The sequence below is a fragment of the Microlunatus sp. M237 genome, from assembly GCF_056896895.1.
The window spans coordinates 1-113,406 of the sequence record NZ_JBXHBL010000004.1 but is presented as its reverse complement, the minus strand read 5'-3'; the positions used below and the strand labels follow the sequence as shown (position 1 = coordinate 113,406).

At 68.7% G+C, this 113,406-nt stretch carries 104 protein-coding genes and 1 riboswitch (1 of these 105 only partly in view); of the genes, 47 read left to right on the top strand and 57 right to left on the bottom strand.

Translation table 11 applies throughout. From position 1 onward, the window contains the following. On the top strand, positions 1-452 hold the 3' portion of the coding sequence (locus AC1XX3_RS16325) for a MerR family transcriptional regulator (protein ID WP_483322230.1). The gene continues 310 nt to the left of window position 1, outside the view; the window shows 452 of its 762 coding nt (coding positions 311-762); its start codon lies off the left edge, out of view; the stop codon is at positions 450-452. A 207-nt stretch (positions 453-659) separates the two neighbouring features. Here AC1XX3_RS16325 and AC1XX3_RS16320 read toward each other — a convergent pair whose 3' ends face one another. Further along, entirely contained in the window at positions 660-2,339 is a 1,680-nt protein-coding gene (locus AC1XX3_RS16320; RefSeq protein WP_483322229.1) for a ribonuclease J, read from the bottom strand. Positions 2,340-2,942: 603 nt separating this feature from the next. Between AC1XX3_RS16320 and AC1XX3_RS16315 the strand changes: the two genes are divergently transcribed. Then, positions 2,943-3,302, top strand: coding sequence for an MmcQ/YjbR family DNA-binding protein (locus AC1XX3_RS16315; protein WP_483322228.1), 360 nt, complete (start codon positions 2,943-2,945; stop codon positions 3,300-3,302). A gap of 32 nt (positions 3,303-3,334) precedes the next feature. On the opposite strand, the gene AC1XX3_RS16310 is transcribed toward AC1XX3_RS16315, so the two are convergent. Further along, positions 3,335-4,342: an ABC transporter substrate-binding protein gene (locus tag AC1XX3_RS16310; RefSeq protein WP_483322227.1), complete on the bottom strand. Its 1,008-nt coding sequence runs from the start codon at positions 4,340-4,342 to the stop codon at positions 3,335-3,337. A 168-nt stretch (positions 4,343-4,510) separates the two neighbouring features. Here AC1XX3_RS16310 and AC1XX3_RS16305 point away from each other — a divergent pair, with 168 nt between their 5' ends. The 3 genes from AC1XX3_RS16305 (at position 4,511) to AC1XX3_RS16295 (ending at position 7,193) form a co-directional block, all read left to right on the top strand. After that, positions 4,511-5,347 (top strand): EamA family transporter, encoded by an 837-nt coding sequence (locus AC1XX3_RS16305; RefSeq protein WP_483322226.1) that lies wholly within the window; start codon positions 4,511-4,513, stop codon positions 5,345-5,347. A gap of 123 nt (positions 5,348-5,470) precedes the next feature. Further along, positions 5,471-6,412, top strand: coding sequence for a manganese catalase family protein (locus AC1XX3_RS16300; RefSeq protein WP_483322225.1), 942 nt, complete (start codon positions 5,471-5,473; stop codon positions 6,410-6,412). Positions 6,413-6,476: 64 nt separating this feature from the next. Further along, positions 6,477-7,193, top strand: a complete 717-nt coding sequence (locus tag AC1XX3_RS16295) for a M23 family metallopeptidase (protein ID WP_483322224.1) — start codon at positions 6,477-6,479, stop codon at positions 7,191-7,193. Between the two features lies 1 nt (position 7,194). On the opposite strand, the gene AC1XX3_RS16290 is transcribed toward AC1XX3_RS16295, so the two are convergent. Continuing rightward, on the bottom strand, positions 7,195-8,109 hold the full coding sequence (locus AC1XX3_RS16290; protein ID WP_483322223.1) for an ANTAR domain-containing protein: 915 nt from the start codon (positions 8,107-8,109) through the stop codon (positions 7,195-7,197). A gap of 258 nt (positions 8,110-8,367) precedes the next feature. Between AC1XX3_RS16290 and AC1XX3_RS16285 the strand changes: the two genes are divergently transcribed. After that, positions 8,368-9,843, top strand: a complete 1,476-nt coding sequence (locus AC1XX3_RS16285) for an NAD-dependent succinate-semialdehyde dehydrogenase (protein ID WP_483322222.1) — start codon at positions 8,368-8,370, stop codon at positions 9,841-9,843. Between the two features lie 56 nt (positions 9,844-9,899). Beyond that, positions 9,900-10,754 (top strand): 2-keto-4-pentenoate hydratase, encoded by an 855-nt coding sequence (locus AC1XX3_RS16280; protein WP_483322221.1) that lies wholly within the window; start codon positions 9,900-9,902, stop codon positions 10,752-10,754. A gap of 22 nt (positions 10,755-10,776) precedes the next feature. Here AC1XX3_RS16280 and AC1XX3_RS16275 read toward each other — a convergent pair whose 3' ends face one another. Beyond that, positions 10,777-11,184 carry a hypothetical protein gene (locus tag AC1XX3_RS16275; protein ID WP_483322220.1) on the bottom strand — a complete coding sequence of 136 codons (408 nt, stop codon included), beginning with the start codon at positions 11,182-11,184 and terminating at the stop codon, positions 10,777-10,779. Between the two features lie 106 nt (positions 11,185-11,290). Here AC1XX3_RS16275 and AC1XX3_RS16270 point away from each other — a divergent pair, with 106 nt between their 5' ends. Then, positions 11,291-12,634 (top strand): MATE family efflux transporter, encoded by a 1,344-nt coding sequence (locus tag AC1XX3_RS16270; RefSeq protein ID WP_483322219.1) that lies wholly within the window; start codon positions 11,291-11,293, stop codon positions 12,632-12,634. 101 nt (positions 12,635-12,735) lie between these two features. On the opposite strand, the gene AC1XX3_RS16265 is transcribed toward AC1XX3_RS16270, so the two are convergent. From AC1XX3_RS16265 to AC1XX3_RS16240, 6 genes are all read right to left on the bottom strand, one after another. Beyond that, the gene (locus AC1XX3_RS16265; protein ID WP_483322218.1) at positions 12,736-13,272 is read right to left on the bottom strand and encodes a hypothetical protein; all 537 of its coding nucleotides are present in this window, start codon (positions 13,270-13,272) and stop codon (positions 12,736-12,738) included. 23 nt (positions 13,273-13,295) lie between these two features. Then, positions 13,296-14,054 carry an iron ABC transporter ATP-binding protein gene (locus AC1XX3_RS16260; RefSeq protein ID WP_483322217.1) on the bottom strand — a complete coding sequence of 253 codons (759 nt, stop codon included), beginning with the start codon at positions 14,052-14,054 and terminating at the stop codon, positions 13,296-13,298. Continuing rightward, positions 14,051-14,989 carry an iron chelate uptake ABC transporter family permease subunit gene (locus AC1XX3_RS16255; RefSeq protein WP_483322216.1) on the bottom strand — a complete coding sequence of 313 codons (939 nt, stop codon included), beginning with the start codon at positions 14,987-14,989 and terminating at the stop codon, positions 14,051-14,053. Before AC1XX3_RS16255 ends, AC1XX3_RS16260 begins: the two co-directional genes overlap by 4 nt. Before the next feature lie 58 nt (positions 14,990-15,047). Further along, positions 15,048-16,058, bottom strand: a complete 1,011-nt coding sequence (locus AC1XX3_RS16250) for an ABC transporter permease (RefSeq protein ID WP_483322215.1) — start codon at positions 16,056-16,058, stop codon at positions 15,048-15,050. Further along, a complete protein-coding gene (locus AC1XX3_RS16245; RefSeq protein ID WP_483322214.1) occupies positions 16,055-17,002 on the bottom strand; it encodes a siderophore ABC transporter substrate-binding protein in 948 nt (315 codons plus the stop codon). The genes AC1XX3_RS16250 and AC1XX3_RS16245 overlap by 4 nt, the downstream gene beginning before the upstream one ends. Positions 17,003-17,191: 189 nt before the next feature. Next, a complete protein-coding gene (locus AC1XX3_RS16240; RefSeq protein WP_483322213.1) occupies positions 17,192-17,614 on the bottom strand; it encodes an organic hydroperoxide resistance protein in 423 nt (140 codons plus the stop codon). Positions 17,615-17,820: 206 nt separating this feature from the next. Here AC1XX3_RS16240 and AC1XX3_RS16235 point away from each other — a divergent pair, with 206 nt between their 5' ends. Continuing rightward, positions 17,821-18,087, top strand: a complete 267-nt coding sequence (locus AC1XX3_RS16235; RefSeq protein WP_483322212.1) for a type II toxin-antitoxin system Phd/YefM family antitoxin — start codon at positions 17,821-17,823, stop codon at positions 18,085-18,087. Further along, the gene (locus AC1XX3_RS16230) at positions 18,084-18,341 is read left to right on the top strand and encodes a type II toxin-antitoxin system RelE family toxin (protein WP_483322211.1); all 258 of its coding nucleotides are present in this window, start codon (positions 18,084-18,086) and stop codon (positions 18,339-18,341) included. Before AC1XX3_RS16235 ends, AC1XX3_RS16230 begins: the two co-directional genes overlap by 4 nt. Before the next feature lie 152 nt (positions 18,342-18,493). Here the strand turns inward: AC1XX3_RS16230 and AC1XX3_RS16225 are convergent, their stop codons facing one another. From AC1XX3_RS16225 to AC1XX3_RS16215, 3 genes are all read right to left on the bottom strand, one after another. Then, entirely contained in the window at positions 18,494-19,159 is a 666-nt protein-coding gene (locus AC1XX3_RS16225) for an SAM-dependent methyltransferase (RefSeq protein WP_483322210.1), read from the bottom strand. A 302-nt stretch (positions 19,160-19,461) separates the two neighbouring features. After that, positions 19,462-20,337 (bottom strand): MerR family transcriptional regulator, encoded by an 876-nt coding sequence (locus AC1XX3_RS16220; protein ID WP_483322209.1) that lies wholly within the window; start codon positions 20,335-20,337, stop codon positions 19,462-19,464. Positions 20,338-20,647: 310 nt separating this feature from the next. Continuing rightward, complete coding sequence (locus tag AC1XX3_RS16215) at positions 20,648-20,878, bottom strand: transposase (RefSeq protein ID WP_483322502.1); 231 nt, start codon at positions 20,876-20,878, stop codon at positions 20,648-20,650. Between the two features lie 183 nt (positions 20,879-21,061). Here AC1XX3_RS16215 and AC1XX3_RS16210 point away from each other — a divergent pair, with 183 nt between their 5' ends. Further along, positions 21,062-21,907: an HAD family hydrolase gene (locus AC1XX3_RS16210; RefSeq protein ID WP_483322208.1), complete on the top strand. Its 846-nt coding sequence runs from the start codon at positions 21,062-21,064 to the stop codon at positions 21,905-21,907. A 189-nt stretch (positions 21,908-22,096) separates the two neighbouring features. On the opposite strand, the gene rplI is transcribed toward AC1XX3_RS16210, so the two are convergent. The 8 genes from rplI to AC1XX3_RS16170 form a co-directional block, all read right to left on the bottom strand. Next, positions 22,097-22,546 (bottom strand): 50S ribosomal protein L9, encoded by a 450-nt coding sequence (gene rplI / locus AC1XX3_RS16205; protein ID WP_483322207.1) that lies wholly within the window; start codon positions 22,544-22,546, stop codon positions 22,097-22,099. A 17-nt stretch (positions 22,547-22,563) separates the two neighbouring features. Then, positions 22,564-22,800 carry a 30S ribosomal protein S18 gene (gene rpsR / locus AC1XX3_RS16200; protein WP_483322206.1) on the bottom strand — a complete coding sequence of 79 codons (237 nt, stop codon included), beginning with the start codon at positions 22,798-22,800 and terminating at the stop codon, positions 22,564-22,566. Between the two features lie 92 nt (positions 22,801-22,892). After that, on the bottom strand, positions 22,893-23,441 hold the full coding sequence (locus AC1XX3_RS16195; RefSeq protein ID WP_483322205.1) for a single-stranded DNA-binding protein: 549 nt from the start codon (positions 23,439-23,441) through the stop codon (positions 22,893-22,895). Positions 23,442-23,563: 122 nt separating this feature from the next. Beyond that, complete coding sequence (gene rpsF, locus AC1XX3_RS16190) at positions 23,564-23,854, bottom strand: 30S ribosomal protein S6 (protein WP_483322204.1); 291 nt, start codon at positions 23,852-23,854, stop codon at positions 23,564-23,566. 176 nt (positions 23,855-24,030) lie between these two features. Further along, positions 24,031-25,140, bottom strand: coding sequence for an ABC transporter ATP-binding protein (locus AC1XX3_RS16185; RefSeq protein WP_483322203.1), 1,110 nt, complete (start codon positions 25,138-25,140; stop codon positions 24,031-24,033). A 43-nt stretch (positions 25,141-25,183) separates the two neighbouring features. Next, on the bottom strand, positions 25,184-26,482 hold the full coding sequence (locus AC1XX3_RS16180) for an extracellular solute-binding protein (RefSeq protein WP_483322202.1): 1,299 nt from the start codon (positions 26,480-26,482) through the stop codon (positions 25,184-25,186). 57 nt (positions 26,483-26,539) lie between these two features. Next, on the bottom strand, positions 26,540-27,388 hold the full coding sequence (locus AC1XX3_RS16175; RefSeq protein WP_483322201.1) for a carbohydrate ABC transporter permease: 849 nt from the start codon (positions 27,386-27,388) through the stop codon (positions 26,540-26,542). Beyond that, complete coding sequence (locus AC1XX3_RS16170; protein WP_483322200.1) at positions 27,388-28,371, bottom strand: carbohydrate ABC transporter permease; 984 nt, start codon at positions 28,369-28,371, stop codon at positions 27,388-27,390. Before AC1XX3_RS16170 ends, AC1XX3_RS16175 begins: the two co-directional genes overlap by 1 nt. Before the next feature lie 204 nt (positions 28,372-28,575). Between AC1XX3_RS16170 and AC1XX3_RS16165 the strand changes: the two genes are divergently transcribed. The 5 genes from AC1XX3_RS16165 to AC1XX3_RS16145 all read left to right on the top strand — a co-directional run bounded on the left by AC1XX3_RS16165 (position 28,576) and on the right by AC1XX3_RS16145 (position 34,516). Continuing rightward, positions 28,576-29,622, top strand: coding sequence for a M48 family metallopeptidase (locus AC1XX3_RS16165; RefSeq protein ID WP_483322199.1), 1,047 nt, complete (start codon positions 28,576-28,578; stop codon positions 29,620-29,622). Positions 29,623-29,660: 38 nt separating this feature from the next. Then, the gene (locus tag AC1XX3_RS16160) at positions 29,661-30,473 is read left to right on the top strand and encodes a deoxyribonuclease IV (RefSeq protein WP_483322198.1); all 813 of its coding nucleotides are present in this window, start codon (positions 29,661-29,663) and stop codon (positions 30,471-30,473) included. 61 nt (positions 30,474-30,534) lie between these two features. Beyond that, positions 30,535-32,631, top strand: a complete 2,097-nt coding sequence (pta, locus tag AC1XX3_RS16155) for a phosphate acetyltransferase (protein WP_483322197.1) — start codon at positions 30,535-30,537, stop codon at positions 32,629-32,631. After that, positions 32,628-33,821, top strand: coding sequence for an acetate/propionate family kinase (locus tag AC1XX3_RS16150; protein ID WP_483322196.1), 1,194 nt, complete (start codon positions 32,628-32,630; stop codon positions 33,819-33,821). Before pta ends, AC1XX3_RS16150 begins: the two co-directional genes overlap by 4 nt. A 44-nt stretch (positions 33,822-33,865) precedes the next feature. After that, positions 33,866-34,516, top strand: a complete 651-nt coding sequence (locus tag AC1XX3_RS16145; RefSeq protein ID WP_483322195.1) for an alpha/beta hydrolase — start codon at positions 33,866-33,868, stop codon at positions 34,514-34,516. Positions 34,517-34,541: 25 nt separating this feature from the next. Here the strand turns inward: AC1XX3_RS16145 and AC1XX3_RS16140 are convergent, their stop codons facing one another. After that, positions 34,542-36,380, bottom strand: a complete 1,839-nt coding sequence (locus tag AC1XX3_RS16140; protein ID WP_483322194.1) for a DUF2207 domain-containing protein — start codon at positions 36,378-36,380, stop codon at positions 34,542-34,544. Between the two features lie 102 nt (positions 36,381-36,482). On the opposite strand from AC1XX3_RS16140, the gene AC1XX3_RS16135 reads away from it, so the two are divergent. After that, the gene (locus tag AC1XX3_RS16135; RefSeq protein WP_483322193.1) at positions 36,483-37,253 is read left to right on the top strand and encodes an SDR family NAD(P)-dependent oxidoreductase; all 771 of its coding nucleotides are present in this window, start codon (positions 36,483-36,485) and stop codon (positions 37,251-37,253) included. Here the strand turns inward: AC1XX3_RS16135 and AC1XX3_RS16130 are convergent. Then, positions 37,216-38,595 (bottom strand): NAD(P)-binding domain-containing protein, encoded by a 1,380-nt coding sequence (locus AC1XX3_RS16130; RefSeq protein ID WP_483322192.1) that lies wholly within the window; start codon positions 38,593-38,595, stop codon positions 37,216-37,218. The two genes, AC1XX3_RS16135 and AC1XX3_RS16130, sit on opposite strands and share 38 nt — an antisense overlap. 112 nt (positions 38,596-38,707) lie before the next feature. On the opposite strand from AC1XX3_RS16130, the gene AC1XX3_RS16125 reads away from it, so the two are divergent. Further along, complete coding sequence (locus tag AC1XX3_RS16125; protein WP_483322191.1) at positions 38,708-39,061, top strand: ArsR/SmtB family transcription factor; 354 nt, start codon at positions 38,708-38,710, stop codon at positions 39,059-39,061. 22 nt (positions 39,062-39,083) lie between these two features. Here AC1XX3_RS16125 and AC1XX3_RS16120 read toward each other — a convergent pair whose 3' ends face one another. Further along, complete coding sequence (locus AC1XX3_RS16120; protein ID WP_483322190.1) at positions 39,084-40,559, bottom strand: sulfatase-like hydrolase/transferase; 1,476 nt, start codon at positions 40,557-40,559, stop codon at positions 39,084-39,086. Between the two features lie 283 nt (positions 40,560-40,842). Between AC1XX3_RS16120 and AC1XX3_RS16115 the strand changes: the two genes are divergently transcribed. From AC1XX3_RS16115 to AC1XX3_RS16095, 5 genes are all read left to right on the top strand, one after another. Continuing rightward, on the top strand, positions 40,843-41,541 hold the full coding sequence (locus AC1XX3_RS16115) for a lysophospholipid acyltransferase family protein (RefSeq protein ID WP_483322189.1): 699 nt from the start codon (positions 40,843-40,845) through the stop codon (positions 41,539-41,541). A gap of 294 nt (positions 41,542-41,835) precedes the next feature. Then, positions 41,836-43,503, top strand: a complete 1,668-nt coding sequence (locus AC1XX3_RS16110) for an FAD-binding oxidoreductase (protein WP_483322188.1) — start codon at positions 41,836-41,838, stop codon at positions 43,501-43,503. Between the two features lie 152 nt (positions 43,504-43,655). Beyond that, positions 43,656-44,177, top strand: a complete 522-nt coding sequence (locus AC1XX3_RS16105) for a DUF3592 domain-containing protein (RefSeq protein ID WP_483322187.1) — start codon at positions 43,656-43,658, stop codon at positions 44,175-44,177. Positions 44,178-44,224: 47 nt separating this feature from the next. Beyond that, entirely contained in the window at positions 44,225-45,184 is a 960-nt protein-coding gene (locus tag AC1XX3_RS16100; protein ID WP_483322186.1) for an ABC transporter permease, read from the top strand. Next, complete coding sequence (locus AC1XX3_RS16095) at positions 45,159-46,016, top strand: ABC transporter ATP-binding protein (protein ID WP_483322185.1); 858 nt, start codon at positions 45,159-45,161, stop codon at positions 46,014-46,016. Before AC1XX3_RS16100 ends, AC1XX3_RS16095 begins: the two co-directional genes overlap by 26 nt. A 46-nt stretch (positions 46,017-46,062) precedes the next feature. On the opposite strand, the gene AC1XX3_RS16090 is transcribed toward AC1XX3_RS16095, so the two are convergent. Next, on the bottom strand, positions 46,063-46,452 hold the full coding sequence (locus tag AC1XX3_RS16090; RefSeq protein ID WP_483322184.1) for a hypothetical protein: 390 nt from the start codon (positions 46,450-46,452) through the stop codon (positions 46,063-46,065). A 125-nt stretch (positions 46,453-46,577) separates the two neighbouring features. On the opposite strand from AC1XX3_RS16090, the gene AC1XX3_RS16085 reads away from it, so the two are divergent. Both AC1XX3_RS16085 and AC1XX3_RS16080 read left to right on the top strand, forming a co-directional pair. After that, positions 46,578-47,615, top strand: a complete 1,038-nt coding sequence (locus AC1XX3_RS16085) for an LCP family protein (RefSeq protein ID WP_483322183.1) — start codon at positions 46,578-46,580, stop codon at positions 47,613-47,615. 86 nt (positions 47,616-47,701) lie between these two features. Beyond that, positions 47,702-49,039 (top strand): MFS transporter, encoded by a 1,338-nt coding sequence (locus AC1XX3_RS16080; protein ID WP_483322182.1) that lies wholly within the window; start codon positions 47,702-47,704, stop codon positions 49,037-49,039. 21 nt (positions 49,040-49,060) lie between these two features. Here the strand turns inward: AC1XX3_RS16080 and AC1XX3_RS16075 are convergent, their stop codons facing one another. Continuing rightward, positions 49,061-50,515: a CCA tRNA nucleotidyltransferase gene (locus AC1XX3_RS16075; RefSeq protein ID WP_483322181.1), complete on the bottom strand. Its 1,455-nt coding sequence runs from the start codon at positions 50,513-50,515 to the stop codon at positions 49,061-49,063. Positions 50,516-50,659: 144 nt separating this feature from the next. On the opposite strand from AC1XX3_RS16075, the gene AC1XX3_RS16070 reads away from it, so the two are divergent. The 8 genes from AC1XX3_RS16070 (at position 50,660) to AC1XX3_RS16035 (ending at position 61,138) form a co-directional block, all read left to right on the top strand. Beyond that, positions 50,660-52,789 (top strand): hypothetical protein, encoded by a 2,130-nt coding sequence (locus tag AC1XX3_RS16070; RefSeq protein WP_483322180.1) that lies wholly within the window; start codon positions 50,660-50,662, stop codon positions 52,787-52,789. 23 nt (positions 52,790-52,812) lie between these two features. Next, positions 52,813-56,460, top strand: coding sequence for a murein biosynthesis integral membrane protein MurJ (gene murJ / locus AC1XX3_RS16065; protein WP_483322179.1), 3,648 nt, complete (start codon positions 52,813-52,815; stop codon positions 56,458-56,460). 104 nt (positions 56,461-56,564) lie between these two features. Beyond that, complete coding sequence (gene sigM, locus AC1XX3_RS16060) at positions 56,565-57,194, top strand: RNA polymerase sigma factor SigM (protein WP_483322501.1); 630 nt, start codon at positions 56,565-56,567, stop codon at positions 57,192-57,194. Further along, positions 57,194-57,673, top strand: coding sequence for a hypothetical protein (locus AC1XX3_RS16055; protein ID WP_483322178.1), 480 nt, complete (start codon positions 57,194-57,196; stop codon positions 57,671-57,673). The genes sigM and AC1XX3_RS16055 overlap by 1 nt, the downstream gene beginning before the upstream one ends. A 226-nt stretch (positions 57,674-57,899) precedes the next feature. After that, complete coding sequence (locus AC1XX3_RS16050) at positions 57,900-58,613, top strand: hypothetical protein (protein ID WP_483322177.1); 714 nt, start codon at positions 57,900-57,902, stop codon at positions 58,611-58,613. A 175-nt stretch (positions 58,614-58,788) separates the two neighbouring features. Beyond that, positions 58,789-59,790 (top strand): thioredoxin-disulfide reductase, encoded by a 1,002-nt coding sequence (trxB, locus tag AC1XX3_RS16045; protein ID WP_483322176.1) that lies wholly within the window; start codon positions 58,789-58,791, stop codon positions 59,788-59,790. A gap of 130 nt (positions 59,791-59,920) precedes the next feature. Then, positions 59,921-60,244 (top strand): thioredoxin, encoded by a 324-nt coding sequence (trxA, locus tag AC1XX3_RS16040; RefSeq protein WP_483322175.1) that lies wholly within the window; start codon positions 59,921-59,923, stop codon positions 60,242-60,244. Positions 60,245-60,451: 207 nt separating this feature from the next. Then, on the top strand, positions 60,452-61,138 hold the full coding sequence (locus tag AC1XX3_RS16035; RefSeq protein ID WP_483322174.1) for a hypothetical protein: 687 nt from the start codon (positions 60,452-60,454) through the stop codon (positions 61,136-61,138). Positions 61,139-61,150: 12 nt separating this feature from the next. On the opposite strand, the gene AC1XX3_RS16030 is transcribed toward AC1XX3_RS16035, so the two are convergent. The 4 genes from AC1XX3_RS16030 to AC1XX3_RS16015 form a co-directional block, all read right to left on the bottom strand. After that, positions 61,151-62,596: a glycosyltransferase family 2 protein gene (locus tag AC1XX3_RS16030; RefSeq protein WP_483322173.1), complete on the bottom strand. Its 1,446-nt coding sequence runs from the start codon at positions 62,594-62,596 to the stop codon at positions 61,151-61,153. A gap of 226 nt (positions 62,597-62,822) precedes the next feature. Then, positions 62,823-63,869 carry a ribonucleotide-diphosphate reductase subunit beta gene (locus AC1XX3_RS16025; RefSeq protein WP_483322172.1) on the bottom strand — a complete coding sequence of 349 codons (1,047 nt, stop codon included), beginning with the start codon at positions 63,867-63,869 and terminating at the stop codon, positions 62,823-62,825. A 29-nt stretch (positions 63,870-63,898) separates the two neighbouring features. Then, complete coding sequence (locus AC1XX3_RS16020; RefSeq protein WP_483322171.1) at positions 63,899-66,616, bottom strand: ribonucleoside-diphosphate reductase subunit alpha; 2,718 nt, start codon at positions 66,614-66,616, stop codon at positions 63,899-63,901. Between the two features lie 143 nt (positions 66,617-66,759). Further along, a riboswitch (cobalamin riboswitch) is annotated at positions 66,760-66,976 on the bottom strand. Between the two features lie 108 nt (positions 66,977-67,084). Further along, complete coding sequence (locus AC1XX3_RS16015) at positions 67,085-67,753, bottom strand: response regulator transcription factor (RefSeq protein WP_483322170.1); 669 nt, start codon at positions 67,751-67,753, stop codon at positions 67,085-67,087. A gap of 128 nt (positions 67,754-67,881) precedes the next feature. On the opposite strand from AC1XX3_RS16015, the gene AC1XX3_RS16010 reads away from it, so the two are divergent. Next, positions 67,882-68,154, top strand: coding sequence for a GlsB/YeaQ/YmgE family stress response membrane protein (locus AC1XX3_RS16010; RefSeq protein ID WP_483322169.1), 273 nt, complete (start codon positions 67,882-67,884; stop codon positions 68,152-68,154). A gap of 91 nt (positions 68,155-68,245) precedes the next feature. Here the strand turns inward: AC1XX3_RS16010 and AC1XX3_RS16005 are convergent, their stop codons facing one another. The 10 genes from AC1XX3_RS16005 to AC1XX3_RS15960 all read right to left on the bottom strand — a co-directional run bounded on the left by AC1XX3_RS16005 (position 68,246) and on the right by AC1XX3_RS15960 (position 79,404). Then, positions 68,246-69,730 (bottom strand): ADP-ribosylglycohydrolase family protein, encoded by a 1,485-nt coding sequence (locus AC1XX3_RS16005; RefSeq protein WP_483322168.1) that lies wholly within the window; start codon positions 69,728-69,730, stop codon positions 68,246-68,248. 11 nt (positions 69,731-69,741) lie between these two features. Beyond that, entirely contained in the window at positions 69,742-70,557 is an 816-nt protein-coding gene (nadE, locus tag AC1XX3_RS16000; RefSeq protein WP_483322167.1) for an ammonia-dependent NAD(+) synthetase, read from the bottom strand. 4 nt (positions 70,558-70,561) lie between these two features. Beyond that, positions 70,562-71,365: an NUDIX hydrolase gene (locus AC1XX3_RS15995; protein WP_483322166.1), complete on the bottom strand. Its 804-nt coding sequence runs from the start codon at positions 71,363-71,365 to the stop codon at positions 70,562-70,564. Next, entirely contained in the window at positions 71,362-72,006 is a 645-nt protein-coding gene (locus AC1XX3_RS15990; RefSeq protein WP_483322165.1) for an isochorismatase family protein, read from the bottom strand. Before AC1XX3_RS15990 ends, AC1XX3_RS15995 begins: the two co-directional genes overlap by 4 nt. A gap of 159 nt (positions 72,007-72,165) precedes the next feature. Further along, positions 72,166-74,655, bottom strand: coding sequence for a transglycosylase domain-containing protein (locus tag AC1XX3_RS15985; protein ID WP_483322164.1), 2,490 nt, complete (start codon positions 74,653-74,655; stop codon positions 72,166-72,168). A gap of 102 nt (positions 74,656-74,757) precedes the next feature. Further along, positions 74,758-75,660, bottom strand: a complete 903-nt coding sequence (locus AC1XX3_RS15980; RefSeq protein WP_483322163.1) for a sucrase ferredoxin — start codon at positions 75,658-75,660, stop codon at positions 74,758-74,760. Then, on the bottom strand, positions 75,657-76,934 hold the full coding sequence (locus tag AC1XX3_RS15975; protein ID WP_483322162.1) for a cupin domain-containing protein: 1,278 nt from the start codon (positions 76,932-76,934) through the stop codon (positions 75,657-75,659). The genes AC1XX3_RS15980 and AC1XX3_RS15975 overlap by 4 nt, the downstream gene beginning before the upstream one ends. A 3-nt stretch (positions 76,935-76,937) precedes the next feature. Next, positions 76,938-77,186 carry a hypothetical protein gene (locus AC1XX3_RS15970; protein ID WP_483322161.1) on the bottom strand — a complete coding sequence of 83 codons (249 nt, stop codon included), beginning with the start codon at positions 77,184-77,186 and terminating at the stop codon, positions 76,938-76,940. Between the two features lie 260 nt (positions 77,187-77,446). Then, on the bottom strand, positions 77,447-78,367 hold the full coding sequence (locus AC1XX3_RS15965) for an acetamidase/formamidase family protein (protein ID WP_483322160.1): 921 nt from the start codon (positions 78,365-78,367) through the stop codon (positions 77,447-77,449). Further along, positions 78,364-79,404 carry a LacI family DNA-binding transcriptional regulator gene (locus tag AC1XX3_RS15960; protein WP_483322159.1) on the bottom strand — a complete coding sequence of 347 codons (1,041 nt, stop codon included), beginning with the start codon at positions 79,402-79,404 and terminating at the stop codon, positions 78,364-78,366. The genes AC1XX3_RS15965 and AC1XX3_RS15960 overlap by 4 nt, the downstream gene beginning before the upstream one ends. A gap of 405 nt (positions 79,405-79,809) precedes the next feature. Here AC1XX3_RS15960 and AC1XX3_RS15955 point away from each other — a divergent pair, with 405 nt between their 5' ends. From AC1XX3_RS15955 to AC1XX3_RS15945, 3 genes are read left to right on the top strand one after another with little or no spacing between them, the layout of a single operon-like run. After that, positions 79,810-81,174 (top strand): extracellular solute-binding protein, encoded by a 1,365-nt coding sequence (locus tag AC1XX3_RS15955; protein ID WP_483322158.1) that lies wholly within the window; start codon positions 79,810-79,812, stop codon positions 81,172-81,174. Further along, complete coding sequence (locus AC1XX3_RS15950; RefSeq protein WP_483322157.1) at positions 81,171-82,103, top strand: carbohydrate ABC transporter permease; 933 nt, start codon at positions 81,171-81,173, stop codon at positions 82,101-82,103. The genes AC1XX3_RS15955 and AC1XX3_RS15950 overlap by 4 nt, the downstream gene beginning before the upstream one ends. Before the next feature lies 1 nt (position 82,104). Further along, entirely contained in the window at positions 82,105-82,992 is an 888-nt protein-coding gene (locus AC1XX3_RS15945) for a carbohydrate ABC transporter permease (protein ID WP_483322156.1), read from the top strand. 23 nt (positions 82,993-83,015) lie between these two features. Here AC1XX3_RS15945 and AC1XX3_RS15940 read toward each other — a convergent pair whose 3' ends face one another. After that, entirely contained in the window at positions 83,016-83,894 is an 879-nt protein-coding gene (locus AC1XX3_RS15940) for an aminoglycoside phosphotransferase family protein (protein ID WP_483322155.1), read from the bottom strand. Between the two features lie 426 nt (positions 83,895-84,320). Continuing rightward, a complete protein-coding gene (locus AC1XX3_RS15935) occupies positions 84,321-86,696 on the bottom strand; it encodes an ATP-binding cassette domain-containing protein (protein WP_483322154.1) in 2,376 nt (791 codons plus the stop codon). A gap of 210 nt (positions 86,697-86,906) precedes the next feature. On the opposite strand from AC1XX3_RS15935, the gene AC1XX3_RS15930 reads away from it, so the two are divergent. Together AC1XX3_RS15930 and AC1XX3_RS15925 are read left to right on the top strand one after the other, a co-directional pair. Further along, on the top strand, positions 86,907-88,166 hold the full coding sequence (locus AC1XX3_RS15930; protein ID WP_483322153.1) for a sensor histidine kinase: 1,260 nt from the start codon (positions 86,907-86,909) through the stop codon (positions 88,164-88,166). Beyond that, positions 88,163-88,816: a response regulator gene (locus tag AC1XX3_RS15925; protein WP_483322152.1), complete on the top strand. Its 654-nt coding sequence runs from the start codon at positions 88,163-88,165 to the stop codon at positions 88,814-88,816. The genes AC1XX3_RS15930 and AC1XX3_RS15925 overlap by 4 nt, the downstream gene beginning before the upstream one ends. Before the next feature lie 16 nt (positions 88,817-88,832). Here AC1XX3_RS15925 and AC1XX3_RS15920 read toward each other — a convergent pair whose 3' ends face one another. From AC1XX3_RS15920 to AC1XX3_RS15900, 5 genes are all read right to left on the bottom strand, one after another. Beyond that, positions 88,833-90,428 carry an ABC transporter permease gene (locus AC1XX3_RS15920; protein WP_483322151.1) on the bottom strand — a complete coding sequence of 532 codons (1,596 nt, stop codon included), beginning with the start codon at positions 90,426-90,428 and terminating at the stop codon, positions 88,833-88,835. Next, a complete protein-coding gene (locus AC1XX3_RS15915) occupies positions 90,425-91,384 on the bottom strand; it encodes an ABC transporter ATP-binding protein (protein ID WP_483322150.1) in 960 nt (319 codons plus the stop codon). Before AC1XX3_RS15915 ends, AC1XX3_RS15920 begins: the two co-directional genes overlap by 4 nt. Positions 91,385-91,514: 130 nt before the next feature. Then, complete coding sequence (locus tag AC1XX3_RS15910) at positions 91,515-92,291, bottom strand: MerR family transcriptional regulator (RefSeq protein WP_483322149.1); 777 nt, start codon at positions 92,289-92,291, stop codon at positions 91,515-91,517. A gap of 15 nt (positions 92,292-92,306) precedes the next feature. After that, entirely contained in the window at positions 92,307-93,074 is a 768-nt protein-coding gene (locus AC1XX3_RS15905) for an ABC transporter permease (protein ID WP_483322148.1), read from the bottom strand. 248 nt (positions 93,075-93,322) lie between these two features. Beyond that, positions 93,323-94,342 carry a protein kinase family protein gene (locus AC1XX3_RS15900; protein ID WP_483322147.1) on the bottom strand — a complete coding sequence of 340 codons (1,020 nt, stop codon included), beginning with the start codon at positions 94,340-94,342 and terminating at the stop codon, positions 93,323-93,325. 171 nt (positions 94,343-94,513) lie between these two features. Here AC1XX3_RS15900 and AC1XX3_RS15895 point away from each other — a divergent pair, with 171 nt between their 5' ends. Beyond that, positions 94,514-96,073 carry a multicopper oxidase family protein gene (locus AC1XX3_RS15895; protein WP_483322146.1) on the top strand — a complete coding sequence of 520 codons (1,560 nt, stop codon included), beginning with the start codon at positions 94,514-94,516 and terminating at the stop codon, positions 96,071-96,073. A gap of 197 nt (positions 96,074-96,270) precedes the next feature. Here AC1XX3_RS15895 and AC1XX3_RS15890 read toward each other — a convergent pair whose 3' ends face one another. Then, a complete protein-coding gene (locus AC1XX3_RS15890) occupies positions 96,271-96,852 on the bottom strand; it encodes a TIGR03086 family metal-binding protein (protein ID WP_483322145.1) in 582 nt (193 codons plus the stop codon). A gap of 212 nt (positions 96,853-97,064) precedes the next feature. Between AC1XX3_RS15890 and AC1XX3_RS15885 the strand changes: the two genes are divergently transcribed. Genes AC1XX3_RS15885 through AC1XX3_RS15875 form a run of 3 tightly spaced genes read left to right on the top strand, consistent with a single transcriptional unit; the run spans position 97,065 to position 100,209 of the window. Beyond that, positions 97,065-97,889, top strand: coding sequence for a vWA domain-containing protein (locus AC1XX3_RS15885; RefSeq protein WP_483322144.1), 825 nt, complete (start codon positions 97,065-97,067; stop codon positions 97,887-97,889). Next, on the top strand, positions 97,886-99,139 hold the full coding sequence (locus tag AC1XX3_RS15880) for a PP2C family protein-serine/threonine phosphatase (RefSeq protein ID WP_483322143.1): 1,254 nt from the start codon (positions 97,886-97,888) through the stop codon (positions 99,137-99,139). The genes AC1XX3_RS15885 and AC1XX3_RS15880 overlap by 4 nt, the downstream gene beginning before the upstream one ends. Further along, positions 99,136-100,209, top strand: a complete 1,074-nt coding sequence (locus AC1XX3_RS15875; RefSeq protein ID WP_483322142.1) for a protein kinase domain-containing protein — start codon at positions 99,136-99,138, stop codon at positions 100,207-100,209. The genes AC1XX3_RS15880 and AC1XX3_RS15875 overlap by 4 nt, the downstream gene beginning before the upstream one ends. A 332-nt stretch (positions 100,210-100,541) precedes the next feature. Here the strand turns inward: AC1XX3_RS15875 and AC1XX3_RS15870 are convergent, their stop codons facing one another. Then, a complete protein-coding gene (locus tag AC1XX3_RS15870; protein WP_483322141.1) occupies positions 100,542-101,279 on the bottom strand; it encodes a GAP family protein in 738 nt (245 codons plus the stop codon). Between the two features lie 116 nt (positions 101,280-101,395). Between AC1XX3_RS15870 and AC1XX3_RS15865 the strand changes: the two genes are divergently transcribed. Together AC1XX3_RS15865 and AC1XX3_RS15860 are read left to right on the top strand one after the other, a co-directional pair. Then, on the top strand, positions 101,396-102,604 hold the full coding sequence (locus AC1XX3_RS15865) for a sensor histidine kinase (protein WP_483322140.1): 1,209 nt from the start codon (positions 101,396-101,398) through the stop codon (positions 102,602-102,604). Next, a complete protein-coding gene (locus AC1XX3_RS15860) occupies positions 102,601-103,248 on the top strand; it encodes a response regulator transcription factor (protein ID WP_483322139.1) in 648 nt (215 codons plus the stop codon). The genes AC1XX3_RS15865 and AC1XX3_RS15860 overlap by 4 nt, the downstream gene beginning before the upstream one ends. 12 nt (positions 103,249-103,260) lie before the next feature. On the opposite strand, the gene AC1XX3_RS15855 is transcribed toward AC1XX3_RS15860, so the two are convergent. The 8 genes from AC1XX3_RS15855 to AC1XX3_RS15820 all read right to left on the bottom strand — a co-directional run bounded on the left by AC1XX3_RS15855 (position 103,261) and on the right by AC1XX3_RS15820 (position 110,913). Continuing rightward, positions 103,261-103,659: a PPOX class F420-dependent oxidoreductase gene (locus AC1XX3_RS15855; protein WP_483322138.1), complete on the bottom strand. Its 399-nt coding sequence runs from the start codon at positions 103,657-103,659 to the stop codon at positions 103,261-103,263. A gap of 43 nt (positions 103,660-103,702) precedes the next feature. Further along, positions 103,703-104,308, bottom strand: coding sequence for a TetR/AcrR family transcriptional regulator (locus AC1XX3_RS15850; RefSeq protein WP_483322137.1), 606 nt, complete (start codon positions 104,306-104,308; stop codon positions 103,703-103,705). Then, a complete protein-coding gene (locus AC1XX3_RS15845) occupies positions 104,308-104,634 on the bottom strand; it encodes a DMT family transporter (protein WP_483322136.1) in 327 nt (108 codons plus the stop codon). The genes AC1XX3_RS15850 and AC1XX3_RS15845 overlap by 1 nt, the downstream gene beginning before the upstream one ends. Positions 104,635-104,720: 86 nt before the next feature. Next, positions 104,721-105,569 (bottom strand): HAD family hydrolase, encoded by an 849-nt coding sequence (locus AC1XX3_RS15840; RefSeq protein WP_483322135.1) that lies wholly within the window; start codon positions 105,567-105,569, stop codon positions 104,721-104,723. Next, positions 105,566-107,092, bottom strand: coding sequence for a mannitol dehydrogenase family protein (locus tag AC1XX3_RS15835; protein ID WP_483322134.1), 1,527 nt, complete (start codon positions 107,090-107,092; stop codon positions 105,566-105,568). The genes AC1XX3_RS15840 and AC1XX3_RS15835 overlap by 4 nt, the downstream gene beginning before the upstream one ends. 286 nt (positions 107,093-107,378) lie before the next feature. Further along, on the bottom strand, positions 107,379-108,155 hold the full coding sequence (locus AC1XX3_RS15830) for a GAF domain-containing protein (protein ID WP_483322133.1): 777 nt from the start codon (positions 108,153-108,155) through the stop codon (positions 107,379-107,381). A gap of 156 nt (positions 108,156-108,311) precedes the next feature. Next, positions 108,312-109,544 carry an ankyrin repeat domain-containing protein gene (locus AC1XX3_RS15825; RefSeq protein WP_483322131.1) on the bottom strand — a complete coding sequence of 411 codons (1,233 nt, stop codon included), beginning with the start codon at positions 109,542-109,544 and terminating at the stop codon, positions 108,312-108,314. 619 nt (positions 109,545-110,163) lie between these two features. Next, the gene (locus AC1XX3_RS15820) at positions 110,164-110,913 is read right to left on the bottom strand and encodes a GAF and ANTAR domain-containing protein (protein WP_483322130.1); all 750 of its coding nucleotides are present in this window, start codon (positions 110,911-110,913) and stop codon (positions 110,164-110,166) included. 290 nt (positions 110,914-111,203) lie between these two features. Here AC1XX3_RS15820 and AC1XX3_RS15815 point away from each other — a divergent pair, with 290 nt between their 5' ends. Both AC1XX3_RS15815 and AC1XX3_RS15810 read left to right on the top strand, forming a co-directional pair. Beyond that, complete coding sequence (locus AC1XX3_RS15815) at positions 111,204-112,319, top strand: fatty acid desaturase family protein (protein ID WP_483322129.1); 1,116 nt, start codon at positions 111,204-111,206, stop codon at positions 112,317-112,319. Positions 112,320-112,425: 106 nt separating this feature from the next. Further along, positions 112,426-113,397: an IS481 family transposase gene (locus tag AC1XX3_RS15810; RefSeq protein ID WP_483319022.1), complete on the top strand. Its 972-nt coding sequence runs from the start codon at positions 112,426-112,428 to the stop codon at positions 113,395-113,397. The last annotated feature ends 9 nt before the right edge of the window (positions 113,398-113,406 follow it).

Below are 113,406 nucleotides of genomic sequence, written 5' to 3'. Positions count from 1 at the left end.
CCGCCGGAGAACAGCTCGCGCTGCCGCAGAGCGTCGTGGGCTACCTGGACCGGCTTCGAGGGCTCGGCGTCGCAGAACCGTACATCGAGCTGGAACGAGATGCCTGGATCATGATCGCTGCCCAGGTGCCGCATCTGATCGACGCGATCATCGCCAAGAAGCACCAGGACCTGGACGACCCCGACATGGTGCGGCTCTACGGCCTGCTGAGCGGGGTGCTCACCTGGCCGGTCGACGACCCGCGCGTCGTCGAGCTGGCTGACGTGATGGAGCGGCTGATGAAACGCGCGGTGGACTCCGGTGAGGCGGGCACCGACGGCCTCGACGACCAGTTCGCCGACCTGCTGGAGGCGACCGCGGTCGAGTCCTCGCCCGTCGCCAGACGCCTCCTGACGATTCTGCAGCAGCGCGGGTGGACGGGCTGGACCCGCGTCGAGCGAGGAGGTCGATGAACTGCGGGTGCTTCAGCGACCCGCCGCAGAAGAAGGTCGCCGCCCGGCTCCGGTCGGCGACCAGGGCTTCCACCACGCCGCTGCAGCTCATCGCAGACCGACGTCTTGCCGGTCCCGGAGAGGCCCTCGACGAGATAATTCCTGGCACCCATGGGCGCGGCGGCTAGTCGAAGCCCGGCCCGAACGACCCCCGATGGCGCTAAGGACCTACTCCTCGACGACGACCGGCACGATCAGCGGGCTCCGCCGATAGGTGCGCTGCACCCAGCGCGACGCCGCCCGCTGGATCACGCTCTCCGCGTCCTGCTGGGTCAGCCGCTGCCGCTGTGCGGCTGTGGTGAGCTCCTTCTGCAGGACAGGGAGCATCGCGGAGATCCCCTTCGCGTCATGGATGAACCCGTGCACGATCAGGTCCGGGTCCTCGCTGAGACGACCGGTGCTGAGATCGACGATGGCCACGACGGTGACGGAGCCCTCCTGCGCCAGGGTGCGCCGCTCCTCCAGCGTCGCCTCGGTGGCGCCACCGACCGTCTGACCGTCCACATAGACGTGTGCCGCAGGAACGGAGCCGACGACCGTGGCGCGTCCCTTCACCAGGTCGACGACGGTGCCGTCCTCCCCCAGCATGATGCGGTCCTGGGGCACCCCGGTACGTGCTGCTAGGGCGCCGTTGGCGTGCAGGTGTCGCCACTCGCCATGGACCGGCATCACATTGGCGGGCCGGACGATGTTGTAGCAGTAGACCAGCTCGCCGGCGCTGGCGTGGCCCGAGACATGGACCTTCGCGTTTCCGGAGTGCACCACGTTGGCGCCCAGGCGGGACAAGCCGTTGATGAGCCGATAGATGGCTGACTCGTTGCCGGGGATCAGCGAACTGGCCAACAGCACGGTGTCACCATCGCCGACCTTGATCATGTGATCGTTGTTCGCCATCCGCGCGAGCGCCGCCATCGGCTCACCCTGCGAGCCGGTGCAGATGAGGGTCACGCGGTTGTCAGGCAGGCGGTTGAGCTGCTTCATCTCCACGATCAGGCCCTCGGGGACGTTCAGATACCCGAGGTCGCGCGCGATACCCATGTTGCGCACCATCGACCGACCCACGAAGGCCACCTTGCGGCCGGAGGCGTGGGCTGCGTCGAGCACCTGCTGGATGCGGTGCACATGGCTGGCGAAGCTGGACACGATGATCCGCTTCGGCGAGGTGCGGAAGACGGTCTCGATGGCTGGGGTGAGATCCTTCTCGGCCGTGGTGAACCCGGGCACCTCGGCGTTGGTGGAGTCGGTCAGGAACAGGTCGACGCCTTCTTCGCCGAGCCGCGCGAAGGCGCGCAGGTCGGTGATCCGGTTGTCGAGGGGGAACTGGTCCATCTTGAAGTCGCCGGTGTGCAGCAGCAGTCCGGCGTCGGTCCGGACGGCGATGGCCAGTCCATCGGGGATGGAGTGGTTGACCGCCACGAACTCGAGATCGAAGACGCCGAAGCTGCGTCGTTCATCCGCCGACACCTCGATCAACGGTGGGCTGAGGCGGTGCTCAGCCAGCTTGGCCTGGAGGAACGCCAGTGTCAGCCGGGAACCGACGACGGGGATGTCGGGGCGCTCCCGCAGCAGGTAGGGGACGCCGCCGATGTGATCCTCGTGCCCGTGCGTGAGCACGATGGCGGTGATCTTGTCGAGACGGTCACGGATCCAGGTGAAGTCAGGCAGGATGACGTCGATACCCGGTTGGTGCTCTTCAGGGAACAGCACGCCGCAGTCGATGACCAGCAGCTCGTCACGGTGCTCGAGGACGGTCATGTTGCGACCGATCTCACCCAGTCCGCCGAGAGGAACGACGCGAAGGCCCTTGGGCGGGAGGTGCGGAAGGCGTTTGGTGGTGGAACGTGACAAGGGTTTGCGCTTTCTGAGGTCAGGGAGTGCAGGTGCCACTGCGGCGCCTGGTGTCTCTCATCAGTGTCGATGAAATAGTGTCGATCAATTAGTGTCGATGAAACAGTGGTCGCCAGTCCAACCGCGTGCCAGGATCTGCCGGTCGTGACCCGCGCCTGGTCCAGCGTTGCCACGACCGTGACGTCTGTCCGGGGCATACCACGTGCATACACTTCGCCGGACTTCGTACGCACCGAGCGTACCGGATGGCGCGTTTCGCCCTCACGGTGTGCAGCGGAGCCGGCGCGGAGGTAGAGCCGGCCCGGGCACCCGACGATCGGCGACTACGGCTCGGCCGGGCAGGGAATCACATCGGTGTAACTCTCCACAGTGGGGATAAGTCCTGTGGATAACTGTGGGTAACCGGGAGCCTCCCGCCGGGAGACGACGTGTCGACAGACTGGGAAGTGGTCGACACGACCGGCACCGACGAGAGACTCCCGCCGACCATGGTGGTCGGCGGACCTGTGGATTCCGGCCAACCGCGGGCGCGTGTCGGTGTGACCCGAACAACACCGCGGTGAGGTCTGGCGCCGGTCACAGCTCGTGGGCCATACTCGCCCCATGGCCAGCGAGGACGATGTCCGCGAGATCGCATTGTCGTTGCCCGACGTGACCGCCGGGACCTGGTTCGGCACCGACGGCTACCACGTCAAGGGGAAGGGCTTCCTGCGGCTGCGGCAGGAGGCCGAGGGCGCACTGGTGGTGCTGCTGCCGGACCTCGGTGAGAAGCAGGCGCTGCTCGCCGCCGATCCGGAGAAGTTCTTCACCACCGCGCACTACGACGGCCATGCGTCGGTGCTGGTCAACCTGCCGGCCATCGACGTGACGGAGCTGCGCGAGCTGGTCACCCAAGCGTGGTTGGTCCGCGCCCCCGTCACGCTCCGCCGCGCGCACCCCGAGCTGGCGGCGACCGACGACTGACCGGCCGACCCAGCACGGGGTAGGGCGAGCCGTCAGGACGGGTACGGCTCCGGGGTCGTGGCGGGGTCACCGTCGGTCGCTGCGGCCAGCCGCGGCACGGCGATGTCGAGCATGAACGGGATGCTCAACGGTGAGTTGAAGCCGAGAGCGGCGGCGAAGTCCTGGTCGAACGCCCCGAGCTGGACGAAGCGCCCTTCCTTGACCGGCGGCAGCGACGCGAACAGCCGGTTCTTCAACAGCGAGCTTTCCAGCCCTTCGGCCACGAAGACGTCGGCGTCGAACACATCCAGCTTCTCAAAGCTGACCTCGGTGCTGGTCTTGGGCACCGTGAAGCCGAGCTCCACCAGCCATCGCGTCCGGTAGTCGTCTCCCCCGAGGCTGTAGCTGCCGCTCGCCGAGGACCCGAGCGCGAACGTCGCGGACTTGCCCTTGAACGACGGGTTGGCGTCGACGGCGCTGCGATACGCGGCTCGGGTCTTCTCGACGACCTGCTGCGCCTCGGCCTCCTTGCCGAGGGCCTTGCCGGTGACAAGGGTCTGGTCATCCCAGGTCGTCGCACCCGCGGCCACATCACCGGACTGGGCGACGGTCGGCGCGATGGCGGAGAGCTTGTCGTATGCCGCCTTGTCGATGTAGGAGTTGATGCCCAGGATGAGGTCGGGCGCCAGCTCGGCGATCTTCTCGTACTGCAGGTCCTGCGAGCCGACGGTCGGGATGGCCTTGCCGCGCACCGACTCCGGCGCCCAGGGACGATTCGGGGCGTCGTAGCCCAGGAACTCGCGGACCCCGACCGGCTCGACGCCGAGCGCGAGCGCATAGTCCTGCTCGTTGAAGCCGACGGTCACCACCCGCTGTGGGGCGGCGGGGATCGTGGTTGAGCCGAACTGGTGCTCGATCGTCACCGGGAACGCCCCCGCGGCAGTGGCGCCGGACGACTCGGCGGACGGCTCCGCATTCGAACAGGCTGCGCTGGCGAGGAGGAGGGCAACAGCGGCGAGGGCTGCTACGGGCCGGAGCCGGCCGAGGCGAATACGAGACATAAGGTCAGGCTATCCTTAGTCGCGCAGGTGCGTCACCTGCGTCTCAGTGAACCGTTCCGGGCGTTCGCCCCGCGATGTGGTCCCGGCTGGTCCGCAAGCACCGGGTCATGAGAGGCTGCGCCTCGTGACTCGACCCGCGCGTGTGATCGCGGCAGACGGCGACAGCCGATGAGCCTCGTCTTGCTGATGGTGCTCGGCACCGCCTTTCTGCACGCCGGCTGGAACGCGATGGCGAAGGCGATCAACGACCGGTGGATAGCGAGCCTGCTGATCGGCATGGTCAATGCAGTCGTCGGTCTGGTCGGCGTGATCATCTTCGGTGTCCCGGCAGCAGCCTCCTGGCCCTTCTTGATCATCTCGGCTGTGGTCCAGACCGTCTATCTGCTGCTCCTCACTCGCGCGTACGCGCACGGCGACATGGGCCGGCTCTATCCGATCGCGCGCGGCATCTCACCGGTCGTGGTGACCGCCGTCGCCGTACTGCTGCTGCACGAGCGGCTCAGCCCGCTGTCCTGGTTGGGACTCGCCGTGCTGGTCGGGTCGCTCGCCGTGCTGACGGTCGCCCGGGGCCTGCCGCGTGCCGGCACGGGCACCGGGTTCGCCGTCCTGACCGGCCTGTCCATCGCCACCTACACCGTGACCGACTGGACCGGCGTCCGGCTGTCCGAAGATGTGCCGGCATACATTGCGTGGCTGTTCTTGGTGCACGGGCCGGTCACGATGGCTGTGGCCTGGTGGCGTGCCGGTCCGGACCGGGCCGCGCGGACCCGCACCCACCTCGCCCGAGGGCTGCTGGGCGGGCTGATGTCGGTGCTGGCGTACGGGATCGTTGTCTGGGCCCAGAGCCTGGCGCCGCTGGCCGTGGTGGCGGCTCTGCGGGAGACCAGCGTGGTGTGGGCGGTCCTGATTGCCCGGGTGTTCCTGGCTGAGCGGCTCGTCAGGCGCGAGGTGATGGCCGTCGTGCTTGCGGCCTGCGGGGCCGCGCTGCTCCAGCTCGCCTCCTGACCCCGCCGCTGCTCGCTCGCACTCGGAAAAGATGATCATGCATCGCGTTCTCGCTGTTTGCGCTCGACGATTCGGGCTACAGGTCTTGTGTACGTCCGATTTTTGCCGCGTTAAGGAGCCTGAATGTACCTCTACACCGAGAAGCTGATCAACGAAATCGCCGTCGACGAGCCGGACCCGGCAGCGGCCAACGCCCTCCAGGAAGGGCTCGGCGGCCAGTTCGGCGAGATGCGCACCATGATGCAGTACCTGTTCCAGAGCATGAACTTCCGTGGTGACGCTGCCTCCAAGCCCTACCGTGACCTGCTGCAGGGCGTCGGCACCGAGGAGATCAGCCACGTTGAGCTGATCGGAACCACCATCGCCCGCCTCCTCGACGGGGCGCCGGAATACAAGGGCCGTAAGGGCGAACCGCTCGACAAGCCCGGCGAGAAGGGTGCTACGCCGCTCAAGATCGCCCTCGACACCGGAAACATCCACCACTACCTGGTGGCTGCCCAAGGCGCGCTCCCGGTTGACTCCGCAGGCAACCCGTGGCTCGGTTCGTACGTCTACAACAGCGGCAACCTGGTCCTCGACCTGCTCTACAACCTCATGCTCGAGTCCACCGGCCGGCTGCAGAAGTGCCGGATCTACGAGATGACCGACAACGCGACGGCTCGCTCGACCATCGCCTACCTCATCGTCCGCGACCAGGCCCACGAGAACGCCTTCGCCAAGGCGCTGGAGAGCCTGGGCGTCAACTGGGGCAAGGTGCTGCCGATCCCGAAGACCAACGCCGAGCGGTTCCCCGAGGTCAAGAAGCTCGTCGACCAGGGGCTGCAGAGCGTCCAGTTCACCTTCAGCGCTGATGACCAGAACCAGGCGGCGAAGCTCTACCGCGGCGCGTCCCCGTCCAATGACGGGACCGAGCTGTCGACGGCCGTCATGCCGGAAGGTGTCCCGATCACCATCGCCCCGGAGCGCCGTGAGGAGTTCTCTCCGGGCCTCGACCCGGAGCTGCTGGCACTGATTCAGGCCACTGCCGAGGTGGAGATCGCCGCCGCGGACAACCCCGGCAAGTGATCCACCAGCCCCATCGGGGCTGATTGCCGCGAACTCGGGACCCAAGGGGGATCGGAGGCCTGCCATGACGAGGCAGTCTCCCTCGCCAGAACCCCACGACGCAGCTGTCGTGCTGGCGTTGCCCTTCGCGGGCCGGTGGCTGGTCCAGAACAGCCCCGCCCGCCGGGTCCCGAGTCACGGTGTTGATCTGTTCGGTGAGCGGTACGCCATCGACTTCGTCGGGGTGGACGACCGCGGTCGCACCGCTGCAGGTCGCGACTGGCGTACCTTCCTGGCCGACGAGCCGCCCGAGCGGTTCGTCGGCTACGGCCGCCCGGTCCTCGCCCCGGCCGACGGCACCGTCGTCGCCATCCACGACGGCGAGACTGATCACGCGGGGCGGCGGTCCCAGCTGGCCCTGCTGCCGTATGCCCTCGGGCAGGCGCGACGGGTGCGGCAGGGGGTGGCTGCGATCGCGGGGAACCATCTGATCGTGGCCCTGCCCACCGGCGGCGCATTCGTCGCTTTGGTGCACCTGCGGAACGGGTCGTTCCGCGTCCGGGTCGGCGACGACGTAGCGACCGGTCAGCCGGTGGCGGAATGCGGCAACTCGGGCAACTCCACCCAGCCGCACCTGCACCTCCAGGTGATGGACAGCCAGGACCTGTCGGTCGCTCGCGGCCTACCGATGACCTTCCGACAGTTCCGGGAGTGGCCCCGCGGCACCGCACCGACTCAGCTGCGGCCGATCGGTCTGCCGGGCGAGGGTGCCATCGTGGAGTCAGTACTGCAAACGACCTGAGTCAGCCCGTGACCGCCGAGTCGTGCCCCCGCGCTCCAACGGGCGACGCGCTGCGCAGGTCAATACCCGCGGGCAACCGCGAGGCCAGATCGTCGGGCAGCGGGTGGTCCCGCAGCAGGTGCTCACCGAGCACGGCGGCAACCTCACGCACCTTGCGGTTGGTCGTCTGCGACAGCCTGACCAGCAGCTGCCAGGCGACCTCCTCAGAGATCCCCAGCCGCAGCATCAGCATGCCCTTGACCTGCGAGATCTCGTCGCGGCTGACGACGGCTGCGCTGAACTGCTCCACCTGCCCGGTCAGCACAGTCACCCGCTCCGCGAGCTCCTCGGCACGACGGGATGCGGCATCGGAGTCGGCGAGGGCTCCGGCGAGCATCGTGTGGTCTCGGTGGTGGGCCGCGGCCGCGGACATCAGGTCAGTGGCCAGCCGCAGCAGCTCGAGCTCGTCGTCGGCCAGGCTGGTCCGGGTTCGCGATCCGAACGACAAGGTCCCCAGCAGGTCGCCCCCATCCAGCAGCGGATAGCTGGCGTACGTACGCGCACCCAGTGACATGGCCAAGGCGAGCCGCTCATCCTCGCTCCGGTCGACATCGGAGAACGCCATCGGCCGACGCGACTCCGCGACCAGCCCACACACCGCCTCACCCAGCACCAACGTGTCCAGGGCTGGCAGGTGGTCGTCGGCGACCCCGGTGGTGGAGGCGAGCTCCAGCTCCTCGCCGTAGCCGGCGTAGCGGTAGTAGATGAAGAAGTCGAGACCCATCGGTTCGGCGACCGCCGAGAACAGGCGCCGGATCAGGACGGTGGGTGGCTCGCCCAGCGCAGAGCCGGCCGCCAGCTGCGCCAACAGGGCGAGGCTCGCCGCGTGGGTCCAACTGGCCCGCAGACCTTCCGGGATGTCGCTGATGGTCGTCACCTTTCGAAGAGAGCTTTCCAGGTGCGACCGAGGTCGCGGGTTCACAGCTGCGACGAGGTCGCGGCGTTCACAGGTGCGACGAGGTCGCGGGGTCGGTCTTGGCCGCACAACGTGGCTGCAGCGATTCTTCCCCATCCGACGAGCATCCGCGGGCCCCGCTCGTGACTTGGTCCAACTTGCTCGTGCGCCTGGCCGGCTGCGGAAGAACGCTGCGGAGTAGCCTCCACGGATGAGAGATCTCCGAGCTGGGAGGACCAGATGAGCGTCGATCCCGCAGAGTTGCTGCGGCGCGTTCCGCGTGAGCTGCACATCGCCGGGCGGTGGGTGCCCGCCGGGACCGGCCGGACTTTCGAGGTGGTCAATCCCGCCACCGGAGCGTCGCTGGCCAGCGTGGCCGATGCCGACGCCGGCGACGGGCTTCGCGCCCTCGACGCGGCCGTCGCCGCCGCGGAGGAATGGGCAGCGACACCGCCGCGGCAACGGGGTGAGATCCTGCGGCGAGCGTACGAGCTGGTGCAGCAGCACCGCGCTGAGCTCGGTCTGCTGATGACCCTCGAGATGGGCAAGCCGTTGGCCGAGTCCGACGGTGAGGTCACCTACGGCGGGGAGTTCCTGCGCTGGTTCAGCGAGGAAGCCGTCCGGATCACCGGCCGCTACGGCATCAACCCCGAGGGCAACGGACGGACCGTGGTCAGCCAGCGACCGGTCGGACCGTGCTATCTGATCACCCCGTGGAACTTCCCCCTCGCCATGGCCACCCGCAAGATCGCACCGGCCCTGGCCGCGGGCTGCACAGTGGTGGTGAAGCCCGCTGAGCTGACCCCGCTGACCACGCTGTTCTTCGTCCAGCTGCTGACCGAGGCCGGGCTTCCCGCCGGAGTCGTCAACGTCATCACCACCACGACGGCGAAAAAGACGTCGGCTGCGATCCTCTCCGATCCGCGGCTGCGCAAGCTCAGCTTCACCGGGTCCACGCCCGTTGGGATCAGCCTGCTGAAGCAGGCCGCCGACCAGGTGCTGCGGACCTCGATGGAGCTCGGCGGCAACGCCCCCTTCCTGGTCTTCGACGACGCCGACCTCGACGCAGCCGCCGACGGGCTGATGCTGGCCAAGTTCCGCAACACCGGCGAGGCGTGCACGGCCGCCAATCGGATCCTGGTGCACGAGTCGATCGCGAAGCGGTTCACCGCCACGCTGGCCGAACGGGTCCAGCAGCTGAGGGTCGGCGACGGCACCGACCCCGACACCCGAATCGGCCCGTTGATCGAGGAGAAGGCCCGGCGCAAGGTGCAGGAGCTGGTCGACGAGGCAGTCGAGCAGGGTGCCTCCGCGGTCGTCGGCGGCGCCCCGATCGAGGGCGAGGGCTTCTTCTACGCCCCGACCGTCCTGACCGATGTGCCGCCGCGGGCTCGGATCAGCCGGGAGGAGATCTTCGGCCCGGTGCTGCCGATCACCACCTTCGCCGACGAGGACGAAGCAGTCCGGCTCGCCAATGACACCGAGTACGGACTGGTCAGCTACGTCTACACCACCGACCTGGCCCGGGGGCAGCGGATGATCGAGCGCCTCGACACCGGGATGATGGGGCTGAACGTCGGCGTCATCTCCAACGCCTCAGCTCCGTTCGGCGGCGTGAAGCAGTCCGGACTCGGACGTGAAGGCGGCTTGGAAGGCATCGCCGAATACCTGTCGGCGAAGTACACGATGACGCCGGACCCGTTCCAGCGCCTCTGAGACAGCTGCCTGCGGTCCGCGGAAACCGCGGGCGTACCTCGCTCTAGGCTGAGCCCATGACCGACCCGCTCGAGGACGAGGCCCGCAGACGCCGGCACGCCGACGAGGCCCACAGACGCCGGCACGCCGACGAGGCCGCTGCCGCTGCCTTCGTGACCGCCCGCCTGCAGGCCCGCCCCCTGGCCGACTTCCCCGGGCCGGTCCCGGCGGACCTGGCCGCCGGCTATCGGATTCAGGATCTGGCCATCGCCGGCTGGCCCGACCAGGTGGCGGGCTGGAAGATCGGCTACATCGCACCGGAACGTCGTGATGCCAGCGGCGACGAGCGGCTGATGGGTCCGATCTGGCGCGGACAGCTGACCGCGTCGGGTGACGGGGCGCCCGCCTTGGTGTTTCCCGGTGGGTTCGGCGCCGTCGAGGCCGAGTACGTCATCCGGCTCGAAGCCGACGTCGACCCCGACCGAGGCGTCTGGTCGGCGTCAGAGGCGCTCCGGCACCCGGCCACCCTGCACCTGGGACTGGAGGTCGCCAGCAGCCCTCTGGCCAGCATCAACGCCCTGGGCCCGACCGTCACGGTGGCTGATTTCGGCAACAACAACGGGCTGGTGGTGGGTGCCGAGATCACCGACTGGCGTGAGCGGTCGCCGTCGTCGCTGACCACCGAGACCGCGGTCGACCAGGTGGTGGTCGGCACCGGCGGTGCCGAGCGGCTACCCGGTGGGATCGGCGCCGCGCTCGCGTTTCTCTTCACCCGAGCCGCCCAGCGTGGCATTGCCCTGCGCGCCGGCGACCATCTCGCGACGGGCGCCTCGACCGGCATCCACGAGGTGACCGCTGGGCAGACGGCAGTGGTTCGCTTCGCCGGCCACGGGGAGATCGCCGTGGCCGTGGAGCACGCCCAGCCCCGCTGACCACCGGATCCGCCACCCGGGATCAACCGCTGATCTGGTCCTCCGGCTGCTTCGCCACGTCGGCATCGTCGCTCTCGGTGTCCGCGCCCGGTGCATCAAGGCCGGCCACGTCAGCACCGACGGCACCTGGCCCGTCCGGGGCCTGTGGGGTGTCGGTGGCCTCGGTGTCGTCGGCGGGCTCGGGAGCGTCATTCGCCTCCGAGGTGGCACTCTGCTGCGATCCGCGTGCCGGGCGAGCGGCCTTGTCGACCTCGCTGTGCTCGTCCAGGACGTCGTCCAGCGCCTCGCGGACCGCCTGCCGGGTGGCCAGCCGGACCGACGCTGCGGACTGCAGCTCAGGGGTGTCCGCGTCGGCCAGCCGCTGACGTTCGGTCCGCTCTCCGTCCAGCGCACGGTCTCGGGCGTATCGGATGCGTTCCCAGATGTCCATGACTGCCCCTTACCCAGCCATCGGGTTCATAGCGCTTTCTCGACCCGGCGCGGTCACCGAGGACGCCGAGATGCGCGCCGAGGGCGGCGCCTGATATCCCTGGGCGGTGACCCGTACCACCCCGCCTCCCGCGACGCGACCGACCAACCGGGCTCTGGACAAGGAGATCTTCGCGCTCGCCCTACCGGCCTTCGCCACCTTGGTGTCGGAGCCGCTGCTGCTGCTGAGCGACTCGGCGATCATCGGCCATCTCGGCACCACCCAGCTCGCCGGGCTGGGGGTGGCCGCAAACGTCCTGGGCATCCTCACCGGCCTGTCGATCTTCCTGGCGTACGGCACCACCTCGTCGGTCGCGCGCCGGCTCGGCGCCGGCGACCGGGCCGGTGCCCTGGCCGGCGGGCTCGACGGGATGGTGCTGGCGCTCGTCCTGGGGCTGCTGCTCTGCGGCGCACTGCAGCTGGCGATGCCCGCCGTGATCGGGCTCTACGACGTCGGTCCGCAGGTGGCCGACCACGCCATCACCTATCTGCGGATCGCCGCCTGCGGACTGCCCTCGATCCTGCTGCTCCTGGCCAGCACCGGGGTGCTGCGCGGGCTGCAGGACACTCGGACCCCGCTCTACGTCGCGATCATCACCAACCTGGCCAACATCGTGCTCAACCTCGTCCTGGTGTACGGCGTCGGGCTCGGTATCGCCGGCTCGGCCTGGGGAACCCTGATCGCGCAGACCGCCGCCGCGGTGGTGCTCGCGGTGATCGTCGTCCGCGGCGCGCGCCGCGAGCACGCGCCCATCACCCTGCGGCCGGCGGGCGTCCTGCGGGCCGCCCGGGCGGGTGTGTGGCTGGTGGCCCGGACCGCCACGTTGCATGCCGCGATCACCATGACGACGCTGGTCGCCGCCACCGGTGGCGCGGTGGCCCTGGCCAGTCATCAGGTGATCAGCTCACTCTGGGCGCTGTTGGCGTTCGCGCTCGACGCCATCGCGATCGCCGGCCAGGCCATCATCGGCCGTCAGCTCGGTGCCGGACAGGTCGCGCTCGGCCGGGCCATCACCCGGCGGATGGTGGGCTGGGGTGTGGTCTGCGGGGTCGCGTTCGGCCTCCTGCTGCTCCTCACCCGCCCGCTCTATGTCGGTCTCTTCTCCCCCGACCCCGCGGTGCAGGACACGGTCACCCGGGTGCTGCTCGTGGTCGCGGTGATCACGCCGATCGCCGGTGTCGTCTTCGTCCTCGACGGAGTCCTGATCGGCGCGGGCGATGGCCGCTACCTCGCTCTTGCGGGGCTGCTGGCGCTGCTCGCGTACATCCCGCTGGTGCTCATCGTTCATGCGCTGGACGCGGGGTTGCTGTGGCTCTGGGTCGCCTACGGCGGCTTCATCACCGCCCGGGCGGTCACCTTGGTCCTGCGGGCCCGGGGCGACGCGTGGGTCCGCGTCGGCGCTCCCGCCTGAACCCGGCGAACCCCGCCCATCCCCATCCCCGCCCAGCCACGACCAGCCCGATCCCGAGCCGCCGCGTCGACAGCTGAGCGAACACAGACCTGCCCGACGTCCTACTGCAGCTCCGGCCGGGTGGGATACCAGGAGAGGTCGATCCGCTCCTTGCTCTGCCGAGCCCCCCAGAGCAGCAGGGCGGCGGCCACCAGCGTGGCCAGGAAGGCGAACCCGAGGCTGGCGTCCACCCCCGCACCGGCGATCATCAGCCGGGCCACGACGGGGAGGACCCCGCCGAGGGCCAGCAGAGCGCCGGCGACCACCAGCAGCCGCCACAACCAGCGGTTGACCTCCTCACCGGCCAAGACCCAGAAGGTGGCCGCCGCCAGAACAAGGCCCAGCTCCTGCGCCGCGAGGCCGGCGTAGGCGACGTTGCAGGCGAACGCCAGCAGACCGGAGGCCGCCGGGCCGAAGGAGGCGACCTGGACGTTGAGGAAATACGACCCCGCCGGGATCAGCCAGTCGCCGTACCCGACGTCGGAGCCGATCGTCAGGTTGGGCAGCACCAGGCTGAGCAGCAGCGAGACCCCGACCAGCACCGTCAGCCGGAGCCGACGGCTGCGCTCGGAGCGTGGGTCGGGTGCCGCATCAGTCATGGCCTCGACCCTAATCGCAGGTGCTAGCTGTAGTAGACCCCGATCCGACGGCCGTCGATGACGTGGACGTCTACGTCCAGCCCGAACACCTCGCGCAGCGGTCCGGGAGCAATGACCTGCTCCGGTGTTCCCTGCAGCACGACCCGCCCGTCCTTCATGGCCACGATGTGGTCGGAATAGGCGGACGCGAAGTTGATGTCGTGGATGACGAGGACGACGGTCTTGCCGAGCTCGTCGGCCGCGCGGCGCAGGATTTGCATCATCGCCACCGCATGGCTCATGTCCAGGTTGTTGAGCGGCTCGTCCAGCAGCACATAGTCGGTGTCCTGGCACAGCACCATGGCGACGAAGGCCCGCTGCCGTTGCCCGCCGGAGAGCTCGTCGAGGAACCGGTCAGCCAGCTCGTGCAGGTCCAGATAGTCGAGCGCCTGATGAATGCGTTGCTCGTCCACCACGGTCAACCGCCCGCGCGAGTGCGGATAGCGACCGAACGCCACCAGGTCACGCACGCTCAGCCGAGCGGTGAGGTGGTTCTCCTGCCGGAGGATCGACAGTCTCTTCGCCAGCTCGATGCTGGGCACCCGGCTGACGTCGAGACCGTCGACGACGATGCGGCCGGCGTCCATCGGGAGGAGCCGCGAGATCATCGAGATCAAGGTCGACTTCCCGGCGCCGTTGGCCCCGATGATCGAGGTGACGCCACCGCTCGGCAGCTGCAGGTCGACGTCGTCGACCACGCGCAGCGTGCCGTACGCCTTGGTGACGCCGAGCACGTCGATCATCGCCGCACCCCTCTGACCACGAGCAGGATGAACACGATTCCTCCGACGAACTCGATGATGACGCTGAGCACAGTGCCCAGGCCGAATACATGTTCCAAGATGGTCTGGCCACCGACCAGGGCGATCACGGCCAGCAGGACCGCCGCCGGCAGCAGCACGGCGTGGCGGTGGCTCTGCGTCAGCTGGTGCGCGAGGCTGGCCACCAGCAGGCCGAAGAAGGTGATGGGCCCGACCAGGGCGGTCGAGACGGACACCAGCAACGCCACGACCACCAGCAGCCGCATGACCAACCGACGGTGGTCGACGCCCAGTGCCGTGGCGAGGTCCCGGCCAAGACTGAGGACGTCGAGATCGCGCCGGGCGCTCCACAGCAGCACAGTGCAGCCGAGGACGATCACCGTCGAGATGATCAGCAGCTGCGGGTTCACCGCGTTGAAGCTGGCGAACAGCCGGTCCTGCAGCACCACGAACTCGTTCGGGTCGATGAGGCGCTGCAGGAACGCCGAGATGCTGCGGAAGAAGGTCCCGAGGACGATGCCGACCAGCAGCAGCAGATGCAGCGACTTCCGCGGCCCGCCGAACAGCCAGCGGAACAGCAGCGTCGAGGCGGCCACCATGACGACCACCTCCCCGCCGAACTGCAGCACCGGCGGCACCGCCCCCAACGCGAACGAGCCGAGGAAGAAGACCAGGCAGGTCTGGATCAAGGCGTAGAGCGAGTCGAAGCCCAGAATCGAGGGGGTGAGGATCCGGTTCTCGGTCACGGTCTGGAAGATCACCGTGGACACCGCGATCGCGAAGCTGACGAGCACGAGCGCGGCCAAGCGCCGGCCGCGGAACGGGAGGACGAAATCCCAGCTGCCCTGGGCGCCAACCACGAGGAAGGCGATCACCGCGGCAACCGCGAGCCCGCCGAGGACCGCGAGAACCCGCACGGGACGGCGGGAGACCCCTATCGCGGACCCAGGCTCGACCGCGGTCGGCATTGTCGTCTCAGCCGACACGAGCAGACCTCCGAAGCAGCAGGAACAAGAAGAGCGCTGCCCCCACGACACCCACCACGACACCGATGGGGATCTCGTAGGGGAACCGGACCAGCCGCCCAAGGATGTCGCAGACGAGGACGAAACCAGCACCGAGCACCGCCACCCACGGCAGCGACCGACGCAGATTGTCGCCGACCATCATGCTGACGATGTTGGGGACCACGAGACCCAGGAACGGCAGACCGCCGACGACGACCACCACGACCGCGGTGACCAGGGAGACCACGACCAGCCCGATCGCGAGGGTCCGGCGGAAGTTGAGGCCCAGGTTGGTCGTGAACTCCTCCCCCAGGCCGGCCACCGTGAACCGGTTGCCGGCCAGATAGATCACCACGGTGAGCGCACCGACCGCCCAGAGCAGCTCATAGCGGCCGGCGATGACTCCTGAGAAGTCGCCCGTCATCCAGGCCGACAACGTCTGGAGCAGGTCGGCGTTGAAGGCGATGTAGGTGGACACAGCGCCGATCACCCCCGACAGCATCAGACCGACCAGCGGCACCAGCACGACTGATCGCAGTGGCAACGCGCGAAGGATGCGGACGAACACCAAGGTGCTCAGCAGCGCCACGGCAGCCGCGGCGAGCATCTTGCCCCACAGGGGGAGGCCCGGGGCGAAGATGGTCACCAGCAGCAGGCCGAGACCAGCCCCTTCGGTGGTGCCGATGGTGGACGGCTCGACGAACCGGTTCCGCACCAGCATCTGCATCACCAGGCCGCAGATGGCCATCGCCGACCCAGCCAGCAGGATGGACAACGTCCGGGGCAGCCGGCTCAGCAGGAGCACCTGGACGGCCCGGCTGTCGGCGGACTCGGCTCGCAGCAGAGTTGCCGGCGTCACGTCGCTGACCCCGATGAAGAGACTTCCGACGGCGACCACGAGGAGCCCGGCGACCGCGCCGACCAGGACCAGCCGGCCCCGTCCGACGTGGTGCGCCAGGCCCACCTCCACCACCGTCATCGCGTGAGGGCGGTCTTCACCTCGTTGGTGATCGCCTGCAGGTTGGTGAGGCCACCGCTGACGATGTACCAGGCGACGGGATCGACGTAGACGATCTGGCCCTTCTGCGACGCCGTCGTCTTGCGCACCAGCTCGTTGTCGAGCACCCGCTCTGCGTTCGCCGTACCGTTACCGGTCGCCGCGTCACGGTCGACGACGAACATCCAGTCCGGGTTCGTCTCCAGCAGGAACTCAAACGAGACCGCCTCGCCGTGGGTGGCCTTCTCCACGTCTTTGATGACGGGCGTCACGCCCAGCTCGTCGTGCAGGAACCCGAACCGGGATCCGGGGCCGAACGCCGTCACCTCACCCGCGTTGGTCATCACGATCAAGGCGTTGCCGGCCGACTTCGCGAGCTTGGATACCTCCGCGATGCTCTGGTCCAGCTCGGCGACCATGGCCTTCACCTCGGCGTCCTTGTTGAACACGGTGCCCAGAATCTCGGCGTTCTTCACCACCGAGTCCTTGAAGTTCGCCGCATCGTTGGAGAGGTCGATGGTCGGCGCGATCTTGCTCAGCTCGGGATAGACCGCGGCCGAACGGCCGGCGACGATGATCAAGTCAGGCTTGGCGGCATTGACGGCCTCGTAGTCCGGCTCGAAGAGCGTGCCGATATTGGTGTACGCCTCGTCGCTGAACTTCTCCAGCCCGCCCGGCAGGTTGGCCTTGGGCAGCCCCGCAACCTTGACTCCCAACGCGTCCAGCGTGGTCAGCGCTGCCATGTCGAAGGTGAGGACGCGGGCGGGGTTCACCGCCACGGCGGTCTCGCCCTGGGCATGGGCCACGGTGATCGTGGGGGCGGCTGATTCGGCTGGTGCTGCGCCATCGACCGTTGTGCCGCATCCGGCGAACAGAACGGCACCGGCCGCCACGACGGCGACCATGGCACGAGAGAAGAGAGACAAAGAGGACCTCCTTAGTAGGTATGGGTAACCTAACTAAGGCGGACCTAATCTCCAAGCCGCCGCCACATAGTGGACCAGGCCTCCGACTCCGTGCACCACCTCGACCGCACCGCTCGACTCGGCGTCGCCTGGACCGCTCGCCCGCTCGCTCGGTGGCAGACATAGTCGCGGCGCGGCGTTGAGTCGATGTCAGGCGGTGACGGTCTCCAGGACAACGGGGATGTTGCCCCGAGTCGCGTTGGAGTACGGGCAGACCTGGTGCGCCGCCTCGACCAGCTGCTCAGCCGCGGCTTGGTCGATCCCGCCGAGCTCGACGTGGAGTGTCACCTCGAGGCCGAAGCCGCCGGCGTCGTTCGGGCCGATGCCGACCTCGGCGGTCACGGCGGAGTCGGAGAAGGTCGCCTTCTGGGCCCGTGCCACAGACTTGAGCGCGCTGTGGAAGCAAGCGGCGTAACCCGCCGCGAAGAGCTGCTCGGGGTTGGTGTGGCCTCCGGGACCACCCATCTCCCGCGGGATGGCCAGGTCGAAGTCGACCAGGCCGTCTGAGGACCGGGTGTGACCTTCGCGACCTTCGCCGGTGGCGGTGGCGACAGCGGTGTAGACGACAGACATGTGACTCCTTGGTAGAGAGACGCTCCTTCTAGGCTGGCACGACAGTGGCCGCACGATCCGATCGGGGCCAAAGACGCGGCGGCAGAGTGGAACGTCACCTACCGCGGACCGCCTGTCGAACGGCCCGGCATCGAGCGATAGGCGGAGCGCCGACTGAACACTGTGCCGAATTGTACGTTTCAGCGCATTCGACATATCGTAAGGACATGACTGAGGTGACTGTGTCGGAGGCTCGGGCTCGGTTGGCGGACGTTGTTGACGAAGCGCGGGTCGGCCATGACCCGGTATACCTCACCCGACGCGGCCGGCGGGTGGCCGCGGTGATCGACGCAGACGACTTGCAGCGTCTGATCGCGGCTGCCGAGGATCTAGCGGACATCAACGCGGCCCGGGCGGCGCGCGCAGAGATGGCTCAGACCGGTGAGACCCCGATCCCGTGGGAACAGGTCAAGGCGGACCTGGGTCTCGCGTGACCTATCGGATCGACCTCGCCCCTGCGGCGGCGCGCCAGCTACGGAAGCTTGATCCGCCCGCGCGTCGCCGTATCCAGGCGGTGGTCGAACTTCTTGCCGCCGATCCGAGACCGGCGGGGGCGAAGAAGCTCGTTGGTGGTGACGGGGAGTGGCGCGTTCGTACCGGCGATTACCGGGTGATCTACGAGGTTCGTGACGACGTTCTCGTCGTGCTAGTTATGGCGGTGGGTCATCGCAGCGAGATTTACCGCTGATTCCTTCGGGCCTGGATTGCGCCATGACCGTCTGAGCCGAATATAAGCTACAAGCCAACCGCCGCCGGGCTGACCTGCTCTCGACCTTCAGGTAACGGTTCCTTTGTGTCAACGGCCAAGGTCTACCGGAATCGGTCAGAGCCGGACGGCCGTTAGGCCTGTGCCTTGACCGCACTGACCAGGGCGAAGCCGATGTCGTCGGGTTCGACCGAGGCCAGCATCGTCAGGAGCGGATCGCCGTCGCCTGCACCGGTCGCCCGTGCCCACAGCATCCAGTCGTCCCTGCTGCCGGGCTGCATCCGGGCGGTGACGTCCTTGACCAGGCCGGTGAGCTCCCAGTGCTGTCGCCACCAGTCCGGCGCATGCCACGCTGCGGCCTCCCAACCGGCCAACGCCGTTACCTGCTTGGGTGGGGCCTGGAGATAAGGGTCGATCTTTAGCGCCGGGGTCGAGATGGCGATCCGGCCGCCGGGCTTGAGGACGCGGAGCAGGGTCGGCAGCAGGTGCACGTCGGTGCCGAAGTACTCGAAGGCGTCGACGCTGACGATGGCGTCGAATTCGGCGTCGTCGAACGGTAGGTGTCGTACGTCGCCAATCGACACGGAGATCTGGTGAGCGAAGCCGGCGGCGTTGACCACCGCCCGGAGGTCATCCTCGTCGACCCACCGGTCGAACGCAGAGACGAGGACGTCTGCCTCTCGAGCCAGAAAGATCGCTGTAGCCCCTCGACCGCAGCCGAGGTCGAGGACGCGGCCGCCCGGGCTGAGGCGCAGGTCGGGGAGCAGGTCTTCCAGCTGCCACAGCGGGTGCGGTCCCATGTCCAACGCGAGCAACCAGTCGGGGTCATACCGGCTTGAACGAGGGAAACGGTCTGGCCTGTTCAAGATGTGCACCCTGCCAGCGTCGCTGGATGATCAAGCGTGTGCAACTGAGAACTCACTGTCCCGTGGGCCAACGGGGTACCGGTGCACGAGTGACAGAGTGTTTGGTGAACGCCAGCGCGCCCGCATGGACCACCTTCGACCGTCAGATAACGGTTCCCCCCTCACTGTCAAACCCGCTGAGGCTAGCAGCACAATCTAGGTGAGTCGGCGAAGGCGAAGCGGCGTTCTGGACCACCTCATCCTTCGCGATGTACGGCGGTGGTGATGACGAGTTCTACTCCTACTGGAGTTCCGTTGGCGTCGAGTAGTCCGACTTGGCGCACTTGCCCGTCTAGTGCCTCGTTACCTTCGACGAGCTGCTCTTCGAGATGTACCGCTGCTGCCACTGGTACTCCTGCCATGGTTTGCTCAGCCTGGTCATCTGTCCCGCCCATCGGGTGCAGCACCTGAACCAGCGCCTCGGTCCGCTCAGGCAGCACGCCGGTCCGAACTTGCAACCCTTGCACAGCGAGGGTTCTCGCGGGCAATTCGTTCACCGGCCAGCACAGCACGATTTGCACCGACTTCTCGTCCTCGCTGGAGGTCAGCGTCGTCCACCACGGTCCGACTACTGTGACACCGGCCTCCGTCAGCGCTGCATACAGACTGGCGAAAGCCGCGTTCGCGGTCTCATCATCAAGGTCTAGCTGGTCTGACGTTTTGCGCCCCGAGTCGTAAGGGACGTCGAGAACGGCACCGACCCACGGTTGGGCTACTGCATGGCGCCGCTGCAGCTGCACTGGCTCTTCATAATCCTCGAGCAACTTCCGGCCGGACGTGAGCGCAGCGCGCTCGTCAGCCTGGCGCGCGAGTACCTGTGCTGTGTGAGCATCGAGGAGCTCGGTGGAGCGGTCCGGGTCAGAGGCAACCACTTGTCCGGCCAGCTCCAACGGCACACCCATTCGCCGCAGCACAGCGAGCTGTGCGCCACGACGTATCTGGTCTGGCCGGTAGCGGCGGTAGCCGCTGGCGACGTCAACCTCAGCGGGGGTGAGCAACCCCATCTCGTCGTAGAGGCGTAGCGCTTTGGCGCTGAGTCCAGTGCTCTGGGCGAACTGCCCAATACTCATCATGTTGATGGATCCTTCCACTGCCGGTACTTCCGGCTACAGGACGAGGGTCAGGCTTACCGCTAGGGAAAGGTCAAGCCGCTCCTGGTACACAGGATCCCGGTCACACTCATCTAGAAGGGCTGACCTCGGACCGCGAAGACGCCCCGCCCTCAGATAACCTCCTCTATCTGAGGGTCCTGCAGGGCTGTCTCGTGCAGGACGGGCAATCCGGTCTGGTCGTCGACGGCGGGTCTGTCCTGCGGCGGAAGCTGGTCGAGCGCGCTCACGTCATCCGCGAGCGCGCGGAACACCACGTCGTAGAGCCGCCGCTTCAGACAGCGCGTGGCCTCGAGCGCGGTCTTCCCGGCGTCGCGCTTGCGCAGGTAGTAGTCGCGGCCGGCTCCGGGCAGGCGGACCTGGACGAGCGCGGCGATGTGGAGGGCGTAGCTGAGCCGTCACCGCCGCGGTTCAGGCGGTGCCGGACGTGGTCGCCGGAACTGACGTCGACGGGTGCGATGCCGGTGTAGCTGGCGAAGTTGGCCTTGCTCGGGAAGCGTCGGATCGGGGACCGACGTCATTGCCGCATTTCCCAACGTCGCGGCTGCCGCCTGCCCGCGGCCGCCGGTGGGCGCCGGTGGGCGCCGGTGGGCGCCGGTGGGCGCCGGTGGGCGCCGGTGGGCGCCGACAGCGCAGGTTGATTCGGGCCATCGGCGGTGCACCGAAGTTGGATGGATAGATTGGGCCGGTGTCGAGCAGCGCCAGTGTCACCGCCCGGCCCCTCTACGTGTCCGACCTGGACGGAACGCTCCTCGGCCGCGACCAGACCCTCAGCCGTCGCACGATCAGCGTGGTCAATGATCTGGTCGGCGCTGGCGTGCTGTTCACCTACGCGACCGCCCGCTCGTTCACCTCGGCGGCGCGGGTAACTGCGGACCTGCGCCTTGAAGCGCCGGTGGTCACCTATGGGGGTGCGGTGATCGTCGATCCTCGATCCGGGCAACCGAGACCAGCCACGATGATGCCCGCCCGGGCCGTGTCCGCGATCCAACAGGCCAGCGTCAAGCACGGCGTACAGCCGATCGTGTTTGTCATCCACCAGGGCCGCGACCGGGTCACCTGGCTGCAACCGCACGTCACGCTTCAGATCGAGGGGTTCCTGGCCCGCCGTCGTCATGACCCGAGACTGATGCCGCTCGATAGCTGGGACACCATCGACAGCACCAGCGTGTTCTACACCTCGATCATCAGCGACGAACGTACTCTGCGCAGGCTCCACGAGCAGGTGACTGATGATCTTGAGGGCTGCCATGTCGTGCTCAGCGAGGACATCTACACCCCAGGCGAGTTCTGGCTGGAAGTCAGCTCAACGGCCGCGACCAAGGCGGCCGCGCTCAGCGCGCTCAGAGACGAGCTGACCGCCGACCGGCTCGTATGTTTCGGCGACAACCACAACGATCTGTCGATGTTCGCCGTCGCCGACCACGCCATCGCCGTCGGCAACGCCGCACTCGAAGTGCAACGCGCCGCCGATGAGATCATCGGCGACAACACCATCGACGCCGTCGCCGAATGGCTCGCAGTGCACGCCTAATCTCGCACCGCAAAGGGGCTCCGCCACTGGCGCCCCGAGCGGCCGGAATGGAGGGGACGGCGCGACTCGTCGTCTTGCCGGTGGTCCCCAGTCGAGGCGCATGTCTCCGGAACCGACGGATGCCCTGGAACGACAAAGCACCGGCTCGCAGAACGCGAACCGGTGCATCGTCTGGGTGGTGCGAAGAGGTCAGCCCTGGACGACGAGCGTCAGCGGCACGTGCGCGGTGACCGCGTCGTGCAGCTTCACGCCGACGGTGTGGGTACCGACGTTCTTGATCGGCTTGCCGATCTCGATGCTGCGCTTGTCGACGGACGGGCCGCCGGCCTTCTTGATCGCGGAGGCGACGTCAGCCGCAGTGACAGCACCGAACAGCTTGCCGGTGTCGCCAGCGCGGACGGGCAGCTCGACGGTGAGACCCTCGATCTGCTCGCGCACCTCCTGGGCGTGGTCCAGACCACGGATCTCGCGAGCGTCACGGCTGCGCTTGATGCCCTCGATCTGCTTCTCGCCGCCACGGGTCCAGCGGATGGCGAAGCCACGCGGGACGAGGTAGTTACGGCCGTAGCCGTCCTTGACCTCGACCACGTCGCCGGCCACGCCGAGCTTGTCGACCGCTGCAGTCAGAATGAGCTTCATATCTGTTACTCCTCGACTCAGCGGGCCGTCGAGGCATACGGCAACAGCGCAACCTCGCGGGCGTTCTTGATGGCGATGGCGACCTTGCGCTGCTCCTGCACGGACAGCCCGGTCACCCGGCGAGCGCGGATCTTTCCACGCTCAGAGATGAACTTCCGCAGGGTCGCGGTGTCCTTGTAGTCGATGTTCTGGCCGGCCTTGAGAGGGTTGGACTTCTTCTTGACCTTGCGCTGAACAGGTGGGGAACTGGCCATTGTGGTGCTCTCCTTCCGAGCCCGGCCCGGGTCCTGTTACCCGTGGCCGGAATGTGCCGAATGTTTGGTTGATGTCCTCGCTGATCCGAAGATCAGAAGGGAGGCTCTTCGCTCTGGGGCGCTGCCCAGGGGTCGGAGCCGGTCGAACGCGAGCCGCCCGACGAGCCGCCGGAATTGCCGCTCGCCCACGGGTCGTCTCCGAAGCTGCCGCCGCCTCCGCCACCGCCGCCGCCGCCGCCGGAGGGTCGGCCACCACCGCCGCCGCCCTGGCCGCCACCCGAGGAACGGGTGACCTTGGCCGTGGCGTACTTCAGTGCGGGGCCGATCTCGTCGACGTCGATCTCGAAGACCGTACGGCGCTCACCCTCACGCGTCTCATAGCTGCGGGACTTGAGCCGTCCCTGCACGATGACCCGCATGCCCTTCTGCAGCGACTCGGCGACGTTCTCCGCAGCCTGACGCCAGACGGCGCAGTTGAGGAACATCGCGTCGCCGTCTTTCCACTCGTTGGTCTGACGATCGAACGTCCGAGGGGTCGAGGCGACGGTGAAGTTCGCCACGGCTGCACCCGAAGGGGTGAAGCGGAGCTCCGGGTCGGCGGTGAGGTTGCCGACCAGGGTGATGAGGGTTTCGCCTGCCATGTGGGTCTCCGTGATTGACGTGAGTGTGTCGAGAGGCTGCCGCGTCGACCTGACGCGGACGGTCGCCCCTCAGCGTGCCAGGGGCTACCGACAGTTCGCAGCCGTCGGATCAGATCTGTGGATCAGCGGACGTCGGGTCGGATGACCTTGGTGCGCATGATCGACTCGTTGATCGAGAACTGGCGATCCAGTTCCTTCACGTCGGCCGGGTTGGCGGTGAGGTCGATGACCGCGTAGATCCCCTCGGTCTTCTTCTGGATCTCGTACGCGAAGCGACGACGACCCCAGATGTCCAGGTTGTCCACGGTGCCACCACCCTTGGTGATGACGGTCAGGAACTGCTCGAGCGTGGGCTGAACCGTACGCTCATCGGTGTCGGGGTCCATGATGACCATGACTTCGTACTTACGCATGCGCGAACTCCACCTCCTCTGGTCTCAACGGCCGTGGGACGTCCCCATGGCAGGAGGGCGAATGCTTGACGCGGACCGCTCTGCGGGCCCGAATCTGTGGCGCACCCCACGATCTCGGGCACGCCAACACCGAAACGATACCGGCTGCAGCGTCGTGCAGCGAATCGTCGCGATCCTCAGTGCTCCAGCGCGCGGCCCGTCTCGCTGTTGAAGTAGTAGGCCTCCTTGGCCCGCGGGTGGACGTGCAGCACATCGCCGATGCTCGGCTTCAGATGCTTGTCAACGCGGACCGCGACCCGCTCCGACCGCACAGTGACATCATCGGCCTCGCGGACCGGCCTGCCGTAGACGAACGACTCCGAGCCCAACGCCTCCAGCAGCTCGACCCGCAGCTGCAGCGCCCCGTCCGCATCAGGCTCGGACAGGTCCCACGACTCCGGCCGGAGGCCGAGCGTCACCCGGTCGCCGGCGCGGTCGGCCAGCTCGCGTGGCATCGGCAGCTCGACCGACCCGTCGCCGAGCCAGGCCGAGCCGTTACGCACCGGCACCCCATCGACCAGCGTGATTCCGGGCGACCCGATGAAGGCGGCGACGAACGTGTTCACCGGGTGCTCGTAGAGCTCCTCCGGCGGCGCCACCTGCTGCAGCTTGCCGTCGAGCAGCACCGCCACCCGGTCGCCCATGGTCATCGCCTCCACCTGGTCGTGGGTGACGTAGACCGTGGTGGTCCCCAGCCGACGCTGCAGGCTGGCGATCTGTGACCGGGTGCTGAGCCGCAGCTTCGCGTCGAGATTGGACAGCGGCTCGTCCATGCAGAACACCTTCGGACTGCGCACGATGGCGCGCCCCATGGCGACCCGCTGCCGCTGACCACCCGACATCTTGGCCGGCTTGCGCTTGAGCAGCGGTTCCAGCTCGAGCACCTCGGCCGCCTCCGCCACCCGACGCCGGATCTCGTCCTTCGGCATCTTGGCGTTGCGCAGGGCGAACGCCATGTTCTCCTCGGCCGTCATGTTCGGATACAGCGCATAGCTCTGAAAGACCATGGCCACGTCACGGTCCCGGGCCGGGGTGCCGACCATGTTCTTGCCGTCGATCAGGATCGCGCCGCTGTCGATCGGCTCCAGGCCCGCCAGCATCCGCAGCGACGTGCTCTTGCCGCAGCCCGACGGGCCGACGAGGACCAGGAACTCGCCGTCGGCGATGTCGAGGTCGAGGGAGTCGACCGCAGGGTCGCTCGTCTTGTCGAAGTGGCGCGACGCCCCCTCGTACTTGACGGTTGCCATAGTTGTCCTCGCTTCTAGAAGTGGTCCGCGAACCCCGCGTGGGTCAGAGCTTGGGCTTGATGTCGCGGTCGATGACTTCCTGCGTCTCGGTCGCCAGCTGACCGAACACCGTGGCGACGTCCTCGCCGCGGGTGATGCGGTCCAGCCCGGCGCCGATCCGCAGGCCGCCACCCGGCACGAAGACGCGGGCGTAGTCCTGGGACTTGGTGAACGGCAGCTGCTCGACCGCCGTGCGGGACCGCGGGTTCTTCTCCAGGTATGCCAGCTCGCGAGGATCCTTCAGCGCCGACTTCCGGGTCGGCATGTAGCCGGTGGCCTGGGAGAAGGTGATCGTGTTGTCGGTGTTGGTGATGAAGTTGATGAACTTCATGGCCAGTGCCTTGCGCTCGTCGGAGATGCCGTTCGGGATGGCGAGACCGGCGCCGCCGGTCGGGCAGCTCAGCACTCCCTCCGGAGCCGGCAGGAAGGCCGTGCCGTAGTCGAACTTGGCGGTCTTGGCCAGGCCGCCCAAGGTGCCGGTGGAGTCGATGAAGCCGGAGGTGATCCCAGCGGCGAAGTCGCTGCTCGGCTCCTTGGCGATCCGCAGGTACTTGTCCTTGAACAGCTGCTGCATGAACTTGCCGGCCTCCAGCGACTTCGGGTCGCTGAAGGTGGGCTCCCACTCACGCGAGTACGCCCCACCGAACGACCAGATCATGCCCTGGAAGTACCAGTCGAGGTAGTCGGTGCCGTCGCTGATCGCCATCGCGCCCTTGGATCCCTGGCTGGCCAGCTTCGGACCCCACTCGGCGAACTCCTGCCAGGTCTTGGGTCCGCGGTCCGGCAGACCGGCGGCTTCCCAGATCCCCTTGTTGTAGTAGAACAACGGGGTCGACCGGGCGTAGGGCAGCGCGTAGTGCTTGTCCTTGAAGGCGTAGTCGGCGAACAGCGAGTCGACGTAGTCCTCGGTCTCCACTCCGGCGTCGGCGTAGAGGTCGTCCATCGGCGCTAGCGCCTCGTTGAGGGCCAGGTTGAACCAGGTGACATCGGAGACGACCAGGACGTCAGGCAGCTCACCGCCGGAGAGGGCGGCGTTGAACTTCTGGGCCACCTCCTCGTAGTTGGCGCCGGCATCGATCAGGTTCACCTTGGTGCCCGAGTTGGCGGCGATGAAGTCATTGCCGAGCTTGGTCTCGAGCTCCTTGGACTGCCCGGGGTGGTTGCTCCAGAAGTTGATGGTGCCCGGCTCGCCCTCCTGGGCCTCACCGGATCCACCGCCGGTGCCGGCGCAGGCGCCGAGGGTCAGAGCTGACGCGGTGGCGCCGGAGAGGGTGAGGAACCTGCGTCGGTTCATATCGTTCATGAGAAATCCTCGAATCTGTGTGGGTGGTCCGAAGACCGTGGAGAGGAAAGAAAAGGTCTAGCCCTTGACAGCACCGGAGGTGAGGCCCTTGATCATCTGACGCTGCAGGAAGAGGAAGATCACCAGGATCGGCAGCATGGTCAGCACCGTGCCGGCCATCACCGGACCCCAGTTCGTCAGTCCCTCGTTGTTCTGGAGCAGGGTCAGGCCCACCGGGAGCGGAGCGGTTGCTGCGGTGTCAGCCATCAGGAACGGCCACAGGTATTGGTTCCACTCGGTCACGATCGTGATCAGGGTGAAGGCCACAACGGTCGGCCACGACATCGGCAGTACGACCCGGAACAGCATCTTCATCGGCCGCGCCCCGTCCATCCGGGCTGCCTCGATGATCTCGTAGGGCAAGGAGAGGAAGTGATTGCGCATCAGGAACGCCCCGAACGCCACCCCGGCCAACGGCACGATAATCCCCTGGAACGTGTTGCGCCACCCGAGCCCGGCGACCAGGGCGTAGTTGGAGATCACCGTGATCTGGTTGGGCACCATCAAGGCGGCCAGGATGAGGATGAACAGCAGGTTCCGCCCGGGGAAGCGGAGGAACGCCAGCGCGTAGGCCGAGAGAACGCCCAGGGTGACCTCGACGACGGTCAGGATCGCGGTGATCAGGATCGAGTTGCGCAGGTAGGCCAGGAACGGCACATCGGAGGTCACGACCGAGTAGTTCTGCGGGAAGAACGGGTTCGGCCACCACGTCGCCGGCTGGACGTAGATGTCCGTCCGCTCCTTCAGCGACGTGATCAGGATCCAGTACAGCGGGGCGCCGACGATGAGCACCACGCCGACGATGGCGGCATAGCCGGCGATCTTCGCGCCCAGGCCCTTCTCGAGCGCGGTGTCGGTCGTGGCCATCAGACGTCCTTCCTGTCCATCACACGGACCTGGAACAGCGTGATGGCGAGCAGCACCAAGAACATGATGGTGGCCACCGTGGCGCCATAGCCGGCTCGGGAGTTCACGAACGTCTCCTGGTAGACCTGGAAGACCATCGTGGTGGTGCCGTTGCCGACGGGACCGCCGCGGGTCATCACGTTGATGATGTCGAAGACCTGCACGGAGTTGAGCAGGACCGTGATCGAGAGGAAGAAGGTGGTGGGGCGCAGCTGCGGCAGCGTCACGCGCCAGAACTTCGTCAGGGCCGAGGCCCGGTCGATCTCCGCCGCCTCGTCCAGCTCCATCTGCCGGCCCTGCAGGGCGGCGAGATAGATCACGAAGGTATAGCCGATGTTCTTCCAGATGTAGGTGACGGTGACCATGACCATCGCCCACGTCGGGTCCTGGTAGAAGTCGGGCACCGCCTGGCCGATCTTCGCCAGCAGGTCCCGAATGAGGCCGAAGTTCGGGTCGAAGACGAACTGGAACGCAACACCGATCGCGGCGCCGGAGATGACGTACGGTGCGAAGACCAGAGACCGGACGAAGTTGCGACCGCGGAGCTTCTGGTCCAGCAGGAACGCGAGCAGCAGCCCGAGCACCAGTGACCCGACCACGGTCGCGAGCGTGAACACCACCGTGTTCCACACGATGATCCCGGTGTCTCGGGCGCCGAACCACTCCCGGTAGTTGTCGATCCCGATGAAGCGCGCACGGGGCGAGGAGATGTTCCAGTTGTAGAAGGAGAGCCGGATGTTGTCGATCAGCGGCCGGTACGTGAAGACCAGCAGCAGGATCACGTTGGGGGCCAGCAGGGCCAGGGCGAGGAACCACTCACCCCAGGGCCGCGGACCCTTGGCCGGAGCCGAGCCGCCAGCCCGGGAAACCGTCGTAGAAGCGCCCGACTGATTCGGTTCGTCAGAGGTCGACGAACCTTGGGCGCGCAGCGGTGGGGCGGACATGCCTGCAGTTTGCCATAGCGGCGATGAACAAATCGTTGCGCAAGGCAAACGCCTCCCCCCGCGTTCGATAACTTCTGTGCATCGAAGCCCCCTGGACCGGCAAAAGTCCTTGCCTCGACCCCGATCGGACCCATCTGCACTTCAGCTGTCGACCCCACCCGTCGCGCGCCTGCACTGAACGGACCCACGGCGTAGATTCTGGTCATGACCCAGACCCGTCGCGCCGTCCGCTCTGGACGTATCCGGTTCCCCGATCTGAGCCCGCGGGCGTATGAGCACCCGGCCGACCGGGGCGCACTGGTGGCCTTGCGGGCGATCCCGGGCTTCGACGGGGTGCTGAAGGCCATCTCCGGCGCGATCGGCGAACGCAGCGTCCGGCTGCTCTATCTCGCCACCTCGGTCCGGGTGTCACCGCGGCAGTACCCCGACCTCCACCAGATCGTCAGCGAATGCGCGACCACCTTGGATCTCCAGCCGATCCCGGAGCTGTACGTCCAGCAGGACCCGGTCCCGAACGCCATGACGATCGGGCTCGACAGGCCGATCATCGTCATCAGCACCGGCATGCTCAACCTGGTCGACGACGACGGCCTGCGGTTCGTGATCGGCCACGAGGTCGGGCATGTGCTCTCGGGCCACGCCGTCTATCGCACCATGCTGATGCAGCTGATCCAGATCTCCGCCTCGATCCAGTGGATGCCGATCGGCGCCTGGGGGCTGCGGGCGATCATCGTCGGGTTGAACGAGTGGTTCCGCAAGTCGGAGCTCTCCGGGGACCGAGCGGGGCTGCTGTGCGTGCAGGACCCCAAAGCGGCGCTGCGGGTCCATGCCTCGCTGGCCGGAGCGCAGGACCCCGACGAGATGGACGTCGCCGGCTTCTTGGACCAGGCGGCGGAGTATGAGTCGAAGGGCGACGTCCGCGACAGCCTGTTGAAGATCCTCCAGATCAGCAACCAGGACCACCCGCTAGCGGCCCAGCGCGCGGCCGAGCTGCAGAAATGGGCCGCGGACACCGAATACCTCGACATCCTCGCCGGCGACTATCCCCGTCGATCCCAGGACAAGGACGCTCCGTTGAGCGAGGACGTCAAGGCGGCGGCCGGCTCCTACAAGAACGCTTTCGCCACCTCCTCGGACCCGCTGTTCAAGGTGGTCGGCAAGATCGGCGGGGTGGTCGGCGGGGTCGGCGGCTTCGCCGCCAGCCGGATGCGCGACTGGTGGCAGTCGGGGCCCGAGCGCCCCGGCGAGTGAGTCCCACCGTTGTCCGACCCGGCGGCTAGGGTCGAGGAATGACCGCAGCAGACCCGAGCACCCTTCCGATCGGTGGTCACGGCGACCAGGTCGACCCGATCGCCGAGGCGACCGCCCGCCAGGCCACCCTGGCCCAGTTCTTCCTCGGCGACCCGCAGGGGTGGAAGGGACCTCGCGTGGCGTTCGACGGCGGCGCCGCGGCCCTGAAGTCGGCGGCGGAGCAGGCCGGCATCGCCTTGTATGTGCACGCGCCGTACGTCCTCAACGTGGCCACCTCCAACAACCGGATCCGGATCCCCAGCCGCAAGCTGCTGCAGCAGACGGTGACCGCCGCCGCCGAAATCGGCGCAGCCGGCGTCATCGTGCACGGCGGCCATGTGCTCAAGGAAGACGACCCCGCTCTCGGCTTCGAGAACTGGCACAAGTGCATCGACCGGCTGGAGCTGAGTGTGCCGCTGCTGATCGAGAACACCGCGGGCGGCGACAACGCCATGGCTCGACGGCTGGACCGGATCGCGAGGCTCTGGGAGGCGGTCTCGACCGCGGAGGGCAGCGACCAGGTCGGGTTCTGCCTCGACACCTGCCACGCGCACGCGGGCGGCGAGGACCTGGTCGGGCTGGTGGACCGGGTCAAGGCGATCACCGGCCGGATCGACCTGGTGCACGCCAACGACTCACGCGACGCCTTCGACTCCGGCGCCGACCGACACGCCAACTTCGGGGTCGGCCACGTCGGCGAGCAGGCACTGGTCGAGGTCGTCCGCACCGCAGGGGTGCCGGTGGTGGTGGAGACGCCCGGCGGGGCCGAGGGCCAGGGCAGCGACATCGCCTGGCTCCGCGAACGCCTCTGAACCGCAGCCGACCACGCCGCCGCCGGCCACCGTGGCGGAGCCGGTCGGCTAGTCTCCCAAGGTGACTCGAAGCGTGTACGTCGCCTCCGTCGAGGGCCAGACCGGCAAGTCTGCGGTGGCGCTCGGCCTGCTCGACGCACTGACCCGGGAGGTGGGCTCGGTCGGCGTCTTCCGGCCGCTGGTGAGCACGACCGGAGGCACCGACCTCATCGTGGATCTGCTGGTGAGCCAGCCAGGCATCGCCCAGTCCTACGAAGACGCCCTCGGCGTGACGTACGCGGCGGCCCGCGAGGACGCGGACGAGGCGATGCACGAGATCGTCCAGCGCTTCGGCCGGCTGACGGAGCGGTTCGAGGTGGTGCTCGTCCTCGGCTCCGACTACACCGATGTCACCACCGGCACCGAGCTCACCTTCAACGCCAAGATCGCGGCCAACCTGGGGTCACCGGTGGTGCTGGTCGTGCACGGCCGGGACCGTACCCCCGAGGAGGTGGCGGTGGCGGCCGAGGGCGGCCTGACCGAGTTCAGCGCACAGCACGCCCGCACCGTCGCGGTGGTCGCCAACCGGGTGGATGCCGACCAGCTGCAGCCCACCGCCGCGGCACTCGAGGCCGCCACGGCCGAGTTCGCTCTGGTCGTCGCCGCCCTGCCGGAGAGCCCGGTGCTGTCCGCGCCCACCGTCCGAGCACTGGCCGCAGCCGTCGACGCCGTGCAGGTGCAGGGAACCGACGGCTGGCTGGACCGGGAGTCCCTGGGACTGGTGGTGGCCGCCATGAGCCTGCCCAATGTGTTGGACCGACTCACCCCGGACGCCACCGTGATCGCCCCGAGCGACCGTCCCGACCTGATCCCCGGGCTGGTGCTGGCCCATCAGTCGGGCACCTTCCCTTCGTTGGCCGGCATCGTGCTGACCGGTGGCTATCCACTGCCCGACTCCATCCGCCGGTTGTCCGAGGGCCTGGAGCAGGACCTGCCCGTCGTCATCACCACCCTCGGTACGTTCAACACGGCCGAACGGCTGTCGCGGGTCCGGGGGCCGATGACCAAGCACTCCCCCGCCAAGGTGGAGACCGCTCGCCGGCTGTTCGCCGAGCAGGTCGACCAGGCGGCGCTGCTGCGGGCCATCGACGTGTCCACCTCCGAGGTGCGGACGCCGCTGATGTTCGAATATCAGCTGATGGAGCGGGCGCGCGGAGACCGCCGCCACATCGTGCTGCCGGAGAGCCAGGACGACCGGATCCTGCGGGCGGCCGCGAGTCTGCTCCGCCGCGGCGTGGCCGACCTGACCCTGCTCGGGGAGGAGACCAAGGTCCGGGCCCGCGGCTCAGCGCTGGGGCTGGACCTGGACGCCGCCGCCGTCGTGTCCCCGCAGGACCCGGAGCTGGTGGAACGCTTCGCCGTCGAGTACGCGCGGGCGCGGGCCCACAAGGGCATGACCCTGGAGAAGGCACGCACCGTGGTCACCGACATCTCCTACTTCGGGACCATGATGGTGCACCTCGGACTGGCCGACGGGATGGTCTCCGGCGCGGTCAACACCACAGCCCACACCATCCGACCGGCGCTGGAGTTCATCAAGACCCGGCCCGGCGTGAACACCGTGTCCAGCGTGTTCTTGATGTGCCTGGCCGACCGGGTGCTGGTCTATGGCGACTGCGCCGTCATCCCGGAGCCGACGGTGGAGCAGCTGGCCGACATCGCCATCTCGTCGGCCGACACCGCCCGCCAGTTCCAGATCGAGCCGCGGGTGGCGATGCTGTCCTACTCCACCGGGTCGTCGGGGTCCGGTGACGATGTGGAGCAGGTCAGGGCCGCTACCGCCCTGGTCGCCGAACGGGCGCCGGACCTGATGCTGGAGGGACCCATCCAGTACGACGCCGCCGTCGACCCCGGCGTGGCGCACACCAAGCTTCCGGGCTCCGCGGTCGCCGGCCGCGCCACGGTCTTCGTCTTCCCGGACCTGAACACCGGCAACAACACCTATAAGGCGGTCCAGCGGAGCGCGCACGCCGTGGCCATCGGCCCGGTGCTGCAGGGCCTGCGCAAGCCGGTCAACGATCTGTCGCGCGGGGCGACCGTGGACGACATCGTCAACACCGTGGCCATTACCGCGGTGCAGGCCCAGGCGACGGCGCCGACCGGGCGGGGGGCGCGATGAGCACCGCCGGCCCGGTGCTGGTGCTCAACTCGGGCTCCTCGTCGCTGAAATACCAGCTGGTGGTGCCCGACAGCGCGGAGCAGCTGGCCTCCGGGACGGTCGAACGGATCGGCGAGCAATCCTCGCGGGCCGTCCACCGGGTCGGCGACGAGCGGTTCGAGAGCAAGGACCGGGTGGCTGACCATGGTGCTGCGCTGGACGTGCTGCGCCGCCAGTTCGTCGACCACGGACCGGATCTGCAGGCCGCCGGGATCGTGGCGGTCGGACACCGGGTGGTGCACGGCGGTGCCCGGTTCCGCGAGCCGGTGGTGGTCGACGACGGCGTGATCGCGGCGATCGACCGGCTCAGCGCCCTGGCGCCGTTGCACAACCCGGCGGCGCTGGCCGGCATCCGTGCGGCGCAGCAGCGGTTCGCCGACGTCGCCCATGTCGCGGTGTTCGACACCGCGTTCTTCGCCACGCTGCCCGAGGCGGCGTACCGCTATGCGATCCCGAAGGACCTGGCCGACCAGCACCTCATCCGCCGCTACGGGTTCCACGGCACCTCGCACGCCTGGGTCAGCGCGGCGGCCGCGGCCGAGCTCGGACGGCCTCTGACGGAGCTGAACCAGATCGTGCTGCACCTCGGCAACGGCTGCTCGGCCTCGGCCATCCGCGGTGGCGCAGCGGTGGACACGTCCATGGGGCTGACCCCGCTCGAGGGACTGGTGATGGGTACCCGGTCCGGTGACGTCGACCCGGGGCTGCACGCCTACCTCCGCGCTCAGGCGGGTCTCGACGTGGCCGAAGTGGACACGCTGCTGAACAAGGGATCGGGCCTCAAAGGGCTGTCCGGAGTGAACGACTTCCGCGAGCTGCTCCACCACCGCGAAGCCGGGGACGCGGACGCGGCGCTGGCCTTCGATGTCTACGTCCACCGGATCAAGCACTATCTCGGGGCTTACCTCGCAGTCCTCGGCCGGGTCGATGTGCTGGTGTTCACCGCCGGCGTCGGGGAGAACAACTCCACGGTGCGGGCCGCGGTGGTCCAAGGGCTGCAGGGACTCGGATTCGAGCTGGACGCGGTGGCCAACGGCGAGCCGGCGTCCGGACCTCGAGTGATCTCGAGTGACACCTCCGCCGTCACCATCATGGTGGTGCCCACCAATGAGGAGCTGGCCATCGCCCGGCAGGCTGTCGCCCTGCTCTGAGGGCACCGGCCGGGCGTGGTGGATACCACGTACAGTCGATCGACATGACCAGTCGCAGTGAGGCCGTACGCATCGACGACTCGTCGGTGCTGTGGTCCGCGCCGCCGTCCCAACGCGCCGGTCGCCCGTTGCTGCTGATGCTGCACGGGCACCGTTCCGATGCGAGTGTGGGCTTCGAGCTGCGGCACCTGTTGCCGCGGGACCTGGTGATCGCCTCGGTCCGCGGACCGATGCCGGTCGGTGGGGGCTTCGGCTGGTTCCCGCTGAACGCCAACGTCACCCTGTCCCAGGTGAACGCCGCGGCGCAGGCGGTGCTGGACTGGCTCGACAGCCTGCTGGCCGACCTCGATCAGGTCCCGCCGTCGGTCGGCGTGCTGGGATTCTCCCAGGGCGCGGCGACGGCGCTGCAGATGATGCGGCTGTCGCCGGACCGGCTGGACTACGGGGTGAACCTGTCGGGCTTCGTGATCCCCGGGAGCGCGCCTGGGGACGACCAGCTCGGCCAGATCCGACCGCCGGTCTTCTGGGGACGCGGCGAGTCGGACCCACTGGTCCCCTCGGTCCTGGTCGACCTCACCCGGACCTGGCTTCAGGCGTGTACCGCTGTGACCGAGCGGACCTATCCCGGTCTGGGGCACAACGTCGCCCCCGCCGAGCTGTCCGACCTGTCAGCCTTCCTCTCCACCCAGCTCTGACCACGGCCCGCGGCGGCCGCCGGGCTCACCACCCGCCACCACCACCACCGCCGACTCCGCCCCCGGCCGAGCCGGCGAACCCCGAGCCACCGCCCGAGCCCGAGGTGGCTGCGGTCATGGTGCCGGTCGCGGACTCGGTGAACGCGCCCATCGAGTCGGCGAACGAGGCGCCGCCGGCGAAGAACGCCGTCTGGTGGGCGCCGACGTACCAGACCGGGTCGGGCACGTCGTACCCCGCCCGAGCCAGGTCGGCGAAGACCTGGGCCCACCGTTCGGCGACACCGAACGCGATGGCGTACGGCAGGTAGCGGGAGAAGATGTCCGCTCCCTCCTCGAACCGCAGCTGGTCACCCTCCGCGGTCTCGAGATAGGTCTTGAAGCCCAGCGCCTGAGCCAGCACCGCAGAGCCGTCGGCGGTCCGGGCCGGAATCCGGTGCGCCAGAGCCAGGACCACCCCGCCGACCAGCACGACAGCGACGCCGAGCAGTCCCCAGCCCACCGTCAACGCCAGCACCACCGTGAGCACCACGCCCAGCGCGACCACCCCGGCTCCCAGTCCATACCAGCGGCCACGGACGACGGCCGGGTTGGCGCGGAACCATCCGCGCTCGGTCACCGCTTCATAGAGCTTGGTCTGGGTCTGGCTCATCGTCTTGGTCAGCGACTCGCCCGCCTCGTCCAGCTGGAGCTCATCACCGTCGGCGAACAACTGATCGACGATCAGCTGCTCGTAGGCCAGCAGCGTGGGTTCGCCGGGGGCGGCGGTCCGCTCCAACCTGACCAGCCGCCAGGTGCGGTCGTCGTCGTCCTCACCGGGCACCTCCTCGATCCGGAGATAGCCGCGGACCGCGAGGTCGACGATGGTGGCCACGACGTCATGGGGATGGGCGACCTCGTCCAACAGGGTGCCCAGCTCACCCGGGCGCACGCCGGCCGGCGGGGTGAACTGCACAGCCACCGGCGCCCGGTGATCCCGGGTCCCGGTTGCCGCGGCCGCGCCGTCAGCGGTCGGGGCCAGTCCCGGGGTCAGACCGAGGTACTGCTGGTCGCGGCCACGTCGGCGGGCCAGCTCAACGACGCCGCCCACCCCGACCAGTGCGATCAGGCCGGCCAGCGACCCGGTCACCGGCGACAGCCGGAAGGTGTTCTGGAGCGTGCGGCGGGGCACCAACACCGGCTCCGCATCGACGAAGGTGCCGGCCGGCCAGCCGGCCACGATCGTGAGCCCAGTCTCCGGCTCGATGTCGGGCTGGGTGTACGTCGCCGTATCGCCACTGACCTCGGCCGAGGCGCACGGTGTCGTCGAGCCGACCTTGCCGACGAAGCAAGTCGCCTGCTGGACGGCCGCCGGCCCGGTCACCCGGACCGAGACGTCACGCAGCGGCACCTCCCACTGCTGACCGATGACGTTCCAGAAGATCTCGTCCTGCCCGGAGGCGGCGACGTCGGGATTGACCACTCCGCGGATCCGGTAGGAGATGGTGTACGTCTGCTTTCCCTTCACCTCGATGTCCTCGTCTCCGACCCGGATGACGAGCGCACCGCCGTCCTTCTCGGTCTCGACGGCGTCCGGTGCCCCGGTCGAGCTGCTGGCCTTCACATCGGTGATGGAGAAGCTGCGGTAGTGGTCCGGGTCGCCCTCGATCTCCTGCCGCAGCGGCAAGAAGACGTACGGACCATGGCCCTCGGTGTCGCCGAAGTCGAAGTCGAAGTCGGCGCTGACGTCGATCGCACCGTCGGTCGCGGCCGTGGCCGTGAGCGCGTAGCGGGTGATCGCCCAGTCGTCCTCGTCGGCCGAGGCGGTGACCGGAAGGGCCAGCAGGACGCCGACACCCAAGATGACGGCAGCGAGGAGTCGTCTCATGGGTCGCACCCTATGCCGGACCCGGGCCAGCGCGCCTGCCCGCACCCCGGTGCTGTCAGGTGGTGCGACTCCGGTCCACGACGCCCCACTAAGGTGGCCGCCATGTCTCTTGCCCTGGTCACCGGCGGTACGTCCGGCATCGGCGCCGCCTTCGCCCGTGCTCTTGCCGCCCGCGGTGACGACCTGATCCTCGTCGCCCGCGACGCCGACCGCCTGGAGTCGATGGCGACCGAGCTGACCCGTCAGCACGGCGTCTTGGTCGAGACGATCAGCGCCGACCTGGCGGTCCGCGATGACGTGCTACGGGTGGCGCAGCGGTTGACCTCGGCCGAGCGAGGGGTCGACCTGCTGGTCAACAACGCCGGCTTCGGGGTGCACACCGCTTTGACCGCCGCCGACACCACACCGCACGAGCACGCCTTCGACGTGATGTGCCGGGCGGTGCTGATCCTCAGCGCGGCAGCCGCCCCCGGGATGACCGAACGCGGCTCCGGGGCGATCATCAACCTGTCGAGCACGGCGGGATACATCGCCATGGGCAGCTATTCCGCGATCAAGGCGTGGGTGCGCTCGTTCAGCGAAGGGCTCGCTGTCGAATTGGCGGGCACCGGCGTGACCGTCACGGTGCTGTGCCCCGGCTGGGTGCGTACTGAGTTCCACGAGCGGGCCGGGATCGGCGTCGCCAAGATCCCCGGCCCGTTGTGGCTCGACGCCGACGACCTGGTCGCCCAGTGCCTGGCCGACGTGGCTCGCGGCAAGGTGATCTCCGTCCCGTCCAAGCGCTATTCGGTGATCACCTTCCTGGCCGCCCACGCCCCACGCCCGCTGATCCGGGCTATCTCGGGGAAGATCTCCTCAGCTCGTCGACACTGAGCAGCCGCAACGGCGTGACCGGGACCTGATCGGACCCGGCGTCCGCCGCGCCGCAGCAGCCTCCGCCCTCCTCAGCCGCCTCGGTCGGCGCTGCGTCGAAGCTCCCGCTGCCGCCACAGACGCCGGTCTCGGGGAGAGTCAGCTCGACCCGGGCGGCGGCCTCGTGGTCGCCGGCGATCTCCGCCGCCACGGACCGGACCTGCTCATAGCCGGTCAGCGACAGATAGGACGGGGCCCGGCCATAGCTCTTCATCCCGACCAGGAAGAAGCCCGGCTCTGGGTGGGCGAGCTCGCGCGCCCCGTGCGGGTAGACAGTGCCACAGGAGTGCACGTTGGGATCGATCAGCGGGGCCAGCACTCGGGGCGCCTGCAGCACGGGGTCGAGGTCGAGGCGCAGCTCGGACAACATCGACAGATCGGGCCGGAAGCCGGTCAAGGCCACCACCGCATCGACTTGGTCGACCGGCTCCGCGTCGACCGCCTCCAGCCGCACGGTGCCGCCGGGCTGCGGACGTATCGCAGTCGTGCGGAAACCGGTCCGGACCGTAACGTGATCTGCGGTGACGGCCGCCCGCGCGCGGCTTCCGAGGGCCCCGCGGGCCACCAGCTGGTCATCCTGCCCACCGCCGAAGGCACTACCCACCTGGGCCCGGCGCAGTAGCCAGGTGATGCGGGTGCCCGGCACCTCGGCGGCCAGTTCGGCCAGCCCGACCAGGGCGGCCAGGGCGGAGTGCCCGGCCCCGGCCACCACGGTGTGCCGGCCGGCGTGGCGGGCACGCGCCTCGGGGTCGGTGAGGTCGGGTACCCGATAGCAAAGCTGCCCGGCGAGCTCGGTCTCACCGGCGGCGGGGAGTCCGTCGGCACCCAGCGGGTTGGGGCTGCCCCAGGTCCCCGATGCGTCCAGCACGGCCCGGGCCTCGACTCGATCCGGACCCGCCGGAGTGAGGACGTGCACCACGAACGGCTCACTCGTCCGGCCCGAGTCAACGGTCCGGTCGCGACCGCGCCGCGCCACCCCGACGACCCGGGCGTGATAGCGCACGGTATTCCCCAGCGCGTCCGCCAGCGGCTGCAGATACTCCCGAACCCAGTCGCCGCCGGTCGGGTACGTCGTCGGGTCCGGCGCCCTCCACCCGGTCGCCGACAACAGCGCCACAGCCTGGCCGTCGACCAGCTCGCCCCAGGTCGAGAAGAGCCGGAGATGGGACCACTCGCTGACCGCGGTCCCGGCCGTCGGCCCGGCCTCTAAGATCAGCGTCGGCAACCCGCGCGCTCTCAACTGTGCGGCAGCGGCGAGCCCCGCCGGCCCCGCTCCGATTATCACGACCGGAAGGTCGTCCATCGCCTGTCCTCATCTCTGGGGCGGCGCACCGCCGCGGCCCCGATCTACTATTTCCACCGGGATCTAAGTAGCCGAGTTTGATCTCCGATTCGATGTCTGTCAAATTAGCCAGATGTCGAAATCGACGCTCTCCCCTGGTGCCTGTTCCGTGCCGCTGACTGCCAAGGCACTGACCGAAGAGGACGCCATCGACCTCGCCCGGGTGTTCAAGGCGCTCAGCGACCCGGTACGGCTGCAGCTACTCTCCCGCATCGCCAGCCATCCGGACGGCGAGGCATGCGTGTGCGACCTGACCGGAAGTTTGACTGTCTCGGCGCCGACCATCTCCCACCATCTGAAGGCACTGCGGGAGTCCGGCCTGGTCACCTCGGAGCGACGCGGCACTTGGGTCTACTACCGCGCCGACCCGGTCGTGCTCGCCCGGGTGGCCGGGTCGATCCGCCCACTCGAGGCCCCCAGGACCTGACGGCAAATCCGCCGGAGCGTCGTCAGCGGAGCGCCGCTCTCGCCAGCTCGTCCAGCGTCTTGTGATGCAGTGGCGGAGTCACGGCGCCGGCAAGGAGCGGGTCTCCGGTCTCGCGCATCCACTCCTGCAGTCGAAGGAGCAGCGCAGACTTCACGTCCTCGTACGCGGGATCCGTGGCCACGTCGTCGAGCTCCAGCGGGTCAGTCGCCAGGTCGTAGAGCTCGATCGGGGGATGGAAGCCGCCGTGCGCGTGGGCGGCGTCGGCGACGGGTGTGGTGCGGTGCTGCCAGGACTGGGTGGGATCCATGAACCCGGGTGCGGAGGAGAAGTTGGCGATGAGCTTGTGGCTCCGGGTCCGGATGCTCCGGCGAGGGTCGTAGTAGTCGTGGTGGGTCAGCTCTGCGAAGACGACCTCGTCGTCGCGCGATCGGTCCGGGGACGCAGTGACACCGTGGGCGGCATCGTCCAGCAGCGGACCGAGGGACCGACAATGCAGACTCGGAATGGCCGTCGGCTCCAGCCCGACCGCATCCAGCCCGACCGCATCCAGCCCGACCGCATCCAGCCCAATCGCATCCAACACCGTCGGCAGGATGTCCAGGTTGGTGTGCAGCCCGCCGACTCGACGACCGCCGACCCAGCCGCGCCCCGGCCAGCGGATCAGGCAAGCGATCTCCAGACCCGGGTCGTAGAGCGTGCACTTCGCACGCGGTAGGGCCAGGCCGTGATCGGTGGTGAACACCACCAGGGTCTGGTCGAGCAAGCCGTGCTGCCTCAGCGCGTCCAGCACCCGACCGGCGGCAGCATCCATGCAGCGAATGGCCCCCTGCAGCTCGGCGATCTCCGTGCGGGCCTGGGCGTCGTCATGCAGATAGCCGGGGACCTGTACGCCACGCTCGGCGTCGGGCTGGATGTGGTCACCGACGAAGCCCATCACCCCCGCCGGGTCAGAACGACCGGGAAGGCGGTGCGGTTCGACGAATCCCACCTGCAGATAGGTGGGTCGGTCGCTGCGGGCCATGGTGTCGATCGCCGTCGCGGCGCGGTCGGCGACGTCGTCGGCGAATCCTCCGGTGTCGACCTGGTCGAAGCCGAGGCGCTCGGCGACAAGGTCGTCGGGCCGCGTTCGAGACTCATGGTGCATCCCGATCAGCTCGGTCCGATAGCCAGCGGCGTGCAGCCGGGCGGCGAGATGGACCTCATCGGCGCCGAGGTCCCAGCCGAAGTCCGCGTGGGTGAGGCCCAGGACGCCGTTGGCGTGGGGCCACCGGCCGGTGAACAGCGAGGCCCGCGAAGGGCTGCACTGCGGGGCGGTGGCAAACATCTCGGTCAGCACCATCGCGTCACCCGCGAGGGCGTCGAGGTGCGGGGAGGTGACCGTCTGCGCGCCGAGCGCGTGCAGGTGTCGGCCGAGATCGTGGCAGTGCAGGAGCAGGATGTGCGGCCGCGCCGCCCTATCCTCAGTCGTCGGTTCCGTGCGCGGGTCAGCTGAGGTCACGTGATCTCCGTACGTCATCGGATGGGCACGAGCGAGACGTCGTGGCCGGCGGTGGCGCTGGCACATCGCTTCACGCCACCCTTCCCACCGCTATCGCGGTCGGTCACCGGCCACCGGCCGTCGGTGCCGCGATGACGTCGGCAAGATAGCAGCAGTGTTCGCCGGTGGCGCCGTTTCAGCTGCCCCCGCGTGCGCCGCCGATGGTACGGAATCCAGGTCGCGACGCAGTGCCCGCGGCCCGCGCCTCTCGCAGATGACGAGATGGGAGGAATAAGGTGTCCACGTGTCAAACCTGAGCCGCTACACCTCACCGGTCCATGCGACCGCCCGCTTCGTGGCCCAGCGGATGATGCTCAAGCCGCTGGTCTGGTCGTTGGCCTCTGTCACCGTGCTCGGCCGGGAGCGACTGGACTCGCTCCACGGCCCGTTCGTCGTGGTGTCCAATCACAGCAGTCACCTCGACGCCCCGCTCATCATCGGCTCCCTCCCCCGCCGCTTGGCCCGCTACGTCGCCGCCGGCGCGGCAGCGGACTATTTCTTCGACGTCTGGTGGCGCAGGGGACTGACCGCGCTCTTCTTCAACGCCTTCCCGGTCGACCGGTCGGGCCTCCGCGGCAAGCGCGGCATGGCCACCGGCCTGCTCGACCAGGGTGTACCGCTGCTGCTGTTCCCGGAGGGCACCCGCTCCCGCACCGGCGAGATGGGTCAGTTCAAGCCCGGCGCCGCCGCCTTGTGCATCAGCCGCGACGTACCCTGCGTGCCGATCGCCATCGTCGGCGCCAGCGCGGCCATGCCGACGGGGAAGAGCTGGCCCGACCGTGGCCGCCCGCCCGTCTATGTGACGTTCGGCGACCCGATGACGCCCGACGACGGCGAGAAGGCCGTCCAGTTCTCCGAGCGGATCGCCAAAGAGGTCCGCGGACTCTATGACTACACGACCACCTACCGCGACGATCTCGAGCGCGAGCGCTCGGCCGGGTAGAACGGGTAGAAACGAGCGCGAGCGCTCGGCCGGGTAGAAACGAGCGCGAGCGCGGCCGGGTAAGAGCGAGCGGGCACTGGCGCGTAAGCGCAGGTTGGACCGCGCCGCCGGTGGTCGAACTGATCGAGGCGCGGCTCAGCAGCTACGAAGGCTCCGGTCAGCGCCCGGCACGTCACCACGCGAAGATTCCGCCTCCGCACGGGCATAAGGTGTTCCCGTGCCCCACGACCGCAGCACCGCGCCCGATGGCCGGTCGTCGTGTGCCCGGGCAGCGGCCGAACAGAAAGAGGACAGATGACGAGCGTCAAGCACATGAAGTGGTGGGGCTGGGGCGTGGACGGCGTGAGCTTCCACCACGAGGACAAGCCCGGCCTGGCCCCGTTCGTGCGGCGCGCGCTCGACCTTGACATCACCGTGCCGACCGAGGCCCAGCTGGACTTCGACAGCCTGGTGATCCCGAAGCCGATGATCAGCGACGAGCTGCTGGCCGAGCTGACCCGCGCGGTCGGCGAGGAGCACACGCACACCGACGGCATGGAACGCATCATCCACACCTACGGCAAGAGCATCCGCGACCTGATCCGGCTCCGTGCCCGTGACATCCCGCGGATCCCCGACGTCGTCCTCTACCCGGCCGATGAGGCCGAGGTGCAGGCCGTGGTCGACGCCGTGGTGGCCGCGGACGCCGTCCTCATCCCCTTCGGTGGGGGTAGCAACATCGCTGGCTCCCTGCAGGCGCCCGCCGATGAGACCCGGGCGGTGATCTCGCTCGACCTCGGTCGCCTCAACCAGGTGATCGACATCGACGAGGAGTCCAACCTGGCCCGCATCCAGGCCGGTGCGCTCGGCCCCGACATCGAGGAGCAGCTCGGCAAGCGTGGCTGGACGCTGGGCCACTTCCCGGACAGCTTCACCCACAGCACGCTCGGCGGCTGGGTGGCGACCCGGTCGTCGGGGATGCAGTCCGACAAGTACGGCGACATCGCCGACATCACCCGCGGCCTGCGCGTGGTGCAGGCCGGCAAGGTGCTCGTGCTGCGGCCGCTGCCCAGCACCTCCACCGGACCGAGTGTGCGCGAGATGATCCTCGGCAGCGAAGGTCGTCTCGGCGTCATCACCGAGGTCACCGTCCAGGTGCACCGGATCCCCGAGGAGCGGCTTGTCCTGGGCTACTTCTTCCCGAGTTTCGAGTCCGGCCTGGCCGCCATGCACGAGATCTCGGTCAGCGACGCCACCCCGTCCATCACCCGCGTGTCCGACGCCAACGAGACCCAGTTCTCCTTCGCCACCCGGAAGAAGAGCAAGGGCGTCTCCTCGCTGGTCACCAAAGGGCTGATGAAGGTGCTGCAGCGCAAGGGCTGGGACCTCGACCAGATCTGCCTGTCCTTCGTGGGCTATGAGGGCGGCAAGGACCACGTGGCTCGCAACAAGGCCATCGTGAAGTCGATCGTCACCAAGCACGGCGGCATCGTGGTCGGCAAGGGACCGGGTCAGCTCTATGACCAGAAGAAGTTCGACACTCCCTACATCCGTGACTTCCTGCTCGACCGGGGCGCCGCGGCCGACGTGTCGGAGACCGCCGCCCCCTGGTCGGAGCTGCGCAACCTCTACGACAACACCATCACGGCGGCGAACCGAGCGTTCGACAAGCTGGGCGTGACCGGCTGGGTCATGTGCCACCTGTCGCACTCCTACCACTCGGGCGCCTGCCTCTACTTCACCTTCGCCTTCCGGCACGACGGCGTGGACCCGCTCGGCCAGTACGACCAGGTCAAGTCGGCGATCCAGCAGTCCTTCGTCGACAACGCGGGAACGTTGTCACACCACCATGGTGTCGGCGTCGAGCACTCGCCCTGGATGGAGCAAGACATCTCCGCCCCGGGTGTGCACATGATCAGCGGCCTGTTCGCGGCGGTCGACCCGGGCGAGAACTTCAATCCGGGCAAGGTCATCGCGAAGTAGTTTCCGCCCCCCGGTACGGAACCGCCCAGTACCGAACCGCCAGCACGAATCCGGCCGCCACCTCCCCTCGGGGACGTGGCGGCCGCGGTGCTGACGGCCGGGTCCTGCCGTGGCGGACCGGTGGTCGGACCCCGAGCACTAAGGTGGCGGGCGTGACATGGCTCCGCTTCCCACGCGCACTGGGCCTCGTCGTGTTCGCCTACCTGCTCGGGATCGCCGCTCTCTTCGGCTACCTCTCCAGCCAGAGCCTCACCTTCGCGCACGACGCCGCCAGCACCCAAGGCACGGTGACCGCCCTGGTCGCCCGGCCGATGGCCGGCTCCAACCGGCCTCCCGGGCCGCAGCTGCGCAACCCACCGACCGCGCCGACCGTGGAGTACGTCGTCGACGCCACCACCTACAGCTACACCCCGCAGCACGGCCGTCACCGCCAGACCTTGCAGGTCGGCGACCGAGTCACCGTCCTCTACGACGCCGACTCTCCCGCCGTGGCCCGGCTGCGGGGCGAGGGCCGGATCATGCTGCCGCTGGTGACCAGCGGCTTCCTCCTGGCCGCTCTCGGGCTGGCGGCGGTGCTTCTCGTCACCCGTCCCCGCACCGGCGCCCAGCCGGAGCCGGCACGTCCTCGCCAGCCCAGCGGTGACCGGCGCGAGCGCGAGCGCGAGACCATCTGAACCGCGCCGCCCGGGGCCCTTCACGGGCGCCGGGCACGCGGCTTCAGATGAGCAATCGCCAGGTCGGCGTGGCAGACTATCCATCGCTTCTCGGCCAGAACGTGGCCGAGACCTCGATCAGATGGTGGTGGAACATGACGGCGACCAGCCGTGAGAGTGAGACGGACTTCAACCCCGTCTACCACCAGTACGGACCCCACCGCGCCGGTCTGCCGCCGATGGTCGGCTACTTCCGTGAGCTGTGGCATCGGCGTGAGTTCGCCGCCGAGCTGAGCAAGGCCAGCATGCGTGGCTCCAACAGCAACACCTTCTTCGGCCAAGCCTGGTTGGTCCTCAACCCACTGTTGCTGGCCGGCGTCTACTACCTGCTCGTCACGATCATCCGCCAGCGACATGACCCTCAGTTCTTCACCCATCTGACCTGCAGCCTGTTCGCCTTCACCCTGGTCCAGACCTCGATCACCACCGGCGCGACCTCGGTGACCAGCTCCGGCAAGCTGGTGCTGAACACCGCCTTCCCGCGCCTGCTGATCCCGTTGTCGGCCGTCCGGACGGCGTTCTTCCGCTTTCTGCCCACCGTCCCGGTGTATCTGCTGCTGCACATCATCTCGGGTCGGGCGTGGTCGCCGAAGATGCTGCTCTCGATCTACTTCCTGCTCACCATGGTCGTGTTCGGGATGGGCCTGGCGGCGGTGATGGCCACGCTGCAGGTGTACTTCCGCGACACCTCCAGCTTCCTGCCGTACTTCGTCCGGCTGTGGATGTATCTCTCCCCGGTCCTGTGGGCTCCGGAGATGCTGGCCAACATGTCCCGCACCCTGCAGACCCTGGTCGAGCTGAACCCGATGTATTCCATGCTCGGCGGCTACACCGACCTGCTGCAGGAGGACCGGTTCCCGCCGAGCTACATGTGGTGGACCTCCGGCGCCTGGGCACTCGGCTTCGCCCTGATCGGATTCTTGTTCTTCATGTCAAGGGAGCGTGAGTTCGCTGTCCGCCTCGTCTAACGGCATCACCACCAGCCCGGCAGCGACCGGCGCCACTCCCGTGCCGCCCGGAGCCACCGACGCGATCGAGTACGCGGTGAAGGTCGAGAACCTCTCCATCACCTACCGCACCACCTTCGAGCGCAAGCCGACCCTGAAGTCGGCACTGATGCGCTTCGGCCGGGGCGAGCGGGCGGTCAAGGAGGTGCAGGCGATCAAGGACGTCAGCTTCGACGTCCGCACCGGTACGTCCATGGGCATCATCGGGGCCAACGGCGCCGGCAAGTCGACGATCATGCGCGCCATGGCCGGCATCCTCCCTCCCACCAAGGGCTCGATCGAGGTATGGGGCCGCGCCAGCACTCTGCTCGCCCTCGGCGTCGGATTCAACAACGCGCTCTCCGGCCGGGAGAACATCATCCTCGGTGGGCTGGCCTCGGGCCTCTCCCGCAAGGAGGTGGAGGAGCGCGCCGACGAGATCGCGGAGTGGACCGAGCTCGGTGACTTCATCGACATGCCGATGCGGACGTACTCCTCGGGCATGTCCGCCCGGGTGGGGTTCTCGGTGGCCGTGCACATGGAGCCCGACATCTTGATGATCGATGAGGCGCTGTCGACCGGTGATGCGCAGTTCCGGCAGAAGGCGAACGCCAAGATGGCCGAGCTACGCCAGAGCGCGCGGGCCATGTTCTTGGTCAGCCACGGGCTGGGCAGCATCAAGGAGATGTGCAACGAGGCCATCTGGCTCGACCACGGCACCTTGATGATGCGCGGCGAGCCGGAGGAGGTCGTCGACGCCTACATGAAGTTCTTGAAGGTGAAGCGGTCCGCCACCACCACCGAGGACATCTGAGCGAGCTGGCCGGCTGACGAAAGTCCAGCCGCCGTTCGGCCCCGGCTCAGCCGGCCTCGAGGCGCCAGCGCAGGAAGTCGGCCAGGTCGCCGGACTCACCGTCGCGGCCGCCCTTGCCGACGATCAACGGCGGCGGGGACGGGGTCAGCTTCACCCCGCGAAGACGCTCGCGCAGTCCGCCGGGCACGGTGAGGACGTAGTAGGAACCGTCCGTGCCGATCGCGAGGCTCTGGTTGCGCCGCAGATACCAACCGGTCTTGTCGGTGCGAACCGACTGCCCGGAATACAAGGTGGCTCGCAGCGGATGCGGCTTGATGCCCGCCGCCTGGGCATCCACCACGAACTTGTCGATCAGCACCTGAGCCTTCACCGACTCGGCCCGCTCCTGACCTTGGGCGAGCTCCACCCGGCGGGCTGCTTCATCGGCTCGGGACATGGCCCCAGCCTACGACGGCAGAACTGGCAGCCGGGATCGGCAACCATCCGTGCCCGTCGTTCGTGCTTCTAGCGGGCTGACGCCCGTAGACTCTGCCGTGCTCTCGCGCGACCCTAAGGAACCCGATGTCTGAGATGGACCAGTCCGACCAGCCGACCTCCGAGCCGGCGAGGGCCGCGGCCCGCAAGCGTCGGCTGCTGCCCAAGATCGTCATCGCGGTGGCCGTGCTGCTGGTGGTCGCGATGGGGGCGGGCGCCTTCTATGCCTTCTCCATCGATCGCAGCCTGACCAAGAACATCCAGCGCCAGAACAACCTGCCGGCGGAGACACCGACGGGTGAGGGCCAAGCGCCACGGCCGACCAAGGACCCCGAGGCCAGCGAGGCGCTGAACTACGTGCTCCTCGGCTCCGACAGCCGCGACACCGACAACACCGGCAACGGCCGCAGCGACACGATCATCCTGGTGCACCTGAGCGCGGACCGGGACAAGGCGTACCTGATCTCGTTCCCCCGCGACATGTGGGTCGACGTCCCGGGCCACGGCAAGAACAAGATCAACGCCGCCTTCGCCTTCGGCGGGCCGGCGCTGACCGTGAGCACCCTGGAGAAGCTGACCGGCGCCCGGATGGACCATGTGGTCCTGGTCGACTTCGAGGGCTTCATCAACTTGACCACCGAGCTCGGCGGCGTGACCGTGACCAACGACACCACCTTCAGCGCGCACGGGTTCGACTACCCGCAGGGCGAGATCACCATCCAGGGCGAGCAGGCGCTGTGGTTCGTCCGCGAGCGCAAGTCGCTGCCCAACGGTGACCTGGACCGGGCCAAGAACCAGCGCAAGGTGGTCCAGGCCATCGTCCGCAAGGGCCTGAGCCGCGAGATCATCTCCGACCCGGCCAAGTTCACCGGCTTCGTCTCCGGGCTGGCCAAGTATCTGACGGTGGACGAGTCGCTCAGCGACTCCGAGATCCGATCCACGGCCTTGTCGCTGCGGCTCACCGGCTCCGACGTCGAGCAGCTGCAGGCCCCGATCTCCGGCTTCGGCACCTCGCCCGATGGCCAGAGCATCGACGTGGTCGACGAGACGAAGATGAAGGCGCTCGGTGAGGCGCTGCGCAAGGACAAGGTCGACGAGTACCTGAGGCAGTACCCCGAGGGCTGATTCACGCCCAGCTGAAGCACACCCCCCAGACACCGTTCCAGGCTGGACAACCCGGGGAACGGTCACGACACACGGAGGATTCGCAGGTGGAGTTCGTACGAAGCCTGCGTCAGCTGTGGCGTCACGTCTACTTCCGCCGGCTGTTGGCGGTTCGGGTGGCCACCCAGTCCTGCGACGGGCTGCTCCAGATCGCCCTCGCGTCCTATGTGCTGTTCTCCCCCGAGCGGCAGCCCGACGCCGGCTCGGTGGCCACGGTGCTGGCCATCACGTTGCTGCCCTTCTCGATCCTCGGCCCGTTCGTCGGAGTGGTGCTCGACCGCTGGTCGCGTCGCCAGATCCTGGTCGTGGTCGACCTCAGCCGCGCGGCGCTGGCCCTGGGCCTGGCCGCGCTGGTGGCCACCGGGCTGCGAACGCCGGGGGTGGAGGCGCTCTTCTACGCCGGGGTGCTGGTGGCCATGAGCCTGAACCGGTTCCTGCTGGCTGCGTTGTCCTCGTCACTGCCGCACACCATCGATCCCGGCGAATACATGGTGGCCAACTCGGTGGTTCCGACCATAGGCCCGGCCGGGGTGCTGGTCGGCGTCGGCGTCGGTACGGGGCTGCGCCTGCTGCTCGGCGGTCGGATGGCGGCGTACCACGCGGATGCCCTGCTGTTCGCCGTGGCGGCGGCGGGCTTCGTGCTCAGCGCCTGCCTCGCGCTGCGGATCCCCCGCCGCCGGCTCGGTCCAGACGACCCGGGCACCACCAGCGCCCGCGACATCGTCGACGGGCTGCGCGCTGCCCTGCGGCACCTGCAGGCCCACCGGCCCGCCGCCCTCGGGCTCGTCACCATCGGCGCGCACCGGATCGTCTACGGCATCGTGACCGTGGCGATGATCCTGGTCTACCGCAACTACTTCCACGCACCCGAGGAGGTCGACGCCGCGATCGCAGATCTCGGCCTGCTCGTTGTGGTCACCGGCGCCGGCTTCGTCCTGGCCGCCGCCGTCACGCCGCCCGCCACCGCGCGGCTGGGGGTCCGCGGCTGGATGATCGCCTGCCTGGTCGGCTCGGGTGTCTTCCAGGTGCTGCCGGGCGCGATCTTCACCAAGCCGACGCTGCTGGTGGCCGCGTTCCTGCTCGGGATCACTGCGCAGAACATCAAGATCTGCGTCGACACCTTGGTCCAGGCCCACGTCGGCGACGAGTTCAAGGGTCGGGTCTTCGTGCTCTACGACATGGTGTTCAACGTCGCGCTCGTGCTCGCCGCGGTGATCGGGGCGTTCATCCTGCCCGCCAACGGCAAGTCGGTGCTGGTGTTGGTCGTCTTGGCCGGGATCTATCTGGCACTGGGCCTGGTCTTCGCCGCCGTCACCCGTGGCGCGAACCTCGACGAGGGAACCGAGTCGCTGCGGCAGCCGTCGAGCGGGACCCGGCCGGCCTGATCCTCGCCGCGTGGGCGCCGCTCAGGGGTGCGACGCCGCCCACCAGGCCAGCAGCTCCTCGCGGGCCCGTTCCTCCCCGAGCGGGCCGGAGTCGATTCGCAGCTCCAGCAGATGCCGGTACGCCTGCCCGACCAGCGGGCCGGGGCCGATGTCCAGGATCGCCATGATCTGCGAGCCGTCGAGATCGGGGCGCATGGCGTTGAGCTCCTCCTCCGCCTGCAGCTCCGTGATCCGTGCCTCGAGGTTGTCGTACGAGGCCCGGAGCCGGGCCGCCTTGGCCTTGTTCCGGGTGGTGCAGTCGGCCCGGGTGAGGATGTGCAGCCGCTCGAGCTGGTCGCCGGCGTCGCGGACGTAGCGACGTACCGCCGAGTCCGTCCACTGCCCGTCGCCGTAACCGTGGAAGCGCAGGTGCAGCTCCACCAGGTCGGCCACCGCGTTGATCTCGTCGGTGGAGAATCGCAGCGCCTTCAACCGGCGGCGGACCAGCTTGGCCCCGACCACGTCGTGGTGGTGGAAGCTGACCTTGCCGCCGGCCTCGAACCGCCGCGTCGACGGCTTGCCGATGTCGTGCAGCAGGGCGGCCAGCCGGTTGATCAGGTCTGGCCGCGACGGCAGCCGGTTCTCCAGGTCGATGGCCTGCTCCAGCACGGTCAGGCTGTGCTCGTAGACGTCCTTGTGCCGGTGGTGTTCGTCCCGCTCGAGCCGCAGCGCCGGCAGCTCGGGCAGCACTCGCTCGGCCAACCCGGTGCCCACCAGCAGGTCGAGGCCTTGGCGTGGCCGGTCGGTCAGCAGCAGCTTGGTCAGCTCGTCGCGCACCCGCTCGGCCGAGATGATGTCGATCCGCTCGGCCATCGCCGTCATCGCCGCCACCACCTCTGGCGCAGGCCGGAACTGAAGCTGGGAGGTGAACCGGGCTGCTCGCATCATCCGCAGCGGATCGTCACTGAACGACTGCTCCGGCGTCGCCGGTGTCCGCAGCACCCGGCTGGTCAGGTCGACCAGACCGCCGTACGGGTCCACGAAGCGCTTGTCCGGCAGCGACACCGCCATGGCGTTCACCGTGAAGTCGCGGCGGATGAGGTCACCCTCCAAGGTGTCGCCGAAGACCACCTCCGGCTTGCGGCTGTGGTCGGCGTACGCGTCCGAGCGGTAAGTCGTCACCTCGATGACCCAGCCGTCGTCGCCGCCGACCCGACAGCCGACCGTGCCGAACTCCTTGCCGATCGTCCAGACCGCCGGCGAGAACCGGCGCAGCAACGCCTCGACATCGTCCGGGCGGGCCGAGGTGGTGAAGTCCAGGTCGTGACCCAGCTGACCCAGCAGCGCGTCGCGGACACTGCCGCCGACCAGATAGAGCTCATGACCGGCCTCGGTGAACAGCTCCCCCAGCCGGTCCACCACCGGCGCGATCCGCAACAACTCAGCCACCGCGTTGGTCTGGGCGGCGGTCAGGCTGGAGTCAGCAGGCGTGGGCACGCTGACCCACTGTAGTGCCCGTTCGGGCTGCAGCGCCCGTTCACGGACCCAGGCGGGCTCGAGCGCGCCGGCCCTCGCCGGGTCGTGATTGGCAGGTGCTTCGCGGTTGCCCGTTTAGGATGTCGGCGTGAGGAGCGGGCGCGAGTGAGGGGAGTGCGACTGCTGTTGGCGACCCTGCTGAGTGTCTGCGGGCTCGTCTGGTGGCCCGGCGCCTCGGCCTCAGCCGAAGAGCCGACAGCCGCGGTGACCGTCACGCTGGACGCGATCAACCCCGCGATCGCCGAACGCGACGGCACCATCACTCTCTCCGGCCGGGTCACGAACACGACCAAGGAACGGCTGTTCCGGCTGCAGGCCATCTTTTGGCGCAACCAGGCCCCGATCACCGACGCGGAGAGCTTCTCCCGGGCGCTCGAGTCCCAGTCCAACGACCCCATCTGCTGCCGGCTCACGAATACCTTCCAGGACCTGTACGCGCCGTCGGACCCTTATCTGGACCCAGGCAAGTCGGCCCCCTTCACCCTCACCGCCAAGGTCTCCGACCTGGCCCTCTCCCCCACCAACGGCGTGTATCTGATGGGCGTGCACGTGCTGCAGAACGGCAACCCCAGCGCCGTCGGCCGTGCCCGGGTCTTCGTGCCCGTGCTGAGCGAGGAGCCGGCCAACACGCTGCAGCTGACCTCAGTGGTGCTGCTGTCCTCGCGACCGTCGCTGGTGCGGGCCGGGGTCTTCGCCGACGATCATCTGGCCACCGAGCTCTCCCCCGGTGGCCGGCTCACCGCCCTGGTCGCCGCCGCGGCGAAGCCGTCGGTGACGTACGCCGTCGACCCGGCGCTGATCCAGGAGATCAAGACGATGCGGGACGGCTATCAGGTGCTGTCCGCCAACGGATCGACGGTCAACGGCGCCGGCGCCGACGCCGCTGCTCGATGGCTGCAAGCCTTCGGCCGGCTGTCCGGACAGGACGGCTACCAGCTGGCGTTCGCGTCGATCGACATCGCCTCCCTGACCCACGACGACCGCACGGACGTGATCGCCGGAGCCGGCCAGGCCGCGCAGTCGGTCCCCGAGACCGCGTCGTTGCCGCGGCTGGTGCTGCCGACCGCCGGTACGGCCGACGCCGCGACGCTGACGGCGGCGCAGGACCTCGACCCGGCCGCCGTGCTGCTGAGCGACTCGACGGCGTCGGGCACCGGACCGCTGCTGCGCGGTCTAGACGACGGGGCGCCGATCGTGAGCTACACCGCCGCGGCGTTCGGGGGCGGACCCGGGCCCGAACCGAGCGACACCCCGGTGCACGTGCAGCAGCGAGTCCTGGCCGAGACCTGGATCGAGGCCACCACGAACCCGACCGGAGCCACGCTGGGCCGGGTCAGTCTCATCACCCAGGCCACCCAGGCCACCGGCGACGACGAGACGGTCACGGCACCGTGGATCGAGCGGACCACCTTGACCAGACTGCTCGCTTCCTCGCCGGCGAAGTGGGACGAGAAGCTGCGTTACACCGACGCGATGGCCGCCGCTGAGCTCCCCGCCAGCCAGCTGTCCGCCCTGGACCGGCTGCAGGACTCCTACCTGACCTACACCCAGCTGCTGGTCGAGCCGGCCGCCGTCGAAGCCGCCGGGGCGGCCGCACTCGCGCGGACCGCAAGCGGCAGCTGGCGGGGTGATGTGAGCGGTGCCCGCGCCTTCACCCGGCCGCAACAGAAGTATCTCGACGATGTGCTCGAGACGAAGATCCGGCTGAGCGCGAACCCGACGGTGCGGACCACCGGTCGGAGCGGGTTCTTCCCGCTGACGGCCTTCAACGACCTGCCCGCCAGCGAGGGGGACAAGAACGCCGGCGCCATCCGGGTTCGGATCGTGTTCACCTCGACCAACAGCCAGCGGCTCACCGTCAACCCGCTCGAGGTCGACCGTCCGATCGCAGCGCAGGACAACTTCACCGGCAACGCGCAGGTGAACGCGACCACCAACGGCACCGTGCGAGTCCTCGCCCAGCTGGAGACGCTGTCCGGACGGAAGGTGGGCAACCCGGTGGCGATCGACGTCTACGCCACCCAGGCCGGGACGGTCGGCTGGATCATCGCCGTCGGCGCCGGCATCGTGCTGATCGGCGCGACGGCACTCCGCATCCGCCAGGTCGCCAAGGAGCGCAGCACCAGCGCCGACGCCACCACCCCGGACGAGGTCGCGGTGCCGTCAGGACCGTCCGGCCCGGCCACCTCATCCGCCCCCGTCATCCTCGACTCGGAGAAGGAACCCCGTGAGTGAGACCGGCGCGAGCCAGACCTGTCATGACTGAGCCCACGGCCGTCGGCCGCACCAGCACCGATCCCGCCGGCGAGCAGACCCCGACCGAGCCGATGGCAGCGGCGTCGGGTCAGCCGCGTTCGGCCACGTCGGAGTCGAGCAGCTCATCGCGGCTGATCTCGGCCAGCATGGTGATGGCGGCCGGCACGCTGACCTCGCGGCTGCTCGGCTTCGTTCGGCTGATGCTGCTGGTGTTCCTGTTCGGCAACGGCACCCGCCAGGCCGACATGTTCACCCTCGCCAACACGGTGCCCAACAGCATGTACATCCTGCTTGCGGGTGGCGTGCTGAACACCGTCTTGGTGCCGCAGATCGTCCGTGCCATCAAGGGCGACGCGGACGGCGGTGAGGCGTACACCAACCGCGTCATGACCGCCGGCCTGCTGGTCCTCGGCGTCATCACGGTGGCGCTCACCGCCTTGGTGCCGGTCATCGTCGACATCTACACCAGCTCCGGCTGGGACGATCCGCGCAGTGCCGCGGCGTACGACTCGATCGTGGTGCTGGCCTACTACTGCATGCCCCAGGTCTTCTTCTACGGCGTGCACGTGCTGGCCGGTCAGGTGCTGAACGCGCGGGACCGGTTCGGACCGATGATGTGGGCGCCGATCGCCAACAACCTGATCTCGATCGGCGTCCTGATCTTGTTCTGGGTGGTGTTCGGCCAGGGCGACAAGACCAGCGCGTTCACCTCCGGCCAGGAGCTGCTGCTCGGGCTCGGGTCGACCCTGGGCATTGTGGCCCAGGCGGCGGTGCTGGTGCCGTTCCTGCGCTCCGCCGGCTATCACTTCAGCCCCCGCTTCGACTTCAAGAACACCGGACTGGGCAAGACGCTCTCGCTGGCCAAGTGGACGCTGGGGTTCGTCCTGGTCAACCAGGCAGCGCTGGTGGTCATCAACCGGCTGGCCAGCGGCGCCACCGCCGGCGGGGAGGGCGGCGGCCTGGCCGTCTACTACAACGCGTACGGCATCTGGATCCTGCCGCACTCGCTGATCACCGTGTCGCTGGCGACCGCGATGCTGCCGTCCGCCTCCCGGCTGGCGGCCGCCGGCGACCTCGAGGGGGTGGCGGGCGAAGCGACCCGGGCGATGCGACTGGCTGTCACGGCACTGCTGCCGGCCTCGGTCGCCCTCTTCGCGCTCGGCCTGCCGGCCACCCAGCTGATCTTCGGCCTCGGCCGCGGGTCAGGGGACGCCCACCTGGTGGGCTGGGCCCTGATGGCCCTCTCGGTGGGGCTGGTGCCCTTCACCATCCAGTACATCTGCCTGCGTGCCTTCTACGCGCTGGAGGCGAACCGCACCACCTTCTTCCTGCAGATCCTCATCGCCGGCACCAACGCCGGACTCGGCGTCGCCGTGGTGATGCTGCTGGACCGCCCGTCGCTGGTCGCGACCGGTCTGGCGGCCGCCTACTCGGCGGCGTACGTCATCGGGGTGCTGGTGTCCTTCCAGGTGCTGCGCCGCCGGCTCCCGGCCCTGGACGGGGCGTCGCTGGCCCGCTACTGCCTCCGGCTGCTGATTGCCGTGGCGCCGGCCGGTGCGATCGCCGCCGGCATCTGCTGGGCGATGGCGCGGTGGTCGACCTCCCTGGGAGCCCGCGTCCTCGGCTTGGCGCTCGCCGGGGTGGTGGCCGTCGTGGTGTTCCTGCTCCTGTCCCGCCTGCTGCGGATCACCGAGGTGGCGCAGATCGTGGCGATGATCCGGCGACGGGGTCGATCTGATCAGCCGCCCCCCGGCGATTCGGAGGGGACAACCGAGGACTCCTCTCCTACCATCGTCTCAGCAGCTGTCGGCTCCCCGTCCGCGGATGAACCCGGTGCCTCCCAGCCGCATCCTCCCGCTGCAGGGCCGACCGAGAACGCAGGGCCAGATGTGAGCCAGACCGGTGCCGTCCCCAGTCCCCTCGACACGCCCGACGATCCGGACGTCGCCGACCGCACTGCGCGACAGCGCCGATCGAGCCTGAGCGCCGGCACGATCCTGGCCGAGCGCTACCGGTTGGAGGAGCTGCTCGCCGAGTCGGAGCCGACGGTGAGCTGGCGCGCCTTCGACCAGGTGCTGTCGCGCTCGGTGCTGGTCCATGTCCTGCCGCCGGGGGACCCGGACGCGCCTGCCCTGCTGGACGCCGCCCGGCGAGCCGCGGTCGCCACCGACTCCCGCTTCCTGCGGGTGCTGGATGCGGTGCACAGCGACAACCCCGACCTCGGCTCGTACATCGTCTGCGAGTACGCCACCGGCCAGTCGCTGGAGGCCGTCCTGAGCCACGGCCCGCTGTCCGGACTCGAAGCCGGCTGGGTGATCCGTGAGGTGGCCGACGCGCTCTCGGGGGTCCACAGCCTCGGGCTGTACCACCGCCGGCTCAACCCCGACACCGTCATCATCACTCCCGACGGCAACGTCAAGATCGTCGGCCTGCTGATCGAGGAGGCGCTGCGCAGCGACCTCAGCGAGCCCGTGCCCGGCGCCGACAGCCCCGAGCTCGTCGATGTTCTCGACCTGGGTCGGCTGCTGTATGCCTGCCTGGTGTCGCGCTGGCCCGGCGGGCCGGCGTACAGCCTGCCGGCCGCGCCGACCTTCGGTCGCCGGTGGATGACACCACGTCAGGTCCGAGCCGGCGTCTCCCCCGCTCTCGACGCCGTCTGCGACCAGGTGCTCGGAGACCCACCGCGCCATCGAGCCGCTCCGATCACCACGACCCATGAGCTGGTCAATGCCCTGACCAAGGTCCTGGGCAGCGCCGACGCCTCGGCCGATCTCGAACGGCGCCTGCGCCAGCCCATCCCGCGGGTGGGCGCGACTCCGGTGTCGCCGTTGCTGGATCAGCCCACCGAAGCGATGCAAGCCGTGCCCGCCGCGGCGAGCCCGTCGCGGGTCCCCCCGAGCACCGGCCCGGCCGGAGCCCCGTCAGCCACCGGCAGCTCGAGCGCCATCCGCGCCGACGCCCGCCCGGCGGGTCACAGTGCGCCCACCGCTCGGCCGGCGCCGGCCGCGCCCGCCGATCCCGGGCGCCGCCAGCCGCGCCGCTGGATCCCGATCCTGGTGCTGGTGCTGGTGCTCGCCCTGGCCGGCGGCACCCTCTGGGCCTCCGGCGTGTTCGGTGACCGGAACGCCGCAGCGCCGACCGTGCCGTCCGGGGACGCGACGTCCGGCTCCGCGCCCACGCCCGAACCGCTGACCATCGCCGGCGCCCGAGACTTCGACCCGCAGGGCGACGACCGGACGGAGAACCCCGACGAGGTCAGGTATGCCCACGACGGCGACCCGGAGACGCGCTGGCGGACGGTGAACTACATCGGCAACCCGAAGCTCGGCGGTCTCAAGCGGGGCGTCGGGCTGGTGATCGACCTCGGCGAGGCCACGATGGTGGGCTCTGTCCGGCTGCGTCTCAGCGGCAGCTCCACCGACGTCGAGGTGCGGGTCCCCGCCGACGACCCCGCCACCGTGGGGACGCCACCGATGACCGCGGACAAGCGGTGGCGTACCGTCAGCGAGCAGTCGAACGCGGGCAAGAGCGCTACGCTCTCCCTCGACTCCGCGGTGACCACACGGTTTGTCTTGGTGTATCTGACCTCGTTGCCGAAGGAGGGTAGTGGCTATCGCGGCGGAATCTATGAAGTCGAGGTGTACGGGTGAGCGACCCCGAGCCGGCAGCGTCGGCGGCCGACCCGATCGGCTTCCCCGTCGTCGCCCCCTCCGCTGCTGACCCCGATCGACGTCACCCCGGTGGATCTCGGCCGATCGCGGCTGCGAGCCTCGCTCCGGAGGACGGCGAACGCTCCGATGCGGAGCTGCTGCAGGCCCACGTCGACGGCGACCCGCAGGCGTTCGCCATCCTCGTCGCGCGCCACCGGGACCGGCTCTGGGCCGTCGCGCTGCGCACCATGCGCAATCCCGAGGAGGCGGCGGACGCCCTGCAGGACGCCTACATCTCAGCCTTCCGGCGGGCCGCCAGCTTCCGTGGCGACTCCCAGGTCACGACCTGGCTGCACCGCGTGGTGGTCAACGCCTGCCTGGACCGGATCCGCCGCAACAAGGTCCGCGCGGCGGAGCCGCTGCCCGAGGATCCGGACCGGGCCGCCGAGATGGGCGTCACGGCCACCGACGACCCGCTGGAGGTCAAGGAACGACGAGCCGATGTGGCCACCGCGCTGCTTCAGCTGAACGCCGACCAGCGCGCAGCCTTGGTCCTGGTCGACATGGAGGGATACTCGGTGGAGGAAGCGGCGAGCATCCTCGGCTGCGCCGTCGGCACCATCAAGAGTCGTTGCTCGCGAGGGAGGGCACGGTTGATACCTCTGTTGAGCCACCTGCGCGCTTCGCAGCAGCCGGGTGGACCCAGACCCGGCGCCGGGGCGGGGGCGTCCTGATGGCTCATCCGCTCCAACTGTCCTACAACTGGCGGACGCCGGTCGGGATGGCCACCGTCGGCCTGATCGTCTGCACCGGTGTGCTGTTCAACTCCCGGGTGGCCGGCTGGTTCGCGGTCGCGGTCGTGCTGGTCCTCATGTGGGCGGTCTTCATGGCCGTGGTCTGGCTGCGTACCCGTGCCTTCATGCTATTTGACGGGCCCACCCTGCGGGTCCGCCGGTTCCACGGCTTCCAGGAGATCGACGGTCGCACTGTGACCGAGGTGAAGGAGTTCCTCACCCCCAGCGGACCGTCGTACAAGGTCACGGCCACGGGGAGTGACGGTCGGCCCCAGCGCTACATCGTGCCGGCTGCACTGCTGCGCCAGGGCCATTCCACCTTCTTCGACTGGCTGCAGACGTGGGCCCCCCGAGCCGAGCTGGACAAGGGCTGCCGACGCACGATCGACCAGCTGCGAACCCGAGGGCTGATTGAATGAGCGGCCCCGGGAGGCCGCAGTCCGCGTCGCCGACGCACCGGATCCTCGGAACGAAGCGGAGTGGACTGGCGTTGCAGAATTCGGGTAGGACTTCGGGAACCAGAACAGTGGCCGCGGACGTCGAACCCACCGTGTCCGGCGTCCGGGCGCGTCCGAGTCGCGCCGTCGCCGGCGCGGTGGGCCCCACCCCTGTCCCAGCTGTCTTCGTCGTTGGAAGGAAGTGACCGTGTCAGCGCACATCGCCGCCGACGATCTCGCCGACGCGGCCGCCGGTCTGCTGGACGAGGCACGGACTGCCGAGATCGACGCCCACGTCGCCGACTGCGCCGAGTGCGCCGACGTCCGGCTGGCGCTCGAGGAGGTCTCCACGGCACTCGCTGCGGAGCCGACGCCGGCGATGCCCGACGATGTTTTCGCCCGGCTCTCCGCCGTGGTCGTCGACGAGGAGGAGCGGCGTTCCTCCGGCGAGGCCGACGCGGAGGCGGCGCGCCGGATCGAGGCGCTCCATCGGCAGCGGCCGTCGCTGGGCGGCATCGGAGCGGACCTGCCGCGGGCGCCTCGGATCCGTTTCCTGTACCACGCGTTGGCTGCCTCCTTCCTCGCGGCGGCGGTCGGCTTCGGAGGATACGTCGTCAGCGCCGCCTCCGGTCTGAACGAGCCGGGCAGTACACCGGCTTTCGTCAGCAGCAGCGCCCTGGGCAGTGAGGCCGATGCGTTGAACGGCGCCCGCGACCTCAGCGCGCACCGCTTCTCCAAGGCCTGGAGCTGCGCCCGCGGCGTCACTGACGGCCGGATCACCGCGATCTCCAACGCCGTGGTCGACGGGGTCCCGTCGCTGCTGGTGTATATCTCCCGCGACGGCGAGAAGTGGGTGACCGTGGTGTCCGGCTGTGACACCGATCGTCCGAAGGCCGGGCCGTCGGCCAGGCTCGACCGCTGAGGACGTACCCAGGCTGTTCGGCAGGATGGCAGGTCACATGATCTGGCCGGAATAGCGGACCGCCCTGCGCCGTTGCGCCACTGTAGGGTGACCGTGAGCTGTCGGCGAACCGCTCGCGCTCAGCCTTCCCAAGCGCAAACCGACTCCGACGTCACGCACCACAGCAGAGGAACCCATGAGCACTGCCAGCATCGACATTACGACCACGCAGCCTCGCGAGGTCATCATCGTGGGCAGCGGGCCGGCCGGCTACACGGCCGCGGTCTACGCCGCACGGGCCGACCTCAAGCCGCTTGTCTTCGAAGGCTCCGTCACCGCAGGTGGCGCGCTGATGAACACCACCGAGGTGGAGAACTTCCCGGGGTTCCCCGAGGGGATCATGGGCCCGGACCTGATGGACAACCTCCGGCAGCAGGCCGAGCGGTTCGGAGCCGAGCTGGTGACCGAGGACATCGTTAGCATGGATCTGACCGGCCCGGTGAAGACCGTCACCGACGGCTACGGCAACACCTTCAGCGCACACAGCGTGATCCTCGCCACGGGCTCGAGCTATCGCAAGCTCGGCCTGCCCGACGAGGAACGCCTGTCCGGCCACGGCGTCTCGTGGTGTGCGACCTGTGACGGGTTCTTCTTCCGCGACAAGGACATCGCCGTCGTGGGCGGCGGTGACTCCGCAGTCGAGGAAGCCACCTTCCTGACCCGCTTCGCGCGCTCGGTGACGCTGATCCACCGCCGCGGCGAGCTCCGGGCCAGCAAGATCATGGCGGCCCGCGCTGAGGCCGACCCGAAGCTGAGGTTCGCCTGGAACTCCGAAGTGGCTGCGATCCACGGCGACAAGTCGCTCACCGGCGTCACCCTGCGCGACACCGTGACCGGTGAGCAGCGCGAGCTGGAGATCGCCGGCCTGTTCATCGCGATCGGCCACGACCCTCGCTCTGAGCTGGTGCAGGGCCAGGTCGAGCTCGACGCCGAGGGTTACGTGCTGACCCAGGGCAAGACCACCCGGACCAACGTCGCTGGCGTGTTCGCCTGCGGAGATCTGGTGGACCACACCTACCGGCAGGCCATCACCGCCGCCGGCACCGGTTGCTCCGCTGCCCTGGACGCCGAGCGCTATCTGGCCGACCTGCACGACGCAGCCACCCCGGTCATGCAGCAGCCGGTTCCGGTCGGCTGACCTGAGGTCGGTGGCGACCGAGGCTGTGCCAGTGTCAGCCGCCGGTCGCACAATGAGCACCACGACGACGACAGAAGAATCCGAAAGCCCTCGCCCAGCTGGAGCGGGGCAGACCGAGCAGGAGAATGTTATGGCCGCTGTATCTGAGGTTACCGACGCCGACTTCGCGGAGGTCGTGCTCAAGTCCGACAAGCCGGTGGTGGTGGACTACTGGGCAGACTGGTGCGGTCCGTGCAAGCAGGTCGCCCCGATCATCGAGGAGCTGGCCAAGACCCACGGTGACAAGGTGACCTTCGTGAAGATGGACACCAACACCAACCCGGTCACCCCGGCCAACAACCACGTGCTGGGCCTGCCGACCATCCAGGTCTACGTCGGCGGCGAGCTGGTCAAGGCGTTCAAGGGTGCCAAATCCAAGTCCGTCCTGCTGGGCGCGATCGAGGAATACCTCTGATCGATAGCAGCTGACACCAGAAGCTCCCGTGGCCCAGGCCTCGGGAGCTTCTGCGTTCCTGCGGCCGCCCCGGGCCATCGCCGGTCGCACCCGGAGTCGGTGGGCGCCCGCTGCGTTGGCTAGGGTTTCATCCAGGCTCGCTCGAGGTGGCATGGGGCCCTCCGAGCCCGGCCGGTCGATGATCGGCCATCACATGAAGGAGGAGCCATGTCACGTCCGAGTGCACCGCGGAGCTCGTTGCGGTACGCCCTCGCCGGAATCGCGCTGCTGAGCACGGTCCTGGCCGGCTGCGGCAAGGCGCCGTGGGAGAGCGCCGCACCGACGGCCGCCCCGAGCACAGCCGTCTCGTCCGGCGTGGCGTCCGGCTCCCCATCGGCGGCGGCCACCCCGTCCTCGACCGACAGCGCGTCCCCGTCGGCGACGACCCCGTCCCCGACTCCGTCCGCACGCAATGACCTGGCCCAGGGATCGGCCCGTCGTACGGTCCAGGCTGGGGCGATCGAGCTGAAGGTGAACTACTGGTCGACCTTGCCGATGCAGGACTGGACGGCTGCAGCGGATAAGCCGCTGAACCTGTCCGCGAGCGCCACCTTCACCGATGACGCCAAGCAGGACATCTTCTTGTCGAAGGTGACTTTGGTGATGGCGGTCGAGGGGCCGGACGGGCCGCTGGAGGCTCCCAAGTCGTTGACCGACGAGGCAAGCGTGTCGCCGGGCTACGCCGTCCGGCGGCCGGTGTCGTACCAGCAGGTCTTCACTGTCCCGGCCCTGCCGGACGGAGCGACCTCGGTCACCATGACGCTGAACTACGAGCTGCTGGCGCAGACCGCGCCCAAGGCCAAGACCTACGCAAAACAGACGGCCAGCGATGTGCTGGTCGTCTCGCTTCGCTGAGGTTCGCTGCCGTCAGACCTTGTAGCCGCGCTGGCGGCGGAAGAGCTTGGCGACCATCACCACGGTCTGGCAGATGGTGATGATGTAGAGCACCGGCCAGCCGAGCCAGAGGACGGACGACTGGATCATCACGGGCAGCTGCCACCAGGTGACGCCGAGGGCCAGGGAGACGACGCCGACCATGATCAGCGGCATCAGGTGGGAGTTGCCGGACCCGCGCTCGGCCTTGGCCTGCTCGGCCCAGTTGTCGGTCTGCACCCGGGACAGGAACTTGGCCCACGCCCGCAGGAAGTGCCCGGCCCGCAGCCACATGTACACCTCAGCGCCGGCGACGGCGAACAACACGTCGCGCCAGCTGCGCTTCTTCATGCTGAGGGCGATCCGCACGTTCAGCACCGTCGCCACGACCGGCGGGATGAGCCAGATCGGGGAGAAGACGAATGCGTGGATGCTCAGCGCGGCGGCCAGCAGGAGGACGAAGAACAGCCGGGTGAAGATGTTGGTCACCATCCCGAGGTTCTCCGCCCAGCGCAGCCGCAGGTTCGGGTGGAAGGGCTGCCCCTTCGTGTCGCCCCGCTGACCGGGCCACATCAGGTCGATGGCGCCGTAGTTCCACTTGACCTGCTGGCCGTCCAGCGACCGCAGGGTGGTCATGCCGCCCACGTCGGCGCGGGCCTGGGCGGAGATCTTGGTCAGATAGCCGGCCGACTTGATCTGCAGGCTCAGCAGGGAGTCCTCCACCTCGGAGTCGCTGACCCAGGGAGTCTGCTGGTGGTTGGCCTCCATCACCTCTTGCAGCGCACGCATGGAGAAGATCGAGCACTGGCCCCCGAGCACCGCCATGTTGCGACCCTTGAGCATGTTCTGCATGTTGAACGCGGCGAACTGGGCGCGCTGGCCGGCGATCAGCAGTGGCGCCACGACCCCCTTGAACCCGTGGTCGTCGATGGAGTAGATGGCTGAGATGCCGCCGATGCGTGAGTCGGACATGATCTCGGCCTCGAGCTTTTGGACCGCGTCGGTGGCCAGCGTGGTGTCGCCGTCGACACCGAGGAGGTAGTCGGCCTCGGGGATGAGCCGATAGCCGTAGTTGAGGGCGCCGACCTTCTTGTCGGGGTTGTCACCGATGTCGTGCACGAAGATCTCGGTGGTCTGCTTGGTGTCCTCACCCTTGCGCTTCTTCTTGGCCGAGCGCGGGCCGGCGAACTTGGCAGCGAGGTCGAAGGTGTCGTCGGAGGTGTTGTTGACGATGACGTGGATCTGGTCCGGCAGCCGGGTCTGCTTCAGCAGCGACCGCAGCACCGACTCGATCGACTCCGCCTCGTTGTAGGCGGGGATGATGCACCCGATCACCGGACGATAGGTCGGCAACGAGTCGAGGTCGGCCAGGTGCTGCTTGAGGTACGCCGACAGGTCCTGGCTGGTGGTGCTTGCAGCGGCGGTGGTGGTGATGGTCACGATCGGCTCCTGGTGTCCTCGTCGAACCGTCTTGGCCCGATGAGAAGAGTTTCCAGCGGGAACCTCCACGCCACGCCAGAGCGCCGTCAACGCCTGGTCAGGCTTTTCTCAAGAGTTTTGCGTGCCCTCTTTCGCCTTTGATGACGTCTTTGCTGCTGTTCTGCCCTCTTTCCTGAGTTTCGCCAGAGGTTGGACGACAGAACTGCCTGTCACCGCCGCTCGCGCGTCACCAGGTCGCGACCTGAGGCGGTCGCACGACCTCGGCGCGGGCATCAACTTCATAGGAGGTGTTGGTCGACTCGAAGAAGTTCACGAGCTGGAGGGTGTCGTTGGCGGTCGCCATCCACTTGGCGGGGTTGGCCGCCCCGTAGGCGGGCTCGAAGCCGAGTTCCTCGAGGCGGCGGTCAGCGAGGTAACGGACATAGGTGTTGATGTAGTCGGCGTTCATCCCGAGGATGCCGTTCGGCAGCAGGTCGCGGTTGTACGCCTCCTCCAGCTCCACCGCGTGCAGCACCATGCTCCGGATCTCGTTCGCGAACTCCTCGGTGGCGACCTCGGGGTTCTCCTCGAGGACAGTGAGGATGAGATTCATCCCGAACTTCAGGTGCAGGCTCTCATCGCGGACGACCCAGTCGATCAGCGAGCCGAAGTTGCGGAGCAGGTTCCGCTGCCGAAAGGACAGGGCGACCATGAAGCCGGAGTAGAACCAGATGCCCTCCAAGATGACGTTGTAGGCGACCAGGTTGCGGACGAAGTCCTGCTTGCCCTCGGTCGTGGTGATATCGAGGGTCCGCTCGGTCATCCGGCGGATGTAGTGCACCTCGAACTCTTCCTTGGCGGCCATCGATGCCACCCGGATGTGGGAGTCGTAGGCGGCGGCCCTGTCGATCGGGAGCGTCTCGAGGATGTACTCAAAGGCCATGCAGTGGTTGGCCTCCTCCCACATCTGCTTCGCGAGATAGAGGTGGCACTCGGCTGCATTGACATAGGGATAGACACCGAAGGCGAGGGCCTTGTTGACCAGGAGCTCGTTGGGGTTGAAATAGCTCATCAGGTGGGTGAGGGCGTGCCGCTCCTCGTCGGTCATCCGAGTGAAGTCGGCGATATCTTCACCGAGCTGAATCTCATGGGGGAACCAGGTGTTCGCCACGGCCTGGTTGTAGAGGTCGTACGCCCACGGATAGGTGACCGGCTTCAGCAGCAGGCCCTCGGTGATGCCGGAGCCCAGGATCCGCGGGCCGGTCGGGGTGGTGGGATCAGCAACGGTGGTCATCGGGTGCGCTTTCTCGGGAGTCGGGCGGGTCATTGGCAGGAGTCGCACTGGAGGCGTTCTTGGGGGTCGACCGGGCAGGCAGCACCGTCGACGACCTCAAGCTCCACCGACGTCGTCGAGACAGCAGGCAGCTGCGAGTTCGCTGTGCCGGTCACGGCCGGGGCGGCGGGCACGGCGACCGGGGCCGCGGTCACGGCGACCGGGGCGGCGGCGCGTCCGAAGCCGAAACCCTTGGGGCCGCCGACAGCGGGATCATCGGGGGTCGAAGTGGTGGAGGCCCGGGCGGCGAAACCGCTGAGCTGAGCGGCCTTGTTGACCTTGACGGTGCTCTGCTCCGCGGTGTGGCGCGGCATCATGTGCAGGTAGTAGGTCGTCTTGACTCCCATCTCCCAAGCAGTCCGATACAAGGTCACCATCGCGTCGACTGACCGGTCGGCGAGATAGATGTTGCGGCTGATGGCCTGGTCGATCCACTTCTGTGCGCGGGCGGCGACATGCAGGAAGGCGTACGGCGACAGCTGGAACGACGTGCGATAGATCCGTTGGAGATCCGCCGGCACCCGGTCGATCGTGGACAGGTCGCCCTGGTGGCGGAGCAGGTCCTCGCGGACCTCCTCCCACAACCCGCGAGCCTTGAGGTCGGCGACCAGATTGCGGTTGACCTCGAGGAACTTGCCCGAGGACGTGGCTCGGCTGAAGATCTGGCTGAACTGGGGGTCGAGTCCGGGGGTGGTGCCGGCGACCAGGCCGATGGACGCGGTCGGGGCGATCGCCATCAAGGTGGCGTTGCGGATGCCGCCGGCGACCTTGGTCCGCAGCCTCGCCCAGTCCAGCCGGACGGTCCGGTCAACTCGGACCGGGGTGCCGCGGTCAGCCTCGAGGAGGTCGAGGGTGTCGATCGGGACCAGCCCTTCGGACCAGCGGGAACCGGCGAAGTGGGGATAGGCGCCGCGTTCGCGGGCGAGGTCGGCGCTGGCGTCGATGGCGTGGTAGCTGATGAACTCCGTCAGCTCATCCACCAAGGCGTAGGCTTCCTCGCTTTCGTAGGACAGGCCGAGTCGCTCGACGAGATCGGTGAATCCCATCATGCCGAGACCCACTGCGCGGTTGTCCCGGTTGGACGCCTCCGACTCCGGCACCGAGGAGATGGTGATGTCGATCAGATTATCGAGTTGCCGGACGGCCGATCGGGCGGAGCGACGCAGCCGCTCCCAGTCCACCCGCAGGGCGCCGTCGACCTGGCGGAGGTGGCGGGACAAGTTGATCGAGGCGAGGTTGCAGACCGCCACGTTGTCGCGGTCCTGGGGCAGGCACACCTCCGTGCACAGGTTGGACAGATGGATGGTGCCGGTGTTGGAGTTCAACGCCCGGGTGTTGATCGTGTCCTTCCAGGTCAGCCACGGGTGGGAGGTGGTCTGCAGGGAGATGAGGATGGCCTGGAACTGCTCGCGCGCTCCGAGCTTGGTGTAGCGGCGCAGCTGACCGGCCTCGGCCATCGCCACGTACTCGGCGTAGCGAGCCGAGAACGCCGACCCGTAGAGCTCAGTCAGGTCAGGGGTCTCCAGCGGGTCGAACAGATACCACGGCTGATCGTTGCGGACCCGGGCCATGAACTCATCGGAGATCCAGACCGCGGTGTTCGCGGTCCGGGTGCGCCGGTACGGGTCGCCGGAGTTCTGCCGCAGGTCGAGGAACTGGGCGAAGTCGAGGTGCCAGTTCTCCATATAGAAACACAGGGCGCCGAACTTCTTTCCCCCGCGCGAGACGGCACGCAGGGTCGAGTCGATGGTGTGCATGAACGGGATCGGGCCGGTCGACGTCGTGTTGTTCGATCGGATCGGTGACCCCTCGCTGCGGAGCTGTGAGACCGACAGCCCGATCCCGCCGGTGCCCTTGGTCAGCCACATGACGTCGCGGACGCTCTTGGCGATGTGCTCGATGTCGTCCTCCATCTGCATCACGAAGCAGTTGGACAGCTGGGCGTACGCCGTACCGGCGTTGACCAGCGTCGACCCGGCTGCCAAATACTCCAGCCGCGACATCGCGTGATAGAAGCCCAACGCGGCGCTCGTCGGGTCGGCCTCGTTCAACGACAAGCCCATCGACACCCGCATCCAGAAGAACTGCGGCACCTCCAGCGGGGCGCGGTCATGCCCGGTGATCATGTAGCGGGTCCGCAGCGTCTGGACCCCGATGTAGTGCAACAGGTCGTCGCGGGTCGGGTCCAGCGCCGCCGCCAGCCGATCAAGGTCGAACAGTTCGCCCAGCCGGGCGTCCAGCAGACCGGCGGCCACACCGGCGGCGACGTAGGCACCGAACTGCTCGCGGTGCAGGGCCTGGATCGTCGCCGGCGACCCATCACCGAACAGGTCATGGGTCTCCCCCAGCACCCGCTTGTAGAGCAGCTTGGTCAACAGCCTCGCGGCGATCGTGTCGAACGCCGGGTCATCCTTCACGTTGCCCAGTGCCACCTGGATCACGGCTTCATCGAGCTGCTCGGTGCTGATGCGATCGAACAGCGTGATCTCGAGCTCAGCTCGAATCTGCGTGGCCCGGGTGATCGCGTCGTCGAGGCCGCGAGCCGCGTCCTCAATGGACCTGGCGATCTCGTATCCGTCGTACGACACGATCGACCCGTCCCGCTTGATCACCCGGATCGACGTGGGCGTGCTGGCAGTGGCCGGGTCGGCCGGCGGGGTGAAGGGGGACAGGGTGGGACGGGTGGGCGGGGTGGATGGGGCAGTCATGGTTTCCCTCGAATCAGTGGCCTGCGGACGGTCGGCACGCGGCACACACAAGAGGCAAGGGGGCCGAAGAGTCAGGCGTCGACACGCCCACCGTTTCGGCGATCACCAAAGCCCTCCCACGAGGCCACGGACCGAACACCCCTGCGAAGGGGCGGAAGCGGGCAGGTCTTCGGACTCGCGAGCTGGGCCGACCTAAACGTCGACCTGGCCTACTGGCCATCGCTTCCCAGGACGGGTCCCAGTGCTCATGATGGCGTTCGTTCTCACTCACCGCTGCGGGGCAGTCCCGGACTCACACCGGGTTCCCTCTTACGTCGACCGCCCTGGCTGGGCAGCCGAACCAGCTACGTGAGACACCATATATGGATATAACCGAGTTGTAACTACCTAGATGTAGTTTTTGACCAAGGGTGGGCGTGGAACGGACCCGGTCTCGGAAGCGGCCGACTGACGGCTTGACCGTGCAGCTCAGGGGCCGCCGCGCCAGTGGTCGATCCGGCGGTGGTCGGGCGTGAAGCCGTTGTTGACGCCCCACAGCACCGCCTGGGTCCGGCTGGCCACGTCGATCTTTCGGTAGACCGAGCGAATGTAGGACTTCACGGTGTTGGGGCTGAGGTAGGTCAAAGCCGCAACCTCGGCGTTGCTCTTGCCTTGGGTGATCAGGGCCAGCACCTCCGCCTCGCGGTCGGTCAGCCCTTCCCGCCGGCCGGGCCAGTCCGAGCCGCTGACCGGGCGGGCGCGTGGCGGCGGCTTGCTGATCACCACCTCACCGGCGTGGATGGCCTCGAGCGCGGCGACGAGGTCGCGGGCGGGCAGGGCCTTGGACAGATAGCCGTGGACGCCCTGCTGCCGGGCTTGGGCCACCAGGTCGGGGTGGAAGTTCCAGGTGTAGACCACGACGCGTCGAGCGCGCGGGTTGTCGATCAGCACCTGGATCTGGTCGCGGTCAGCCTCCGGCTGGGCGAACGAGTCGTAGAGAACGATGTCTACCTCGTCGGCCAATGTCGTGTTGGTGTCGATCTCCGCAATCAGGACGCGGTCCGAATATTGGCCGAGGATGTGAGCGACACCGATGAGTACCACGTCGTAGTCGTCAACCAGTGCCACAGTGATCGGACGAGACCGGATCGAAGACACAACGCCACATTACCCCCCTTTAGGGTGTAGCGGACCAGCCCCAGGGGTGGTTGAGTGGTGTCGAAAGGGTCCGGAACTGTCCAGGCCCGCCGCCAAGACACGGCACGCACCAGCCAAACGGAGGAATTGTGGAGATTATCGGCGTCATCATCGCGGGCATCATCATCGGCCTGCTCGGAAAGTTCGTCGCACCAGGGGACCGGGACAACATCCCCCTCTGGTTGACCATCGTGTGCGGCATCGCCGGCGTGATCATCGGCTGGTTCGTCTACACCGCGTTCGGTGGCAATGGCAGCCCCGGTATCGACTGGGTCCGCTGGATCGTCGCGATCGTGGTAGCTGCAATCCTCGTCGTGATTGCGTCGGCCGTAACGGGTCGCTCGCGTCCGCGATCCAACTGATCGGATAGTCCTCGGCGGCTGGCGTGGTGACCCCCGACCGGGGGTCACCACGCGTCAGCCGCAATCACTGCTGCCGTTCAGTGCCCCGGCCTTAGGCGCGGGAGCTGCGGTCGGCGATCAACTGGGCGAAGGCCCGCTTCGGATGAGCTCCGGGCAGTACCGACACCACGCGGGCGAGAGACTGGGCCGGCGTGGTCTGGGTGATCAAAGCCCCGTAGAGCGCGGCGACCGTCGGCGTACGTGAATGGGCGGCTGCGCAGTGCAGCAGGACCCGCTTACCCTCGGCCCGCAGCGCGGCCACCATTGCCGCCGTGTCGTCGAGAAGGAACGCCAGATTCGGGTTGACCGAGGCGTCATCATCGTCGACCAACCAGACATTCAGGTGCTCGATCCCCGCCGGCACGTCCGCCGACCCGGTCCGGCACAGCGATACCACCGCGTCCACCGCCAGCGGCGAGGCCGCCCCCGGCCGCAGCCGGGGCAGCGCAGCAGCCGTGCCCAGCAGGACCCCGGCGTCGTCCGGGTGCTCCACGACCTCGGCTGTCGAGGGCCAGGAACGGGCGTAGTAGCTATCCAGCGACGGCGATCCCGGCCAGCCCGTCGAGTCGTCGGTGCCGCCCGGAGCCGCTCGGACGGCAAGCCGTACCAGGTCGTCGGCGCGCAGGCCCGGCCAGCCGTGAACCAGGCGGCGCCATTGATGGGGGACCGCGGTGGCGCCCCAGCGCGCTCCGAGCAGGGCGCCTGCCACCGCCGCTACGGTATCGGTGTCGTGACCGGCCCCGACCGCGGCATCCAGGGCGGCGGCGAAGTGAGCCGGCCCCTCGCCGGGTGTCGATCGGATGGCGGCCCATGCGTCCTGCAGAGTCACGACGACGAACGCGTTGTTGCCGAAGGAGCCTGGACGACCACTCTCAGCCTCCGCCAGCCGCTGCGCCCAGTACGCCCGCCGATCCGAGGCCAACAGGTTGACGCCGGCCGCCACCCCGCCGAAGCCGTCACCGCGGACGGCCCGACGTATCGCCTCTGACCAGATCACCGACGCTTCCGCGGCCAGCGGGTCAGGGTGGGTCAGGGCGGCGATCGCCGCCGCAGCGTCGGCACCGCCGACGGCGTCGTCGAGGTACGCGAGGGCGACCGGGCCCGTCCGCATCAGCGCGCCGTTGCCAGCGGTACGCCCCGTGGCCCGGTGCCGTGTCATGGCGGCTCGCCGCAGCTGCCCGACCGGGTCGGTGATGCCGGCGAGCGGTCGCGGGCCCATCGCGGCGAAGACGGCGCTGGTGTGGATGCCGATGTCGGCAGGTCCGTCGTCCCACCACCGCAGCCAGCCGCGGGCGATGGCCTCGAGGGCCTCGGGGGTGCGCAGGTCGAAGCCGGCGGCGGCGGCCTGCAGAATCGGCACCGCCTGCGCCGTGTCGTCGGTCCACTCGCCGGGTGCGAAGCCGCCCAGCCCGCCGCCGATCATCCGCGCCTGTCCGGGCGCCGGTGCGGCAGCGAACTCGTACCCCGCGCCGAGTGCATCGCCGACCGCCGAGCCGAGCACGGCGCCGGCCGCACGGTCGAGCGTCGCGGGGCTCATGCTGGGCCTGCTCATGGCGACACCGGCAGCGCGCGTTTGTGTGCCGTCCTGGCGTACGCGCTCTCCACCACCGCGCAGACCTCGGCGCTGACCGGGCGACCCTCGAGGTAGTCGTCGATGTCGTCGTAGGTACAGCCGTAGGCCACCTCGTCCGGCAGCTGGGGCCGGTCGTCCTCGAGGTCGGCGGTCGGGGTCTTGAGCACCAGCTCTTCGGGGGCACCGAGATGCCGTGCCACCGCCCGGACCCGCCGCTTGGTCAGACCCGCCAGCGGGGTCAGGTCGCAGGCGCCGTCGCCGAACTTGGTGAAGAACCCCATCAGCGCCTCCGCCGCATGGTCGGTGCCGATCACCAGGGCCTTCAACCCACCGGCCACGGCGTATTGCGCCACCATCCGTTCCCGCGCCTTGATGTTGCCCTTGACGAAGTCGGCGGTGAAGGCGTCCGGGTATCCCTCGGCCGGCATGGCGGCGGCGTGCATGGCGTCGGCGGCTGGGGCGATGTCCACCGTGACGACGCGGTGCGCCCGGATGAAGTCGAGCGACCGCTGCGCGTCAGCCTCGTCGGCCTGGGTGCCGTACGGAAGCCGCATCGCGGTGAAGGTGGCGCCGGCGCGCTCGCAGGCGAGCTGCGCGAGCCGGCCGGCGGTGAGGGAGTCGACGCCGCCGCTGATGCCGAGGACGTAGCCGGTGGCGCGGCTGGCCGCGAGATAGTCGACGAGGAAGGTGATCCGTCGCTCGGCCTCGGTGGCGGCGTCGAAGTCGGGGGCGATGCCCAGATCGGCGATGATCGCGGTCCGAGTCTGGCTCAGCTGTTCGGGCGTGGTCATGGTGTCAGTCCTTCGGGAGTCGTCTGCGCCGCTGCCGTTCGGGGCGGCTCGGTCGTAGGAGGGGCGGGTCGAGCAGGGTCGCGTCGCCGGCGCGATAGAGGCTGGCGCGGCGGACGCCGGTTCCCGCACCGCCGCTGGTGGTGCCGGTGGGCTCCACGAAACCGGGGATGTTGGTCACCCACCGGCGGAAGTTGGGCCCGTCCAGGGGTTCGCCCCAGACAGTCTCGAACACCCGCCGCAGCTCACCGAGACTGAACTGCGGCGGGCAGAACACCGTGGCCAGTGGCGTGTACTCGAGCTTGGACGAGGCCCGCTCCAAGGCGTCGGCCAGGATGCGCCCGTGGTCGAACGCCAGCCGGATCTCGCGCGAGTCCAGCTCGGCGACCGGGAAGAAGCGGGCTTCGGCAGCATCTGAGCCACCCTCGGGGGTGGCCAGGTGCGGCAGCAGCCCGAGATAGGCCACGGAGATGACCCGAGCGCGCGGGTCGCGGCCCGGGTCGCCGTAGCTGCCCAGCTGCTCGAGGTGCCCGACGGCGGTGCCGACCCCGGTCTCCTCGCGCAGCTCACGTCGGGCGGCTGCATCGAGCGTCTCGTCCGGCCCCAGAAAACCCCCGGGAAGCGCCCAATGGTCCCTGTACGGCCAACCGCCCCGACGGACCAGCAAGACGCAGAGGTCACCATTGCGGATCGTGAGCAGGACGACGTCGACGCTGACCTCGGTGCGCGGGTATATCGAGGGGTCGTAGTCGGCGAGGAACTGCCGCTCCTGGTCCGACTCGGGGACGTACCCCCCACTGTCGCCGGTCACACCGCGCCCGGGCTGACCGGCTGGTCGGCGGCACCCGAGACGTCGGCCGACACAATCGTCGACACCCCAGCCGCCGCCATCTCCTCTCGGGCCTGTCGGCCCAGCTCCTCGCTGACCGGGGCGCTGAGGTCGCGCAGGTAGCGCACCTGAAGTCCTGACTGCACGGCATCCAACGCGGTGGCACGGACGCAGTGGCTCTCAGCCAGACCACAGACGTCCACCGCTGTGATCCCCGCAGCCTGGAGCAGTTCTGCGAGCGGTCGATCGAGGGCGTCTGTGCCGTCGAAGCCGGAGTACGCCGCCGCGTACTGGCCCTTGCGGATGGTCACCGGCTGAAGCCCCAGCTCGCCGATCACGGCGGCCAGCTCTGGGTGCAGCTCGGCGTTGGGCGTACCGGCGACTCCGTGCGGCGGCCAGGTGTCCACGAAGTCCGGCGAGTCGGAGAAATGCGGCCCGGGGTCGATGTGGAAGTCCTGGGTGGTGACGACCAGGTCATAGGCGGCTCCGGCTCGGCGGAGAAAGCCGGCCGCCTCTCGCGCCACCCGGTGGCCCCCGGTCACCGGCAGCTCCCCGCCCTCACAGAAAGTCGGTTGGAGGTCGACCAGGAGAAGTGCTCGACGGGTCGGGCTCGTCGTGGTCATCCCTCAGCCTCTCGGCTCGGCATCGGCATCGTTCGCCGGCCGCGCCGACCAGAGCGCTGCCAGAGCCGGAAACCATCTCAATGTCATAGTGACCATAGGATGATGATGTCACAGTGACCTTTCGCCACCTACGGCGGGGTCGAGTGGAAGAGTCCGAGCTCAGCGATCGCCGTCCTTCTTCTTCTCCTCTTTCTTTTCCTCGGCCTCTTTTCGCTCCGCCCGCTTCTTGTCGCGCGAACGCTCCGCGGCCTCTTCTCGCGCCTCGCGTGCCTTCGCCGCCGCCCGCTCCCGGGCACGCCGAGCCCGCTCACGGGCCTCCCGCTCAATAGCAGGGTCGGGTCCCGCGGAGTAGACGGCATAGACCGTGCTGAACTCCTTCACCCGACCCCCCGAGGGCGAGAAGCCGAGGAAGGTGCCGACCGGGGCGTTGCTGTAGCGGGTGGCTCGCTCCAGCGTGAAGCCCCTGGCCTCCAGCTTCTTGCGAGCCTCGGCAATGCTCAGGCCGGCGATCGCCGGCATCGTCACCGTGCGACCAGTGTCCACCTTGGCGGGCGGGTCGGAGAACTTCGACTTCTTCGTGCCCTTGAGGTATTCGTCCATGGTGGGCTTCCAGATCTTCATGCCCGCATCACCGCTGCCGGACCCCTCGAGCAAGGTTCCGCTGGGCAGCGTGTAGTTCTTCACGCCACTGCGGCGGAAGCCCGGCTTTCCCTTCTTGAACGGCTTCTTCTGGTTATCGATCGAGATCATCACCACGCCGGCGACATCGGGGGTGTAGCCGGCGAACCAGACCGCCTCATTACTGTCGATGGTGCCCGTCTTGCCGGCCTGTGGCCGTCCGTCGGAGATGGCGGCCCGCTTGCCGGTGCCCTTGGCCATCACGCTGCTGAGCAGCTTGTTCATGCCGTCAGCCACGTCCTGGTCGATCACCCGCTTGCAGTTCGCACTCGGCGCCTCAAGCTCCTTACCCGACGGGGTGGTGATCTTGGAGATGATGATCGGCTTGCAGTGGATGCCGCGGGCAGCGAACGTGGCGTACGCCTCGGCCATCGACAACGGGCTGACCTCGACCGACCCGAGGGTGAAGGCGGGCTTGTCCTGGTAGTAGTCGACCAGCTGCCGACCCTCGGCGCTGCTCTTCACCCCCAGCTTCTCCGCCATCTTGGTCACCCGGCACATGCCGGTCAGCAGCTCCAGCTGGACGAAATAGGTGTTCACCGACATCTCAGCACCGCGATACATGTTCATCACGCCGCTGGTGCCGGTGGAGTTGGCGACCGACCACGACCCGTAGACGCGCTGCCGGCCGGTGCAGGTGCTGAACGGTTTGCCCGAGAAGTTCATCTTCGGCGCCGCGTTGAACTTCTTCGACAGCGGGATGCCCTTCTCCAGTGCCGCTGCCGCCGTGAACACCTTGAACGTCGACCCTGCCTGATAGCCCTGGGCGCCACCCATGCTGGGCTCCGCGGAGTAGTTCCAGTAGGTGTTGCCCTTCTTGGCGTTGCTCCCCATCACCGGCCGGCTCTGCGCCATGGCGATGATCTGACCGGTACCGGGCTCGATCATGTCCATGGTGGAGATCACCGGGTCGGTCGCCTTGACGACCGAGCTGACCGCTTTCTGCGCCTTGTCCTGGCTCTCGGGGTCGATCTTGGTCTCGATGGTGAGCCCGCCGCGCTTGAGCGCGTTGAGCCGATCGTCCACCGTCTTGCCCAGGCTGGGTGACTGCTCCAGCGACTTCACCACGTACTGACAGAGGAAGGGATACTTGCTGCCGACGCACCCGTTGCGCGTCCGCTTCACCGACTTCTCGTTGAACGTGGTGGCTTTGGCCTTCTTGGCCTGGTCGACAGTGATGAGCTTCAGCGCAGCCATCCGGTTGATCACCACATCACGCCGGTCCAGGGCGGCGGGCTCGTTCCTGACCGGGTTGTTGGATCCCGGGTTCTGCACCAGGCCTGCCACCATCGCGGCCTGTGCCAGGTCCAGCTTGGCGGCACTCTTGCCGAAGTAGAGGCGCGCCGCAGCCTCGACGCCGTACGCTCCCTCACCGTAGTAGGCGATATTGAGATAGCGCTCCAGGATCTCATCCTTGGTGAGCTTGTCCTCGATGGCGATGGCGTAGCGGAGCTCTTGGATCTTGCGCGCGTACGAGGCTTCCTGCGCGGCCTGGATGCCGGCGTCGTCGCCGGCCTGGCGGGCCTTCTCGATCTGCACCATCTTCACGTACTGCTGGGTGAGCGAGGAACCACCCTGGGTCCCCGCGGTCGAGGTCGAGTTGCGCAGCAACGCTCGCAGCGTGCCCTTCAGGTCCATCGCACCGTGCTCGTAGAACCGGTGGTCCTCGATGGCGATCTGCGCTTGCTTCATCACCGGTGCGATCTTGGTCAGCGGGACATACACCCGGTTCTGGTCGTAGACATACGCCAGCACCTTCCCGTTACCGAGCAGGATCTTCGACCGGGCCGGCTGCGGTGGCGTGATCAGCTCCGCCGGAATCTTCTCCATCTCCCCCGCGGCCGAGCGGCTGCTGACCCCGGCCAGGCCCACCACAGGAAGGAACAGACCGGCCACGAGGAGCCCCGAGAGGACACTGACGACCACGAACATGAGCAACGAGTACGCAATGCGCACAGGCTTCAGGGGCATGCGTACCAGCCTAGGAACGAGAGTCGGACGTGGAACTTCCCCCAAGTGACGTCCGAGGAACATGACGCCTAATTGTCATGTCACTCTAATGCTGGTTTCACATCACTGTCGAACAATTTGGAGAGACTCCACCGAATAGACCAAGGCGCGAGACGGCGCGACCGCCCGGCAGGTCAGCATCGCCGCTGCCTGCGGGGCAGCGTGAACCGTAGCCTCGATCTCTGAGGGCAGCGGTCGGTGACCACGCAGGCGCACGGACCAGGTCTGCTGGTCGACGCGTCGGACGTCGAGAGCCTCCACCTGGCGGACTCCGGCCGGACCGAACCGGGCCAGCGCCGCCACCGCGGCCGCCTGGGCCGGGGCCGCCATCACGCTCAGCCCTCGCAGGTGCTCAGTCACCACGGCGCCGGCGAGATGACGCCGGACGTGGTCGACGGCGTCCACCACCGCTACGCCACCGTAGTACGCACCGTCTGGTAGCAGCACCACGTTGGGGGCGAACCGATCGCCGCCGACGTGACTGCACTCCCAGGTGAGCTCGGGCCACTCCGCCTGCAGCGCGGCTGCTAGGGGGCGGCCCCGGACCGCGCAGCAGGTGTCGTGCACGCCGTGGGCGCAGACCAGCAGGATCGGCTCGGGCGTCCCCGCCGGTGACGGGGTTCGGAGTTCGCTGACCGCATCGAGCAGCTCGTGGTCGGCCGACCAACTGCCCCAGACGGTGCCGTCGTCGTAGGACACCACCGCCCACCGCCGGCTCGACGTCGGGCGTTGCCGGCCAGGACGACGGATCATCAGCACCCGCGCTCCTGCCTGCTGGGCTGCGCTGGTGATCGCCTGGAGCACAGTCGGGTCGATCCCCGACTCCGCCAGCGCGGCGAAGCCCCACGGTCCCGGGTGCTCGACCAACAGCCAGCGACGCCCGGGCGCTGCAGTGCCGAGCTGGGGGTCCCCACGCTCCGCCGCGGCGACGCTGCAGCGAAAGGCGCCCGGTCGGTCCCCGGTCACTCCGCAACCACGGCCAGCGCGAACCGCAGGAGTCGGGCGGCGAGATCCATGCCGAGCTCAGCGGCGGTGGCTCGGCCGGTCCCCAGGATCCGTTGCGCCCCGGCCAGCTCGTCCGCACTCAGCCGCAGCTCGCCTGCACGGCTGTGCACGCACCAGCTGCCGTCGACGCCTTTGTCGAGGGTCGCCTCGAGGTGGTCCCGGAGCCGGAGCACGCTGTGTGGCTCGAGCGCCTCGACGGCCGCCAGCTGCCGCAGCGGTCCCACCGGCGCCGCGCGCTGGCTCAGTCGCACGGCAGCGGTCAGCCGGGCGGAGATCTCCGCCGCGTCAATCTGCTGGAGGGCGTCGAGCAGGTGGGCGCGGACGACCTCCACGTCGTCGCGCGTCTGGTCCGGATCCGTGGCCGACAGCCCGAACCGAAGAGAGCCCCGGACCGCCGGGTCCTCGGCTGCCCGCTCCAGTGCGGCCTGCAGCAGCTGCTCCCCCAGTGCGTGCCGGGTCCAGCTGTGCACCCCGATCGTCAGGTGGGTACTGACCCCGCCGAGCGCGGTCGCTGCGTGGAGATAGCCGCGAGGCAGATAGAGGCAGTCGCCCGGCCGGAGAACCGTCTGCAGCATCGGCGGCTCGGCAGCTGCCCGCTCGACGGCCACCCGGCGCTCGCTCCAGGGCTGGTCCCGTAGCGGTGACGCGTGCACCGGGGCGTGGATGGACCACTCCTTCTCGCCGGCGATCTGCAGCACGAACACGTCGTGTACGTCGTAGTGGTCGCTGAACCCTTTGTTCTGCGGCGGCGTGACGTAGGCGTTGGCCTGCACCGGGTGGCCGAGCTCGGCCGCGAGCTGCTGGCAGAACTCGAGGATCGGCGGCCACAATCTGTGCAGTCCCTGCAGGACCAGCGTCGCGCCGTCGGCGAACAACGTCACCAGCTTGTCGTCGCTGACCTGGTCGCTCACGCCGGCACCGACGCCGCCGCCGGCGGTGAACGCGCCGGTGGGAAGCGTGCTGCCGGCCTTCGCGACGCGGAGAAACGGCGTACGCAGTCCGCGCTGGGACACCAGCTCATCGACCGCGGCCTCGTCCAGCAGGTCGTCGAAGCCCGCCGGCAGGTCGGCGGCGCGCGTCAGCAACGGCTGCGCGCCCCAGTGCCGGCGGGCGAACTCCGCGGGATCGACTCCGATCAGTCGTGGCACCGCCGGCGACGAGTGGCCAGGGCGGGTGAACTCGGAACGCCCGGGCACCGGCCCGGGCGCTCCGTCAACTTTGGTAGTGCCGGTCACGGACTAGAGACCACTGGCTCCGCCGTCGGCACCGCCATCGGCACCGCCATCCGCCCCGCCGTCAGCACCGCCATCCGCGCCGCCGTCGTGGGTTCCCGGTACGCCCTCCGCACCGCCGTCGGCCGGACCTTCGGCGCCGCTGTCAGCCCCACCGTCAGCGCCGCCATCGTGGATGCCGGGTACGCCCTGCGCATCGCCGTCGGTCAGTCCTTCGTTCGACTGGTCGTTCGGGTCGACAGTGCTCTCGCTCATGCTCGTCCTCCGTCATGTCGTGGCCGCCAGGGCCGGGGAGAGGGCGCCCGAAACGACGCCGTCCTGGTCCAACGTCTACACGCAAAGAGCGGCGCTTGGCTAGGGCTGTCCACCGGCGGCGGATGGGGGGCGTCCGCGCCGGCCTCACGCTCAGCGGCAGAGCCTTTCGGGTCCGACCCAGCCCAGCCCGCGACGGTTGTCCAGCCGAAGCCGAAGTGGGTCGAGCCGGCCCGAGTCAGCGCTCCGCTGAGCAGCCTGAGTCAGCGCACCGCGCCGGGCGGCAGCACCGCGTGGACGCCCCAGGTCTTGTTGGCCACCTGGGTGATGCGCAGGTCGACACAAGTGCTGGCCAGCGCCAACGCCGTCGCCTTGTCGAGGTCGTGCAGCCGCTGCAGCCAGATCACCATCGCGTCCAGGGCGTCACCCATCGCGACGTCGAGATCGGGGTCGAACCCGAAGGTGATCCGGCCGGCCGCCGTCTCGGCGTGTATCCCGGGCAGCACGGCGTCCTGGACCAGATCCAGGACCAGCTCGGTGGTCATCGGGCACTCGATCGCCGTGCCGCCGACCTCGCCGTCGCCCTGCGCGGCGTGTCCATCGCCCAGATAGACCAGAGCGTCGTCGACGGCCACCGGCAGGAACAGGGTCGAGCCGGCGGTCAGCTCGCGGCAGTCGATGTTGCCACCGGTCGCCGCCCGCGGCGGGATGGTGGAGTGCTCGCCGGCAGCGGCTGGGGCCACACCGATCACACCGAGGAACGGGGCCAGTGACCGGACGAACCCGCGGTCGGCCGTGGCCGTACCCGCGTCGGCGTCGAGCTCCCACAGCAACCACGACGGCGTGCCTCCCGCCAGGCCGAGCCGCCGGGTGACCGGGGTGTCGGCGGCGCCGGCCACGGTCCAACCCCACGGCCCCGGCCGCATCCCGCTCAGGTGCACCGCAAGCGTGTCGCCGGCTCGGGCACCGCGGACCGCAATCGGCCCGGTCAGGCAGTGCCCGGCGGCGTTGGGGTGCATCTTGGGTCGCACCTCACCGGCGTACGTCTGACGCTCCAGATGGCCCGAGGCGTCCAGCGACTCGACCACCAGCCGCTCGCCGGGATCCACCGTGACCACGGGCCGGTGGTCACGGGAGAAGCAAGTGCTGGTGGTCGCCGCGGTGGCGTCGATGCGGGTGATCATGGCGGCGGCGCTGTCGAGCTGCGGACGACGAGCTCGGTGGCCAGCTCGACGTGGTGGGAGTCGAGCCGCTCGCCGGTGGCCAGCCGAATCGCGGTGCGCAGGGCCACCCGGCCCATCTCGCGCAGCGGCTGACGCACGGTGGTCAGCGGCGGGGACAGCAGCCGGGCCACCTCGGTGTCGTCGAACCCGACGACACTGAGGTCCTCCGGCACCCGCAGCCCGCGGGTACGGGCGGCCTCGATCACCCCGGCCGCGATCTCATCAGTGGCGGCGAAGACCGCGGTGGGCCGCTCCGCCAGGTCGAGCAGCGCTGCCCCTTGGGCCACCCCGTCGTCGTAGTGCGGCCCGCCGCTGTGAACGTACACGTCCGGGACCTGCACGCCCTGGGCGTCCATGGCGGCGCGATAGCCGTGCAGCCGGGCCTGGTTGTAGGCCGAGGCGACGTCACCGCCGATGTAGGCGATCCGCCGGTGGCCGTGCCCGAGCAGGTGCTGTGTGGCGGCGAGACCGCCGGCGAAGTTCGTCGCGCCGACGCTGGTGATCTGGCGCCGCGGCAGGTTGAGCGGGTCGATCACCACAAGCGGCAGCCGAGAGCGTGAGAACGCCCCCAGGTCGCCCTGCCGGACGTCGTCGACCACGTCGATCACCGCCACGCGTCCGAGGTCAGCCAGCCGGGCGACCCAGGCAGCAGCCCGCTTCGAGCCGGCATTGCGCTGCCGGCGCGGGCGGACGCTGACCGCGACCCCGACCCCGAGCTCGGTGGCAGCATCCAGCACGCCGAGCTGAATCTCCACCGAGTAGGTGGACAGCGACCCGTGGAACACGAGCTCGACGATGCGCTGATCGGTCACCGGTCGACCCGGGGGGTCGGCCCGGCGTTCGACGTAGTCGTGCTGTTCAAGCAAGGTGAGCACTCGGGCGCGGGTGGCGGGTCCGACATCGGCGCGCCCGTTCAGCACCTTCGACACCGTCGCCACGGACACGCCGGCAGACGCCGCCACGGTAGCGAGCGTCGTCGGTCCTTCCTCGGTCGGCACGGGGTCCTTCCTCGCCTTCGATGGGAACTGCGGAGCACACAGCGGATCGAGACATCCCCGAACGCCGATATCAAACTTTACGCAGCCAGGAGGTTTTGTCGCTGCCCATTTCCCGAGATTCGGCTGCGGTTAGGCCGTTGCGCTTGGGCTGAACACTGACCTCATCTGTAACGAAAGTTTCGTGCCGGTTCGAGAGCGTATCGTCGAAGTTCCACCGCCGCCAGGCCCACTTGGACACGGTTAGGTCTCGGCCCTCAGCGTATGGTTGACACCACAACTGTCCGAAAGTTACGTTAACGCCGGGCGGTCACCGACGAAACATCTAGCCCGCTGGCATCGACGCCCGGCGGCCGCGTCAGCCCATCGGACCCCGGGGGAAGACCCCGTCTAGCAACGGAGATCAACGTGGACCTCAATCTGACCTCACGCCGCGCGTTCCTCGGCCTCGCGCTCGGCGCATCGGCGACGGCAGCCCTCACCGCTTGCGGTGGTGGGAAGACCCCCACCCAGACGGGTGCAGCGGGCAACGACGCCGGCGGCGAAGCGAGCGCAGCCGGCGGCGGTGCCGCCAGCTACTGGTTCCTCACCGGTCAGCCGCAGCAGGGCATCCGAGAGGCGACGGTCAAGCGCTTCAACGAAGCCAACCCGAGCACCACCATCAAGCACACCGAGTTCCAGAACGACGCGTACAAGACGAAGATCAAGACCGCGATCGGCGCAGGTCAGGGCCCGACCATCATCTGGGGCTGGGGCGGCGGCGGACTCAAGGAGTATGTGAAGAACGACCAGGTCGAGGACCTCACCTCGTTCTTCGCGGAGAACACCGCACTCAAGGACAAGCTCTTCCCGTCGTCGTTCGAAGCAGCGACTGTCGACGGCAAGATCTACGCGATGCCGGCCGAGACGGTGGCGCCGATCATCTTCTACTACAACAAGAAGGCCTTCGAGAAGATCGGCGCCGAGCCTCCGCAGTCGTGGGGCGAGATCATGAGCCTGGTGCCGCGGTTCAACGACGCGGGCATCGCGCCGTTCTCCCTCGGTGGGCAGTCGCGGTGGACCAACATGATGTGGCTGGAGTTCCTGCTGGATCGCACCGCCGGCTCGGAGGTGTTCCAGAACGTCTTCGCCGGCGAGGCGAACGCCTGGTCCGACCCGGCCGTGATCGACACGCTGACCAAGGTGCAGGACCTGGTCAAGGCCAAGGGCTTCATCAAGGGCTTCTCCTCCATCACCGCCGACTCCAACGCCGACCAGGCACTGCTCTACACCGGCAAGGCGGCCATGATGGTCCACGGCGCCTGGACGTACGGCAGCATGAAGGCTGACGGCGGCGACTTCGTCAGCGGCGGAAACCTCGGCTACATGAACTTCCCGGGGGTCGAGGGAGGCAAGGGCGATCCGACCAGCACGGTCGGCAACCCCGGGCAGTACCTCTCGATCTCCTCGAAGGCCTCCGACGCGGAGAAGGAGACCGCCAAGAAGTTCTTCGCCACCTCGGTGCTGGACGACACCGAGGTCAAGTCCTGGGTCTCCAACGGCAGCGTCCCGGTCGTCAAGGGGTCCGACTCCCTGTTCTCCGGCGAGGACACCGAGTTCCTCAAGTTCAACTACGACGTGTCGAGCAAGGCGAAGACCTTCGTCCAGTCGTGGGACCAGGCACTGTCCCCGACTGCGGCCGAGACGCTGCTGGACAACATCGCGAAGCTGTTCCAGCTCTCGATCACGCCCCAGGAGTGGGTCGACAGCATGAACAAGGTCATCGGTAAGTGACCGCGCTGGCTTCGGCCGCCGTCGAGTCGCCGGCCGCCACCCGGGCTGCGGGTGGCGGCGGCGGCCGGGCCAAGTCGCTCACCTGGATGGCGCTGCCGGCGCTGATCTTCTTCGTCGGCTTCGGCGTGGTCCCGCTGTTGGGCGTGTTGGTGCTGTCCTTCACCGAGTGGTCCGGGCTCGGCGAGATCCGACCGGCTGGCTTCGACAGCTGGCGGGCGGTGCTCACCGACCCGGGCCTGCCCCACGCTCTGTGGGTCACCTTCTTGGTCATGGCGCTCAGCTGGCTGGTTCAGACGCCGATGAGCATCCTGATCGGAACCTTCCTCGCCGGCCATCAGCGCTACCGCGAGATCCTCGCGGTGCTGTACTTCATCCCGCTGCTGCTCAGCTCGGCGGCGATCGCCATCACCTACAAGGCGCTGCTGGATCCCAACTTCGGTCTCGGAGCGGGGTTGAAGCTCCCACTGTTGTCCCAGGACTGGCTGGGTCGACCGAACCTTGCTCTCGGCGTCATCATCTTCGTGATCTCCTGGCAGTTCATCCCGTTCCACTCGCTGATCTATCAGGGCGCCGTCCGACAGATCCCGACCACGATGTACGAAGCGGCACTGATCGACGGCGCCGGCCGGGCACGACAGTTCCTCAGCATCACGCTGCCGCAGTTGAAGAACACCATCGTCACCTCGTCCACCTTGATGGTTGTGGGGTCGCTGACCTTCTTCGACCTGATCTTCGTGCTGACCGAGGGCGGACCCGGCGACGCCACCCGCGTGCTCGCCTTGGACATGTACAAGCGAGGGTTCCAGGCCAACCTGATGGGGCCGGCCAGCGCTATCGCGGTCATCTTGATTCTCATCGGGCTCGGCCTCGCTCTCCTGCTCCGCCGCATCGGCGGCAGCACGACCGACAGCCAGCTGGAAGGGGCCTGAGATGGCGACAGTGACCACCGCCGCGGGGCGCACGAAAAGCCGCGGAAAGGAGCAGCCGACGAGGCTGCACAGCACCGGCAGGCCCAACTGGCTGGGCGGCGCACTCGGGTGGGTGTGGCTGGCGATCGTGCTGGTGCCGATCTACTGGATCGTCATCACCAGCTTCAAGACCCAGTCCAGCTATTTCGTCACCAACCCGCTGGTGCCGAGCGCGGAACCCACCACGAACAGCTATCTGCTCGTGATTCAGTCAGACTTCCCGCGCTACTTCCTCAACAGTGTGATCGTCACCGTTGGCGCCATCGTGCCGGCGGTGCTGATCTCCTTCCTGGCCTCGTTCGCCATCGTGCGCGGCACCGGCTGGGTGCTGAAGGGCATCAACTCCCTGTTCCTGCTGGGCCTGGCCATCCCGCTCCAGGCGACGATCATCCCGGTGTACCTGATCATCATCAAGCTCGGCCTCTACGACACCCTGGGCGCGATCATCCTGCCGTCGATCGCCTTCGCCATCCCGTTGTCGGTGCTGGTGTTGTCGAACTTCATCCGCGACGTGCCGAAGGAGCTCTTCGAGTCGATGCGCACCGACGGCGCGAGCGACTGGCAGACCTTGTGGCACCTGGCCTTCCCCCTGACCCGGCCGGCCCTGGTGACCGTGACGATCTACAACGGGCTGGGGATCTGGAACGGGTTCCTGCTGCCACTGATCCTGACTCAGAGTCCGGAGAAGCGCACCCTGCCGTTGGCGCTGTGGTCGTTCCAGGGCCAATACAGCGTCAACGTGCCGGCCGTGCTGGCCTCTGTGGTGCTGACCACGCTGCCGATCCTGGTCCTCTACATCATCGGGCGCCGGCAGCTGCTCAGCGGCCTGACCGCCGGCTTCAGCAAGTGAGGGCCACGACCGGCCGGCCGGTCCTAGGCGAAGATGGCCAGCAACCGCTGACACCGGGCCGGGTCGCTGGTCAGTCCGTGGTCGAGGCCCCAGAGCAGGTAGGCCATCGACCGGGCCACCACCCAGTCCCGGGCCCGGTCGGCGGGCAGCTCCGCTCGCTGGACGATCAGGTCGACGTGGCGCCGGACGTCGCCGTCGGTCGCCATCTCGTCGAGGCGTGACCACAGGATGCGGGCCAGGTCATATTCCATGTCGCCGCGGAGCAGGACGGGGTCGACGACCAGCCACGGAGCTCGGGTGCCGGCGAGGACCTGGTCGTGGTGGAGATCGCCGTTGACCGCTTCGTTGCCGTGTCCTTGGCTGAGCCGGTCCGCAGCCTGGACGGCCGCGTGCAGCACTGCCCGCGTGGTCGGGCGGCCGAGACGCTGCCAGTCGGCGGAGAACCTCGCGGCGCCGGCCGCGGCGATCTCGCCAGTACTCAGCACGTCGGCGGGCGCCGGAATCGCCAACGCCACCATGATCGCAGCCAGGATCGGCGCCGCCTCGTCCAACGGCAGCGTCCGCAGGGAACGCGCGCCGTCGAGGCGCTCCAACAGGGTGGCCGACCGGTCCAGGTCGACGTCGACCAGCCGGACGGTTCCGCGACCGGCCCAGAACCGGAGCGCGCCGACCTCGGCACTCAGGTCGTCCTCGGGTGGCGACATTCGCAGTGCCAGTGGGGTGGGACCACGGCGCACCGGCAGCACCAAGGCATTGGACCCGTGCCAGGGCGATCCGTCGACGACGAGGTCCCAGCGGCGGCACTGCTCAGCCACCAGCTCAGACAGTCGCGACAGCCAGGCCCGGCCCGGCTCATCCGACCACCACCGCGGCATGGCGCGGAACGCCTCGGGGATCTGCACGTCGTCAATCGTGGCAGCCCGGCGGCTGTCGGCGGGCAAACAAAAAAGTTCACGGCCACCTGCTCGGGGGTTCAGGAGGCCGTGAACTTGTTCTAAGATACCCGGCTGGTGCGATCCGCGGGTGAGATCGACCAGAAGCTCAGCAAGATCTCAGCTCACGCGCCGGCTGCCGAGCAGCTCGCCCGCAGAGGTGGGCGAGCCACCCGGCATCACTGGCACCGATCGGGTCCCTCGATCGTTGCGGGAGGTGGGGCCGGTCTCCGCCGTCGTGCCGACCGGTCTCGATGAGGCGAAACGTAGTTCGGGGGAACGTGTGTTCCGCCTCGGGGGAAGCGGAACGCCTGGATCCGGCGGCGACGTACGCCGTCGGACCCGGGCGTTTCGCGTCAAGGCAGTCCGACCCGGCTCGACTCGCCCACCAGGTCGTCAGGACCCGACGTAGGCCGCGAGGTGCTCGCCGGTGAGGGTGGGCCGGGTTTCAACCAGCTCGGCCGGCGTCCCCTCGAAGACGACTCGGCCGCCGTCGCGACCGGCACCCGGGCCGAGGTCGATGATCCAGTCGGCGTGGGCCATCACTGCCTGGTGGTGCTCGATGACCACGATCGACTTGCCGGAGTCCACCAAGCGGTCCAGCATCCCCAGCAGGTTGTCCACGTCGGCGAGATGCAGACCGGTGGTCGGTTCGTCCAAGACGATGACGCCACCCTTGTCGCCGAGATGGCTCGCCAGCTTGATCCGCTGACGTTCGCCACCGGACAGCGTGGTGAGGGGCTGACCGAGGGTGAGATATCCGAGACCGACGTCGGCGAGCCGACTCACGATCTTGTGCGCGGCCGGCAGCTTCGCGTCCCCGTCGGCGAAGAACTGCTCCGCCTCGGCGACAGGCATCGCCAGCACTTCGCTGATGTCCGAGCCCCCGAAGCGGTATTCCAGCACCGACGCGTCGAACCGCCTGCCCTCGCACACCTCGCAGGGGGCGGCCACGCCGGCCATCATGCCGAGGTCGGTGTAGATCACTCCGGCGCCGTTGCAGTTCGGACAAGCCCCCTCCGAGTTGGCGCTGAACAGAGCCGGCTTGACCCCGTTCGCCTTGGCGAAGGCCTTGCGGATGGGCTCCAGCAGCCCGGTGTAGGTGGCGGGGTTGCTCCGCCGCGAGCCACGGATCGCGGCCTGGTCGACAGTCACGACGCCGTCCCGCCCGGACACCGAACCACGGATCAGCGAGCTCTTGCCCGAGCCTGCAACGCCGGTGAGGACGACCAGAACTCCGAGCGGAATGTCGACGTCGACGTCCAACAGGTTGTGGGTGCTCGCGCCGCGGACCTCCAAGGCACCCGTCGCGCTGCGAACCACCGTCTTCAGCGTGGCCCGGTCGTCGAGGTGGCGCCCGGTGATCGTGTCGCTCGACCGCAGCCCTTCGACGGTCCCCTCGTACATGATCTGGCCACCCTCGGTTCCGGCCTTCGGGCCGAGGTCGATGACGTGATCGGCGATCGCGATCATCTCGGGCTTGTGCTCCACCACCAGCACGGTGTTGCCCTTGTCGCGCAGCTGGAGCAACAGCTCGTTCATCCGGGCGATGTCGTGCGGGTGCAGTCCGATGGTTGGCTCATCGAACACGTACGTCACATCGGTCAGGGAGGAACCGAGGTGACGGATCATCTTCGTGCGTTGGGACTCGCCACCGGAGAGGGTTCCCGCCGGGCGGTCCAGCGAGAGATAGCCGAGGCCGATACCGACGAAGGAGTCGAGCGTCTCGCGCAGTGCTTCCAGCAGCGGCGCCACCGAAGGCTCACTCAGCTCACCGATCCACGCCGCCAAGTCGCTGATCTGCATGGCGCACAGGTCGGCGATGTTCTTGCCGTTGATCTTGGACGAGCGGGCCGCCGCGCTCAGCCTGGTGCCGCCGCACTCGGGACAGGTGGTGAAGGTGACGGCGCGCTCGACGAACGCGCGGATGTGGGGCTGGAGGGCGTCCACGTCCTTGGACAGGTAGGACTTCTGGATCTGCGGAATCAGGCCCTGGTAGGTCAGGTTGATGCCATCGATCTTGATCTTGGTCGGCTCCTTGTGGAGCAGGTCGTCGAGCTCGCGCTTGGTGTAGTTGCGGATCGGCTTGTCCGGATCGAAATAGCCGCAGCCCCGGAAGATCCGGCCGTACCAGCCCTCCATGCTGTAGCCCGGGATGGTGAGCGCACCCTCGTTCAGCGACAGGGTGTCGTCGTAAAGCTGAGTGAGATCGATGTCGTTCACTGCGCCGCGGCCCTCGCAGCGGGGGCACATGCCGCCGGTGATGCTGAAGCTCCGTCGTTCCTTGGTGGTGCGGCCGCCCTTCTCCAGCGTGACGGCGCCGGCGCCGGAGATCGAGGCGACGTTGAAGGAGAACGCCTGGGAGGATCCGATGTAGGGCTGGCCGAGCCGGCTGAACAGGATCCGCAGCATGGCGTTGGCATCGGTCGCCGTCCCGACCGTGGAGCGGGGGTCGCTGCCCATCCGTTCCTGATCGACGATGATCGCTGTCGTCAGGCCGTCGAGGAGGTCGACATCGGGACGGGCCAAGGTCGGCATGAAGCCCTGGACGAAGGCGCTGTAGGTCTCGTTGATCATCCGCTGCGACTCCGCCGCGATCGTGCCGAAGACCAGTGAGCTCTTGCCTGAGCCGGAGATGCCGGTGAATACGGTGAGCCGCCGCTTGGGGATCTCGACACTGACGTCGCGCAGGTTGTTCACCCGTGCGCCGCGGACCCGGATCAGGTCATGACTGTCGGCCGCGTGCGCCGCGGACCGCTCGGGCGTGCTCATCGAATCTCCGTCCACCAGGCGTGTGGTCGTGATCGTGCCACGTCCCCCTGACAGTTGGCCAGGAAACCTGCCGCCCGCGAGCGGCGTACTCCCCTCCCGACGCTGACCGCCCCTGGTCAGCCGAGGCACGGCCGGACTACGTCGCCAGGCGACAGTGACGACGCGCCTGAGCGCTCACCTGGCCCGACGATCGCGCCTAGAGTGGCGCTCGTGAGACCCCTGGCCGCAGCCCCCGAGCCCCGCGTCGTGGACGTGCTGCTGCTCATCGGCGTGACGGTGACGCTGGCCGGGGTCGTCGCCACGGCCGAGGACAGCGCCGGCCCTGCGCCGCCGGTCGCGTACGGATGGGCGGTCGGCCTGGGAGCGTTGATGCTGATCCGGCGGCAACACCCGCTGCTGGTGTTGGCGCTCACCGTGGTGGGCTTCTTCTCCTACTACGTGGCGGGGTTTCCCCCGATCGGCGTCGCCGTCCCGATCGCGGCGGCCCTGTTCTCGGCGGCCGAGGCCGGCCGGGTCGTCGCCGCCTGCGTCACCGCCGCCGGCGTCTTGGGGTTCTCGACCGGCTGGCGGGTGCTGAAGGGGCAGGATCCCGGCTACGTGGTGGGCTATGAGCTGGTCATGCACGCCTCGCTGGCGGCGAGCGTGATCCTGCTCGGGCACAGCCTCGCCACCCGTCGCGACCTCGTCCGCCGGCGCGAAGAGCTCGCCCGGGCGATGGCCGACCAGGCCAGGACCGACGCCGACCTGCGGGCGCGGGAGCAGCGGCTGGAGATCGCCCGCGACCTGCATGACTCCATCGGTCACTCGCTGGCCGCGGCCTCGGTTTATGCCGGCATCGCACGGGAGGCCGTCGCGCCGGGCCACCGTGCCCTCGACGACGCGCTGAGCCAGGTACGCAGCTCGGTGTCGGACTCGATGAAGCAGCTTCGTTCCACGGTGGCCCTGCTCCGGGAACCGAACGGCACCACAACCCCGGCGCCGTCACTGCATGACGTCCAGCACATCCTCGAGGCACCGCTGTCGGCCGGCTACGACGTCCGCCTGGAGATCGACAGCAGTCTGGCCCCATCGCCGGAGGTCGCCAGCACCGCCGTTCGGATTGTGCAGGAGGCCGTCACCAACACGTTGAAGCACTCGGCCGCCTCGATGATCAGCGTCGAGCTGCGGCGCGACGGTGACGAGGCGTTGCAGATCGTGGTGCATGACAACGGCCACGCCGCTACGCCCACGGATATACCCCCGGGCGAGACGCCCACCGATATACCCCCGGGCGAGACGCCCACCGGTACACCCCCGGGCGAGACGCCCACCGATATACCCCCGGGCGAGACGCCCACCGGCAGACCCCCGGGTCATGGCCTGGCCGGTATGCGGGAGCGGGTCGCCGCCCTCGGCGGGGAGCTCGACGTCGACGGCGGCCCGCGTGGCTGGACCGTACGCTGCCGCCTGCCGCTGAGGACACCGTCGTGACACGGGTCCTGTTGGTCGACGACCAAGGGCTGCTCCGCGCCGGGCTGCGGTCGCTGTTGCACGACCACGAGGAGATCGAGGTCGTGGGCGAGGCCGAGAACGGCCGCCAGGCACTCAGTCTCGGCCGGGAGCTGCGGCCCGACGTGTTCCTGATGGACCTCAAGATGCCGATCATGGGCGGCATCGAGGCGACGCGCGCGATCCGGGCAGACCCGCTGCTGGCCAAGATCCCGGTGCTGATCCTGACCATGTTCGACGCCGACGACGACGTCCTCGAGGCCATCCGGGCCGGCGCGACGGGCTATCTCCTCAAGGACAGCGGTCCGGACGAGCTGCGGCGAGCAGTACGCGGGGCGGCGCGTGGTGAGGCGACACTGGCGCCCACGGTGGCCCGCCAGGTGATGACCCGGCTGGCGCAGACGTCGGCCAGTCCGCGCCCCGACCCCCGGCTCGAGACCCTGACCGGCCGCGAGCTTGAGGTGCTGGCCGAGGTGGCCAAGGGTCTGTCCAACGCCGAGATCGGCCGCGCCCTGTTCATCAGTCCGGAGACCGCTCGGACGTACGTCAGCAGGCTCCTCGGCAAGCTGGGCGCGCGTGACCGCGCCCAGCTCGTGGTGATCGCCTACCGGGCCGGCATCGCACCGGAGTAGCGGAGCCTTCTGCCCCTCAGCCGGCGGACAGGTCACGGCGGCGGAAGCCGACGGCGGCGGCGGCGATCAAGGCGAGCGCTGCCGTGCCGAGACCGATCAGGTGCGACGGGTCGAGCGGCGTGCTGGGATAGTCGCCGAGCCACCAGAAGGGTGAGATCGCTCTGAGCGCGTCGGGCAGCTTCAACAGTCCCCCGAAGAAGGTCTCGATGACGACCGCCGCGAACAGGGCCCAGGCGAGCGAGGTCGCGCGCGGCATCCAGGCGTAGACCGCGGCGGTGAACGCGAGCATCACGGCGATCGCGACCGCGAACGCCCCGGCGCTGGTGAGCAGGGTGATGAAGCTGACGTCTCCGCCGGATATGAAGGTTCCGAGCCACAGTGCGACAGCGCCGCCGAGGAAGATCAAGACGAACGCTCCCAGCGCGACGACCGCCAGATGAGAGAGCAACAGGGTGACCCTCGGTACCGGCTGCGACAGGCTCAGTCCCAGCCGCCCCTCGTCCTCCTCGGGTTTGATCCGCAGGGCGGTGGCAATCGTGTAGACAGCGACAGCCAGTGCGTTGTGCAGCATCATCAGGCCCAAGAACGCCGCCAGTGGATCGTCGCCGAAGATCGCGGCGGTGAGGTCGTTCTGATCGGCGATGGCGTCGAGGACATCGCCGAAGCCCTGGCCGACGAACAGACCGGTGAGCCCGAACATCGCCACGCAGCCGACGAGCCACCACACCAGGGCCGAACGTTGCGATCGGAGGGCGAGGGCTAACGGACTGGCCAGGGTCGGCGCGGCGACGGCGCGGCCGGGACGTTCGTGCAGGACCGCGCCGCCGAGGTCACGGCGCGAGGCGAGGAAGGCGCCCAGCGCGAGGGCGACGATGATCGCGAGCACGCTGAGCGCGAGCGGTGAGATCCGCAGGTCGACGTAGGCCCTCAGCTGCTGGGGCCAGGCGAGCGGCGACAGCCAGGAGAGCCAGCTGCCGTGCGGCCGCGCGACGTCCCCGATTCCGCGGATCATCAAGGCGGCGCCGAGTGCGGCCAGGGCCAGCCCGGACGCCCCTCGTCCGTGCACCGTGAGCTGGCAGGTCACTGTGGCGACTCCCGCGAACACCAGCGCGGTCGCTGCCAGCCCGGCCGTCATGGCGACTGTGTCGAGAACACCCAGCCCGGCAGCGATCAGGAGCACGCTGCTCAACAGGGCAAAGGCCGCATCCGCGATCACGACCAGCAGGAAAGCCGCCACCTGCGCTGCATGTCGCCCGACCGGCAGCGCGCTGACCAGCTCTGCCCGGCCGCTGGCTTCCTCGGTGCGGGTGTTGCGGGTGATCTGAAGGATGTTCATGACCCCCAGCAGCACCATCAGCCAGATGGTCATTTCGTTGGCGAACATCGCACCGGCCGAATAGTCCTCCAGGCCGTAGCCCGGGCCACTGAGAAAGGTGCCGCCCGGGTTCGACAGTGATGCGGCGCGGTTCTGGCGGTCCGCTGCTGTCGGGTAGATCGCGCTCGTCGCTGTCACGTAGTAGACGCAGAACACCCCGAGGGATACCACCCACAGGGCCAGCCGAAGCCAGTCGCGCCGAAACAGGAAGCGCAGCAGATATCCCGTCCCCGTCACCGCGACACCGCCGCAACCTGCTCACGCCCGCCTGGAGCGCCCGGGGCATCACCGTAGTGCCGCAGGAACAACTCCTCGAGCGAGGGCGGTGTGGCCGTGAGGGCGCGTACGTCGAACCGGGCGAGTGCGCTCAGAACATCGCTGATGGCGGTGTTGTCGACCGAGAACTCGACCCGGGTGCCGGCTGCCCCCGTCGAGACGGTGAGGTGATGGACTCCGGCGACGGCGGCCAGAGCCGTGGGTTCCTGCGCCACCACCGCGCTGACGGCCGTACGGGTCAAGTGTCGCAGCTCGCTGATCGTGCCGGACTCGACAGTGCGACCGCTGCGGATGATGGTGACCGAGTCGCAGAGCTTCTCGACCTCGCTGAGGATGTGGGAGGACAGCAGTACCGCCTTGCCCGCGTCCTTCACCTGCTGCACCTGCTCGGTGAAGACGGCCTCCATCAACGGGTCCAGTCCGGAGGTGGGCTCATCGAAGATGTAGAGCTCGGGGTCGGTCAGGAACGCGGCCACGAGCGCCACCTTCTGACGGTTGCCCTTCGAGTACGTCCGCGCCTTCTTCGTCGGGTCGAGGTCGAAGCGTTCGAGCAGGTCGACCCGACGCGCCTGATGTCGTGCGACGTCGGCCGACCGAGGATGCAGCCGGGTGAGATAGTCGATCGCCTCCCCACCGGTGAGGTTGGGCCACAGGCTCACGTCGCCGGGGACGTAGGCGAGCCGGCGGTGCAGGGCGACAGCATCGCGCCACGCGTCGCCGCCGAAGAGCCGAGCGGTGCCGGAATCGGTGCGCTGCAATCCCAACAGGGCCCGAATGGCGGTCGACTTGCCCGCTCCGTTCGGACCGAGGAAGCCGGCGACTTCGCCCGGGTGGACGGTGAGGTTCAGGCCGTCGAGCGCGGTGACGGAGCCGAAGGATTTGCGTAGGTCGATGATGTCGATCGGGTTGTCAGTCATGGCTACTTCCTTGGTGAGTTCGTGCGGGCGGTTGAGCCCGCCAGGGCAGGGCACAGCACGGACGCCGCGCCGCGCCGCGGGTGACCAGGCGGGGCCACTGGCGGCACCGCTGGTGAAGAGCTCTTCAGGGCTATGGGTGGTGGTTGTCGGCCGGCACCCGCTCGAAGCGGGTCCAGCCCTTCCAACCCCGCTCCTGCAACAGCGTGAGCAGTCGCCGCGCGGCGGGCGCGGACTCGGCCATGGTCGCGTCCAACAGGTCGACGAAGCGGTCGTCGAACCCGACCTGAGCTGCGCCGCCGGCCTCCCCGGCGCGCGTCACGATCCGGTCCAGGATGTCGGCGGCCTCATCGATCCGCGGGTCGTCGGCCGACCAGTGAAGTCCGTCGCTCAGCAGGACGTAGAGGCGGACCATGTCGGGGTCGTCCAGATCGGAGTGCTTCTGGGCGATGATGGCTTCGATCTGGTCGGGTACCTGGGCGGCGACCATGATCCAGGCGTTCCGCTCCATCTCGAGATACGGTTCCCCGACGCCGAGCCCACGCACGCGGTCCAGATAGCTGACCACGCTCGCCGGGAGCGCCATCTGATCACCAGCTGCGAGCCGGCCGAGTCGCTTGCGGGCCTCCTGCAGCCGGCGAACATCGGCGCGCAGCCGTTCGTCGATCTGCCGAACACCCTCGGCGAACTCCGCCGGATCCGCATCGAGAAGGTGCTCCACCTGCGCCAGCGGCACGGCGGCGCTGGCCAGGGCGTGGATCCGGATCAGCCGGACCACCGCGGCAGCGTCATAGCTGCGGTATCCCGAGCGGTCCCGCTCAGGCTCGGGCAGCAAACCGATCTTGTGGTAGTGGCGGACGGTCGCCACCGTCACCCCGGCATAGGCCGCGAGCTGACTGATCGTAAGCATGGCATTCACCCTGCCTCAGCTCACCTTCCGGCGATAGACGATCATCGCGAAGACGTACGCGATCACGAAGATGCCGACGCACCAGGCGAGGGCGATCCAGATGTCACTGCTGACCGGCCGCTGGCCGAACAGATCGCGGATCGAGTTGACGATCGACGTCGCCGGCTGATGTTCGGCGAACCAGCGCACCGGGCCCGGCATGGACTCGGTGGGTACGAACGCGGAGCTGATGAAGGGCAAGAAGATCAGCGGGTAGGAGAAGACACTCGCGCCCTCCACCGACTTCGCCGACAACCCGGCGACCACCGCGAGCCAGGTCAGCGCCAGGATGAACAGCAACACGATGCCTGTGACAGCGAGCCAGCCCGCCACGCCTGCGCCCGTACGGAATCCCATCGCCAGCGCGACGCCGATCACCAGCACGACCGAGACGAGGTTGGCCGCGAGCGAGGTCAGCACATGCGCCCACAGCGCTGCCGAGCGGGCGATCGGCATCGAGTGGAACCGGTCGAAGATCCCTGCCTGCAGGTCGATGAAGAGCCGGTACGCCGTGTAGGAGACGCCCATGGCGATCGTGATCAGCAGGATGCCCGGCAGCACATAGTCGATGTAGTCACCCGAACCGGGGTCCGAGCCGGTGTCGACCGCACCGCCGAGCACATAGACGAACAACAGCATGATCGCGATCGGCATGATCGCCGTCGTGATGATGGTGTCCGGGCTCCGCGTGACATGCTTCATCGACCGTCCCGCGAGGGTGGCCGTGTCACCAACAAAGTGCATGATCATCCTGACCCTTCCTCCCGGGTCCCAGCACCGACGCTCGTCGCCCGTGTCGCGGGCGACTCTTCGATCAAGCGCACGATTCTCCGCCTTCACTGATCTGCTCCCCGCCCAGCGCGGGGTGCCGCATCAGGATGCGGGGTTGATGCCGGATCAAGGTCAAGTCCTTTCGACAGGTGTCGAGATCGAACGACATTCCTCGCTTCGACGACTGGGGCTTTCCGACTGCGTTGCGCCCACCCCGCAGGCTAGGACCACGCCAGCGCCAGATAGTCCTCCTGGTGGTGCTGCACCAAGGTGATGGTGGCCTCGTCCTCCGCTCCGTGCACGATCAGCGCTGCCTGCCACCGGGCGTTGAAGGCGAGGATCCAGGCGGCCGCCCCGGCAGCGGCCCGACGTTCGCGGTCGGTGAGTGGGCGTCGCCGCAGTTGCTCGTAGTCCCGCAGGAACGCGGCTACCTCGTGCGGACTCGACAACCCGCCTCCGCCCGTGGCACTCGAGGCATAACACGACGCCGCAAAGCCGGCCAGCACCGCTTCGGTGTCGGCCACCAGCTCCCAGTCGAAGACTCCCACCAGGCGACCGCCGGCCACGGCCGTGTTCCCGGCGTACCAGTCAGCGTGACCCACGACGACCTCGTCGGCCCCACGGTGGGCGAGGATCTGGTCGGCGGCCCGCTGTCCGAACGCGTCGATCCACTCGAAGCCGGCCAGCGGCGATCGGAAGTCGACGAGCGTGTCGTGCGGCACCGGCCACGGCCCGTCCCGATATCGACACCACGACGGTCCGGCACCCGTCCGGGAAACCAGATCGGGTCGGCTGCGCAAGAGGTCGACGTGCCTGACGAGACCCTCGGCGAGCAGTCGGCGGATCTCGGGGTCGCGACCATCGGGCGGTGACCCGGTGATCAAGGTCTCCGCAGTGAGGACGCGGCCGTCCACCTCGTCGGGTCCTGCCAGCGGGACCGGGCAGGGAAAGCCTGCGGCCGCCAGAACGCGCTGGGCGTCGGCACTGGCCTCGATCGCAGCCAGGTCGACCGGCGTCCGGTGGGCCTTGATGACCACGGCCCGGCCATCGCACAACTGCACACCCCAGACGGCGTCGATACGGCCGGCGCGGAAGCGGACCTCGGCGATCGAGCTGCCCAGGCGATGCTCAGCCCAGGCGTCCACGAACGCGCGTAGCTCAGGCAGCGTCACGTCCCCATGAACCGCGCGCTCGGTGGCGGTGGTCAGGTCCGGCGCCCCCATCGGGTTGTCAGCTCCCATGACCACAGCATGCTGGTTCCGGCGCGCCCACGGGCAGTACGTCGGCAGGCGACGGTCGGGACAACCATGAGCACCACCCTGGGACTGAGGTCTCCTCGCGGCGTACGGACTCGCACCAGGCGTCGCCTCGGAGACGATTCTTCCGGCGCCGCCGCTGCCTAGCGTCGAATCGTGACCACCTCGACCTTCAACCGCCGCTCCTTCGTCATCGGTGCGGCCCTGCTCACCGTGGCTCCGCTCGTCACCGCCTGCCGCCGTGACGGCCCGCGGCGCGAGTTCCGCCCGACCTCTCCCACCGAGCTCGCCATCCCGCCCTTGGCGCAGTCCCGGGTCGACCCCGACGGCACCCGGGTCTTCCAGCTCCGGGCTCAGGCGGGCCAGCACTCCTATCTGCCGGATACGAAGACCGCGACCTGGGGGTTCAACGGGGACCACCTGGGGCCGACGCTGCGGGCCCGCCGGGGGGAGCAGGTGCGGGTGGAGGTCACCAACGGCCTCGCCGAGACGACGTCGGTTCACTGGCACGGCATGCGGCTGCCTGCAGAGGCCGACGGCGGCCCGCACCAGCCCGTCGAGTCCGGCGCCACCTGGCGGCCGTCGTGGACCATCGACCAGCCCGCCGCCTCCCTCTGGTATCACCCGCATCCGCATGGCAGCACCGGGGAGCACGTCTACCGCGGACTCGCCGGCATGTTCATCCTCGACGACGACCAGGTGGCGGAGCTGCCGTTGCCCCAGACCTACGGCGTTGACGACATCCCGCTCATCGTCCAGGACAAGCGGCTCGACGAAGACGGGCAGCTGGACTTCGACGACAACGGGAACGAGATCGGTCTGCTGGGCGATCTGCTCACGGTCAACGGCACCAGCGGTGCCTTCTTCGAGGCGACCACCCAGATGCTACGTCTGCGGCTGCTCAACGGTTCGACGGCGCGGTCCTACAACTTCGGGCTGGACAACGGCCGATCGCTGCAGCTCATCGGCACCGATGGCGGGCTGCTGGAGGCGCCGCTGGAACTGGACCGGGTGCCGCTGTCGCCGGGCGAGCGCGCCGAGGTCGTGGTGTCGCTCGAGCCGGGTGAGACGGTGCGACTCCGGTCCTTCGGCGCCGATCTCGGCGACGTGGTGGCGCCGGTCAGCTTCGGGGCCCAGGACGAGGCGGACGTGGTGGAGATCCGCGCTGCGGCACGGCTGCGACCCTCAGCCGCGGTGCCCGAGCGACTCGTCCCGATCGACCGGATGGAGGCGAGCGAGGCCTCGACGGTGCGCCGCTTCGTGCTGGAGAACCGGGAGATCAACGGCCGGCCGATGGATATGGACCGGATCGACCACACCACCACCACCGGGAGCACCGAGGTGTGGGAGGTCCACAGCAAGAACCTGTTCCCGCACAACTTCCATGTCCACGACGTCCAGCTCCAGGTGCTCGACATCGCCGGCGAGAGTCCACCCGCCCGGCTGCGCGGCTGGAAGGACACGGTCTATCTGCGGCCACAGACCGACTATCGCCTGATCATGCGATTCGGCCGCTACTCAGACCCCAACTCGCCGTACATGTTCCACTGCCATCTGCTGCTGCACGAGGACGAGGGCATGATGGGGCAGTTCCTGGTGCTGGATCCCGGCACCGAGCCGGGCCGGCCCGCTGACGGCCACGGGGAGCACGGGGGCCACGGGGACGACGGGGGCCACGGGGACGACGGGGGCCAGGACGGGCACGACAGCCACTAGGCCAGACTGTTCCCACCAGAAGGAATGACAGAACGCCGATCCGACCGGACGGGAGGGGAATATCGTCCGGTCTGAGGCGTTAGACCTAGTGCCGTCTGGTGTAAGACCCCCGGGCCTCACCCCTTTCGCCGCTACGAGCGGCCACTCGCCGAGAGGCGTCTGCCAGGCGGCCCGAACCACCGCGACAGCGGCGGAGCTCAGGCTCCGCCGCGATTGTGGTCCCGGCCGAGAAGCCCCAAGGCGCGGACCCATTCGTCAGTGCCATTCGCAACCGGCGCGGCATGGGCGAAGTGGCCGTTGGCCACCCGTTGTTCATCGTCGGGGATCTGCGAAGCGATCCGTGAGACGGTGGCCACCACCGCCGTGTTCGGCACGTACTCCCCGTCCAGGGCCCGGGCGAGATCCCACGCGTGAACAGCACTGTCGAGCAGCTGCGCCGCCAGCAGCGAACTGACCGGCAGTGGCTGGCCGGGTCTCAGCTCCACCTGGTGCACCAGCTTCGCCAGGTCCGCCTCGGCGAACGCCGCCAGCAGGGCATCGACGGAGCTCGCCCAAGCCGACGGGCTCCACGGCACCGGCCGGTAGGCATCGCGGTCCGCATCGCCGTCCCGCACCGCCGCCGTGAATCCGCGATGCTGCCCGATCGAGTGCGCCAGCAGATCGGCGACGCTCCACTCAGAGCAGGGCGTCGGTCGTCCCAGATCGGATGGCTGCACCTGAGCGACGAATCGATCGAAGTCCCCGACTGCCCGGCGATGCAACGAGACGAGATCATCCATGGCGTCATTGGACCACATCGGCTGAGCTGGCGGGCGAGTCTCGGGTGAGACGGCGGATGCCACGAGACGTAGGAGTTACGGGCGGGCCTTTCGGGGTACCCGTTGTCTGGTTGCGAAACCCGCCTGTCGTATCCGCGTCGAGGCCTTGTTGCGAAGCAGGCAACAGCCCTCGAACGCGAGCCGATCGCCAGGCGCCACGTTCAAGGAGACCCATGACTGACAACACCGGCACCGAACCCACCGTCGAGCCCGACCCCACCGTCGAGCCCGGGGCCAGCGCCGCTGCGGAGCCGGCAGCGCCGACCGAGGCGGCAGCCCCTGCAGCCCCGAAGGTACCGTTACCCAGCCAGACGAGCATGGCGGCGCCCCGGGGCCTCAGCTATGCGGTCGACATCGTCTTCTGCATCGACGTCACCGGGAGCATGACGCCGATCATCGACGCCGTGAAGGCCAACGCACTCGGCTTCTACGACGATGTCCAGAAGAACCTGACCGAGAAGGGCAAGAACGTCGCCCAGCTGCGGGTCCGGGTGATCGCGTTCCGTGACCTCGTCGCCGACGGCGACGCCGCCTTGGAGGAGTCTCCCTTCTACGCCCTGCCTGAGGAGCGTACGGGCTTCTCCGAGTTCGTCAGCGGGCTCATCGCCCAAGGTGGCGGTGACGCGCCGGAGTCCGGCCTGGAGGCCATCTCGCTCGCGATCAACTCGCCGTGGACAACCACGGGTGACCGCCGCCGCCAGGTCATCGTGGTCTGGACCGATCAGCCGGCGCATCCACTCGACCCCACTGTCGTGCCTGCCGACCTGTCGTCGCGGGTACCGGCCGACTTCAGCGCCCTCACCGACGTCTGGGAGGACGAACAGGGCCGGATGGGATCCAGCTCCAAGCGCCTGATCCTGTTCGCGCCGGACGGACCCGGCTGGAGCGACATCTCCGCCGTCTGGGAGAACGTCGTGCACAACCCGTCGCAGGCCGGCGGTGGCCTGTCCGAGGTCGACTACGGCACGATCATCGACTCGATCGGCAACTCGGTGTGAGTGAGACCTCACGATCGCGGCCGGGCACGAACGTCTCGGCCGCTGGGCCGACGGTCTCCTTCGGGTTCAACCTCGGCAAGGTTCCCGACCACGGGGAGGACTCCGACCCGATCCTGCGCGACGGCCCCGATCTGGGACTACTGGCCGTGTTCGACGGCATGGGCGGCGCGGGCGGCACGGTCTACGACACCTCCGACGGTCCCCGCAGCGGCGCCTACCTGGCGTCGAGGATCGCGCGGGACGTGGTCGAGCGGCGGATGCTCGACCTGCTGGTGCCGGACTGGAACCTCAAGGGCGAGGCCGCAGCGGTCGACCTGCAGCGGTCGGTCAAGGAGGCGTTGCAGGAGCGCCTCGCCGAGCTGAAAGCGCCCAAGAGCGGCCTCCGCTCCCGGCTGCTGCGTGCCCTCCCTACGACGATGGCGGTGTTGGCACTGCAGCGGACTCAGCGCAGCGGCTCGACCTGGCTCTGCCACGTCTTCTGGGCCGGTGACTCGCGGGCCTATGTGTTCGAGCCTGGTGGCGCCCGGCAGCTCACCACCGATGACCTCCGCGACCCGAGCGACGCCATGACGAACCTCCGGCGTGACTCCGTGGTCAGCAATGCGATGTCGGCCGACACGGAGTTTCATGTCAGCTATCGCAGAATCGAGCTGGAGGCACCCTTTCTGCTGGTGTGCGCCACCGACGGATGCTTCGGCTACGTGCCGTCACCGATGCACTTCGAGCACCTCGTGTTGGCTCCCCTGACCACCGCGCGGAACGTGGCCGGCTGGTCGCAGTCGGTCCAGGACCAGGTCGCGGCGGTCACCGGGGACGACGCCGCGATGGCGGTGATGGCGGTCGGGGCCGACCTGGACGAGCTGAAGTCGCTGTATGCGCGGCGAGTCGACGAGCTCGAGCGTGACTTCACCACGCCGATCGACGACCTGGCGCGCTCGGTCCAGCGGGCCGAGGAAGAGCTGGCGGCGCTCAAGCAGCGACAGCTGCACGACACCGAGCAGCTCTGGCTCCGCTACAAGTCCGGCTACGAGCACTACTTGCACAACTCCACGCGACCGCAGGATGAGGACAGCGGCGGCGACGAGACGCAGGATCCGGGCGACGACGCCGAACCGCCGAAGGACCAGGGCGACGAGGGCCCCGCCGGGGAGCCGCCCACGGGCGACGCTGAACCGCCCACTGGCGATGCTGGACGCCTGCGCCGGGATCCGGACCCCACCCCGACGGACGCGATCGAAGCAACGCCATGAAAGCCGGTGACGTGATCAACGGCTATCTGATCCTGGAGGACTTCAAGGTCGTCGGAGCCGGGTTGAGCAAGTGGACCTACGCCGAGCGAGACGGTCGGCAGTTCTTCATCAAGGAGTTCCTCAGTCCGACCTATCCCGACGACGCGGCGCCCGGGAGCCCGAAGACGAAGGCGAAGAAGCGGGCCCGCTGCGCAACGTTCGAAGCGCACCACCGAGGCATGCAGAAGGCCCTGGCGCCGCTGTCGACCTACGGCGGCAACCTGATCGTGACGTTGGACTTCTTCCGCTGGGGTGCGAAGTACTACAAGGTGACGGAGAAGGTCGACGCCGAGGATCTCGGTCCTGACGGCATCGCCGGGCTGGACCTGCGCTGGCAGCTGGTGCTGATGAAGTCGGTGGCGCACAGCCTCAAGATCCTGCACGACCTGCGCATCGTGCACGGAGACCTGAAGCCGAGCAACATCTTGGTCAAGCGCACCGAGTTCGGCTACACCAGCAAGTTGATCGACTTCGACAGCTCCTACATCGCCGGCAACCCGCCGCCGTTCGAAGAGATTGTCGGGACCATCAACTACTACTCCCCTGAGCTGCTCGGCTACATCCAAGATGCCGGCGTTCAGCCCGGGGAGCTGGGTGTCGCCTCCGACATCTTCGCCCTCGGGCTCATCTTCACCGAGTTCCTCACCGGGGCGGTGCCGCCGTTCGACGCGGCCCGCTATCACGAGCCGGCGGTGGCGGTCCGCAGCGGCGAGGTGCTGCGGATTCCCCGGACGGGCATCGTCCCCGCGATGGCGGATCTGATCGACGCGATGCTGCTGGCCGACCCGGCCATGCGTCCCACCATCGCCGAGGTCCACTCCACCCTGATGGGCGTACGGCTGGCCGGCGAAGGCACCCCCGCTGCTGCCGCCCCGCCGAGCCCGGCGGCCGTGCCCGCGGGTACGTCGTCTGGTGCCCTGCGGGGCAAAGGGCTCCGGCTGACCGGCGGCGACGGGCCCGCGCCGACGAAGCCGGTGGGCCGACTGGTGGGCAAGCTCGTCGGCAAGCTGACCAGCAGACCGCCGCGGTGAACCCCCTCGGACCCATCTGGCGCTGCCGCGCCTGCGAAGGGGTGAACCGCGGGGGCAGGGTCTGTGCCACCTGTGGGCTGGCGGTGCCGGTCGGTGAGCCTCTTCGGGCAGCGATCCGCACTGTCAAACCCGGCAGTACCCGCCCAGCCGCGCCACCGCCGGTGCCGCCGAACCCGACCCGCCGCGACCTGAGGACCTATCCCGTCCCGGAGGAGATCCATCCAGTCGAGTCCGACGATCGGCTTGACTTCGACAACGGCTTCGACATCAGGCCGATGCCTGGCGGCTGTCTGGTGACGCTGGGCCCACGCCGCGACCGCTCCTACTGAACGTCACTGGAGGGCGTCGATGCGGGCAATGATCGAGAGGAACTCGGGGATCCGGACGAGCGCGTCGCGCAGGATCAAGAACCCGACGATGCCGACGATCCATGCCGTGGTCTCGCCGCCGGTCTTCTCCATCCAGCGTGCGACCCGCTGCAGAACGGGCTCGATCCGATGCCGGGCGACCAGGCGGAGCACGAGCAGCGCGAGCGCGGGCAGCACCATCACCACGCAATAGCCGGCCAGCACGCCGCTGCGCCCGCCCAGACCGAGGCCGGAGGTGCTGAGCACGCCGATGGCGGCGAGATACGGCAGCATGCTGGCGACCTCGATCGCCGCGGCGGCGAGGGCGACACCGACCAACCCGCCCACGCCACCGCCATCGACGCCCATCGCGCGGTCGCGCCAGCGCGATAGCCTGCCCGGTCGCGGGTTGCCCTGCGCATCCTCGCGCCGGCGGCCGACGAAGAAGCTCGCGATGAGCAGGGTCGCGCCGAGCGCAGCCTGGACCCGGGTGCCGGCAGCGCTATCGAGCAGGTCGCCGGTCACCAGGGTCATGGCCCCGGCGTTCAGCAGCAGGCCGACGGCGAAATAGAACGTCGCCACCGTTGCGAGGAAGATCAGGACGCGGCTGGGCTTGAGCCGTCCCGGCGACAGCATCAGCCAGATCGGCAGCAGCAACGTCCCCACACTCGTCGAGTCGATGAGCGCGAGCACCACCAAAGTGCCGAAGAGGGCCATGGTCATGACTTCACGATGGCGAAGGTGGTTCCCGCCCGCCATTGGTCCTTAGGCGTACGGCCGCGCGGGACATACATCCTTCGGCTGATCCCAGCGGCGTGCGGCTGTGCTGAGATGGTGCCGTGGCCACTCTGTCGCGCTCCTGGCGTTCGCGGGGACAGGCGTCGGGTCGCGGACAGGTGATGCTCGAGGCTGTCGGCACGCTGCTGATCGGGTTGGTGCTGATCGCCGTGGATCTGGTCGGCGGCTGGGCGCCGGGCTGGTCGGCAGTGCGCGGCCTCTCGCCGTGGTGGCACGCCGTGCCGCTGGTCGCGATCTGCGCCGTCATGCTGACGAAGCGCCACCGCCCGATGGCCGCGCTGCTGGGCGGCGCGGTCCTGCTTGCCGCAGATATCGCCCTCGGTGGCAGCATCGGGGTCACCCTGGCCTTCATCGACCTGATCTACAACGCGGCCATGTATGCCACAGCCCGCACGCTGCGACGGTTGACCTATGCCGCAGCCGTCCTGGTCACCGGTGCGGCCGTCGTCACCTTCGCGGTCTTGGGCAACGCAAGGTACGCCATGCTGGGGCTGCTGCAGGCGTTCGCGATCATCGGCACACCGCTGTGGTGGGGAACCTCCGTACGCCAGCAGCGCGAGCTCGCCGACCTGGCGTCGGCCCGTGCGGAGGATCTGCACCGGCTGGCCGCCCTGCGGGAGGCGGCGGTGGTCCGTGAGGAGCGGGCCAGGATGGCTCGGGACCTGCACGACGCCCTGGCCGGCAACCTGTCGGCCATCGCCATCCATGCCGAGGCGGCACTGGAGCGGGAGGAGACGGCCGGTGCCGTCCGGCGAAGCCTGGACGCCATCCGCGGCGCCAGCGTGCAGTCGCTGGAGGAGATGCGGTCGATGATCCACCTGCTGCGCTCGGGTGAGGAATCACCCAGCTCCCCGGCTCGCCTCGCGGAGCTGGCCGAGTTGGTGGACCACGCCCAGGCCCGCGGCCTGACCGTTCGGCTGGACGGCAGCCCGCAGCTCGACCCGTCGCTGCCCGCGGCGGTGGACCAGGCGGCGTACCGGATCATCCAGGAGGCCCTGACCAACGTCGCGGCCCACGCCCCGCGGGCGGACGTCACCCTCAGCGTGACCCGGCGAGACGATGCACTGCAGCTGCGGGTCGAGAACCCGCGAACCGCTGGATCGGCGACGAGGTCGGGCAACGGCAGCGGACTGCTGTCGATGCGGGAGCGAGCAGAGGCTCTGGGCGGCTGCTTCCGGGCCGGCTGGCAGGACGCCGACGAGCTTCGTTGGGTCGTCGAGGCACGACTTCCTCTGGCGGTGGGGGCATGACGGTCACCGTCGTCATCGCCGATGACCATGGCGTGATCCGGTCGGGGCTGCGGCTGCTGCTGGAGTCCGCAGACGACATCCGCGTGGTCGGTGAAGCGAACAACGGCACGACCGCGGTGTCCCAGGCGCGCGCGCTCCGCCCGGATGTCGTGCTGATGGACGTCCGGATGCCGGGGCTCGACGGCCTCGCCGCGACGCGACAGGTCACCGGTGGCGGCTACGCCCAAGTCCTGATCTTGACCACCTTCGATCTCGACGAATACGTGTTCGAGGCACTGCGGGCGGGTGCCGCCGGATTCCTGCTGAAGACTGCCGGCGCGGGGACGCTGATCGACGGCGTACGCCGGGTGGCCCACGGCGAGGGGGTGCTCGCGCCCGAGGTGACCCGGCGGCTGCTCGACGCCTTCGCCGCCGCGGCCCCGTCCGCCCCACCGGAGCAGCCGCCCTGGCTGGGCAGCCTCACCGAGCGCGAGCTGGAGGTGTTGTCCTCGCTCGGCCGTGGACTCAGCAACCACCAGTTGGCCCGCGAGCTCGGCATCTCCCTGGCGACGGCGAAGACCCACGTCTCCCGGGTGCTGTCCAAGCTGGGCGCGTCCTCGCGGGTGCAGGCGGCCATCATGGCTCGCGAGGTGGGGATCGGCTAGCCGCAGCGCCACCTAGCTCGGGCGGATGCGGAGCACCACCCGTTCCTGATGGCGCGATCTGGTGAGGCGCCCGATCAGCATCACCACCTTGTACTCCAGCCCGTACTTGGCTGCGAACGGGTCGGACAGCCCGTTGGTGCGCCGGTCGTCGGCGACGATCTCCGCCCGCCCGGCGACGACGTCCGCGTCGGCGGCGACCTCGCCGCTGCGGTCACACGGGCGAAGCTCAACCGCCGCGTTGTTGCGCAGGCGCTTCACCTTGCCGCTGTCCTTCGGCGTGATGACGATCAGGTCATCGCCGTCACCGGCGATCCAGACGGCGGTTGAGACGGGCTCACCGGACCTGCGGAAGGTGGTGAGGGCGACGAATCGCTCGTCGGCGAGAGCGGCGAAAGCTGCGGGGGTCGTCACTGGGCCACTGTAGGTGCACGCCAGCGTCGATCAGGACCGGTCATCAGCCCACCAGGGCGGCGAGACCGGCAGCCGCAGCCGGCCACGGCTCTCGTCCTTCCGCCAGGGCACGGGCAGCGGACCCGTCCACCACAGCCAGCACCAGCGGCAGGACCGCAGCAGCATCCGGTACGTCGTAATGGGCCAAGACGTCGGCGAGCAGCCCTTCCACCCGCCTGTTGTAGTCGGCCACCACCGGTTGCAGCGCGGGATGGCGGCCAGCCTCGACGTAGCGGTCGTAGAGCGCCAGCACGTCGTCGTCTGCGGTGCGGTCACGGCTGGCCGGGGTGGCAAGAGCCACTCGCAGCAGAGCCTCCACCAGGTGACCCGCCACCGGCTGGTCGGCGGTGGCCGCCGCAGCCGCGGCACCGGCAGCGGTCAGCCAGGTTTGCGTCACTCGGCGCAGCGCCAGCTCGCGGAGCTCGTCCAGCGAGGCGAAGTAGTAAGTCGTCGCCGCCAGCGGCACCCCCGCCTGCTGGGCCACGCGACGGTGGCTGATGCCGGCCAGGCCCTCGGTCAGCAACACGTCGGCTGCTGCGTCGACCAGCAGCTGCTGCTTGCGGTGGCCGCGGCTGGAGGATGCGACCGGGTCGGAGCGGTGGCCCGGCATCAGTGCGACCCGCCGCTGGTGAGCTGCAGCCCGACCACGCCGGCGATGATCAACACGATGGACACCAGCTTGAGCACCTGCACCGACTCACCCAGGAAGATCATCCCCACGATCGCGGTCCCGGCCGCCCCGATGCCCGTCCAGACGGCGTAAGCCGGACCGACCGGAAGAGTACGCAGCCCGGTGCTCAGCAACGCGAAGCTGCCGATCGCGCAGACCGCGAAGGTGATCGTCGGCGCGAGCCGGGAGAACCCGTCGCTCGCCTTCAGCGAGACGGCGAACGCCGTCTCCAGCAGACCCGCGAGAACGATGAACAACCAGGCCATCACAACCTCCAAGTAGTACGGATGTACCACTCTAGCCGCAGTGGTACGTCCGTACCACCCTGTGCTGCGCCCGATCGCCGCCCGAGCTATCCGCGTAACAGGTCAGCAATCTCTCGCCAGGAGCTCACCACGGCGACCACCCCGATCTGTTCCAGCGCGGCCCGCCGCTCCGCCTGCTCGTCCGGCGCGACGAACTGGAGGTTCCCGATCGTCGCAAAGCCGGCCGCCACCGCCGACGTCGCGCCGGGGATGGAGTCCTCCACGGCCAGTCCCTCGTCCGGAGCCAGCCCCAGGCGCTCGCCGGCGAACAGATAGATCGCGGGGTCCGGCTTGCTGGTCGGCGTCGGCAGCGAGTCCTCGGCACTGAACCGGCGCTCGGCCGGGAAGAAGTGCTGCAGACCGGTCACCTCGAAACAGGCGGCGATCCGGTCATCCGCACTGGAGCTGACGGCCGCGACGCCGTAGCGGGTGGCGATCTCGGTCAGCGGTTCCAGCACCTCCGGATCGGGTTCGAGCACCGTCTGCAGATACGCGATGACAGCGCGCTTCTCGGTCGCCACCCACTCCTCCAGGGCGGCCGCGGTCAGCACCGGCCTGCGGGGGTCGGGCGCCACCCACCGCGGATCGTCCTCGGCGACCAACCCGGGCTCCAGCGGGATGCCCTCGGCCAGCGCCAGGGCCACCGCGGTGGAGCGAAAGTTGAGGCCGGTCGTGGCCAGTCGCAGCTCCTCGGCCGCGTAGGTCCGGGTCACCCCGTACGCGGCCAGCAGGTCGTTGGTCACGTCGGCGGAGGCGACGAACGCTGGCTCCTCAGAGCCGAACAGGTTGCCGTCGGCGTCACACAGCACTACCCGGACCGCGGCCAGCCGACCGGCGACGACCCCGTCGGGGTCCGCGGCTGAGGCCCACTGCCCCGCCGGGTCGGGGGCGCTCATGCGGCGGGCTCCACGGCCGCCCGATCAGAGACCGAGGGTGCGATCCGAATTGCGCTGATCATGCTGGCGGCCTCCAGGGGTCCATGGGTCAACAGCTCCAGCGCGTGCTGCAGCTCGTCAGTCAGCCCGTCGGCCGAGGCCAGTGCGCCGAAGAAGTCAGCCTCCGCGAGTGCCGCACTCATGTCCTGCTCCGCTCGGGCGGCCAACTCCTGCAGCTCGTCGATGCGCGCATCCTCGATCTCGATGGCCGCCCCGGCGTAGTCCTCACCGCGCAGGTATCGCAGCCAGGCTGCCACAGCCATCGTCACGTGCGCACGTGGGGCGCCCTGGTCGCAGGCGGCCTGCAGCGAGGGGAGGACGTAGGACGGCATCTTGGTCGAACCGCGTCGGCACAGCCGACTCAGCTGGTCACCCACCCGGGGATTGGAGAACCGCTCCAGCAGCGTCTCGCAATAGGTCGTGAGGTCGACCCCCGGCACCGGTGGAAGCAGGGCGGCGGCCTCGGCCAGGAAGCCGGCCAGGAAGGTCCGCAGCCGCGGGTCGGCGAGGGCTTCGTCGCTGGTCTGGAACCCCGCCAGCCGGCCGAGGTAGCCCAGCGCGCAGTGCGCGCCGTTGAGCAACCGCGCCTTCATCACCTCATACGGCAGCACGTCCTCGACGAACTGAACGCCGACCTCGTCCAGGGGCGGGCGGCCGTTGCAGAACGAGTCCTCAACGATCCACTGGCTGAACGGCTCGGTGATCACCGGCCAGCGGTCCTCCACTCCGTACTCCTCGGCAAGAGCACGGGCCACCTCGGGCGTCGTCTCCGGTGTGATCCGGTCGACCATGCTGCTCGGGAAGGCGCCGTTCTGCTCGATCCACGTCGCCAGCGTCTCGTCTTGCAGTCGTGCCATCGACACCACCGCCCTACGGGTCACCTCGCCGTTGCCCGCGACGTTGTCGCAGGAGAGCACCGTGAACGGCGGCAGCCCCGCCTCACGCCGGCGGCGCAGCCCCGCAACCAGGAAGCCGAATGCGGTCCGAGGTCGGGCCGGATCCGCCAGGTCAGCGCGGACGTCGGGGTCCTCGGGGTCGACCCCGTCCTCGCCGGGATAGCCGCCACCGGTGATGGTGAGGGTGACCAACCGCGTCTCTTCGGCGGCCAGTCGCGCCACCACCGCTGCAGGGTCCGCAGGTGCGAACAGATAGTCCGTCATCACACCCACCACCCGCGCCCGGTCAGCGTCGGCGTCGCGGGTGATCACGGTGAACAGGTGGTCCTGGTCGCCGAGGACCTGGCCCATCTCCGGACTCCGGAGCCCGACGCCGACCAGGCCCCAGTCTCGGCAGCTTCCCCGGCTGGCCAGCTCGTCGAAGTACACGGCCTGGTGGGCGCGGTGGAAGCCACCCACGCCGATGTGGACGACCGAGGGGGTCAACAGCGCACGGTCGTAGCTCGGGATCTCGACCACGTCGGCGATGGCGTCGAGGTGGGCTTCCTGCAGCGTCGGGACGGCAGCGGCAGAAGATCGGTCAGTCATGGGGTTTCCTTGGAACTGAGTGCGTCGACAGTCGTCAGTGCCGCACGGGCGGTGGGGAGGAGCAGCGACATCCTCGGCGCCCGGTGGGCCCGGGCCGTCTGCTCGACCCGGGGGTCAGAACATACCCTGGAGGCGGCGCTTCAACCACGCAGTTGCGCACCGGGGGATGGCCGGCCGGAGGTCCATCGCCGGGTGCTGCGCGTGATCGAGAGCCGCACAGGTTCCACCCGCCGAGCGACAGCTCGCCATCGTCGCCCGTCCGCCTGCGGCTCAGCGATGTCGGCGCTTACGTCGGGCGGGGGCACTCATCGCCCGAGTCCAACCGTGGCCTGTCCGTGCCCGGCGCCAGCTCCTGAAGGCACTCGTCGAGCTCGAGCGCCCCCGACGCCATCCGCGCAGCCACCTGGTCCAGGGTGAGGTCGTGGGAGAAGGCGTACGCCCGCAGCAGGTCGAGTGCATCCTCGCTGCCGAGGCCGGCGGTCACCAGCGATCCGACGGCGGACCACACCTCCATCCGCCGCTCGACCGGTGCAGTGGTGAGCCAGGCCGGCAGGTCCATCCCGTCGGGGCCCGCCACGAATGGCGATCCGAAGAGCAGCTCCTCCAGCTGGGGGACGACCTCGGCAATGACCCGCTCGAGCAGTGCCTCGGTGAACATCTGCGGATCGATCCCGTACAGGTTGAGCGCACCGATCATCGGCGACTTCCGGGACGGCATCAAGGGGATGGCGCCGATGGTGCGATAGGGCGTCCGCGACACCAGTTGCCGGTGGAACTGCGGCCATCGCTGCTCCATGGCGGTCAGGTCGAACACCGCCGCGTCAACGGCGTCGATGGCCCACAGACACGGACCCTGCCCGAGCGTCATCTGTATCTGCTCGACCTGGGCCGCCGTCTCGTCACTCGCGCCGAGCGGGACCCGCAGCTCGTCCATCATGCTCAGCCCGGCACCGTCGGCCGGGATGGTCTGTACGCAGGCCTGCAAGAGGACGTGTGGCAGCCCTGCCGGGTCGACTGGTCCGGCGGTGCGCACAGCCTCTGTGAATCGTTGCCCGAGGCTCATCGGTTCCTTCCTTCCAGGTTTCGACCCGTCGGTCACACCTGGCAACCAGGGTGGGCCAGGAACCGTCGGAGCCTTCGGTGCGTTCACCGACCGATTACCCGCTGAGACAACGCGAAAACCCGGGCCCGGACGGCTCACCCCGCAGCGCGGTGCTCGTCAGTCGGGCAGACGCTCCGCCACCCACGCCGCCAACGACCCGCGGGCGACGTCGGCGAACCGCGGCTCGATGGCCGCCCCCGCTCGAAACAGCAGCTCGGCCACCACCACGTGGTCGTGACCCGGTGCGTCCATCGGGTCAGCGTCCATCGGGTCAACGTCCGGCAGGTCCGCAGTGGCCAGCACCGCCCACGCCAGCGGCGTGGAGAACTCGGCGTCACTCGCCGCGAGCGGGTCAGCGCCGAGTTCCAGCAGCCGGGCGACAGCGTCCGCATCGCCCAGCCAGCAGGCGTGATGCAGCAGAGTCCCGACCGGCGAGCCGCCGATCACGCCGGCGAACCCCACACCCCGGGCGGCAACGATGGCCTGCAGCTGCCCGCCCAGCGCAGCCCGGATCAGCACCTCCTGCTGGTCGACGTCGAGCTGGTCGCCATCGAGCCCTACGGGGGTTGGGGCACGCTCACCTCGGGCCGCTGCTGCGACGAGGCGGTCCTGGCTGGACACCGTGGTGTCAGCTCCCCGGTCGGCAAGGACAGCCATCAGGTCCTCCCGGTTGCGCAGCGCCGCGTGCGCGTACGGGCTTCGCAGCGGCGCTGCCTCCCGCCAGCCCTCCCCACCGGGGCGATCGATGTCGGCACCGGCGTCCAGCAGCACCTCGACCGTGACGACACTGCAGCCGCGGCGGACCGCGTGCGCCACCCAGGCGCTCTCGTTCGGGTCGGCGCCGTGGGCCAGCATCAGCCGCACGTGCTCCGTCCGGTCGTGGTCGAGCGCGGCCGCGATGCCGTTGGTGCCGCCGGGGTGGGCGCCGTGGTCGAGAAGCAGCCGCAGACAGCTGGGATCCTCGGCGGCCATCGCGTGATAGATCGACTCGCCGTCATCGGGATTCGCCCCGGCGTCCAGCAGCAGCCGCGTCAGCGCGGGATCATGCCGCACCCCGGCCGCACCGTAGAGAGCGGAGAGATCGCCGTACTCGGAGCTGAACGTCGCGTTCGGGTCCGCGCCACGGGCCAGGAGGTTCCGGGCGAGGTCGAGATCGGCGAACACCGAGAAGGTGAGATAGCACAGCGGTGGGCGGTGCAGCGGGCCGCCCGGCTCGCCAGGGTCCCCGGTCCAGGTCCGACCCAAGGTCAGCGCCACCCAGGGATCCGCGGCGATCTCGGGCCGAGCGGCCAGCAGGGCTTCGGCATGGTTGCGGCGGCCATGGGTGGCGGCCAGCAGGAAGCTCTCCACGCTGGCCTGGGCGGCCAGGACCAGCGCCGGCCAGCTGGCGTACCCCTGCTCCCGCGCGACGACGAGCTAGGCCCGCGCGAGGATCGGCTCCCGGCCGGCCAGCCGCTCTTGTGCCCGCGGGTCGCCCGCGCGGGCGGCCTTGACCAGCTCTTTGGCTTGTTTGCGCAGTTGCGCGACATCCATGACGACCTCCTCGTGGTGGTCCCGATGTCCGCGGCTCGGGTGGAGAGAGGTGTCGTACGAATCACTGGGCGCTGTGATGAGGTGGGCGCTGCCCTTCCCGCGGACCGGTGGCGTCCTCAGACCGCCGCGATAGATCGTATCCGTGCGGCGCCGAGCGGACCAGAAACCGCACCCAACGGGATCAACCGTTGCCTGTGCGCCGATTCGGGGTATACGACCATGTCGCCACCCGGCGTACGCTCCCCTCCCCAGCGAGGCACCATGCAGATTCGACGTCCGCCGCGATCCGGTCGACCACGATGACCACCGACGCACGCCGTCGTACGGCCGGGGACAGCGACGCCCCGGTGGAGGACGACATCGACGAGGGTGGTGGCCGATGACGGAGGACCCCAGGCCTGACCCGTCGGGCTCCACGACGGGTCAGCACCGACGGCTACCTGTTCGAGTCTTTGTGCCCGAAGCGGTCGACTCCGACCAGCGGGGGCCGATCAGCGGCGCCGGGAACCGGCGCTCCCGACACGGTCGCGATCATCTCATCGGCGATCCGGCGCAGCTTCACGTTGCGGTTCTGCGAGAGCCGGGTGAGGAACGCGAAGGCCTGGTCCTCGGGAAGCTGATACCGCTCCATCACGATGCCGACGCCTTGGCCGATCCGGGATCGGTTGGCGACGGCCACTCTCAGGTTGGTGATCTCGACGCTGTACGCCAGCGCCGTCGCCGCATGGGAGCTGAACAAGCGGGTGAGCCCTTCGATCTGGTCGATCGATCCCACGCCGCGGCCGAACACGGTGAGTGCGCCGATCGTGCTCCGACTCTCGAACAGGCGGATCCCCGCCTGCGAACGGATATCCGCCGCGACGGCGATCGGTCCGTAGCGGGGATAGCGGGAGTCACTCCCCAGATCCGACGACACGGCGAAGAACTCACTGGTGGCGGCGTCATAGCAGGGGCCCTCGCGCAGCGCGTACTCCTGCAGGTCCAGCTCGACCAACCGGGGGTCGGTTGCGGTGTAGGTGTCCATCGTCTGGTCAGCGCGCCGCAACCCGATGCTCGCGAAGTCGATGCCGGGGAGGACCTCCACGGCGGCGCGGACGATGTTGTGCAGCGTCTGTTCGAGGTCGCCCGGGGGCAACCGACGCTCGAGCTCCAACGAGGCAACGACGATGTCATCCGACGTCGACATACCGGGGCCTCCCGCCCATCGAGGGGTCAGCACGCCCCGACAGGGGCACTTGGACTGACGGCGAACAGCCGGCTCTCCGCCCCGAAGGCGAGCCCACCTTTGACCAAGGTAAACGCAGCCGCAGCAAGGCACAACCGGCCCAGTGTGTCGCCGGTCGTGGTCGAGTTTACGGTGTATACTGACGCCGTAGATCTCCAGCAGACACGTGGCCACACCGTCGCCCCGTGTCGCTTTGTTGCAAGGCCTGCACCCGACATTGTCCGTGCACGAGCCCAGATCGGTCTACTCCCGTGTCTATCGACTCCCTGACCCCATCCCCCACGCCCGTCGGCACGCCGCCAGCCGGCGCCCGTCGCTCCCCCGCCGAGCGCGCGACGAGCGACTTCACCTCCTTGGCGCGCGCCGTCCAGGACGCGGGCCTGATGCGCCGTCGGTACGGCTACTACTGGTCCAAGCTGGTCGGAGCGGCGGTCCTGCTGGCCGCCTGGACCGTCGGCTTCGTCTATGTCGGCGACAGCTGGTGGCAGCTCGGCAGCGCAGCCGTGTTGTCGGTACTGCTCACCCAGACCGCCTTCTTGGGCCACGACGCCGCCCACCGGCAGATCTTCAAGTCGGGCAAGTGGAACGACTGGGCCAGCCTGATCCTGGCGAACCTGTTCGTCGGTCTGAGCTATGGCTGGTGGCAGAGCAAGCACACCCGCCACCATGCCGCTCCGAACCAAGAGGGTGCCGACCCTGACATCGACCTGGACGCCATCGCCTTCACGCCGGCACGCGCGAACCGGCACCAGAACCGGGTGCTGCGGTGGCTGGTGGCCCGCCAGGGGTGGTACTTCTTCCCCATTCTCCTGCTCGAAGGCCTGTCCCTGCACGTCGACGGCCTGAAACGGGTTCTCGGTCGCGGCACTGTGAAGCGTCGCTGGGTCGAGCTCACCTTCTTGACGCTGCGACTCGGCGGTCTGGTCACCGTCGTCTTCTTGGTGCTGTCCCCGGGCAAGGCCGTGGTCTTCTTGGCCGTGCAGCTGGCTGTGTTCGGTCTCTATATGGGCGGCTCGTTCGCCCCGAACCACATCGGGATGCCGCTGGTTCCGGCTCGCCTGAAGCTCGACTTCTTGCGGCGTCAGGTGCTGATGAGCCGCAACATCAGCGGCGGCCGAGTGATGTCGGTGCTGATGGGCGGGCTCAACTACCAGATCGAGCATCACCTCTTCCCGTCCATGGCCCGCCCGCACCTGCGGCGCGTCCAGCCCATGGCGAAGGCACACTGCGAAGCGATGGGCGTGCCGTACACCCAGACCACCTTGCTGCAGTCGTACGGCATCGTGGTGCGCTATCTCAACACCGTCGGGCTGAAGGGAAGCGACCCGTTCCTGTGCCCGCTGGTCGCGCAGCGCAAGGCGCTCTAGTTGTACTCGGCCAAGAGGTTGGTGACACTTCGGTCGGGTGGTTGACGTAGCGAGGACCTCCGGGTGCGGTGGAGATGTCGAAGTCTTCTACCGTCCGGAGGTCCTCATGTCCCACCGTAATGCCCGTCTGACTGTTCACGGCCGGCTGTTGTTGGTGCAGCGGGTCTGTCACCAGCAGTGGCCGGTCGCCCATGCCGCGAAGGCGATGGGCATCTCTCGTCAGTGCGCGCACCGCTGGGTAGCGCGCTACCGCTCCTTCGGTGAGGCTGGTTTGGCTGACCGGTCGTCGCGGCCGCTTCACAGCCCGACCCGGACTCCGGCTGTGGTGGAGAAGCGGGTGCTGCAGCTGCGTCACGACGAACGCCGGGGGCAGGACTGGCTGGGGCCCGAGACCGGGGTGCCAGCGCGGACGGTGGCGCGGATCCTGCGCCGCCACCAGGTGCCGCGGCTGGTCGAGTGCGACCCGCTCACCGGTCAGGTGATCCGTACCTCCAAGGCGACCGCAGTCCGCTACGAACGCGACCGGCCCGGGGAGCTGGTCCACATGGACGTCAAGAAGATCGGCAAGATCCCCCACGGTGGCGGCTGGAAAGCCCACGGCCGCCAGCACGGCCAGACCTCAGCGCAGAAGCGGGCGCGGATCGGCTACGACTACGTCCACTCCCTGATCGACGACCACTCCCGGCTCGCCTACTCCGAGATCCTGACCGACGAGAAAGGCCCCACCTGCGCCGCGTTCCTGCTCCGCGCCGCCGCCTACTTCGCCGACCACGGCATCCCCACCATTGAACGGCTGATGACCGACAACGCGTGGGCCTACCGCTGGTCACTTCGAGAAGTCGTCGCCCAGCTCGGCGCCCGCCACCTGTTCATCAAACCCCACTGCCCGTGGCAGAACGGCAAGGCGGAACGGTTCAACCGCACCCTGCAGGTCGAATGGGCCTACCGGCAGGTGTTCCTCACCAACACCGACCGCACCACAGCCCTTGCACCCTGGCTCGAGTTCTACAACACTCAACGCCGACACACCGCACTCGACGGCCTGCCGCCGACCAGCCGACTGTCACCAACGTCATGACCGAGTACA

Bases quoted from the DNA above. Each gene is read 5' to 3' on its own strand.
- AC1XX3_RS15885 (WP_483322144.1), top strand. From the start codon at position 97,065: ATGACTGACAACACCGGCACCGAACCCACCGTCGAGCCCGACCCCACC.
- AC1XX3_RS16265 (WP_483322218.1), bottom strand. From the start codon at position 13,272: ATGACTGATGCGGCACCCGACCCACGCTCCGAGCGCAGCCGTCGGCTC.
- AC1XX3_RS16300 (WP_483322225.1), top strand. From the start codon at position 5,471: ATGTACCTCTACACCGAGAAGCTGATCAACGAAATCGCCGTCGACGAG.
- AC1XX3_RS16100 (WP_483322186.1), top strand. From the start codon at position 44,225: ATGAGCAATCGCCAGGTCGGCGTGGCAGACTATCCATCGCTTCTCGGC.
- AC1XX3_RS16150 (WP_483322196.1), top strand. From the start codon at position 32,628: ATGAGCACCGCCGGCCCGGTGCTGGTGCTCAACTCGGGCTCCTCGTCG.
- AC1XX3_RS16090 (WP_483322184.1), bottom strand. From the start codon at position 46,452: ATGTCCCGAGCCGATGAAGCAGCCCGCCGGGTGGAGCTCGCCCAAGGT.
- AC1XX3_RS16175 (WP_483322201.1), bottom strand. From the start codon at position 27,388: ATGGCCACGACCGACACCGCGCTCGAGAAGGGCCTGGGCGCGAAGATC.
- AC1XX3_RS15810 (WP_483319022.1), top strand. From the start codon at position 112,426: ATGTCCCACCGTAATGCCCGTCTGACTGTTCACGGCCGGCTGTTGTTG.
- AC1XX3_RS16310 (WP_483322227.1), bottom strand. From the start codon at position 4,342: ATGTCTCGTATTCGCCTCGGCCGGCTCCGGCCCGTAGCAGCCCTCGCC.
- AC1XX3_RS15970 (WP_483322161.1), bottom strand. From the start codon at position 77,186: ATGAGCGAGAGCACTGTCGACCCGAACGACCAGTCGAACGAAGGACTG.
- AC1XX3_RS16160 (WP_483322198.1), top strand. From the start codon at position 29,661: ATGACCGCAGCAGACCCGAGCACCCTTCCGATCGGTGGTCACGGCGAC.
- AC1XX3_RS16240 (WP_483322213.1), bottom strand. From the start codon at position 17,614: ATGTCTGTCGTCTACACCGCTGTCGCCACCGCCACCGGCGAAGGTCGC.
- AC1XX3_RS16285 (WP_483322222.1), top strand. From the start codon at position 8,368: ATGAGCGTCGATCCCGCAGAGTTGCTGCGGCGCGTTCCGCGTGAGCTG.
- AC1XX3_RS16130 (WP_483322192.1), bottom strand. From the start codon at position 38,595: ATGGACGACCTTCCGGTCGTGATAATCGGAGCGGGGCCGGCGGGGCTC.
- AC1XX3_RS16170 (WP_483322200.1), bottom strand. From the start codon at position 28,371: ATGTCCGCCCCACCGCTGCGCGCCCAAGGTTCGTCGACCTCTGACGAA.
- AC1XX3_RS16085 (WP_483322183.1), top strand. From the start codon at position 46,578: ATGTCTGAGATGGACCAGTCCGACCAGCCGACCTCCGAGCCGGCGAGG.
- AC1XX3_RS16110 (WP_483322188.1), top strand. From the start codon at position 41,836: ATGACGAGCGTCAAGCACATGAAGTGGTGGGGCTGGGGCGTGGACGGC.
- nadE (WP_483322167.1), bottom strand. From the start codon at position 70,557: ATGACCACGCCCGAACAGCTGAGCCAGACTCGGACCGCGATCATCGCC.
- AC1XX3_RS15910 (WP_483322149.1), bottom strand. From the start codon at position 92,291: ATGCTTACGATCAGTCAGCTCGCGGCCTATGCCGGGGTGACGGTGGCG.
- AC1XX3_RS16145 (WP_483322195.1), top strand. From the start codon at position 33,866: ATGACCAGTCGCAGTGAGGCCGTACGCATCGACGACTCGTCGGTGCTG.
- AC1XX3_RS15860 (WP_483322139.1), top strand. From the start codon at position 102,601: ATGACGGTCACCGTCGTCATCGCCGATGACCATGGCGTGATCCGGTCG.
- AC1XX3_RS16280 (WP_483322221.1), top strand. From the start codon at position 9,900: ATGACCGACCCGCTCGAGGACGAGGCCCGCAGACGCCGGCACGCCGAC.
- AC1XX3_RS15945 (WP_483322156.1), top strand. From the start codon at position 82,105: ATGGCGACAGTGACCACCGCCGCGGGGCGCACGAAAAGCCGCGGAAAG.
- rplI (WP_483322207.1), bottom strand. From the start codon at position 22,546: ATGAAGCTCATTCTGACTGCAGCGGTCGACAAGCTCGGCGTGGCCGGC.
- AC1XX3_RS16225 (WP_483322210.1), bottom strand. From the start codon at position 19,159: ATGGGACCGCACCCGCTGTGGCAGCTGGAAGACCTGCTCCCCGACCTG.
- AC1XX3_RS16195 (WP_483322205.1), bottom strand. From the start codon at position 23,441: ATGGCAGGCGAAACCCTCATCACCCTGGTCGGCAACCTCACCGCCGAC.
- murJ (WP_483322179.1), top strand. From the start codon at position 52,813: ATGACTGAGCCCACGGCCGTCGGCCGCACCAGCACCGATCCCGCCGGC.
- AC1XX3_RS16165 (WP_483322199.1), top strand. From the start codon at position 28,576: ATGACCCAGACCCGTCGCGCCGTCCGCTCTGGACGTATCCGGTTCCCC.
- AC1XX3_RS16055 (WP_483322178.1), top strand. From the start codon at position 57,194: ATGGCTCATCCGCTCCAACTGTCCTACAACTGGCGGACGCCGGTCGGG.
- trxA (WP_483322175.1), top strand. From the start codon at position 59,921: ATGGCCGCTGTATCTGAGGTTACCGACGCCGACTTCGCGGAGGTCGTG.
- AC1XX3_RS16035 (WP_483322174.1), top strand. From the start codon at position 60,452: ATGTCACGTCCGAGTGCACCGCGGAGCTCGTTGCGGTACGCCCTCGCC.
- AC1XX3_RS15900 (WP_483322147.1), bottom strand. From the start codon at position 94,342: ATGGGAGCTGACAACCCGATGGGGGCGCCGGACCTGACCACCGCCACC.
- AC1XX3_RS15935 (WP_483322154.1), bottom strand. From the start codon at position 86,696: ATGAGCACGCCCGAGCGGTCCGCGGCGCACGCGGCCGACAGTCATGAC.
- AC1XX3_RS16025 (WP_483322172.1), bottom strand. From the start codon at position 63,869: ATGACCACCGTTGCTGATCCCACCACCCCGACCGGCCCGCGGATCCTG.
- AC1XX3_RS15835 (WP_483322134.1), bottom strand. From the start codon at position 107,092: ATGACTGACCGATCTTCTGCCGCTGCCGTCCCGACGCTGCAGGAAGCC.
- AC1XX3_RS16315 (WP_483322228.1), top strand. From the start codon at position 2,943: ATGGCCAGCGAGGACGATGTCCGCGAGATCGCATTGTCGTTGCCCGAC.
- AC1XX3_RS16140 (WP_483322194.1), bottom strand. From the start codon at position 36,380: ATGAGACGACTCCTCGCTGCCGTCATCTTGGGTGTCGGCGTCCTGCTG.
- AC1XX3_RS15990 (WP_483322165.1), bottom strand. From the start codon at position 72,006: ATGACCACGACGAGCCCGACCCGTCGAGCACTTCTCCTGGTCGACCTC.
- AC1XX3_RS16250 (WP_483322215.1), bottom strand. From the start codon at position 16,058: ATGACGGTGGTGGAGGTGGGCCTGGCGCACCACGTCGGACGGGGCCGG.
- AC1XX3_RS16185 (WP_483322203.1), bottom strand. From the start codon at position 25,140: ATGGCAACCGTCAAGTACGAGGGGGCGTCGCGCCACTTCGACAAGACG.
- AC1XX3_RS16260 (WP_483322217.1), bottom strand. From the start codon at position 14,054: ATGATCGACGTGCTCGGCGTCACCAAGGCGTACGGCACGCTGCGCGTG.
- AC1XX3_RS16220 (WP_483322209.1), bottom strand. From the start codon at position 20,337: ATGATGAGTATTGGGCAGTTCGCCCAGAGCACTGGACTCAGCGCCAAA.
- AC1XX3_RS15830 (WP_483322133.1), bottom strand. From the start codon at position 108,155: ATGAGCCTCGGGCAACGATTCACAGAGGCTGTGCGCACCGCCGGACCA.
- AC1XX3_RS15850 (WP_483322137.1), bottom strand. From the start codon at position 104,308: ATGCCGGGCCACCGCTCCGACCCGGTCGCATCCTCCAGCCGCGGCCAC.
- AC1XX3_RS16135 (WP_483322193.1), top strand. From the start codon at position 36,483: ATGTCTCTTGCCCTGGTCACCGGCGGTACGTCCGGCATCGGCGCCGCC.
- AC1XX3_RS15905 (WP_483322148.1), bottom strand. From the start codon at position 93,074: ATGCACTTTGTTGGTGACACGGCCACCCTCGCGGGACGGTCGATGAAG.
- AC1XX3_RS16125 (WP_483322191.1), top strand. From the start codon at position 38,708: ATGTCGAAATCGACGCTCTCCCCTGGTGCCTGTTCCGTGCCGCTGACT.
- AC1XX3_RS16295 (WP_483322224.1), top strand. From the start codon at position 6,477: ATGACGAGGCAGTCTCCCTCGCCAGAACCCCACGACGCAGCTGTCGTG.
- rpsF (WP_483322204.1), bottom strand. From the start codon at position 23,854: ATGCGTAAGTACGAAGTCATGGTCATCATGGACCCCGACACCGATGAG.
- AC1XX3_RS15875 (WP_483322142.1), top strand. From the start codon at position 99,136: ATGAAAGCCGGTGACGTGATCAACGGCTATCTGATCCTGGAGGACTTC.
- AC1XX3_RS16180 (WP_483322202.1), bottom strand. From the start codon at position 26,482: ATGAACGATATGAACCGACGCAGGTTCCTCACCCTCTCCGGCGCCACC.
- trxB (WP_483322176.1), top strand. From the start codon at position 58,789: ATGAGCACTGCCAGCATCGACATTACGACCACGCAGCCTCGCGAGGTC.
- rpsR (WP_483322206.1), bottom strand. From the start codon at position 22,800: ATGGCCAGTTCCCCACCTGTTCAGCGCAAGGTCAAGAAGAAGTCCAAC.
- AC1XX3_RS15965 (WP_483322160.1), bottom strand. From the start codon at position 78,367: ATGATCACCCGCATCGACGCCACCGCGGCGACCACCAGCACTTGCTTC.
- AC1XX3_RS15915 (WP_483322150.1), bottom strand. From the start codon at position 91,384: ATGACTGACAACCCGATCGACATCATCGACCTACGCAAATCCTTCGGC.
- AC1XX3_RS15870 (WP_483322141.1), bottom strand. From the start codon at position 101,279: ATGACCATGGCCCTCTTCGGCACTTTGGTGGTGCTCGCGCTCATCGAC.
- AC1XX3_RS15845 (WP_483322136.1), bottom strand. From the start codon at position 104,634: ATGGCCTGGTTGTTCATCGTTCTCGCGGGTCTGCTGGAGACGGCGTTC.
- AC1XX3_RS15890 (WP_483322145.1), bottom strand. From the start codon at position 96,852: ATGGATGATCTCGTCTCGTTGCATCGCCGGGCAGTCGGGGACTTCGAT.
- AC1XX3_RS15820 (WP_483322130.1), bottom strand. From the start codon at position 110,913: ATGTCGACGTCGGATGACATCGTCGTTGCCTCGTTGGAGCTCGAGCGT.
- AC1XX3_RS16235 (WP_483322212.1), top strand. From the start codon at position 17,821: ATGACTGAGGTGACTGTGTCGGAGGCTCGGGCTCGGTTGGCGGACGTT.
- AC1XX3_RS16305 (WP_483322226.1), top strand. From the start codon at position 4,511: ATGAGCCTCGTCTTGCTGATGGTGCTCGGCACCGCCTTTCTGCACGCC.
- AC1XX3_RS16020 (WP_483322171.1), bottom strand. From the start codon at position 66,616: ATGACTGCCCCATCCACCCCGCCCACCCGTCCCACCCTGTCCCCCTTC.
- AC1XX3_RS15840 (WP_483322135.1), bottom strand. From the start codon at position 105,569: ATGAGCGCCCCCGACCCGGCGGGGCAGTGGGCCTCAGCCGCGGACCCC.
- AC1XX3_RS16275 (WP_483322220.1), bottom strand. From the start codon at position 11,184: ATGGACATCTGGGAACGCATCCGATACGCCCGAGACCGTGCGCTGGAC.
- AC1XX3_RS15985 (WP_483322164.1), bottom strand. From the start codon at position 74,655: ATGCCCCTGAAGCCTGTGCGCATTGCGTACTCGTTGCTCATGTTCGTG.
- AC1XX3_RS16005 (WP_483322168.1), bottom strand. From the start codon at position 69,730: ATGAGCCCCGCGACGCTCGACCGTGCGGCCGGCGCCGTGCTCGGCTCG.